This is a genomic window from bacterium (assembly GCA_019637795.1).
Lineage (GTDB): Bacteria > Desulfobacterota > Binatia > HRBIN30 > CADEER01 > JAHBUY01.
In genome coordinates, this window is sequence record JAHBUY010000007.1 from 1 (window position 1) to 115,343 (window position 115,343).

General features: G+C 71.8%; 104 protein-coding genes (1 of these 104 running past the window's edge). 77 read left to right on the forward strand and 27 right to left on the reverse strand.

Translation table 11 applies throughout. The annotated features are described in order from the left end of the window. Positions 1-25: 25 nt before the first annotated feature. From KF840_21640 to KF840_21655, 4 genes are all read right to left on the reverse strand, one after another. On the reverse strand, positions 26-568 hold the full coding sequence (locus tag KF840_21640; GenBank protein MBX3027508.1) for a hypothetical protein: 543 nt from the start codon (positions 566-568) through the stop codon (positions 26-28). A 319-nt stretch (positions 569-887) separates the two neighbouring features. Then, positions 888-1,280 carry a hypothetical protein gene (locus KF840_21645; GenBank protein MBX3027509.1) on the reverse strand — a complete coding sequence of 131 codons (393 nt, stop codon included), beginning with the start codon at positions 1,278-1,280 and terminating at the stop codon, positions 888-890. 699 nt (positions 1,281-1,979) lie between these two features. Next, a complete protein-coding gene (locus KF840_21650) occupies positions 1,980-2,225 on the reverse strand; it encodes a hypothetical protein (protein ID MBX3027510.1) in 246 nt (81 codons plus the stop codon). Between the two features lie 245 nt (positions 2,226-2,470). Beyond that, positions 2,471-3,190: a hypothetical protein gene (locus tag KF840_21655; protein ID MBX3027511.1), complete on the reverse strand. Its 720-nt coding sequence runs from the start codon at positions 3,188-3,190 to the stop codon at positions 2,471-2,473. A gap of 71 nt (positions 3,191-3,261) precedes the next feature. Here KF840_21655 and KF840_21660 point away from each other — a divergent pair, with 71 nt between their 5' ends. The 11 genes from KF840_21660 (at position 3,262) to KF840_21710 (ending at position 10,173) form a co-directional block, all read left to right on the forward strand. After that, positions 3,262-3,528 (forward strand): helix-turn-helix domain-containing protein, encoded by a 267-nt coding sequence (locus tag KF840_21660; protein MBX3027512.1) that lies wholly within the window; start codon positions 3,262-3,264, stop codon positions 3,526-3,528. After that, positions 3,525-3,860 (forward strand): DUF3820 family protein, encoded by a 336-nt coding sequence (locus KF840_21665; GenBank protein MBX3027513.1) that lies wholly within the window; start codon positions 3,525-3,527, stop codon positions 3,858-3,860. Before KF840_21660 ends, KF840_21665 begins: the two co-directional genes overlap by 4 nt. 38 nt (positions 3,861-3,898) lie before the next feature. Beyond that, positions 3,899-4,717 carry a hypothetical protein gene (locus tag KF840_21670; protein ID MBX3027514.1) on the forward strand — a complete coding sequence of 273 codons (819 nt, stop codon included), beginning with the start codon at positions 3,899-3,901 and terminating at the stop codon, positions 4,715-4,717. After that, a complete protein-coding gene (locus KF840_21675) occupies positions 4,605-6,149 on the forward strand; it encodes a hypothetical protein (protein ID MBX3027515.1) in 1,545 nt (514 codons plus the stop codon). The genes KF840_21670 and KF840_21675 overlap by 113 nt, the downstream gene beginning before the upstream one ends. 249 nt (positions 6,150-6,398) lie before the next feature. Continuing rightward, positions 6,399-6,977, forward strand: coding sequence for a hypothetical protein (locus KF840_21680; GenBank protein ID MBX3027516.1), 579 nt, complete (start codon positions 6,399-6,401; stop codon positions 6,975-6,977). Continuing rightward, positions 6,974-7,387, forward strand: coding sequence for a hypothetical protein (locus tag KF840_21685; GenBank protein MBX3027517.1), 414 nt, complete (start codon positions 6,974-6,976; stop codon positions 7,385-7,387). Before KF840_21680 ends, KF840_21685 begins: the two co-directional genes overlap by 4 nt. Next, positions 7,384-7,725, forward strand: a complete 342-nt coding sequence (locus tag KF840_21690; GenBank protein MBX3027518.1) for a hypothetical protein — start codon at positions 7,384-7,386, stop codon at positions 7,723-7,725. The genes KF840_21685 and KF840_21690 overlap by 4 nt, the downstream gene beginning before the upstream one ends. After that, entirely contained in the window at positions 7,722-7,916 is a 195-nt protein-coding gene (locus KF840_21695) for a hypothetical protein (protein MBX3027519.1), read from the forward strand. The genes KF840_21690 and KF840_21695 overlap by 4 nt, the downstream gene beginning before the upstream one ends. A gap of 104 nt (positions 7,917-8,020) precedes the next feature. Beyond that, a complete protein-coding gene (locus KF840_21700) occupies positions 8,021-8,470 on the forward strand; it encodes a hypothetical protein (GenBank protein ID MBX3027520.1) in 450 nt (149 codons plus the stop codon). Between the two features lie 15 nt (positions 8,471-8,485). After that, the gene (locus KF840_21705) at positions 8,486-9,886 is read left to right on the forward strand and encodes a hypothetical protein (GenBank protein MBX3027521.1); all 1,401 of its coding nucleotides are present in this window, start codon (positions 8,486-8,488) and stop codon (positions 9,884-9,886) included. After that, positions 9,886-10,173, forward strand: coding sequence for a hypothetical protein (locus KF840_21710; GenBank protein MBX3027522.1), 288 nt, complete (start codon positions 9,886-9,888; stop codon positions 10,171-10,173). The genes KF840_21705 and KF840_21710 overlap by 1 nt, the downstream gene beginning before the upstream one ends. Positions 10,174-10,498: 325 nt before the next feature. Here KF840_21710 and KF840_21715 read toward each other — a convergent pair whose 3' ends face one another. Further along, positions 10,499-10,675, reverse strand: coding sequence for a hypothetical protein (locus tag KF840_21715; GenBank protein ID MBX3027523.1), 177 nt, complete (start codon positions 10,673-10,675; stop codon positions 10,499-10,501). Between the two features lie 92 nt (positions 10,676-10,767). Between KF840_21715 and KF840_21720 the strand changes: the two genes are divergently transcribed. Then, positions 10,768-11,988: a site-specific integrase gene (locus KF840_21720; protein ID MBX3027524.1), complete on the forward strand. Its 1,221-nt coding sequence runs from the start codon at positions 10,768-10,770 to the stop codon at positions 11,986-11,988. Here KF840_21720 and KF840_21725 read toward each other — a convergent pair. Then, entirely contained in the window at positions 11,981-13,384 is a 1,404-nt protein-coding gene (locus tag KF840_21725; GenBank protein ID MBX3027525.1) for a sigma-54-dependent Fis family transcriptional regulator, read from the reverse strand. The two genes, KF840_21720 and KF840_21725, sit on opposite strands and share 8 nt — an antisense overlap. Next, positions 13,356-15,086: a sigma 54-interacting transcriptional regulator gene (locus tag KF840_21730; GenBank protein ID MBX3027526.1), complete on the reverse strand. Its 1,731-nt coding sequence runs from the start codon at positions 15,084-15,086 to the stop codon at positions 13,356-13,358. The genes KF840_21725 and KF840_21730 overlap by 29 nt, the downstream gene beginning before the upstream one ends. A gap of 369 nt (positions 15,087-15,455) precedes the next feature. On the opposite strand from KF840_21730, the gene KF840_21735 reads away from it, so the two are divergent. From KF840_21735 to rlmN, 36 genes are all read left to right on the forward strand, one after another. Continuing rightward, a complete protein-coding gene (locus KF840_21735) occupies positions 15,456-16,085 on the forward strand; it encodes a hypothetical protein (protein MBX3027527.1) in 630 nt (209 codons plus the stop codon). Next, positions 16,082-17,488 (forward strand): sigma-54-dependent Fis family transcriptional regulator, encoded by a 1,407-nt coding sequence (locus KF840_21740; protein ID MBX3027528.1) that lies wholly within the window; start codon positions 16,082-16,084, stop codon positions 17,486-17,488. Before KF840_21735 ends, KF840_21740 begins: the two co-directional genes overlap by 4 nt. Next, positions 17,488-19,419 (forward strand): AAA family ATPase, encoded by a 1,932-nt coding sequence (locus KF840_21745; protein ID MBX3027529.1) that lies wholly within the window; start codon positions 17,488-17,490, stop codon positions 19,417-19,419. Before KF840_21740 ends, KF840_21745 begins: the two co-directional genes overlap by 1 nt. Before the next feature lie 7 nt (positions 19,420-19,426). Next, positions 19,427-19,933, forward strand: a complete 507-nt coding sequence (locus KF840_21750) for a hypothetical protein (protein MBX3027530.1) — start codon at positions 19,427-19,429, stop codon at positions 19,931-19,933. Positions 19,934-20,217: 284 nt separating this feature from the next. Then, positions 20,218-22,044, forward strand: coding sequence for a sulfatase (locus tag KF840_21755; protein ID MBX3027531.1), 1,827 nt, complete (start codon positions 20,218-20,220; stop codon positions 22,042-22,044). Continuing rightward, positions 22,022-23,677 carry an alkaline phosphatase family protein gene (locus KF840_21760; protein MBX3027532.1) on the forward strand — a complete coding sequence of 552 codons (1,656 nt, stop codon included), beginning with the start codon at positions 22,022-22,024 and terminating at the stop codon, positions 23,675-23,677. Before KF840_21755 ends, KF840_21760 begins: the two co-directional genes overlap by 23 nt. After that, positions 23,674-25,650, forward strand: coding sequence for a glycosyltransferase (locus KF840_21765; protein MBX3027533.1), 1,977 nt, complete (start codon positions 23,674-23,676; stop codon positions 25,648-25,650). The genes KF840_21760 and KF840_21765 overlap by 4 nt, the downstream gene beginning before the upstream one ends. Before the next feature lie 42 nt (positions 25,651-25,692). Then, positions 25,693-27,384, forward strand: a complete 1,692-nt coding sequence (locus tag KF840_21770; protein ID MBX3027534.1) for a hypothetical protein — start codon at positions 25,693-25,695, stop codon at positions 27,382-27,384. A 106-nt stretch (positions 27,385-27,490) separates the two neighbouring features. After that, positions 27,491-29,371 carry a sulfatase gene (locus KF840_21775; protein ID MBX3027535.1) on the forward strand — a complete coding sequence of 627 codons (1,881 nt, stop codon included), beginning with the start codon at positions 27,491-27,493 and terminating at the stop codon, positions 29,369-29,371. Positions 29,372-29,396: 25 nt separating this feature from the next. Then, entirely contained in the window at positions 29,397-30,125 is a 729-nt protein-coding gene (locus KF840_21780) for a CpsD/CapB family tyrosine-protein kinase (protein MBX3027536.1), read from the forward strand. Between the two features lie 12 nt (positions 30,126-30,137). After that, positions 30,138-31,628 carry an O-antigen ligase family protein gene (locus KF840_21785; GenBank protein ID MBX3027537.1) on the forward strand — a complete coding sequence of 497 codons (1,491 nt, stop codon included), beginning with the start codon at positions 30,138-30,140 and terminating at the stop codon, positions 31,626-31,628. Next, positions 31,625-32,590 carry a hypothetical protein gene (locus KF840_21790; protein ID MBX3027538.1) on the forward strand — a complete coding sequence of 322 codons (966 nt, stop codon included), beginning with the start codon at positions 31,625-31,627 and terminating at the stop codon, positions 32,588-32,590. Before KF840_21785 ends, KF840_21790 begins: the two co-directional genes overlap by 4 nt. Before the next feature lie 11 nt (positions 32,591-32,601). Beyond that, positions 32,602-33,801 carry a DegT/DnrJ/EryC1/StrS aminotransferase family protein gene (locus KF840_21795; protein ID MBX3027539.1) on the forward strand — a complete coding sequence of 400 codons (1,200 nt, stop codon included), beginning with the start codon at positions 32,602-32,604 and terminating at the stop codon, positions 33,799-33,801. Between the two features lie 6 nt (positions 33,802-33,807). Continuing rightward, a complete protein-coding gene (locus tag KF840_21800; protein ID MBX3027540.1) occupies positions 33,808-35,214 on the forward strand; it encodes a sugar transferase in 1,407 nt (468 codons plus the stop codon). A gap of 44 nt (positions 35,215-35,258) precedes the next feature. Next, the gene (locus KF840_21805) at positions 35,259-36,254 is read left to right on the forward strand and encodes an NAD(P)-dependent oxidoreductase (protein MBX3027541.1); all 996 of its coding nucleotides are present in this window, start codon (positions 35,259-35,261) and stop codon (positions 36,252-36,254) included. A 1-nt stretch (position 36,255) separates the two neighbouring features. Then, complete coding sequence (locus KF840_21810; protein MBX3027542.1) at positions 36,256-37,320, forward strand: Gfo/Idh/MocA family oxidoreductase; 1,065 nt, start codon at positions 36,256-36,258, stop codon at positions 37,318-37,320. Between the two features lie 3 nt (positions 37,321-37,323). Then, the gene (locus KF840_21815; protein ID MBX3027543.1) at positions 37,324-38,295 is read left to right on the forward strand and encodes an NAD-dependent epimerase/dehydratase family protein; all 972 of its coding nucleotides are present in this window, start codon (positions 37,324-37,326) and stop codon (positions 38,293-38,295) included. Next, a complete protein-coding gene (locus KF840_21820; GenBank protein MBX3027544.1) occupies positions 38,292-39,593 on the forward strand; it encodes a glycosyltransferase family 4 protein in 1,302 nt (433 codons plus the stop codon). Before KF840_21815 ends, KF840_21820 begins: the two co-directional genes overlap by 4 nt. Continuing rightward, a complete protein-coding gene (locus KF840_21825) occupies positions 39,590-41,368 on the forward strand; it encodes a hypothetical protein (GenBank protein ID MBX3027545.1) in 1,779 nt (592 codons plus the stop codon). Before KF840_21820 ends, KF840_21825 begins: the two co-directional genes overlap by 4 nt. Positions 41,369-41,409: 41 nt before the next feature. After that, positions 41,410-42,582 carry an SGNH/GDSL hydrolase family protein gene (locus tag KF840_21830; protein MBX3027546.1) on the forward strand — a complete coding sequence of 391 codons (1,173 nt, stop codon included), beginning with the start codon at positions 41,410-41,412 and terminating at the stop codon, positions 42,580-42,582. Between the two features lie 11 nt (positions 42,583-42,593). After that, positions 42,594-42,773, forward strand: coding sequence for a hypothetical protein (locus tag KF840_21835; protein MBX3027547.1), 180 nt, complete (start codon positions 42,594-42,596; stop codon positions 42,771-42,773). A gap of 80 nt (positions 42,774-42,853) precedes the next feature. Then, complete coding sequence (locus KF840_21840; GenBank protein MBX3027548.1) at positions 42,854-45,541, forward strand: right-handed parallel beta-helix repeat-containing protein; 2,688 nt, start codon at positions 42,854-42,856, stop codon at positions 45,539-45,541. A gap of 4 nt (positions 45,542-45,545) precedes the next feature. Beyond that, positions 45,546-46,706: a glycosyltransferase gene (locus tag KF840_21845; protein ID MBX3027549.1), complete on the forward strand. Its 1,161-nt coding sequence runs from the start codon at positions 45,546-45,548 to the stop codon at positions 46,704-46,706. A gap of 91 nt (positions 46,707-46,797) precedes the next feature. Then, complete coding sequence (locus KF840_21850; GenBank protein MBX3027550.1) at positions 46,798-47,994, forward strand: MBL fold metallo-hydrolase; 1,197 nt, start codon at positions 46,798-46,800, stop codon at positions 47,992-47,994. A gap of 7 nt (positions 47,995-48,001) precedes the next feature. Continuing rightward, positions 48,002-49,246, forward strand: a complete 1,245-nt coding sequence (locus KF840_21855; protein MBX3027551.1) for a sulfatase — start codon at positions 48,002-48,004, stop codon at positions 49,244-49,246. 27 nt (positions 49,247-49,273) lie between these two features. Then, positions 49,274-50,950: a glycosyltransferase family 39 protein gene (locus KF840_21860; GenBank protein ID MBX3027552.1), complete on the forward strand. Its 1,677-nt coding sequence runs from the start codon at positions 49,274-49,276 to the stop codon at positions 50,948-50,950. Positions 50,951-50,954: 4 nt separating this feature from the next. Next, the gene (locus KF840_21865) at positions 50,955-51,854 is read left to right on the forward strand and encodes a class I SAM-dependent methyltransferase (protein MBX3027553.1); all 900 of its coding nucleotides are present in this window, start codon (positions 50,955-50,957) and stop codon (positions 51,852-51,854) included. Beyond that, the gene (locus KF840_21870) at positions 51,851-52,648 is read left to right on the forward strand and encodes a glycosyltransferase family 2 protein (protein MBX3027554.1); all 798 of its coding nucleotides are present in this window, start codon (positions 51,851-51,853) and stop codon (positions 52,646-52,648) included. Before KF840_21865 ends, KF840_21870 begins: the two co-directional genes overlap by 4 nt. After that, positions 52,645-54,204: a hypothetical protein gene (locus tag KF840_21875; GenBank protein ID MBX3027555.1), complete on the forward strand. Its 1,560-nt coding sequence runs from the start codon at positions 52,645-52,647 to the stop codon at positions 54,202-54,204. Before KF840_21870 ends, KF840_21875 begins: the two co-directional genes overlap by 4 nt. A 79-nt stretch (positions 54,205-54,283) precedes the next feature. Continuing rightward, positions 54,284-55,399, forward strand: a complete 1,116-nt coding sequence (locus tag KF840_21880; protein ID MBX3027556.1) for a glycosyltransferase — start codon at positions 54,284-54,286, stop codon at positions 55,397-55,399. Then, complete coding sequence (locus KF840_21885; GenBank protein ID MBX3027557.1) at positions 55,396-56,451, forward strand: glycosyltransferase family 2 protein; 1,056 nt, start codon at positions 55,396-55,398, stop codon at positions 56,449-56,451. The genes KF840_21880 and KF840_21885 overlap by 4 nt, the downstream gene beginning before the upstream one ends. Before the next feature lie 34 nt (positions 56,452-56,485). Continuing rightward, the gene (locus KF840_21890; protein MBX3027558.1) at positions 56,486-56,791 is read left to right on the forward strand and encodes a helix-turn-helix domain-containing protein; all 306 of its coding nucleotides are present in this window, start codon (positions 56,486-56,488) and stop codon (positions 56,789-56,791) included. Positions 56,792-56,796: 5 nt separating this feature from the next. Then, positions 56,797-57,759, forward strand: coding sequence for an SDR family oxidoreductase (locus KF840_21895; GenBank protein ID MBX3027559.1), 963 nt, complete (start codon positions 56,797-56,799; stop codon positions 57,757-57,759). Between the two features lie 74 nt (positions 57,760-57,833). Continuing rightward, positions 57,834-58,718 (forward strand): succinate--CoA ligase subunit alpha, encoded by an 885-nt coding sequence (gene sucD, locus KF840_21900; protein ID MBX3027560.1) that lies wholly within the window; start codon positions 57,834-57,836, stop codon positions 58,716-58,718. Continuing rightward, positions 58,712-59,137, forward strand: a complete 426-nt coding sequence (gene ndk / locus KF840_21905) for a nucleoside-diphosphate kinase (GenBank protein ID MBX3027561.1) — start codon at positions 58,712-58,714, stop codon at positions 59,135-59,137. The genes sucD and ndk overlap by 7 nt, the downstream gene beginning before the upstream one ends. Then, positions 59,061-60,176: a 23S rRNA (adenine(2503)-C(2))-methyltransferase RlmN gene (gene rlmN / locus KF840_21910; protein ID MBX3027562.1), complete on the forward strand. Its 1,116-nt coding sequence runs from the start codon at positions 59,061-59,063 to the stop codon at positions 60,174-60,176. Before ndk ends, rlmN begins: the two co-directional genes overlap by 77 nt. Before the next feature lie 73 nt (positions 60,177-60,249). On the opposite strand, the gene KF840_21915 is transcribed toward rlmN, so the two are convergent. Then, positions 60,250-60,945, reverse strand: a complete 696-nt coding sequence (locus KF840_21915; GenBank protein ID MBX3027563.1) for a VIT family protein — start codon at positions 60,943-60,945, stop codon at positions 60,250-60,252. Positions 60,946-61,034: 89 nt separating this feature from the next. Between KF840_21915 and KF840_21920 the strand changes: the two genes are divergently transcribed. From KF840_21920 to KF840_21975, 12 genes are all read left to right on the forward strand, one after another. After that, on the forward strand, positions 61,035-61,970 hold the full coding sequence (locus KF840_21920; protein ID MBX3027564.1) for a hypothetical protein: 936 nt from the start codon (positions 61,035-61,037) through the stop codon (positions 61,968-61,970). Between the two features lies 1 nt (position 61,971). After that, entirely contained in the window at positions 61,972-62,847 is an 876-nt protein-coding gene (mtnP, locus tag KF840_21925; GenBank protein MBX3027565.1) for an S-methyl-5'-thioadenosine phosphorylase, read from the forward strand. An 83-nt stretch (positions 62,848-62,930) separates the two neighbouring features. Beyond that, positions 62,931-63,839: a sugar kinase gene (locus KF840_21930; GenBank protein ID MBX3027566.1), complete on the forward strand. Its 909-nt coding sequence runs from the start codon at positions 62,931-62,933 to the stop codon at positions 63,837-63,839. A 3-nt stretch (positions 63,840-63,842) separates the two neighbouring features. After that, positions 63,843-64,844, forward strand: a complete 1,002-nt coding sequence (locus KF840_21935) for a glycosyltransferase family 2 protein (protein ID MBX3027567.1) — start codon at positions 63,843-63,845, stop codon at positions 64,842-64,844. A 121-nt stretch (positions 64,845-64,965) separates the two neighbouring features. Then, complete coding sequence (locus KF840_21940; protein ID MBX3027568.1) at positions 64,966-66,282, forward strand: UDP-glucose/GDP-mannose dehydrogenase family protein; 1,317 nt, start codon at positions 64,966-64,968, stop codon at positions 66,280-66,282. 2 nt (positions 66,283-66,284) lie between these two features. Next, complete coding sequence (locus KF840_21945; GenBank protein ID MBX3027569.1) at positions 66,285-67,244, forward strand: SDR family oxidoreductase; 960 nt, start codon at positions 66,285-66,287, stop codon at positions 67,242-67,244. Further along, positions 67,241-68,173, forward strand: a complete 933-nt coding sequence (locus tag KF840_21950; GenBank protein MBX3027570.1) for an NAD-dependent epimerase/dehydratase family protein — start codon at positions 67,241-67,243, stop codon at positions 68,171-68,173. The genes KF840_21945 and KF840_21950 overlap by 4 nt, the downstream gene beginning before the upstream one ends. Before the next feature lie 24 nt (positions 68,174-68,197). Next, positions 68,198-70,000 (forward strand): translation elongation factor 4, encoded by a 1,803-nt coding sequence (gene lepA / locus KF840_21955; GenBank protein MBX3027571.1) that lies wholly within the window; start codon positions 68,198-68,200, stop codon positions 69,998-70,000. After that, entirely contained in the window at positions 69,997-70,590 is a 594-nt protein-coding gene (gene lepB / locus KF840_21960) for a signal peptidase I (GenBank protein ID MBX3027572.1), read from the forward strand. Before lepA ends, lepB begins: the two co-directional genes overlap by 4 nt. Positions 70,591-70,638: 48 nt before the next feature. After that, positions 70,639-73,134: a VCBS repeat-containing protein gene (locus KF840_21965; protein ID MBX3027573.1), complete on the forward strand. Its 2,496-nt coding sequence runs from the start codon at positions 70,639-70,641 to the stop codon at positions 73,132-73,134. 5 nt (positions 73,135-73,139) lie between these two features. Beyond that, positions 73,140-73,577, forward strand: coding sequence for a GatB/YqeY domain-containing protein (locus KF840_21970; GenBank protein ID MBX3027574.1), 438 nt, complete (start codon positions 73,140-73,142; stop codon positions 73,575-73,577). Between the two features lie 11 nt (positions 73,578-73,588). Beyond that, positions 73,589-74,524 (forward strand): hypothetical protein, encoded by a 936-nt coding sequence (locus tag KF840_21975; protein ID MBX3027575.1) that lies wholly within the window; start codon positions 73,589-73,591, stop codon positions 74,522-74,524. Positions 74,525-74,560: 36 nt separating this feature from the next. Here KF840_21975 and KF840_21980 read toward each other — a convergent pair whose 3' ends face one another. Then, entirely contained in the window at positions 74,561-75,736 is a 1,176-nt protein-coding gene (locus KF840_21980; protein MBX3027576.1) for an alanine--glyoxylate aminotransferase family protein, read from the reverse strand. A gap of 103 nt (positions 75,737-75,839) precedes the next feature. On the opposite strand from KF840_21980, the gene KF840_21985 reads away from it, so the two are divergent. The 4 genes from KF840_21985 to KF840_22000 all read left to right on the forward strand — a co-directional run bounded on the left by KF840_21985 (position 75,840) and on the right by KF840_22000 (position 80,454). Beyond that, positions 75,840-77,267: an FAD-binding protein gene (locus KF840_21985; protein MBX3027577.1), complete on the forward strand. Its 1,428-nt coding sequence runs from the start codon at positions 75,840-75,842 to the stop codon at positions 77,265-77,267. Next, positions 77,264-78,583: an FAD-binding oxidoreductase gene (locus KF840_21990; GenBank protein ID MBX3027578.1), complete on the forward strand. Its 1,320-nt coding sequence runs from the start codon at positions 77,264-77,266 to the stop codon at positions 78,581-78,583. The genes KF840_21985 and KF840_21990 overlap by 4 nt, the downstream gene beginning before the upstream one ends. Before the next feature lie 6 nt (positions 78,584-78,589). Then, complete coding sequence (locus tag KF840_21995) at positions 78,590-79,834, forward strand: 4Fe-4S dicluster domain-containing protein (protein ID MBX3027579.1); 1,245 nt, start codon at positions 78,590-78,592, stop codon at positions 79,832-79,834. A gap of 65 nt (positions 79,835-79,899) precedes the next feature. After that, entirely contained in the window at positions 79,900-80,454 is a 555-nt protein-coding gene (locus KF840_22000; protein MBX3027580.1) for a lipocalin family protein, read from the forward strand. A gap of 84 nt (positions 80,455-80,538) precedes the next feature. Here KF840_22000 and KF840_22005 read toward each other — a convergent pair whose 3' ends face one another. The 6 genes from KF840_22005 to KF840_22030 form a co-directional block, all read right to left on the reverse strand. After that, complete coding sequence (locus KF840_22005; GenBank protein ID MBX3027581.1) at positions 80,539-80,916, reverse strand: hypothetical protein; 378 nt, start codon at positions 80,914-80,916, stop codon at positions 80,539-80,541. A 77-nt stretch (positions 80,917-80,993) separates the two neighbouring features. Then, positions 80,994-81,965 carry an alpha/beta fold hydrolase gene (locus tag KF840_22010; protein MBX3027582.1) on the reverse strand — a complete coding sequence of 324 codons (972 nt, stop codon included), beginning with the start codon at positions 81,963-81,965 and terminating at the stop codon, positions 80,994-80,996. Positions 81,966-82,016: 51 nt separating this feature from the next. After that, entirely contained in the window at positions 82,017-83,027 is a 1,011-nt protein-coding gene (locus tag KF840_22015; GenBank protein ID MBX3027583.1) for a sulfotransferase, read from the reverse strand. A 55-nt stretch (positions 83,028-83,082) separates the two neighbouring features. Beyond that, positions 83,083-84,570 (reverse strand): acyl-CoA synthetase, encoded by a 1,488-nt coding sequence (locus KF840_22020; GenBank protein ID MBX3027584.1) that lies wholly within the window; start codon positions 84,568-84,570, stop codon positions 83,083-83,085. Further along, complete coding sequence (locus KF840_22025) at positions 84,567-85,670, reverse strand: LLM class flavin-dependent oxidoreductase (protein ID MBX3027585.1); 1,104 nt, start codon at positions 85,668-85,670, stop codon at positions 84,567-84,569. Before KF840_22025 ends, KF840_22020 begins: the two co-directional genes overlap by 4 nt. A gap of 129 nt (positions 85,671-85,799) precedes the next feature. Further along, on the reverse strand, positions 85,800-86,804 hold the full coding sequence (locus tag KF840_22030) for an LLM class flavin-dependent oxidoreductase (GenBank protein MBX3027586.1): 1,005 nt from the start codon (positions 86,802-86,804) through the stop codon (positions 85,800-85,802). 181 nt (positions 86,805-86,985) lie between these two features. Here KF840_22030 and KF840_22035 point away from each other — a divergent pair, with 181 nt between their 5' ends. Together KF840_22035 and KF840_22040 are read left to right on the forward strand one after the other, a co-directional pair. Next, positions 86,986-87,942: a nitronate monooxygenase gene (locus KF840_22035; GenBank protein ID MBX3027587.1), complete on the forward strand. Its 957-nt coding sequence runs from the start codon at positions 86,986-86,988 to the stop codon at positions 87,940-87,942. After that, the gene (locus tag KF840_22040; GenBank protein MBX3027588.1) at positions 87,939-88,709 is read left to right on the forward strand and encodes a FadR family transcriptional regulator; all 771 of its coding nucleotides are present in this window, start codon (positions 87,939-87,941) and stop codon (positions 88,707-88,709) included. The genes KF840_22035 and KF840_22040 overlap by 4 nt, the downstream gene beginning before the upstream one ends. A gap of 70 nt (positions 88,710-88,779) precedes the next feature. Here the strand turns inward: KF840_22040 and KF840_22045 are convergent, their stop codons facing one another. From KF840_22045 to KF840_22070, 6 genes are all read right to left on the reverse strand, one after another. After that, entirely contained in the window at positions 88,780-89,184 is a 405-nt protein-coding gene (locus KF840_22045) for a hypothetical protein (GenBank protein ID MBX3027589.1), read from the reverse strand. A 266-nt stretch (positions 89,185-89,450) separates the two neighbouring features. Further along, positions 89,451-90,194: an SDR family oxidoreductase gene (locus tag KF840_22050; protein MBX3027590.1), complete on the reverse strand. Its 744-nt coding sequence runs from the start codon at positions 90,192-90,194 to the stop codon at positions 89,451-89,453. Next, positions 90,191-91,300 (reverse strand): ferritin-like domain-containing protein, encoded by a 1,110-nt coding sequence (locus KF840_22055; protein ID MBX3027591.1) that lies wholly within the window; start codon positions 91,298-91,300, stop codon positions 90,191-90,193. The genes KF840_22050 and KF840_22055 overlap by 4 nt, the downstream gene beginning before the upstream one ends. A gap of 2 nt (positions 91,301-91,302) precedes the next feature. Further along, positions 91,303-91,983, reverse strand: a complete 681-nt coding sequence (locus tag KF840_22060) for a TetR/AcrR family transcriptional regulator (protein ID MBX3027592.1) — start codon at positions 91,981-91,983, stop codon at positions 91,303-91,305. Positions 91,984-92,099: 116 nt separating this feature from the next. Then, positions 92,100-93,296, reverse strand: a complete 1,197-nt coding sequence (locus KF840_22065; GenBank protein ID MBX3027593.1) for an acyl-CoA dehydrogenase family protein — start codon at positions 93,294-93,296, stop codon at positions 92,100-92,102. Between the two features lie 339 nt (positions 93,297-93,635). Further along, positions 93,636-95,882, reverse strand: coding sequence for an arylsulfatase (locus KF840_22070; protein ID MBX3027594.1), 2,247 nt, complete (start codon positions 95,880-95,882; stop codon positions 93,636-93,638). A gap of 139 nt (positions 95,883-96,021) precedes the next feature. Here KF840_22070 and KF840_22075 point away from each other — a divergent pair, with 139 nt between their 5' ends. Next, complete coding sequence (locus tag KF840_22075; GenBank protein ID MBX3027595.1) at positions 96,022-96,732, forward strand: TetR/AcrR family transcriptional regulator; 711 nt, start codon at positions 96,022-96,024, stop codon at positions 96,730-96,732. Further along, positions 96,704-97,690, forward strand: coding sequence for a diiron oxygenase (locus KF840_22080; protein MBX3027596.1), 987 nt, complete (start codon positions 96,704-96,706; stop codon positions 97,688-97,690). The genes KF840_22075 and KF840_22080 overlap by 29 nt, the downstream gene beginning before the upstream one ends. Positions 97,691-97,771: 81 nt before the next feature. Here KF840_22080 and KF840_22085 read toward each other — a convergent pair whose 3' ends face one another. Next, positions 97,772-100,312: a DEAD/DEAH box helicase family protein gene (locus KF840_22085; GenBank protein ID MBX3027597.1), complete on the reverse strand. Its 2,541-nt coding sequence runs from the start codon at positions 100,310-100,312 to the stop codon at positions 97,772-97,774. An 80-nt stretch (positions 100,313-100,392) separates the two neighbouring features. On the opposite strand from KF840_22085, the gene KF840_22090 reads away from it, so the two are divergent. Together KF840_22090 and KF840_22095 are read left to right on the forward strand one after the other, a co-directional pair. Further along, positions 100,393-101,253, forward strand: coding sequence for a carbon-nitrogen hydrolase (locus KF840_22090; protein ID MBX3027598.1), 861 nt, complete (start codon positions 100,393-100,395; stop codon positions 101,251-101,253). A 44-nt stretch (positions 101,254-101,297) separates the two neighbouring features. Next, entirely contained in the window at positions 101,298-102,317 is a 1,020-nt protein-coding gene (locus KF840_22095) for an agmatine deiminase family protein (protein ID MBX3027599.1), read from the forward strand. Positions 102,318-102,333: 16 nt separating this feature from the next. Here the strand turns inward: KF840_22095 and KF840_22100 are convergent, their stop codons facing one another. Then, entirely contained in the window at positions 102,334-104,754 is a 2,421-nt protein-coding gene (locus tag KF840_22100; GenBank protein ID MBX3027600.1) for a membrane dipeptidase, read from the reverse strand. A 121-nt stretch (positions 104,755-104,875) separates the two neighbouring features. Here KF840_22100 and npdG point away from each other — a divergent pair, with 121 nt between their 5' ends. The 4 genes from npdG to KF840_22120 all read left to right on the forward strand — a co-directional run bounded on the left by npdG (position 104,876) and on the right by KF840_22120 (position 110,103). After that, positions 104,876-105,553, forward strand: coding sequence for an NADPH-dependent F420 reductase (gene npdG, locus KF840_22105; GenBank protein MBX3027601.1), 678 nt, complete (start codon positions 104,876-104,878; stop codon positions 105,551-105,553). Positions 105,554-105,563: 10 nt separating this feature from the next. Then, complete coding sequence (locus tag KF840_22110) at positions 105,564-107,582, forward strand: alpha-galactosidase (protein MBX3027602.1); 2,019 nt, start codon at positions 105,564-105,566, stop codon at positions 107,580-107,582. 12 nt (positions 107,583-107,594) lie between these two features. Beyond that, positions 107,595-108,602: a quinolinate synthase NadA gene (nadA, locus tag KF840_22115; protein ID MBX3027603.1), complete on the forward strand. Its 1,008-nt coding sequence runs from the start codon at positions 107,595-107,597 to the stop codon at positions 108,600-108,602. Positions 108,603-108,717: 115 nt separating this feature from the next. After that, entirely contained in the window at positions 108,718-110,103 is a 1,386-nt protein-coding gene (locus KF840_22120; protein ID MBX3027604.1) for an MATE family efflux transporter, read from the forward strand. A gap of 35 nt (positions 110,104-110,138) precedes the next feature. Here KF840_22120 and KF840_22125 read toward each other — a convergent pair whose 3' ends face one another. Then, positions 110,139-110,858 carry an outer membrane lipoprotein-sorting protein gene (locus KF840_22125; GenBank protein MBX3027605.1) on the reverse strand — a complete coding sequence of 240 codons (720 nt, stop codon included), beginning with the start codon at positions 110,856-110,858 and terminating at the stop codon, positions 110,139-110,141. A gap of 166 nt (positions 110,859-111,024) precedes the next feature. On the opposite strand from KF840_22125, the gene KF840_22130 reads away from it, so the two are divergent. Then, a complete protein-coding gene (locus KF840_22130; GenBank protein ID MBX3027606.1) occupies positions 111,025-111,477 on the forward strand; it encodes a c-type cytochrome in 453 nt (150 codons plus the stop codon). Positions 111,478-111,490: 13 nt separating this feature from the next. Further along, positions 111,491-112,186, forward strand: a complete 696-nt coding sequence (locus KF840_22135; protein ID MBX3027607.1) for an adenylate/guanylate cyclase domain-containing protein — start codon at positions 111,491-111,493, stop codon at positions 112,184-112,186. Here KF840_22135 and KF840_22140 read toward each other — a convergent pair. The 3 genes from KF840_22140 to KF840_22150 are packed head-to-tail and all read right to left on the reverse strand — an operon-like array spanning position 112,114 to position 114,415. Beyond that, positions 112,114-113,634, reverse strand: coding sequence for a leucyl aminopeptidase (locus KF840_22140; protein MBX3027608.1), 1,521 nt, complete (start codon positions 113,632-113,634; stop codon positions 112,114-112,116). The genes KF840_22135 and KF840_22140 overlap by 73 nt on opposite strands. After that, positions 113,631-113,921, reverse strand: a complete 291-nt coding sequence (locus tag KF840_22145; GenBank protein MBX3027609.1) for a hypothetical protein — start codon at positions 113,919-113,921, stop codon at positions 113,631-113,633. The genes KF840_22140 and KF840_22145 overlap by 4 nt, the downstream gene beginning before the upstream one ends. A gap of 2 nt (positions 113,922-113,923) precedes the next feature. After that, entirely contained in the window at positions 113,924-114,415 is a 492-nt protein-coding gene (locus KF840_22150; protein ID MBX3027610.1) for a 6-carboxytetrahydropterin synthase, read from the reverse strand. 88 nt (positions 114,416-114,503) lie between these two features. Between KF840_22150 and KF840_22155 the strand changes: the two genes are divergently transcribed. After that, positions 114,504-115,343, forward strand: partial view of an acyl-CoA dehydrogenase family protein gene (locus KF840_22155; GenBank protein MBX3027611.1) — the 5' portion only. The gene runs 333 nt beyond the window's last position; 840 of the gene's 1,173 nt are visible here — the first part of the coding sequence; the start codon lies at positions 114,504-114,506; its stop codon lies beyond the right edge, outside the window.

The following is a 115,343-nucleotide window of genomic DNA, read 5'->3' on the forward strand; positions in this document are numbered from 1 at the left end:
CTTGAACAGGACGGCTCGACGCGCCCTACAGACGCGGGTCGATCGCCTCGCTCTCAAGAGCCAGCACGCCGAAGACGCACTCGTGGACGCGGCGCAGCGGTTCGCGACGGACGAAACGGTCTAACGCCTCGATGCCGAGCGCGAACTCTTGCATCGCCAGGGTTCGCTTCGCCCGCAAACCCCTATCGCGGAGTCGATCGAGATGCTCGGGCAGGGTGTACTCGGGGCCGTAAATGAACCGCAGGTACTCGCGTCCGCGCACCTTGATCGCCGGTTGCCCGCGCCCGCGGCCGGGCGGGATGAAGTCGAGGGGCTTCACCACCATGCCTTCTCCACCCGCAAACGTGAGGCTTTCCCACCATGCCGTCGCCTGCTCGATGGATGCCGGGGTCGTGAGGTCGACAAACCGGTGGCGACTGGCGATGAGGATCTGCGACGCTGCCGAGGCGAGGGTGGCGGCGTGCTCCAAGTGCCAGCGGTGATCCTTATCGGCGTGCACCCGCTCCTCCGAGGCGAGCACATGGAAGATCGCGAGCTTCAAATCACCAACGCCGCGGACGGCCAGCAGTAGCGTCGGTAGGCATCGGCGTAGCGCGCGGTGAGCGCACTAACCGGTCGCGTGTGTCGCAGGCGGGACGCTGAGTACCTCCGCACAACATGGGCACGAGGCGCCGGCGTTGGGGGCGGTGACGGTGCCGGCGCCGGCGCGAACTACGGCTCCTGACGGTAGAACGCGTCGGAAGGGAACCAAGAGCGCTAAGCTGCGACGCGATTCAGCACGCAGGAGCGGCCCGGCACGCCGCTGGGGGGATGGCTCGATGGGGTGTGCGGGTTGTGCGAGGCTCCGCTCCGCAGCGTGTCCACGTACCCGGTCAAGTCGGTGGCGGTCACTGCCACTCGCCGCTCGGAAGGTCAGACCACTGGAGCATACCTGCGGGGAGCGCGTCCTTGAGTAGCTCCAGCAGTAGCCGCATGTCGGCAACGTCACTGTGCGGCGGCGGGTTCGTCGCACGCTCAAGGAAACGGCTCGCCCACAGGAGGGCCGAAGCGACCAGTACACGGTTTCCGTCATCGACGACCATACGATCACTCCCACCAGGGAATAACCTCTCCATGATCTCGTCATCGGACGGGACGGCGCCAACGTCGAAGGGCAGCTTTCCGTCTGCGGAGGCGAAAGTGATCTCCCGGAAGATGCCGATCGCGGTCACGACCACAAAGACGCCACGCGGGGAATCGAGCAGCGCTGTTGCTTCTGCGGATCTGTCCGTCGCCGCCATGCCTACTTGTACTCCGCCTGCGGTCACGGTCAACTCGCTGACGCCGGCCTGCCGCGGACAAGACCGCGCCTCGTGAGAAGGCGTCCACCGGGCGTGGCGTGATGGCGGCGAATGCCCTGGCGCACGATCTGGCCGACGCATTGATTCACGCGAAGCAGCACGACCGCGCCATCGCCATGGCACGCAACGCGCGTTGGTGCGGATGGACCTTCCGGTCGGGCGGCGCACGTTGGCACATGCATACGCGGAGAAGGCGCCAATGGGTCGCCCAGCCCAGACCAAGCGCTCCGGCGAGCGCAGTAGCGAACGGCGTCGACTTGTCGCCAGCCACGGGCGCAGCACTCGGCGACGTAGCCGGCCAGCAGCTGGTGGGCGACTGGCTCGCGCTGCGACGGCCGTACGTCGACAATCGCGGTGAGGTCGAATTTCCATTCCACACGCGCGAGCGTGTCACCTCGCCGGGTCCATCGTAATCGCCAGCGGGGTGCCCATTCCGTACGCGACCGCGACGTGTCCAGCCTCGTGGTACGCGCTGACAGCGTTGCCGGTCTGGCGCTGTTGGAGAGCCAAGAGCGGCGCTTGCCCGCTTTACGCCTCCCATCTGGAGTACTCCATCCCCTGGCCGGGCGGTGTTGCGGGTTCCGCAGATCAGCCGCTCAAACCGAAACGCGGAGAGGGCTTTCGGCAACTCGCAGAGACTCATACGCGCCGATCAGCTCGACCTTCTGCGACATGCTTGGTCACCGCGGCGATGTCGTGCTGCTGCAGGACGTGCATGTACCTCCGCACCGTCGGCGCGGCCAGGCCGGTAGCCGCCATGAGGTCGGGTGTCCGTGCAAGGCCACCGCTCGCCGGCATCATGCGCAGGATGCTGGTAACCATGTGCCCGCTCGACGAGGCGGCGATCGGCCGCAGGACATGGCTCGGCAGCCGGCCCTTTCGCATCCCAACCCGGCACCTTCGACCCGGCACCCCCCCTTTTGCAAAAACCCGTCGCGAGTTGATCGGCTGTCCCGGAAAACAAAAAGCCCTGGAGTTCCCAGGGCTTTTCGAGAGAGCGGGCGACCGGGGTCGAACCGGCGACCTTATGCTTGGCAAGTCGACCAAAAGACAGAAAAGCTAGATAGTTAGGAGACCGCCGGTGGTCAGAAATGGTCACCGGCGGTCGCAATCCGCAACCTATCCGCAACCTACTTTCGGCGCTGCCCGACCTGCACCTTGGCGCCGAGACGCTTCTTGATTGCGGCGTGACGGCGCTCCTTGCGCGCCGCCGCCGCCCCGGTTGGATGGTTCGCGATGTACTGCGCCATCGTCGAGCGATTCTGGCATGGCCGCGAGCAGTAGCGTTGCTGCGGGCGATGCGGTGCGTAGAGCCGCGGACAGCCATCGGCATCGCACTGCCGCAGCTCGCCTGGGATGCGAGCGAGCAACTCGGCCACCGCGGCGTAGAAGGGGCCGATGACGGACGCGTTGGAATCGGAGACGAGATAGCGCCCCCGGCCGTGCACGCGGAGGCCGAAGCGCATCGGCGCCTCCGGTAGCCACACCAGTCCGTCTCCACCGTCGCGGAGGCGGTCGAATAGTCGCCGCAACTCGCGCTGCACGGCGCGCACATCATCCGCGGTGGGCATGGTGGTGCCGCCGCCGGGATGATCGGCGAGCCGCAGTCCCGATCGGCTCCAGGCGAAGTGCAGCAAGCCGGTCTGCGCCCGGGCCAGCGCGTCGTCAGAATTGACGGGCGCCGTCGCGAAGTCCTGCAGCCACAACAGCTCATCCGTGGCGCGGCGCCCTGACACGGGCGCGGCGGATGGAAGACCGATCGGATGGCGGACTACCCAACGCGGAGATCGCTCGCTCATGTCGCTGTCCTCGGTAATGCCCTGACCCCCGCGTAGCACCTTGAAGCGCATTCGGTCAACTGAATGCGCTCCAGCGCCGTGAGAGCATTGATGGCGCGTACCGTAGCCGGTACATAGCGCGCATGACTACTCAGCAGCGCATCAGTCTGCAGCGCGTCGCCGACGAGACGGGGCTCAGCGTGTCGACGCTGCGGCGCGCCCTGCGCGACCCCGCCGACCCGCTGCCCTGTCTCCGCGTCGGCCTGGGCGATCCGCGTCACGCGCGCATCCTCATCGCCCGCACCGAGCTCGAGGCGTGGCTGCAGCGCCGCCACGCCGCGGCGACGGCGCCGGTGCGCGACATCGTCGCCGAGGTGGTGGAGCGCGTGACCGGCGGCGGTGCCGCATGACGATGCCCTGGGGCCGCTACCGCGGCCAGGACATCGCCGACGTGCCGCTGGGCTACCTCACATGGCTGCTCGACGAGGGCCGCGCCCTGCGCCCCGACCTCCGCCGCGCCGTCTGCGCCGAGGTAGCCGACCGGCTCGACCTCCGGCCGGAGCCGCCGGCACCACGGCGGCCGCTGCCGCCACCGGCGCTGGCGTCGGCGATCAGGGACATCATCGCCGCCGGCTACCGGGCCGTGGCACTCCGAGCGCATCCGGACCGCGGCGGCACGCATCAGGCGATGGTCGCGGCGACCGAGGCGCGCGACTGGCTGCGCGAGCAGGTGGCGCTGTGATCGCCACGGACTGTGATGTCATTGGGGTCCCGCAGGCGATGCGACGGCATCGCGCCTGGGTGCTGTGGCGGCCGGTGCTGCGCGACGCCAAGGTAACCAAGATCCCGATCGATGCACACACCGGCGACGCCGCGTCGAGCACCGACCCGCGCACATGGAGCACCTTCGCCGCCGCGATCGGCGCGCTGAGAGATGGCGTCGGGCTCGGCTTCGTGTTTGCCGACCTGCACGACCTGGGCGGCGCCGACCTCGACGACTGCCGCGACCCGGTGACCGGTGCCATCGCCCCGTGGGCACTGCAGCTCGCGCAACGGCTCGATAGCTACACCGAGGTGTCGCCGAGCGGCCGCGGCATCAAGTGCTTCTTCGCCGGCAAGCTCACCGGCAAGGGGCGCCGCCGCGGACACGTCGAGCTGTATTCACGCGGGCGCTTCTTCTGCGTGACGGGCCGCCGCGTGCCGGGCTTCCCGGCGGAGCCGCAGCCGCGGCAGGCCGAGCTCGAGGCAATCGTCGCGCAGCTCTTCCCGCCGCCGGCACCACGACCAGCCGGCGCGACCGCCGCGACCGTCATCGGCGATGATGCCGAGATCCTCGAGCGCGCCCGCCGCGCCCGCAACGGCGATCGCTTCGCGCGGCTGTGGTCCGGTGCCTGGCAGGCGGCCGGCTACGGCAGCCAGTCCGAGGCGGACTTGGCGTTGGCGTCGATGTTGTCGTTCTGGGCCGGCGGCGATCCGGCGCGCGTCGATGCGCTGTTCCGCCAGTCGGGACTGTGCCGGCCGAAGTGGCTCGAGCGCAGCGACTATCGCGACTGGACGCTCAGCAAGGCGACGCAAGGCGAGGTGTACCGCCATGCATGACGATGGCTGGTCCGACCTCGCCGAGGACATCGAGCAGCGCGAGCGGGACGCCATCCGCGACGACGGCGCCGCAACGCGAAAAGACTGCGTGCTCTTCGAGCATTGCACCGATCTGGGCAATGCCCGCCGCTTCGCCATGCAGCACGGCGACCGTCTCCGACACGTCGAGCAGCTCGGCGGCTGGTACGTGTACGACGGCCGGCGCTGGCAGCGCGACGAGACCGGCGAGGTGGTCCGCGCCTGCGAGCAGACGGTCCGCAGCATCTATCAGGAGGCCGCCATCGCCGGGGCGCAGAGCGACCGCGAGCGCCTGAGCAAGTGGGCACTGCGTAGCGAGGGACGCGCCCGCATCGACGCGGCGATCGCGCTGGCGCGCTACCAGCCGCCGATCGCTGCCCGGGCCGCGGACTTCGAGGCTGACGCGATGCTGTTCAACGTGCTGAACGGCACGATCGAGCTACGCACCGGCAAGCTGCATCCACATCGGCGCGATGACCTGATCACCAAGTTGGCGCCGGTGACCTACGATCCCGCCGCCACCGCGCCGCTGTGGCTCAGGACGTTGGCGCGCATCTTCGACGGCCGATCCGAGCTGATCACCTTCGTGCAGCGTTTCGTGGGCCACGCGCTGACCGGCCTGACCACGGAGCAGGTCCTGCTCCTCCTCCACGGCGCCGGCGCCAACGGCAAGAGCACGTTCGTGGAGGTGGTCAGGGCGCTGCTCGGCGACTACGCGCAGACCGCGGATTTCGGTACGTTCCTTGCTCGCGACGGCGCCGGCGTCCGCAATGACCTCGCCCGCCTGGTCGGCGCCCGCCTGGTCTCCGCCGTCGAGATGTCCCGCGGCGGCCGCCTCGACGAGGCCGTGATCAAGCAGGTGACCGGCGGCGACACCATCACGGCCCGCTTCCTCTTCAGAGAGCATTTCGAGTTTCGGCCGACTTTCAAACTGGTCCTCGTGGCGAATCACAAGCCGCGCATCCGCGGCACCGACTACGCCATCTGGCGCCGCGTCCGACTGGTGCCGTTCGACGTGATCATCCCCCAGGACGAGCGCGACCCGCTGCTCCAACAGAAGATCATCACGACCGAGTTGCCCGGCATCCTCAACTGGGCGCTCGAGGGCTGCCGCCTGTGGCAGGCCGACGGGCTCGGCGCACCCGATGCCGTGAGAGCGGCCACGGACGCCTACCGCGAGGAGCAGGACGTGCTGGGCCCGTTCCTCGACGAGTGCTGCGAGCGCGGCGAGCGCTTCTTCGCGTCGGCCAGCGCCATCTACGCCGCGTTCAAGCGTTGGGCGGAGACCACAGGCGAGCGACCCATCAGTCAGCGCACGCTTGGCGAGTGGCTCCGTGAGCGCGGATTTTACTCGAAACACACGAAGACAGGCGCAGTCTGGCACGGACTGCGGGTGACGGGTGACGCGAGATGACGCCATTTCGCCTAAGTCGTCTACGCGAGGGACTACGCTTAGAAAGTATGCGGAAACTAGTAGGTGATTCGTCACCCGTCATGCTGTGTTCCGCGCCGTGCGGATGGTCGTGCCCCCCGCGACCAGCTTCAATGGGCAACATTTCGGCCCCTGATCGAACCGCCGCAGCTCGGCTTGGGCGCCCCGAGATCGGACACACAGTCCGACGGTCACACCGCGGCAGCCCTTGTGCCACATGGAGTCTGAGCGATGACGTCTGACGTGGTTGCGGATGGGTCGCGGATCGGGCCGCCGAATCGCCCTGCCGGCAAACCCGGCCGATCCGGCCCGCCCGGCAACAGCAATGCCCGGATTCACGGCAGTTCTCGGGCCGCGGCCGACCTGAAGGAGCTGGTTCGCCGCTCCATGGACGGCCGGACGTCGGAGGCGCGGGAGGTGGCGGAGTGGTGCGCGGACTACGCCGGCGACCTGGGCGGGCTGGACGAGCTGACCACCGCCCAGCGCACACTGCTACAGCACGCCGGGCATACCGTGCTGCAGCTCCGGCGCGTCGACGCCTTCATCGCGTCGATGGAGACCATCGCCCATCGCAAGCGCCGGCAGCTCTACCCGATCATCGTGCAGCGGGCCGCGCTGGTGAACACATTGCGCGGGCTGCTCAGCGACCTGGGCCTCGAGCGGCGCGCGAAGCAGGTGCCGGACCTCGACGCCTACCTGCGCGACCGCGCCGCGACCGCTGCCGCGCCGGCCGAGGCTGCGCCGCCGGCCGAGGCGGCCGTGGTCGACGCCGAGGTGTCCGCCGACACCACAGGAGACGATCCCGCATGACCGACGACATCCTCGAGTGCCTGTGCCATGCCGGCCTACCGGCCCGTGCCTGCCATGCTCGCCCGCGCCTGCCGGTGCCCGTGGCGGTGACGTGCCGCGACTTCGCCCGCGCCGCCCGGCGCTACGGCTGGTCGCTCGATTTCCTGACGCGGCAGTTCCGCGGCCGGATCGACCAGCCCGGCGAGTTCTTCGCCCGCGTGCTCGATCGCCACGACCGCTTCGGCATCGTGGTGATCCCGTTCCGGTGCGTGCTCGACTGGTATGCCCGGGAGTTGGCGTACACGCGCACCCGGCGCCCGACGCGCCGCCGAAAAATGCCCGCCGTTGCTACGTCTTGTGCACAGATTTCGGCCGGGGTGGGGTCTACCCCTTGCCCGCCCGTTTTCGTGCATTCCGGGGCCGACAGATGAGCCACGAGCACCGCCGCTGGTCATCCGACGCCGATCGCCAGGCGGCGCAGGCGCTCGGCGCCGCCATCGCCGCACAGGTGCGCGCCCGGCGCGAGGCGGCGCAGCACGATCGCCAGCCCGTGGCGCCGCCGCGACCGCTGCGCGCCGACCCCGGCTACCATCCCGCGCCGCCGCCCTACGGCATCGCCCGCCCCGTGGCCGGCTGCTCGTGTGGCTGGGTCGGCGCCGGCCACACGCGCGAGGTGCTCGTCGGCGCCAGCACGCGCGACCTGATAGCGCGCATCGCCGCCTGGCGCTGCGCCTGCGGGCGCCGGTGCTGGGGCGAGGACCGCCGATGACCCACGCCGATCGCCTCGCCTGGCCGCTCTGGGACATCGATGCCGTCGCCGCCGAGCGGATGCACCTGCATCGCCGCCTCGCTGCCGTCCACGGCGCCTATACCATCCGTCCCGTGCCCGGGCTGCGCCGGCTGCGCGACTACCTGCTCGATCGCTTCCGCGAGCTCGACGCTCGGGAGGCGATGCACTGACCACGTCGCCCCCAGCAGGCCGGCCCGCCGGCGCGCGTCCGACTCCTCCCGGCGCACGTCGACGGTGCCCGGTTCCCACCGACAGGAGGAGCTGGAGATTCGCCATGTCCGACATCATCGCCACCTTGCGTGACCGGCACCGCCGCCTGATGGATGCGCTCGCCGCCGCCGATCCCGACCGGGCGCGGCAGCTCCGCGCGCAGGTGCACGCCGCGGCGCAGGACGCGGCCGCCGAGCCGCTGCGGCGCGTCACGGCACGCCGCGCCGCGCTCGAGGACCGCATCCGCGCCGCGACCGCCGCCGACGCCGGGGAGCTGACCCGCTGGCGCGCGGAGCACGCCGAGCTGGTGCGCGTCGAGCGCGCGGCCCGCCAGACGCTCGACGCCATTCGCACCGGCAGCGCCGACGACGGCGTGGCCGAGGACCGCTGCGCGGACGTCGCCCGCCGCGTTGCGGCCGGCGAGCTCGACAAGGACCAGGCGCGCGACATCCTCGCCGGGGCGCCCGCTACCGCCCGGCCGCGCCATGGGTTCGCGCCGGCGCGCGGCATGTGACGGGGCCGCGGCCGCGTGGACATCATCGACTTCCGCCACGATCCGCAGTTGCTCGGGCGCCTGCCGCACATGCGGCGCCCGGCGACGCAGCGCGCGTGGGATGCGTGGTTGCGGGCGCTCTATGGCCTGCCCCTCGACGACGACGGGCTGGCGCTCTTTCGCGCCTGCACGGGCCGGCAGTCGCCGCGGGCCGGCGGCTATCCGGCGGGTGCGGTCATCACCGGACGCCAGTCCGGCAAGACACAGACCGCCGGTGACGTGGTGATCTACACCGCCGCCACCGCGCCCGCTGACGGCAGCGCCGATGGCACGTATGCGGTGCTGGTCGCGCAGGACATGCGCGGCTCGATGCGCGCCGCCTTCCGGTACATCTGCCAGGCATTCGAGCGCGTGCCGATGCTGGCGCGCATGGTGACCGGGCGCACCGCGGACGCGCTGACGCTGGCCAACGGCGTGACGATCGGCGTCTATCCCTGCCGGCCGGCGGCGGTGCGCGGCATCCGGGCGTTAGTTGCCGTGGCCGATGAGCTGGCGTTCTACCGCGCCAGCGACGGCAACCCCGTGGATGTCGAGATGCTGCGGGCGCTGACGCCGGCGCTCGCGACCACCGGCGGGCGGCTGCTGGTGCTGTCGTCGCCCTATGGGCAGGCCGGCGCGCTGTGGGAGCTGCACCGCCGGCACTTCGGCCGCGAGGACTCGGCGACACTGGTCTGGCAGGCGTCGGCGACGACGATGCACGACGGCTTGCCGGCCGACTACCTCGCGCGGATGCGCGACGACGATCCCGACGCCTACCGCAGCGAGGTGTTGGGGGAGTTCCGGGCGGGGCTGGCGACGCTGCTCGACCCCGAGGCGCTCGACGGCTGCGTGGCCGACTGGCGGGAGCAGCCGCCGCGAGACGGCGTGACCTACGTCTGCGGCGCGGACGTGTCCGGCGGGCAGCGCGACGCGACCGCGGCGGCGGTGGCGTACCGTGACGGTGATCGGGTCGTGGTGGCGGCGGTGCGCGCCTGGCCCGCGCCGCACAATCCCGAGACGGTCATGGGCGAGTTGGTCGACTTCGCCCGCCGCTACGGGTGCCAGCGCATCACGGCCGACCGCTACGGCGCGCAGTTCCCGCAGCGCGCCGCGGAGCGGGCTGGCGCGTCGCTGATCCCGAGCGAGTTGGACCGCTCGGCGCTCTACGTGGAGCTTTTGCCGCGTGTGCTGAGCGGCACCGTGACGCTGCCGCACGACCCGGTGATGTTGCGCGAGCTGCGCGGCCTGGAGCGCAAACGCGGCTTCGGGGGCAAGGACCGTGTCGACCATCGGCCGGGCGCCCACGACGACCGCGCCAATGCAGTCGCGATGGCGACCTATCTGGCGGGCGGGCGCCGGGAGGGCTTCCGCGGCCTGGCCCGGCTGACGGGCTTCTGATGGCGCTCCGCAACGCGAAACGAAAAGGCACGCGCAACGAGCACCGCAGCCGCGTGCTGCTCGAGGCGGCGGGCTACGCAGTCACGCGGGCCGCGGGCTCGCTCGGCGCGTGGGACTTGATCGGCATCGGGTCGACCGACGTTGTGCTGGTGCAGGTCAAGACGCGCGACTGGCCGGGCTCCGTCGAGATGGAGACGCTGACCGGGTTCCGGGTGCCGGCCAACTGCCGGCGCCTGGTGCATCGCTGGCGCGATCGGCAGCGGGTGCCGGACGTGCGGGAGCTGTGATGGCGACGTCGCTACGGCGCCTCAGTGGCGTGGCAGTCCACGACCTCGCCGGATTGGCTGAGCGAGCAATGGTAGATTCGGCGCCCGAGGTTGAGGATCCCGTTGCGGGCTACGTAGAGCGTGCGGCCGTCGGGCGAGGTGGCAAGCCCACCGTAGGTGCAGCCGGCGGCGGTGGCGCAGAGCAGAGCGATACCCAGGCGTGCGAGTTGGCGCATCGTTCGTTCCCCCCTGCTGCTGCAGCTAGCGCAGCCGGTGGCAAGGCTGCAATCGGGAAATCCTCCTATGCTCAGCGAGGCGGCGCCAGGCGCCGGCTGATGCGAGGACCTCAACGCGGCTTGCGCGTCGGCTTAGCGCCCCGCGTCTGGCGCGGCTTGTTCCAGTACGGCGACTTACAGGTGAGGCTGGCGCAGACGCTGGGCAGGTGCTCCGGGTCCTTCGGCATCCATTCGTAGCCACACCGCTCGCAGCGGACGACGGTCACGCGCTTTGTGTAGACGGCCATGTCGCGCAGGTCCTACCACGGCGCTTGACGCGAGTCTACTCGGACAGTACAGTATGTACTGTGAAAGTACACTACGGACTGGAGGGGAGAGCATGGCAACCGTCGTGAAACGCCGCGGCAAGTGGTGCGTCGACTTCCGCGACCAGCATCGCCGCCGCCACTGCAAGTTCTTCGAGACGCGCAAAGAAGCGGACGCGCATCTGGCGGCCGTCATCGGCGAAGTGAAGCAGGGGCGGTTTCGTTCGCCGGAGGAGTTGCCGACGTTCGCCGAGGTGGCGGCGCGGTGGCTCGCCGAGCAGCACGACCGGGCACCGGGCACCGTCGAGAATTACCGCGGGCAGGTCGACAAGCATCTCGTGCCGGCGCTCGGCCCGTTGCGGATCGACCGTGTGACGCCGGCGGTGGTCGAGCAGCTCCGCAACGACAAGTGGCAGGCGGGCGCCGGACTGGAGCGGTCGACCGTCAATGCCCTGCTCCAGCGCCTCGCTGCGATTCTCGGCTATGCGCTGCGCCACGACCTCGTGTCGCGGAATGCGGCCGACAAGGCGCTCGTGCGTCGGGTGCGTCGGGAGCGCCGAGCGGGGCAGGCGGGCGCGGTTGCCGTCGACCCCAAGGAGGTGCTCACCGCCGAGCAGGCCGGGCGGCTCATCCATGCGGCGGCGCCGGGGCTGTACCGCACTTTCATCCAGACGGCGTTGCTCACCGGCTGCCGGTCGGGCGAGTTGCTCGGCCTGGTGTGGGATGACGTCGACCTGGAGGCGCGGCGGCTCCGCATCCAGCGCTCGCTGTCCTGGAAGGCCGGCGCAACGAAGGGCTACGGGAAGGCGGCGGCGCACTTCGGCCCGCCTAAGACGGACTCGAGCTATCGCACCCTCGACCTGGCGCCCGAGCTGGTGCGAGCGCTCCGCGCCTGGAAGCTACAGGCGCCGCCCAGCGCCGTGGTGATCGACGACAAGACGGGCACCGTGGCGGCGCTGGTGTTTCCGAACCTCACCGGGCGCCCGCTGCACCGCGCCCACCTGCACAAGGGGCTGCGGGCCGCGCTCGACGCCTGCCCTGGGCTGCCGCGGGTCGACCTGCACGGCCTGCGGCACACGTTCGCGTCGGTGGCCATCGGCCAACTGCGGTTGCCCCCCACGCAGGTCGCCAAGCTGCTTGGTCACCGCGACGCCGGCGTGACGCTCGAAGTCTACTCGCACTGGTTCGAGGGGCTCAGCTCCGAGGGGGCGATGGCGGACCTTGCCGGTGCCATCCTAACCCCCCGTGGTGACCAGATGGTGACTCCGGCGGTCGGCGACGGCGTAACTAGCTGACTTCGCTGGCGTCCCGGTCCAGAATTCCGAGCTTGTCCATCTTGTACTTGAGGATCCGCCGGGTCGTGCCGAGGATCTCGGCGGCGCGGGTCTGGTTGTGGTCGGCCTTCACCAGGGCGTCGGTGATGAGGTGGTGCTCGAGGCGGTCGACGGCGTCGGCGAGCGAGGCGCCGCCGTTGGTCGCGGCGGTGGCGGCGGCGCGGACCGGCTCGGGGGCGGCGGCGGATTCGGTGAGCTTTGGCGGCAGGTCCTCGAGGGTCAGCTCGTTGCCGATCGACAGGGCGAGGGCGCGCTCGACGACGTTCTCGAGCTCGCGGACGTTGCCCTGCCAGCGGTAGCGCAGCAGCGCATCGGTCGCCTCGCGGGAGAAGCGCTTCTCGGGCACGCCGAGCTCGCGGCTCTTGCGCTGCAGGAAGTGGCGGATGAGCAGGGGCAGATCCTCGCGGCGGTCGCGCAGCGGCGGCAGGTGGATGGCGACGACGTTGAGGCGGAAGTACAGGTCGGGGCGGAAGCTGCCGTCCTGCATGCTCTTGTCGAGGTCGCGGTTGGTGGCGGCGACGACCCGCACGTCGACCGTCACCGGCTGCGAGCCGCCGACCCGACTGAACGTCCCGGTTTCCAGGACGCGCAGCAACTTGGCCTGCGTCGCCGGGTTCATCTCGCCGATCTCGTCGAGAAAGATGGTGCCGCGGTGGGCGCTCTCGAAATGGCCGAGCTTGCGCGCGTGCGCGTCGGTGAAGGCGCCGCGCTCGTGGCCGAACAGCTCGCTCTCCAGCAGGTTCTCCGGGATGGCGGCGCAGTTGATCGCCACCAGCGGCCCGCCAGCGCGCGGGCTGTTGTAGTGCACCGCCTTGGCGATCACCTCCTTGCCGGTGCCGCTCTCGCCGGTGAGGAGGACGGTGGTGCGCAGCGGGGCGACGCGGGCGACGGTGTCGAGCACCGCCTGCATGCCCGCCGAGCGGCCGATGACGTTGTCGAAGCTGTAGCGCTGGCCCACCTCGCTGCGCAGCGCGTTCACCTCCTGCACCAGGGCCGAGGCCTGGACGGCGCGCTCGACGATGATCATCAGCTCGTCGACGTCGAAGGGCTTGGTGACATAGTCGAAGGCGCCGAGCCGCATGGCGCGCACCGCGGTCTTCACCGTCTTGGTCGCCGTCAGCATGATGACCTGCGGCCCGACGCTGCGGGCGCGCACCCGCTCGAGCACCTCGAGCCCGTCGAGCCCGGGCATCAGGATGTCGAGCAGCACGACGTCGAACGCGTGCTGATCGAGCGCCGCCATGGCGGCGTCGCCGGTGTCGGCCAGGGTCAGCGCGTAGCGATCCTTGAGGATCAGGCGCAGCGATTCGCGCACGCTGGGTTCGTCGTCAACGATGAGAACTCGAGGCTGATCCATGCATCGTACCCTTGGCCGGTGTGAGGGTTGGGGCCGCATCCGTTGCTTGCAAGCGGACGAGGACGGTGGCGGGGTCCTCGCTGGCAACGGCGAGTTGCGCGCCGTTGCGGTCGAGGACGGCGTTGGCGATGGCGACGCCGAGCGGCGGCGCCGCGGCGGTGTCGGCGGCGCGTCCGAGCAGGACCGCCAGGTGGCTGCCGAGCGGGTCCGCGCCTTCGGGCAGCCGCAGGGTGAGGGTCGCCGGCGGCGCGAAGCCGATGTGCAGGGCGCTGCCGCGGCCCAGATCGCGAGCCAGCGTCCGCACCAGATTGCCGAGCGCATAGCTGAGCTGCCGCGGGTCGACGCGCACGGCGGTGTTGGGCAGGGCGTCGTGCTCGATGTGCACGCCGCGCGGCGCCAGCGCGTGCCGGCATTCCTCGAGGATGGGGTCGAGGAGCTGCGCCAGCGGATGGATCTGCGGCGCCGGATCGGCGAGGCGGGTGAACTCGAGCAGGTTCTCCAGCGTCTGGTCGATCTGCTCCACGGCTTCGCCGGTCAGGCGGGCCGCCTGCGCGGCGTCCTCGCTGCCGGACGCGCCGCGGCGGAGCTGGTGGGCGAAGGTCTTCAGGGTCACCAGCGGATTTTTGAACTCGTGCGCCAGCTCATTGATGATCAGGTCGAGCTGCTCCGCCGCGAGGGCGCTCGCGCCCTCCGCCGCCGCCGGCGCGGCGGTGGGGCGGCCGCGTGGCAGGCGGGCGCCGTCGAACGAGAGATCGTCCGCGTCGATCACCGTCTGGCGGCCGAGTGCCAGCGTTCGCGCCAGCACCGCTTCCAGCTCCGAGATGTTGCCGAACCACAGGTAATTGGCGAGCCGCTCGCGGGCGCGCTCGGTGAGCACGGCCGGCGAGCGGCCGAGCAGCGGCGCCAGGTCGGCGATCAGGCGGGTGGCGAGGGCAGGGATGTCCGCGGCGCGCTGGCGCAGCGGGGGCAACTCGGCGCGCAGGAGGGTGAGGCGGTAATACAACGCCGGCGAGAAGGCGCCGGCGTCGAGCGCATCCCCGAGATCGCCGGTGGTCGCGGTGATCAGGCGCACCGCCGACCCGGCCGCGGCGCGCAGACCGCCGGTCGGGTCGAGGGCGGCGAGCAGCCGCTGCTGGCCGTCCGGCGCCAGCGTCTCGACGCGGGTGACGAACAGCGTGCTCGCGTCGTCCGGCAGGTCGGCGAGCAGCAGCGCCAGGTCGCTCGCGTCCGCCATCACCATCTGGCCGTGTCCCTGCGCCGCGTGGATGGCGCGGGCGATGGCGCGCTTGCCGACCCCGGGCTCGCCGGCCAGGTGCAGCGGCAGCGAGCTGCGCGCCGCCTCGGCCAGGATGCGGCCGGCCTCGAGAGGAACGAATGGCGGCTCGAGGCGGGTCGTCCGCGCCGCGACCGGCTCGACCGGCCGGGCCAACGCCGCCGCCACCTGCCGGCGCAACTCGCGTGGCGAGAACTGTCGCGTCAGGGCCGGCCCCTCGGGGAGCCGCCCCGAGCCGTCGTCGACCCACAACGGCGCCGCGCCCTCGGGCAGGGGGCGGCCGGCGATCGCCGGCGCCGCGATGACCAGCCGTGGCAGCGGTTCGATGACCCGGCGCGACAGGTACTGGTCCACCTCCATGGCCTGCACCTCGAATTCCCCCGCCAGGAGGATCCCGACCGTCTCGCGGACGGCCGGTGAATCGTGCACGACCAGAATGTGGTGAAGCGCCACTGACCCCTCCCAACCGCCACTCACCCCAGCCAGCCCCGGGCGCTGTGCTCAAAAATGCACATACCGGCCAGAGGCAGAAAAAGTCAATGGAATTTTGCCTTTGTGACAGCACCCGAGACGATTTCGGGGCGCGGACAATTTCCTTGAAAAAGTTTAGGAACGCATGGTACCTGGGTCAGAAGCCATTGCAGGACTGCGGCTGTGGGCAGACAGAATTGCGAGACTGTGACGGGGCGTTGACGGACGATTTCCGACGTGAATCGCTGTCCTCGAGGTCGGCATGCGGGACGCATACCGACGCACCGCGGGGGGACAGCGGTGAATCTACGACTGACGACACGCGACATGCGAGGGGGTGATGCCCAGGATTCGACCGGCTTGACGGCGCCGGAGGACGGCGCCGGCGAGCGACTGGTCGCGGTGCGCGAGGGCGTCCTCAACGACGTCGAGCACGCGGTGGGCAACCTGTTGCAGCGGATGCATCACGCGGTGCGATCATCGCGCGCCGAGATGGGGGCGCACGGGGAGCGGCTGGAGCTGGCGCTCGACGATCTCGAGCGGCTGCTCGACCTGCTGTTCGGCTACGTCTCGCCCGTGAGCGTCGACCTGCGGGCGACCGATGCCGGCCGGGTGGCGGAGAGCCTGGCGGCGCAACTGCGCGGCCAGGGCGTCGAGGTGGCGGTCGCCGCCGCGCCGGCGGTGCAGGTGCTGGCCGATCCGCGCGCCCTCGGGCGCAGCTTCCAGCTTCTCGCCGAGTCGCGGCACTGGGAGGGGGCATTCGCAATCGAGGTGCGCCACGACGCCGGCGCGGAGCGGGTCGAGTTCGCGGTGCGCGGCGCCGCCGACGCCGCGCCCCCGGTGGCGCAGCGGACCCTGGCGGCGGCGGTGGCGGGCCGCCTGATCGATCTGCAGGGCGGCGAGCTGTGCCCGGGCGAGCACGGCGGCTGCGCGGTCACCCTGCCGGAGGCGCGTTGACGGTCATGCAGGGCGCCGAGCCGAGACTTCTGGTGGTCGACGACGACCCGCTCATCCGCGAGGAGCTGGAATCGTTGTTCACGGCGCAGCCGTACGAGGTCGAGTGCGTGGCCAACGTCACCGACGCCATGCAGCGACTGGCGCAGCGCGAGTTCGCGCTGGCGCTGGTCGACGTCCGCATCGGCGGCGGCGACGGTATCGCCCTCACCAAGGACGTGCGCGAGCACTGGCCGGACGTCGACGTGATCATGATCACCGGCTACGGCAGCATCCGCAATGCCGTCGAGGCGATGCGCCAGGGCGCGGTCGACTACATCACCAAGCCGTTCCAGCCCGAGGAGCTGCTGCACGCGGTGCGCAAGGCGCTGGAACGGCGACGGCTGATCGACGAGATCGAGTACCTGCGCCAGCAGCTCTCCGATCGGTACGCGTTCGCCAACATGGTGAGCCGCAACCCGGCGATGCTGGAGATCTTCGCCACCCTGGAGATGCTGGCGCGCAACGACGTGACGGTGCTGATCACCGGCGAGTCGGGCACCGGCAAGGAGCTGGCGGCGCGCGCCATCCATTTCCAGGGCAAGCGCCGAGCCGCCCGCTTCGTCGCCATCAACTGCGCCGCGGTGCCCGAGGCGCTGATGGAGAGCGAGCTCTTCGGCTACGAGCGCGGCGCCTTCACCGGCGCCATGAGCGAACGCATCGGCAAGGTGGAGCTCGCCAACGGCGGCACGCTGTTCCTCGACGAGGTCGAGAGCATCCCGCTCCCGATGCAGGCCAAGCTGTTGCGCGTTCTCGAGGAGCGCGCCATCGAGCGCCTGGGCGGCAACCGCCGCGTCCAGGTCGACATGCGGGTGGTGGCGGCGACCAACGTCGACCTCGCCAAGCTGGTGCGCGAGGGGCGGGTGCGCGAGGACTTCTACTACCGCATCAACGTCGTGCCCATCGCCTTGCCGCCGCTGCGCGAGCGCCGCGAGGACATCCCGCTGCTCGTCGCCGAGTTCCTGCGCAGCAACGAGCTGGCGAAGGAGAAAGGCCTGAACCGCCTCACCGAGCGGGCGATCAACCAACTCCTCGGCTACGACTTCCCGGGCAACATCCGCGAGCTCTCGAACGTGATGGAGCGCGCGGTGCTGCGCGCCAAGGGCGACACCATCAAGGAGGTCGACGTGCCGAGCAGCGGCAAGAGCGACGGCCGGCGCGGCGCGGTCGGCCATTACCACCTGCCGCTCAAGGAGTTCCTCAGGGGCGCCGAGCGCGATTACCTGTCGCAGCTCCTGCACCAGTACCAGGGCGGGATCGCGCGCTGCGCCCGGCACGCGTCGGTCGACCAGGCGACGCTGCACCGCAAGATCAAGGCCCATGGCCTGCGTGCCGACGAATACCGCCAGAACGGGCGGATCCATTGATGTACTGCGATTTCTACCAGATGCAGGAGCGGCCCTTCAACGTCACGGCCGACCCCAAGTTCCTGTACCTGAACGCCCGCTATCGCGAGGCGCTGGCCTCGCTGCACTACGGCATCACCCAGCGCAAGGGCTTCGTGACCCTGATCGGCGAGGCCGGCACCGGCAAGACGACGCTGCTCAAGAAGCTGCTCGACGATCTCGACCAGACCACGCGCACGGTCTTCGTCTTCAACACCAACGTCACCTTCGACGAGATCCTCGAGTACATCTTCGGCGAGTTCGACCTGCCGGTGCACAACGGCAAGCGGCTCTACATGCTGCAGCGGTTGAACCAGTTCCTGCTCGAGGAGCTGGGCAAGGGGCGCAACGTCGCGCTGCTGATCGACGAGGCGCAGGACCTCGACTACTCCGTGCTCGAGGACCTGCGCCTGCTGTCGAACCTGGAGACGGCGAAGGAGAAGATCCTGCAGATCGTGCTCTCCGGGCAGCCCGAGCTGGGGCAGAAGCTGGGGAACCCCGGCCTGCGCCAGTTGCGGCAGCGCGTCGCGGTGAACTGCCGCCTGCTGCCGCTCAGCCGCGAGGAGCTGAGCGAGTACATCCAGGCGCGCCTCACCGCCGCCGGGGCCGCCGACACCAAGCTGTTCACGCGCGATGCCGAGGAGCGCATCTTCGAGATCTCCGCCGGCATCCCGCGCCTGGTCAACATCGTGTGCGACAACGCCCTGGTCATCGGCTACGCGCTCGGCAAGCGGCGCATCGGCGCCGACGTCGTCAACGAGGCGGCGGCCGACCTGCTGACCGTCGAGTCGCGCGGCCTCGCCGGCGACGTCGTCGAGGCACCGGCGCCGGTGGTCGTGGAGAGCGCGCCGCGCGGCCGGCGCGGCGTCTCGGCCGTGGGCATCGTCGCGGTCGTCGTCGTCGCGCTGGTGATCGGCCTGCTGTCGGTGGGGCGCAGCCTGCTGCGGCGCGACGCCGCCGGCGATCGCGCCGTCGCCGAGCGGCCGCCGCTGGAGGTCGTGCAGCCCGGATCGCGCTCCGATGCGCCGCCGGCCGGACGTCCGCCGGCCGACGCCGCGGGCGGGCAGGGCGCCGCCGCCGCGCCGGCCGCCGATCCGGCGGCCGCCGCTCCCGCCACCGACGGACCGGCGCACGCGCCGCCGATCGGCCCGGAAGCGGCGATCGCGGCGCGCGAGGCGCTGCAACAGGCGGAGCGCGAGAACGCCGAGGCCCACGCCGCGGCGCTCAAGGCGGCGCTCGCCGAGCCGATCACCGAGCTGCCGGCGGGGGCGCCGTTCGGCGGCCCCGCCGCCGCGGCACCGGCGCCCAGCGGCGAGGCGCCGTCAGCGGCAGCCGAGGCGCCACCTGCGGCGGCGCCGGCCGCGGCGCCGCCGCAGGTGGCGCTGGCGGCCGAGGCCGTCGTGCCGCCGGTGGCGGTGCCGACGCCGCAGCCGGGCATGCTCGAGACGGCCGACGATCTGCGCCTGGCGCTGCCGACCTATCAGCGGGTGATGGTGAAGCCGGGCGATTCGATCTCGCAGATCGCCAGCCAGACCTACGGCCAGGCGAGCCCGACGGTGCTCGATCTGATGAAGATGGCCAACCCGTCGATCCGCGACATCGACGTCATCTCGGTCGGCCAGGAGCTCAAGTTGCCACAGTTGCAGGGGTTGGCGATGCTACAGCAGCCGGACGGACGCTTCGCGCTGCTGCTGCTCTCGACGCCGGCCGAGGGGCGGGCGCGCGAGATCGGCAAGGCGCTGCGCAAGCATGGGTTCGACGCGCGCGTCGGCAAGGCCAACTTCGGCGGCGGGCGGCAGGTGTGGCGGGTGGTGATCTCCGATCTCGACAGTCGCGCGACGGCGCAGTCGGTGGGCGAGCAGTTGCAGCGTGTGGTGCGCGAGGACACGCGCATCGCGCAGATGGCGGAGTGAGCAGGCGATGAGCGAATCGCGTCAGTGGTACGTCGTGCGCAGCAAGCCGCGGCGGGAGGAGTACGCGCAGGACCAGTTGCTGCGCCGGGGCGTCGAGACCTTCCTGCCGCGCATTCTCGAGGCGGCCGGCCCGAAGCTGGAGCCGACGGTGGGACCCCTGTTCCCCGGCTACCTGTTCGCGTGTGTCGATCTGCTGAGCCAGTACAACAGCGTCATCTGGGCCCCCGGCGTGCGCCGCTTCGTCGCCTTCGGCGAGGTGCCGGCGGCGGTCGACCCGGCGGTGGTGGCCTTCCTGCGCGAGCGCTGCGGCGACGAAGGGGTGGTGCGCGTCGTGCGGACGTTCCAGGACGGCGACGTGGTGCGCATCGTCCGCGGACCGCTCGGCGGCCTGGTGGGCGTCGTGCAGGGCGAGGTCAGCGGCCAGGCGCGGGTGCGCATCCTGATGGAGTTGCTGCGCCGCCGCACGCAGGTCAGCGTGCCGGTGCAGATGGTGGAGCACGTGGCGCACGCCTGAGGGCGGCGCGAAGAAGAGACGGCACAACAACAGAGCGCGCGACGTCGACGGGCATGGTCGGCGCCGGCGCCAGGGCGGGCAGCGAACCGCCCGGACGCCCGTCCGGGTGGTGTGGTGGCACATCGGCTGCGGGGGGCCCGCGTTACACGGACGAATGAGTGGGATGAGCGGCTCGGGATCGAGAGGGCGGAGCCATGTGCGCCGCCCGGCGGGACACGCAACCATGACGCGGCGCCACCGGCGCCCAGAAAGGTAGCGCATACCAGCGCACGGCTATGCAGACATTGGGAAGACTGCTTCGCGGCCTGTTCGCCGGCCTGTTCGCCGGCGCCCTCGGAGGGGCGCTGGTCGGCATCGGCGAATCGGCCCTGGTGACCTTCACCTCCGCGGCCAGCGACGAGTACTGGCTGGTGCTCTTCGGCGTCGTCGCCTACGGCGCGATCGGCGCCGGGTGCGGCGCCGCGGCGGCGTTGGCGTGGCAACTGGTGCGGCGCGGCGCCGCCACGGACGTCGCGCTGGCGCGGGTCGGCGCCTTCGCCGGCATGCTGCCGCTCGCCTTCGCGGTGGCGCAGTACCAGATCAACCAGCGCGTCTTCGACGAGGGGCTGAGCTTCGCCTCCAGCACGGGGGCGATGGCGTACGGCGCGATCCTGGTGGTCGCGGTGCTGGTGTCCCTGGTGGCGGTGCTCTTCGCCGGAGCGGCGACGCGCGCCGCCGGCGTGCTCGGGCCGGCGCTCGCCGTCGGCGTGCTCGCCCTGGTCGGCTGGGGCATCGGCGCCGCCACCGATCATTCGGGGATGGCGGAGATCGCCCGCCACGCGAGCGGCGCCGCGGCCGGCAAGCCGAACGTCATCCTGGTCGTCGTCGACACGCTGCGCAGCGACGCGTCACGCACCGCCGCCGAGCAGCCGGGCGGCTTCGCGACCATCCACCGGGACGGCGTCGCCTTCGAGCGGGCCTACGCACAGGCCTCGTGGACGCGGCCGTCGATCGCCACCCTCCTGACCTCCGAGTATCCGTCGGTCCATCGCACCGAGCACAAGATGGACATCCTGCCCAACGACGCGACCACGCTCGCCGAGGTGCTGAAGGGGCAGGGGTACTGGACGGCGGCGTTCACCACCAACATCAACGTCGCCCCGATCTTCAACTTCCAGCAGGGCTTCGACGAGTTCCACTACCTGGAGCCGAGCTTCTACTTCGGCGCCTCCGACTCGGCGACCAAGCTCGCCGTCTACAAGGGGCTCCGCGCCGCCCGAGAGAAGATGTCGAACAAGATCTGGGTCGAGAACTTCTACCAGGACGCGCACGTCGTCGATCAGCACGTCGAAGCCTGGCTCGGCAGCAAACCGCCGGAGCCGTTCTTCCTCTTCGTGCACTACATGGACCCGCACGATCCCTACTTCGAGATTCCGTACGACGGCCGCGGCATCGCCCGCGTGTCGACCCCGAACCCGCCCGCCGGCGAGCGGGACGAGCTCCACGATCTCTACATGGAAAGCGTGCGGTATCACGACCACTACCTGGGCGAGCTGCTCGAACGGCTGAAGGCGCAGGGCCTGTACGACCGCAGCGTCGTCGCCGTCACCGCCGACCACGGCGAGGAGTTCCACGAGCACGGGGGCTGGTGGCACGGCACGACGCTGTACGAGGAGGCGCTGCACGTGCCGTTGATCATCAAGCGGCCCAACGAGCCCGAACCGGGCCACGTGCGCACCGACCTGGCCCGCCTGCTCGACGTCGCGCCGACGCTGGTGGCGGCGGCTGGGGCGCCGGCGCCGGCCAACTACCAGGGCATCGACCTCTTCACCGGCACGGTCACCGAGCCGCTGCTCGCCGAGGAGGACCTCGAGGGCAACAAGCTGACGTCCCTGCGCAGCGGCGACTGGAAGTTGATCACGGCCAATCCCGGCAATCCGCGCGGCCTGGCGCCGCACGAGCTCTACGACCTGGCCAGCGACCCGCGCGAGAAGACCAACGTCGCCGGCGACCAGAGCGGCAAGGTGGCGGACATGCTGGCGCAGCTCGATCAGATGAAGGCGCGCATCGTGCGCGGCCGCACCGCGGCCAGCGGCACGGCGAGGACGCATGCTGCTGATCCTGGGGCTTGACGGCGCCACGCTCGACCTCGTCGAGCCGTGGATCGCCGAGGGGCGGCTGCCGCACCTCGCCCGCCTGCAGCGCGAGGGCGCCTGGGGGCGGCTGGCGTCGACCGTGCCGGCGGCGACCTTCCCGAGCTGGACGACGTTCATGACCGGCGTCAATCCGGGGCGTCACGGCGTCTTCGACTTCACCCGCCGCGAGCGCGGCGAGTACCGCGTCCGCTTCGTCAACGCGACCTACCGCAAGGCGCCGACGATCTGGCGCCTGCTCAGCGACGCCGGCAAGCGGGTCAGCGTGCTGGGACTGCCGGGCACCTATCCGCCGGAGCCGATCAACGGCTATCTGGTGAGCGGCTTCGATACGCCCGTGACCATGCGGGCCGACGCCAGCTTCGCCTACCCGCCGGCGTTTGCCGACGAGGTCGCGGCGATGGGGGGATTTCCGTTCGCCGATTTCCAGGAGTTCCACATCGGGCCGGGCTGGCACGCCGAGGCCTGCCGGAGCCTGTGCGACGGCATCGCGCGCAAGACGGCGCTCGCCGCGCGACTGCTCGAGCGCGAGCGCTGGGACTGCCTGATGCTGCTGTTCGGCGAGTCCGACACCGCCGCGCACCACTTCTGGGCGCTGCACGACGTCCACTCGCCGCGCCACGACGCGGCGCAGGCGGCGACCCTCGGCGATCCGCTGCGCGCCGTGTACATGGCGCTCGATGCCGCGGTCGGCCGCCTGACGGCGATGGTCCCGGAGGCGACGGTGCTGGTGGTGTCCGACCACGGTTTCGGCGGCGCCGGCACGACCGGGGTGCGGATCAACCGCTGGCTGGCGCAGCAGGGCCTGCTGCGCTTCGCGCCGCGCGCCGCGACCGCGCGCGCGGCCGGCTGGCTGCGCGCCGCGGCGGTGCGGGCGATCCCCGAGGCGTGGCAGGCCCGCTGCTTCCGGCTCGCCGGCGGCGCGCTGGCCAGCCGGGTCGAGAGCGGCGTGCGCTTCGGCGGCATCGACTGGTCGGCGACGCGCGCCTTCTCCGAGGAGCTGAACTACTTCCCCTCGATCTGGCTCAACATCCAGGGCCGCGACCGCTGCGGCACCGTGCCGGTCGGCGAGTACGCGGCCGTCTGCGCCGCGCTGCGCGCGGCGCTGCTGGCGTGGCGCGACCCGCACACCGGCGAACCCGTCGTCGCCAAGGTCTGGCAGCGCGACGAGCTGTACGCCGGCCCGGCGGTGGCGGCGGCGCCCGACCTGGTGCTCGAGCTCGCGACCCCGGGCGGCTACTCGTACGTCGGCGTGCCGAGCTATGGCAGCGACGGTCCCGCGGTCGAGCCGCTCGAGCCGGCCGCGCTCGGCGGCAAGCTCGCCGGCATGAGCGGCAGCCATCGTCCCGACGGTCTCTTCATGCTGCGCGGCGCGCCGGTGCAGCCCGGCGAGGTGGACGGCGCCGGGATCGCCGACCTGGCGCCGACGATCATGGCGCTGTGCGGCGTGGCGCCGCCTTCCGACTGGGACGGCCACACGTTGGCGGCGCTGCGCGCCGCGCCGCTGGCGCCGGTCGCGCCCGCGGCGTGTGCGCCGGTCGAGCGCGATTACGACGCGGCGGCCGCGGCCGACCTGCAGCGCCGCCTCGAGCAGTTGGGGTACCTCGCATGACGGCGCTCGGTCGCTATCGCGTCGCGGTCGTCGCCGCCTGTCCGTTCCCCAGCCTGCGCGGCTCGCAGGTGCTGGTGCGCGAGCTGGCCGCCGGGCTGGCGCATGCCGGGCACGTGGTGCACGTGGTCACCTATCCGACGGCCCAGCACCTGGCGCCGGTGGAGCGCTTCGCCATCCACCGGGTGCGCAAGCTGCCGGGGCTGTGGACGTCGCATCCGTTCGGCTGGCAGAAGCTGGTGCTCGATCTGCTGCTCGCCTGGACGCTCCTCCGCGTCGTGCGCCAGCAGCGCATCGACATCATCCACGCGCACAACGTCGAGGCGCCGCTGGTCGCCTTCCTGGTGCGCTGGCTCACCGGCGTGCCGGTGGTCTACCACGCGCACAACGCGCTCGCCGACGAGCTGCCGTGCTACTTCCGGCGCCGCGCGGCGCGCCGCCTGGCGGGCGTGATGGGCGCCGCGCTCGATCGCGTCCTGGCCCGGCGGTCGGACGCGGTGATCGCGCTCTCCGACCGCCTCGGCGCCTATCTCGCGGTGCGCGGGGCCGCCGGCAAAGTCGCGGTAGTGCCGCCGGCGGCGCCGCGCCTGAGCGCGCCGCTCGAGCCGCGGCCGTCGCGCGGCGCGGCGCCCCTGGTGATGTATGGCGGCAACCTCGATCCCTACCAGGATCTCGGCTGCCTGCTGGAGGCCTTCCTGCGCCTGCGCGCCGCCGAGCCGCAGGCGCGGCTGGTGCTGGTCACCCACCGCGGCGTGCACCCGCGCACCGCGCGCCGTGCGGAGCGGCTGGCGAGACAGCCAGGCGTGGCGGTCGAGGAGATGCCGTCGTTCGCGGCCGGCGTCCGCCGGCTGGCGCAGGCCGACGTGCTGGTCTGCCCGCGCGGCTCGTGGTCGGGCTTCCCGATCAAGGTCCTCAACTACATGGCCCTCGGCCGCCCGATCGTGCATGCGCGCGCCAGCGCGCACGCCATCGAGGACGGCGTCACCGGGCTGGTGGTCGACGACGGCGATTCGGGCGCGCTGGCGCGGGCGATGTTGCGGGTGGTCCGCGATCCGGCGTTCGGGGCGCAACTCGGCCGCCAGGCGCGGCGCGCCTCGCGGGACCGCTTCGCGCTCACGAAGGTCTTGAATAATGTCGTGGAAGTGTACGAACAGGTAGTTCTGGGCGGCGGTGACGGACAGCGTCCGGCGCGCCCGGGGCGCCAGATGGAGTTGGGTATGAAAGAGCAGATGGAGCGCTCGACGGACGCCGCGCTGCGCCGGTCGGACGGATGGTCGCGGGGCGCGCGGACGCTGGTCGGCGCGCTGCTGGCGGTGAGCCTGCTGGCCGGCTGCACGGCGGCGCCGGTCGAGGCGCCGCTGCCGCCGGTGAGCGAGCCGCTGGCGCCGAGCCTGGTGGAGACCGGTCAGTATCGGCTGGAGCCCGGCGACGTGCTGCGCGTCAAGTTCATCTATCAGCCCGAGATGGACGTGAAGCTGGAGATCGACCCCGACGGCAACATCTCGATCCCCGGAGTCGGCGAGGTGCAGGCGCGCGGCAAGACGGCCCAGGAGCTGGCGACCGACATCGAGACGCTGTCGAGCACCAACCTGCGCGACCCGGAGGTCACGGTGATCGTCGCCCAGCTCGGACCGCGCAAGGTGTTCGTCACCGGCGAGGTGCGGCTGCCCGGGCCGGTGCTCTATCGCGTCGGCATGACGCCGATGCAGGCGATCATCGATCGCGGCGGTTTCACCGAGGTGGCGCGCATCGACAGCGTGTTGCATGTCTCCAGCAAAGGCAATAGCGTCGAGGCAACCCGGCTCGACTTCAGCAGCGAGATCAAAGAGGGCTCGCCCGAAATGCAGGCGCTGGCAGTGAACGATCAGATCGTGGTTCCCCGCACCTTCATCGGCGATGCGAACGCGTTCGTCCGCCTCTACATTCGCGGCCTGATGCCGACCATGCCGCGTCTCGGCGTCGGTCTGAACCCGTAGGACCGGGAGGACATCGCGATGGCGGGCTATCGAGCAGGCGCGATGCTGACCGGACGCGGATCCGGCGGCGGCAAGAGCGGCAACGGGAACGGCTACCAGACCACGGGCGCCGGCAACGGCTATCAGGCGACCGGCGCCGGCAACGGCTACAAGACCGGCCACGAGCAGGGGAACGGCAACGGGTATCAGTCCTCCGGCAACGGCTACGGCAATGGCAACGGCAACGGCTACGGCAACGGCAATGGCAACGGCAACGGCTCGCACGAGGCGCGCAGTGCCACCGCCAAGGAACAGCTCTTCGAGATCCTGCACGTCGTGTTCAAGCGCTGGCGGCTGATCGCTGGTCTGTTCGCCGTCGTCGCCCTGTCGGGCTTGCTGGCGGTGTTGTCGCGCGGCCCGCAGTTCGTCGCCCGCGGCACGGTGATGATCACCAGCGATCGCGCCGACGCGACGATCCAGCCGACGGAGGCCGACAGCCTGGCGCTGCTGAAGCTGAACGAGGCGTTCGTCAACTCGGAGGTGTACGTCATCCGCAGTCGCCAGTTGCTCGAGCAGGTGGTGCGCGGCCTGGCGCTGGCGCGCGCCGGCGGCAACGTGATGAACATCGCCAATGCCGCCGACAACAGCGAGCGGATCAGCGAGCGGGCGGTGCGCATCGCCAACCGCCTCAAGGTGACGCCGGTCCGCAACTCGAACGTCATCCAGATCCAGTTCCTCTCCGGCGACGCCTCGCAGGCGGCGCAGGTGGTCAACCGGATCATCGACGAGTATCTCGCCTACCATGCCATCGTGCACTCGCAGCAGGGCCTGACCGGCTTCTACGAGGAGCAGAGCGCCGTGCTGCTGCAGACCCTGCGGCGCGCCGAGGACAGTCTGAGCGAATTCTCGCTGCGCGAGGGCATCGTCTCGCCGGCCGAGGAGATCCGCGGCGCGCTGGCCGGGATCGGCGCGATGGAGACCGACCTCCGGGAGCGCACCTCGAGCATCGCCGGGCTGGAGGAGAAGCTGCGCGTCGTCCGTGAGCAGCTCGCCGGCCAGCCGGAGACGGTGAAGCGCATCCAGCAGATGGAAGTGAACCCGGTGGTGCGCCAGGTGCGCGAGCAGTTGGTCGATCGCGAGGTCGACCGCATCGCGCTGCTGCAGAAGTACACCGAGAACGATCGCCACGTTCGCGACAACCAGTCGGAGATCGAGGCCCTGGAGATGAAGCTCGATCACGCGACCGTGAACGAGCCGCTGACGATCAGCAGCGAGACCTACGCCGCCAATCCGGTGTACGAGGCGCGCCTCACCGAGCTCCTCGATCTCGAGGCGAAACTGCGCGAGAACCGGGCCCACAAGCTGGCGCTCGAGGAGGATCTCGACCGCACCCGTCGCCAGCTCGTGTCGCTCAAGCAGCGGGCGCTCGAGTTCGAGCGTCTCGACCAGGAGGTCCAACGCCAGCGCTCGGCGGTCGACCTCTACGTCAAGCGCGGCCAGGAGGCGCAGTTGGAGGACGCGATGGACCAGCACAAGCTGGTCAACGTCTCCGTCGTCGAGCGCCCGAACTGGCCGCTCGAGCGCACCGACGACCGCAAGGTGCCGCTCCTGCTGGCGATCCTCTCCGGCCTGGCGGTCAGTCTCGGCGGCGCCTTCGGCCTCGAGTACCTGAATCGGACGCTGCGCTTCGAACGCGACGTCGAGCGCTACCTCGGCCTGCCGGTGCTCGGCACCGTGGCCGACGCGAAGAAGTGACTCCGGCGCCCCCGGGACCGGTTCCCGGGGGCGACTCCTCCCGCAAACAGCGCGCGCCGCCCCGGCGCGCGCCCGTCTTCCCAAGGATCGGCTCGTGCAAGGATCTGTGTCTCCGGCCCGCGCCGATGCGTCCGCTGCCGGGCGCGTCGGCTGGGGAACCGTGCTCCTGTTCGCGATCGTCTTCGGCGGCGTCGCCGAAGCGTTCGAGTTGCTGCGCATCCACGTCGGTGGCGTCGCGCCCCTGGCCTGGCCGCTGCGCGGCGCGCTGTGGCTCGCCTACGGGGTGATCGGCGGCCTCGTCCTGGCGACGGCCCGTCTGCTGCTGCGCCGCGGCGCGCTGGCGGTGGCGGCGACCGTCGCGGCGGCGCTGGTGGTCGTGCCGTGGCTCAACTTCGCCTATCTGCCGCGGGCCGGCAGCGCCGCGTCGCTGCTCGGCAGCGCGGCGGCGCTCGTCGCGCTGGCGGTGCTGGTGCCGGTGTTCGTGCGGCGACCACGGCTGGCGCTGGCGGCGGCGCTGCTGTTCATCGCCATCGGCAACGCCCTCGGCCTCGGCCGCGGCAGCGGCGGCGGCGCGGTGCCGCTGGCGCAACGGCCGTTGCCCTTCAACGTCGTGGTGGTGCTGATCGACACCCTGCGCGCCGACCATCTCGGCGCCTACGGGTACGAGCGGCCGACGAGCCCGAGCTTCGACGCCCTGGCGCGCGAGGCGACGCTGTTCGACGGCGTCACGGCGCAGGCGCCGTGGACCAAGCCGTCGGTGGCCTCGCTGATGACCGGTCGCTTCGTCCACCACCACGGCGTCGTCTCCAGTCGCGATGCCCTGGCCGACGACGCCCACACCCTGGCCGAGGCGATGCGCGACCGCGGCTACCGCACCGCGGCGTTCTCCGGCAACCCATGGGTCACGCCCGAGTTCCGCTTCGACCAGGGCTTCGCGGAGTTCGAGAGCGGCCGCGCCATGGGACCGCAGCTCACCGTCCTCTACCGCACGCTGCGCCGGCTGGATCGCGTCACCCACCTCGATCTGGCGCGGCTCGCCTTCTGGGGCGCCAGCGCCAACCTGGACAATTCCGAGCGCGACCGGCAACTGACGGACAGCGCCGTGAAGTGGATCGGAGAGCAGACCGCCGACGCGCCGTTCTTTCTCTACGTGCACCTGATCGGGCCGCACGATCCGTACGATCCCCCCCTCGAGTACGTGCGCCGCTTTCGTGAGCCGGGCTGGGACGGTCGCAAGGGGCCGACCAAGCCGCCGACCCGGGTCCAGACCGACTTCGACACGGCGGCGCCGCTCGGCGATAGCGAGAAGGCGGCGCTGATCGCCCAGTACGACGGCGCCATCGCCTTCGCCGACGAGCAGCTCGGCCGCGTGGTCGAGGCCCTGCGCCGCTCCGGCCAACTCGACCGCACGCTGCTGGTCGTCACCGCCGACCACGGCGAGGAGTTCTACGAGCACCGCAACTGGCGGCACGGCAACCAGCTCTACGGCGAGGTCGTGCACGTGCCCTTGCTGTTTCGCTTCCCGAACGCCCCGCAGGCGGCGCGGCGGAACGATCTGGCGATGCTGGTGGACCTCTTCCCGACCCTCGTGGCGCTGGTCGACGGCGCCGCCGTCGAGGACAAGACGCTCGACGGGCGGCCGCTCTTCGCCGCCGACGCCGCCCAGGTGGCGGCGACCGCCTTCTCGGAGCACTGGTGGTTCGACGGCGGCACCTATTCCTCGCGCATGGTCCGACGCGGCGGCATGAAGCTTCTGGAGAGCCGCGACGAGACCCGCGGCCAGGAACGGACCGAGCTGTACGATTTGGCTACGGACGCTTCGGAACAGCGAAATCTACTGGAAAATCCCACGGCGGTGAGCGAGAACGGGCTGGGGGAGCTACAGGGACTGTTGGCTCGCTTCGGGGATAAGGTGTCGGTGGCGTCAGCGGTGAGGGTCGACGTGGAGCAGTCGACCAAGGAGCGGCTGCGTCAGTTGGGGTACTGAGCGAGAGCAGCCGAGGTTACGGACGGTGAGCAAGATCTACGACGCGCTGAAACGCGCCGAGCGCGAGCGGGAGATTTCCCGCGATCGCGGCAGCCGCGAGAACGGCCACTCGGTCGACGCGCGGGCGGCGCGCAACGGCGGCCAGGAAGAGGACGATTACAAGCGCTTGCGTGCCAGTCTGCTGTTCGCGCCGGCGTATTCGGACGTGCGCACCATCGCGGTCACGGCCACCCGCCATGGCGAAGGGGCGACCCGGGTCGCGGTCGGCCTGGCGCGGGCCCTGGCGGGCGAGGGCGAGACCCGCGTCCTCCTGGTCGAGGGCAACCTGCGGACGCCGTCCTTCGCGCAGCAGTTGCCGATCGGCAAGGGCCCGGGCCTGGCCGAATTCCTCGCCAACGAGGCGACCGCGCCGTCGCTGGTGACCCCGGTGCACGACTGGAACATCTCGGTGATGAGCGCCGGCGGGCGGCCGGCGGTGATCGACTGCGAAGCGATCGCCGGCGCGGTGGCGCAGGTCATGGAGCAGTTCGATTTCGTCATCATCGACCTGCCGCCGGTGAACCGCTATGCCGACGCCGCCATCCTGGCGCCGAAGGTGGACGGCGTGATCCTCGTCGTCGAGGCGGACCGCACGCCGGTGGTGGACGCCGAGAGCGCCAAGAAGAGCCTCGACCGCGTCGGCGCCCGCATCTTCGGCGTCGTCCTCAACCGCCGACGCTCCTACGTCCCGGCCACCCTGCAAGCCTTGCTCTGATCGGGTCTGCGCGTGCGCGAGTCCGCCTTCTCCTCCGCCCTCGAACGGCTGCCGCTGATGCCGGTGATCGCGTTGGGCGGCGCGGCGGTGATCGTCGCCCTGCTCGGGCCCGAGGCGCTGACGACGGCGCTGATCGCCGCCATCGGCATGACCGTGATCGCGTTCCGGCCGCAGTGGGGGGTCGCCGCGATCCTGACCATGTTGATGGTGCAGTACGGCTCGCGCCGCTACGAGCGCGGCGGCGCCGCCGGCCTCGCCAGCCTGATTCCGGTCGGCGAAGGCCTGGTGACCATGAACAACATCCTCGGTCTGTTCCTGGCCCTCCTCCTCGTCTACCACGTGTATCGCGACAACGACTGGTCGTTCCTGCGCAGCCGCCAACTGCGGCTCGTCGCCCTGATCACGCTGGCGCTCGCCTTCTCCGCCTTCGTCAGCGGCATCGACACCGCGGATGCGATCGACCTCGGGATCCGCGCCACCAGTGGCCAGGACCCGGTCCGCCTGCTGATCTCGCGCGGCCTGTTCCTGGTGCTGTTCATCTTCTTCCTGCGCGCGCCGCGCGATCTGCGGATGATCATCGGCGTCTTCGTGTTCCTCGCCGTCGCCACGGCGTGGAGCGGGTCGGCGGCGGCGATCACCGGCGGCGGCCGTCCCGAGGTCGCCGATTATCGCGCCGGCGGCGTCGAGGTGCTGATGGGCGGATCGCAGAATCCGAACCGCCTGGCGATGATCAGCACCCTGGCGTTGATCTTCATCTGGGAATACAGCCAGGCGCACTCACTGCGCCGCTGGGGCTGGGCGACCGGCGCGGCGGTGCTGCTGCTGGTGCTGACGGTGTTCCTCTCCGCGTCGCGCGGCGGCGTGCTGGGCCTCGGCTTCGCCGGCCTGCTGCTCTTCGTGCGCCGCAACACCGGCAGCAGTCGCATCGTGTACGGCCTCGCGGTCGCGGTGCTCGGGGTGACGCTGATCGGCCAGATCGTGCCGGAGCAGGCCCTCGAACGCCTCTCCAACATCCCGGGCATCACCAAGAACGCCTCGGAAGGCGAGGGCGGCGGCTCGATCGAGCGGCGCGGCTATACCTACGGCATCGGCCTGCAGATCTGGCGCCAGGCGCCGATCTTCGGGGTCGGACCTGGGAACTGGCCCTACGTGCGCTTCATCACCGATCCGCAGCGCTCGGCGGCGGCCCCGCACAACTCCGTGCTGCAGGCGCTCTGTGAGGGCGGTTTGGTGACGTTGCTGCTCTATCTCGGCCTCTTCTGGGTCACCGTGCGCGACCTCCTGCGCTGCGAGCGTTCGCCCGCGGTACTGGAGGCGGCGGCGCGCGAGGACCTGGGGTGGCTCCTGGCGGCGACGCGCATCGCCCTCGTCACCTTCCTGGTGTTCTCGCTCTTCGGCGACCTGTGGGACCTGATCTTCTCGTATCTCCTGATCGGCCTTTCGGCCGTTCTCATCCAGCGCTACCTGCCGCTGGCGACGATGCCGGCGGCGCGGCCCGCATGACACCGCCACTCCACAACGCCGACGGCGGCATCGCCGCACCGCCCACCAGGCTGGCGCCGGTCGAGCCCTTCGCCCATTTCCTCTCGGCGATCGGCCACCGGGTGCTGCGCGGCGCCGGCGCCTACTGGTACGACGCGAGCCGCGGCTTCTTCCTGGCCACGCCGTCGCACCGCCTGCTGCGTCCCGGTGAGGACGAGCTGACGTCGCTGTTCCGCCACCAGCCGTGCGCCGGGCTGCGCTTCGCCGCGCCGCTCGACGGTCCCGGCAAGCTCAGCTACCAGATCGTCTGCGACACCCGCGACTACGGCCTCGAGGGCCTGAGCGCCAACGTGCGGAGCAAGATCCGCCGCGGCCTGCGGCGCTGCGAGATCGCGCCGGTGTCGTGGGAGACGATCGCCGCCCAGGGCGTGCCCGCCGACCGCGAGACCCTGGCTCGCCAGCAGCGCGCGGTGCGGCTGGTCGGCCCCGCATGGGACGCCTACTGGGCGGCCGCCGCCGCGACGGCGACGATGGAAGGGTGGGGCGCCTTCGTCGGCGGCGAGCTGGCGGCGTTCCTGGTGACCGTGCAATTCGACGACAGCGTCGAGTTCCTGCTGGCGCGCTCGCGCAGCAACAGCCTGGAGGCGTATCCGAACAACGCCCTGGTGTTCGAGGTGGCGCGTCGCATGCTGGTCGAACGCGGCGTGCGCCAGATCACCTTCGGTCTCGAGTCGCTCGAGGACGTCGAGGCGCTCGATCAGTTCAAGTACGGCATGGGCTTCCGTCGCGCGCCGCTGCGCCAGCGCGTGGTGTTCCATCCCATGCTGCGCGGCATCCTGCGCGCCGCCAGCGCGCGCGCGGCGGTGCGCCGCTGGGCCGACGGTCGCGGCGGCCGCGGCGGGTTCTGGCACAAGGCGCTCGGCCTGCTCCGCTTCGCGGAGGAGGGCGGCGATCTGCGGGGGGCGAGTCGGTGGGCAGCGTGAAGGCGCAGGTGATGGAGCCACGGCGCGACGCGGTCGCCGCCGTGCCGGCGGGGCAGCCCTTCCTGCCGTTCCACAGGCCGAGCATCGGCGAGGCGGAGATCGCGGCCGTCGTCGACACCCTGCGCTCCGGGTGGCTGACGATGGGACCGAAGACGCGGGCGTTCGAGGAAGCGTTCGCGGCGCGCATCGGCGTGCCGAACGCCGTCGCCGTCGCCTCGGCCACCGCCGGCCTGCACCTCGGGCTCGACGCCCTCGGCGTCGGCCCCGGGGACGAGGTCCTGGTGCCGACCATGACCTTCGCCTCGGCGGCCGCCACGGTCATCCACACCGGCGCGCGGCCGATCCTGGTGGACTGCGAGCCCGACACGCTGAACATCAGCGTCGCCGACGCCCGCCGCAAGTGGACGCCGCAGGTGAAGGCGGTCGTCCCGGTGCACTTCGGCGGCCACCCCTGCGACATCGACGGGCTCCTCGCGCTCGCCGCCGAGCACGGCGCGGCGGTCATGGAGGACGCCGCGCACGCGCTGCCAGCGAGCTCGCGCGGGCGCGCCATCGGCACCATCGGCAGGCTGACGGTGTTCAGCTTCTACGCCACCAAGAACCTCGCCACCGGCGAGGGCGGCATGGTGGTCAGCCAGGATCTCGAGCTGCTCGACCGCATCCGCAGTCGCCGTCTGCACGGCATGACCCGCGACGCCTGGAAGCGCTACACGAAGGACGGTTCGTGGCGGTATGACGTCGCGTACCCTGGCTTCAAGTACAACATGACCGACATGAACGCCGCCCTCGGCCTGGTCCAACTGCAACGGCTCGACGCCATGCAGGCGCGGCGGGCGGCGATCGTGGCGCAGTACCAGGCGCGGCTCGCGGACGTGGCCGAGCTCGTCGAGCTGCCGACCGTGCGCGCCGACGTCGGGCACGCCTGGCACCTCTTCCCGGTGCGCGTCCATGCCGACCGGCTGCGCATCGGGCGCGACGAGGTCATCCAGGAGCTGACCGCCGCCGGCATTGGTACCAGCGTCCACTTCATCCCCCTGCACGAGCACAGCTACTACCGCGACGTGCTCGGCTGCCGCGCCAGCGACCTGCCGGTCGCCACCCGCGAGTGGCAGCGCATCGTCTCGCTCCCGCTCTATCCCGAGCTCACCGACGACGACGTCGACCGCGTCGCCGACAGCCTGCGCGACATTCTGCGCCGCCACCGCCGCTAGGGACCGATGCTCAAGCGCCTCATAGACTTTCTCATCGCCGCGGTGGGGCTGGTGGTCCTCTTGCCCTTCCTGCTGCTGGTCGCCGTGTTCATCAAGCTGGACAGCCCGGGACCGGTGTTCTTCCGCCAGGAGCGGGTCGGCCTGAAGGGGCGGACCTTCCGCATCTTCAAGTTCCGCAGCATGGTGAACGGCGCCTACAAGATGGGCTCGCGCCTCACCACCAAGCGCGACCCGCGCGTCACCCGCGTCGGCCAGATCCTGCGCTGGTTCAAGATCGACGAGTTGCCGCAGCTCATCAACGTGCTGGTCGGCGAGATGAGCCTGATCGGGCCGCGCCCCGAGGACCCGCACTTCGTCCGCCATTACACCAAGGCGCAGCGCGCCGTGCTGTCGGTGCGGCCGGGGATGGTGGGGCCGAGCCAGATCCTCGGGCGCGACGAGCTCGAGAGCTACCCCGAGGGCCTCAAGGACACCGAGGCGTACTACGTCGAGCACATCCTGCCGGAGAAGCTCGAGCGCGATCTCGACTACGTGCGGCGAGCCACCTTCTGGGGCGACATGGGCCTGCTGGCGCGCGGCATCTGGGCGACGGTCCGCGGCGCCGTGAAGACCAAGTTCCTCTGGCGCCGCCGCCACCGCGTCGCGCTCTTCGCGATCGATTGCGTGCTGGTCGGCGTCTCCTGCTTCGTCGCCTTCATGATTCGCAACGACTTCGAGTGGCCGCAGGACCCGCGCTTCCTGTTCCTGCCGATGTTGATCGTGCTGGTGGCGCGGGCCGCGACCCTCATGTACTTCGGCGCCTACCAGGGGGTGTTCGCCTATTTCGGCCTCTACGACCTCGCGGCGCTCTTCAAGGCCGTATCGCTCAGCGCGGTGATCGCCGGCGGGCTCACGTTCTTCGTCGGCCTGCAGTCGTTTCCGCGCTCGGTGTTCGTGATCGACTGGGCGATCGTGCTCTTCATGCTCAGCGGCGTGCGCTACGGTCTGCGCATCTGGGTGCGCCACGGCTGGCGGCAGCGCGGTCAGCGGCGGCAGAAGGCGCTGGTGGTCGGCGCCGGCGTCGGCGGCGAGTCGATCGCCCGCACCCTGCTCGAGGATCCGCTCTGCCCCTACCGGCCGGTGGGATTCATCGACGAGGTGCCGGAGCGCTGGGGCTCGCTGATCCACGGCGTGCGCGTGCTCGGCGGGGCCGCCGAGCTGCCGCTGGCGGTGTCGGCGAACCGCATCCAGGCGGTGTTCGTGTGCGTGTCGGACCTCAGCGACGACGCGGCGCGCGAAGTGGTCGACGTCTGCGAGCAGGCGGGCGTGGAATATCGGATCGTGCCGGCGTTGAGCGACCTGCTGAGCGCCGAGACATTTGGCAATGAACGCAACGGCCTGCCCTCGGGCAGCATGGCGGTCGTGCGGCATTGACGGGCAGGCAAGACACTTCAGGAGTCTCACAGGGGGACGCGACAATGGGGGATCTCGTTCTGGTCACCGGTGGAGCCGGGTACGTGGGCTCGCATCTGATTCGCAAGCTGCTGGCGCGTGGGCACCGCGTCCGCGTGCTCGACAACTTCATCTACGGCGGCCACGGGCTCGACGGGGTGACGGACCACCCGGACCTCGAGCTGCAGACCGGCGACATCTGCGACGACCGGGCGCTGGCGCGGGCGACCAAGGGCGTGCGCGCCGTGGTGGCCCTGGCGGCGATCGTCGGCGATGCGGCGTGCGATCTCGATCCGGCGCGCACGATGGCGATCAATTACGAGTCGACGCGCCAGATCCTCGAGGCCTGCAAGGCGGCGAAGGTCGAGCGCCTGGTGTTCGCCTCCTCCTGCAGCGTGTACGGCGCCAACGGCAACGACCTGATCCACGAGCGCTCGCAGCTCAACCCGGTGTCGCTGTATGCGCGGACGCGCATCATGTCCGAGGATCTGTTGTTGGCGCAGGACGACGTCGACGTCATCATCCTGCGCCTGGCGACGGTCTGCGGCGTGTCGGCGCGCATGCGCTTCGATCTGATGGTCAACACCATGACAGCCTGCGCCACGGCGCAGGGCGCCATCCGGGTGAGCGGCGCCAAGCAGTGGCGCCCCCACCTGCACGTGCAGGACGCCGCCGAGGCATTCCTCGCCGCCGTCGAGATCGGGCGGACGCGCGAGAAGACCTTCAACGTCGGCTCCGACCAGCAGAACTACACCGTCGGTGAGATCGCCGAGTTGGTCGCCAAGCAGTACCCGGGGACGCAGATCGAGTACGCGCCGAACGGTCACGACCTGCGCAGTTATCGCGTCGCCTTCGACCGCATCCGCGACGGGCTGGGCTTCCGCGCCACGCGCACGGTCGACGACGCGATCGCCGAGGTGGGCGGCCTGATGACCAGCGGCCGGATCCCGGACTTCCGGCACGATCAGTTCCACAACGCCAAGTGGCTGAGCGCCTCGGGGCGCCTCCAGGGAGCGGCGTGAGGTGGGAGCGCGGCTGCGCGTCGGCCTGATCGGTTGCGGGCGCATCGCCCGCGTGCACCGCGCCTACCTGCAGGGGTTGTCCTCGGTCGAGCTGATCGGGGTCCATGACGTCGACGCGGCGGCGCGCAGCGCGTTCGCCGCGGAGTGCGGCCTGCCGGCGCTCGGCTCGGTGGGCGAGCTCGTCGAGCGCGGGAGGCCGGACGTGGTGCACGTCCTGACCCCGCCGGCGACCCACGCGCCGCTGGCCCTCGAGCTGCTTAGAGCCGGGGTCAACGTGCTGGTCGAGAAGCCGATGGCGCTCAACACCGCCGAGGCCGACCAGGTGGTCGCGGCCGCGCGCAAGGCGGGGCGCTGGGTGAGCGTCGATCACAACCGCTGGTTCGATCCCGTCGTCCAGCAGGCGGCGGCGATCGTCGAGGGCGGGTGCATCGGCAGCGTGGTCGGCGTCGAGGTGTTCCAGGGCGCCGAGGCCGGCGAGGCCGACAAGCACGCCGACGCGATGGCCCACTGGAGCGCGCGACTGCCCGGCGGCCTGTTGAACAACCTGGCGTCGCATCCGCTCTACCTGGCGCGCCGCTTCGCCGGCCGCTTGCGCGATCTGCGCGTCATCGCCCAACGCGACGGCGGCCTGCTCGAGGAAGTGCGATTGATCGCCGAGGGCGACCGCGCCCTGGTCGGCGTCACCATGTCCCTGCGCGCGCAGCCGTTCATGAACCGGCTCACCGTGCTCGGCACGGCCGCGACCCTGGAAGTGAATCTCAACAACATGACCCTGATCGAACGTCGCCCGCGCCGCCTGCCGAAGCTGGTCGGCAAGGTGTGGCCGAACGTGCACGAAGCGGCGCAGTTGGTGACCGCGACGGCGCGCAACGCGGTCGCCTACGCGACCGGTCGGCAGCGCTTCTATCCCGGCATCGGTCTGCACCTCGCCGCGCTCTACGCCGCCGTCGGCAATGGCGAGGAACCGCCAGTGAGCGCCGCCGAAGGGCGCGACGTCGTCGCCTGGTACGACGAGATCCTGGCCCAGAGCGGCATCGCCGCCGCGCCCGCGGCACTGGCAGGCTGAGCGGTGAGCACGGTGCTGGTCACCGGTGCCGCCGGATTCCTCGGCGGCGCCATCGTTGCCCGTCTGCGCGCCGACGGGATGCGCGTGCGCGCCTTCGTCCGTCCGGGTCGGACGGTGGTGGCCGACGAGGTCGTCGAGGGCGATCTCCGCGATCGCGAGGCGCTCGCCCGCGCGGTTGCCGGCGTCGACGCCGTGGTCCATGCCGGCGCTCGGGTCGCGACCACCGGCGCGTGGGAGGAGTTCGAGGCGACCAACGTGTCGGCGACCCAGACGCTGATCGAGCTGGCGCGCGCCGCCGGCGTGCGCCGCATCGTGCACGTGAGCTCGCTGAGCGTCTACGCGGTGCCGAGCGACGGCGCGGTGGTGCGCGAGGACAGCGCCTACGACGACAGCGGCGGCGAGCGCGGCTTCTACGCCCGTTCCAAGCTGCTCGCCGACCAGGCGGCGATGGCGGCGATCGCCACCGGAGCGCCGGTCACCGTGATCCGGCCCGGCCTGCTGTACGGCCCGGGACAGCGGCCGCCGCTGGCGCGACGCTCCATCGGTCTCGGACCGCTGCGCCTGCTGCTGGCGCGCCGCGGCTATCTGCTGCCGCTGGCGTACGTCGAGAACGTCGCCGACGCGATCGTCCTCGCGGTGAGCAGCGCGGCGGCGGCCGGCCGCGCCTATACGATCGTCGATTTCCACGCCCCGCAGGCCGACTACGCGCGTCTCTATCGCCAGGTGCAGGGCGCGAACTGGTTCCCGATCTATCTGCCACTCGGGCTGGTGCGGGCGGGGGTCAGCGGCGTCGAGACCCTGGCGCGCCTGGCCGGGCGGCGGGCTCCGATCAGCCGCCACCAGGTCGACCGCACGCTGCGCAGCGCCACGTTCACCACCCGCCGGGCACGCGAGGAATTGGGATGGCAGCCGCGCGTCGCGCTCGACGAAGCGCTGCGCCGCAGCTTCGCGGCCCCGGCGGTGCCGGCGACATGAGGGGGGGCACCGCGCGGCCCGCCGAGCTCGCCGCCGGGGAGTCGGCGGGCCCCCGCGACACGGCGGCGCCGGCCGATCCGATCTCGGTGCTGTTCGTCGAGGCATCGAGCGGCGGCGTCCTCGGCGGCTCGCTCACCGGTCTGTACCACCTGATGCGCGGCATGGACCGGCGTCGCTTCCGCATCGGCATGGTGCTCTACGAACCGAAGCCGATCGAAGCCGACCTGGCGCGCCTCGACGTGCCGGTCCATCACCTCGCGCGCCGCCGCCTGCCGAAGCAGCACGGGTTGCTCGAGCTCGAGAGCTATCAGCGGGCGAAACGGCTCGGCGTGATCCGCCAGTTGCTGCGCGGTGGCCGGCAGACGGCCCGCCTGTTCGCCGAGGAGCTGCCGGCCGCGCTGGCGTTGGCGCGCCTCATCCGCCGCGAACGCGCCGACGTGATCCACCTCGGCAACGGCGTGCGCGCCAACTTCGACGGCATCCTCGCCGGCATCCTCACCGGCGTGCCGGTGCTCTGCCACGTCAAGGGGTTCGAGAAGTACGGCGGGCGCGAGCGCTGGGCGGCGCGCCACACCATCCTGGTCTGCATGACCCAGGCGGTGCTCGACGCCTGCCACGCCCACGGGGTGCGGTCGCCGATCGAGCGCATCGTCTACGACGCCGTGGACGAGACCTGGCTGCGGCCGCAACGCGATCCCGCCGATCTGCGGCGCGAGCTCGGCATCCCGGCCGACGCGCCCTGCGTCGGCATCGCCGGCAACATCCAGGAGTGGAAAGGGCAACGGGTGCTGGTGGATGCGCTCGGCCTGCTCGGCGACCGCCACGACGCGCACTGCGTGATCGCCGGCGGCGTCCACCGCGCCGGCGAGGCCTACGCCGCGGCGCTGCGGGCGCGCATCGACGAGCTCGGCCTGGGCGGCCGCGTGCACCTGACCGGGTTCCGCGCCGACATCCCCGAGGTGATGAACGCCTGGGACATCGTCGTCCACGCCTCGGTGCGGCCGGAGCCCTTCGGCCGTGTCATCCTCGAGGGCATGCTCCTGGGCAAGCCGGTGATCGCCACCGCGGCGGGCGGTGTGCCGGAGCTGATCACCCACGAGGAGACCGGCTATCTCGTCCCCCCCGGCGACGCCGCGGCCCTGGCGGCGCAGCTCGGCGCATTGCTCGCCGATCCCGAGACCGCCCGCGCCACCGGCGCCCGCTCGCGGGACTGGGCGCGCGCGCGCTTCGCCCTCGACCGCCACGTGGCCGAGATGTGCCAGATCTACACCGACGCAGCGAGGACCCGCCACGCATGAACATACTCGGAATTTCCTGCTTCTATCACGACGCCGCCGCCGCGCTCCTGGTCGACGGCCAGTTGGTCGCCGCGTCGGAGGAGGAGCGTTTCTCGCGCAAGAAGCACGACGCCGACTTCCCGACGCTGGCGATCCAGTTCTGCCTGGCGCAGGCGGGCATCGGCATCCAGGACGTCGACTACGTCGTCTTCTACGAGAAGCCGTTCGTGAAGTTCGAACGCATCCTCACCACGGCGCTGCAGGCCGTGCCGCGGTCGTGGAAGGTGTTCGGGGACGCCATGACCACCTGGCTCCTGGACAAGCTGTGGGTGAAGAACTTCATTCGCCAGGAGCTCGGCATCCCGACCGACAAGATCCTGTTCTCCGAGCATCACCTGTCGCACGCGTCGAGCGCGTTCCTGTGCTCGCCGTTCGACGAGGCGGCGATCCTCACCGTCGACGGCGTCGGCGAGTGGGCCTGCGCGACCTTCGGCCGCGGCCGCGGCAACGAGGTCTCGCTGCTGCGCGAGATCCGCTTTCCGCACTCGGTCGGCCTGCTGTACAGCGCCTTCACCGCCTTCCTCGGCTTCGAGGTGAACGAGGGCGAGTACAAGGTGATGGGCATGGCGCCGTATGGCGAGCCGCGGTACGTCGACAAGGTCGAGAAGCTCTACAAGGTCGAGCGCGACGGCAGCCTGTGGCTGGACATGAGCTACTTCTGCTTCCACCACTCGACGACCCGCACCTACAACCAGAAGTTCGTCGACCTGTTCGGCGAGCCGCGCGATCCGGAGTGGCTGTTCTTCACCGAGGCGTCCGGGTTCCCGCCGTACTTCGGCGAGCGGCCGGACGACTTCGCGCGCATCGCCGAGCGCAACCAGTACTACGCCGACGTCGCCGCCAGCATCCAGCACTGCACCGAAGAGATCGTGCTGGCGATGGCGCGGGCGCTGCACGACGAGACCGGCCTCACCAAGCTCTGCCTGGCCGGCGGCGTGGCGCTCAACTCGGTGGCCAACGGCCGCATCCAGCGCGAGACGCCGTTCAGCGAGCTGTTCGTGCAGCCGGCCGCCGGCGACGGCGGCGGCGCGCTCGGCGCCGCGCTCTTCGCCCACCACGCCGTGCTCGGCCAGCCGCGCCGCTTCCGCATGGAGCACGCCTACTGGGGGAAGTCGTACGGCGATGGCGAGATCGGCGACTATCTGCGCGGCGCCGGGATCGCCCACCACCGCGCCAGCCACGAGGACGAGCTGCTCGATCGGGTCGTCGACCACCTGCGCAAGGGGCACGTCATCGGCTGGTTCCAGAACCGCTTCGAATGGGGGCCGCGGGCGCTCGGGGCGCGCAGCATCATCGCCGACCCCAGCCGCCCCGACATGAAGGACATCGTCAACACGAAGATCAAGTTCCGCGAGCCCTTCCGGCCGTTCGCGCCGTCGGTGCTGGTCGACGCGGCGTCGCGCTACTTCGAGCTCGACGATCCGGCGAAGCACTATCCGGCGCGCTTCATGCTGTACGTCGTCGACGTCAAGCCGGGGCAGGGCGACAAGCTGCCGGCGATCACCCACGTCGACAACACGGCGCGCCTGCAGACGGTCCACAAGGAGCAGAGCCCGCTCTACTACGGGCTGATCGACCGCTTCGGCCAGGCGAGCGGCATCCCGGTGATCCTCAATACGTCGTTCAACCTGAAGGGCGAGCCGATCGTCACCACGCCGGCGCAGGCGCACAGCACGTTCGCGCGCAGCGGCATGGACGCGCTGGTGCTGGGCAACAGCATCGTCACCAAGGGCTGACGGTCGACCTCGCGCACCGCGCTCGCTCCCCGGGAGATCGGATGGCATCCGCGCGCGGCCGCCGGCTGCTCGGCGGACTCGTCCTCGCCGGCTTCGGCGCCGTCATGGCGCTGCTGGCGGTCGAGGCCGGCGTCCGCATCCTGCATCTCGTGCCCGACCGCTTCTGGAAGGCGGATCCGCTGCTCGGCACCGCCCTGATCCCCGGCGCGAGCGGCTGGTGGACGCAGGAGGAGCACGAGTTCGTCGTGCCGATCCGGATCAACGACGCGGGCCGCCGCGACCTCGATCGGAGCCTCGAGAAACCGGCCGGGGCGCTGCGCATCCTGCTGCTCGGCGACTCCTTCGTCGAAGCGCTGCAGGTGCCGATCGAGCAGACCTTCGCGCGCGGCCTGGAACAACGGCTCGGCGCGGCGCTGGGGCGGCCGGTCGAGGTGGTGAGCATGGGGGTGAGCGGCTACGGCACGGCCAGCGAATACCTCTGGTACCGCGAGGTCGGCCGCCGCTTCCATCCGGACATCGTGCTGCTGTCGTTCTACCCGGGCAACGACGTGCGCAACAACAGTCCGACCCTGGAGCCGACCCTGCGGCCGGTCTACGGCGCCGACGGCGCGATCGACCACGTCGTCGGCGGCAAGGGCGACGCGGGCGGTGGCCGCCGCGGCCTGCTGAACCGCTCCGCGGCGTATCAGTACGTTCGCAAGCTCGTCCTCACCCGGCAGCCGGCGCTGGCGGCCCGCCTGGTCGACTGGGGCCTGCTGAAAGCGGAGGCGGTGCGGCCGGTGCCGATGGAACACGGCATTCCGGTCGACTACTGGGTGTTCGCGAGCCAGCCGCCGGCGGCCTGGCAGGAGGCGTGGGCGCACACCGAGTCGCTGTTGTCGGCGTTCAAGGACGCCGTGACCGCCGACGGCGCGACCTTCGCGATCATGGTCGTCACCGCGCGCGAGCAGATCTACCCCGACGACTGGGCGCAGGTGCAGGCCGCCTATCCGGCGATGCGCGAAGTCAATTGGGACCTCGACGGACCGGAACGCCGGGTTCTGAGCTGGTGCGCGCTCAACGACGTGCGCTGTGTGGCGCTGTCGCCGGCGTTCCTCGCCGCGCGCGACAATGGCCCGCGGCTGCACTGGCACTTCGATGGACACTGGACGCCCGCCGGCCACGCGCTGGCGGCAGAAACCATGGCTGAGGCCCTGCGGCCATCGCGGCCGTGAAGGGAGGACACATGAAGGTCGGCGAAGGGATGAAGAACCGCCTCGGCATCGCCGGGGAGCTCCTGTCGTTTCTGTGGCAACAAAAGATGTGGTGGCTCATACCTATGGTGATCGTGCTGCTCGCCTTCGGCGGACTCCTGGTCACCGCGCAGAGCTCGGCCCTGGGGCCGTTCATCTACACGCTGTTCTAGGTGCCGGGGGGCATCGGGGGACGACGACGACACAACCACGGGGGGGTCGAGAATGCCGGATGGGTGAGACCCGACATCTGATGCGTCCCGCGCCGTTGGCGCTGCTGGCCGTGCTGCTGGCGGCCGGCAGCGCGGCGGCGGCTCCGTGCACCTACTTCGTCCGCGCCGGCTTCGCGCCGTCGGGTATCCCCGACGGACGCACGCCAGCCACCGCCTTCGGGCGGATCGCCGACGGCATGCAGGCCATCGGCAACCCGGGCGACGTCGTGTGCGTCGGGCCGGGTACCTACGTGGAGGGCGACCTGGGTCCGGCGGCCAACATCGACGGCTTCCCGGGATTTCCGATCGAGATCCGGGGCGATGCCACCGGGGCCACCACCGGCGATCCCCCGGGGCCGGTACGCATCATCCCACCGAGCGGCCTGCCGGCGGAACAGACGCCGGGCGCCGCCTTCCGCATCCTCGGCCACACGGACCTCACCATCGAGGGATTCGAGATCAGCGGCTTCCGCGACGCGGGCATTCAGGCGCGTTCGGCAACCGTCGGCGGCGCCAACAGCGGCCGCATCACCATTCGCAACAACGACGTGCAGGGCTGCCGGACCGGCATCGACGTCTACGGCGAGGACATGATCGTCATCGAGAACAACCGCACCGTCGCCAATACGTCGTCGGGGATCTCGCTGCAGAGTTGTCAGCAGGCGAACACCTTCGGCACCTGCCGCGGCGTGGCCAGCGGCCCGATCGTGCCGATCGTCTCCAACAACCGCAGCGGCGGCAACGGCGCGCACGGACTGTTCCTGCGCGGCGGCGAGAATGCCATCGTTCAGAACAACGTCCTGTTCAGCAATGCCTTCACCGGCATCACCGTACGCGGCGTCTCGGACGCGATGGTCGCCAACAATCTCGTGTACCGCAACGGGCAGGAAGGGCTCGCGGTCGGCAGCGGCTTCAGCGGATCGGGCGATGCCGGCGATGCGGCGATGCTGGCCTCGCCGAACGCGATCATCATGAACAACACCTTCTTCAACAACGGGCAGTGGGGGGTGGAGATCGGCAATCTCTTCGCGGCGTCGCCGGGGGCGGCGGTGGTCCACAACATCGTCTGGCGCAATGGCTCCGGGCGACTGGGCATCGGCGTGCTCAACGAACGCAGCCAGGCGGGGATCCGCGAGCGATCCGTCTGCAACTACGTCGCCGGATACAATGACGTCCTGGACGACTACGGGCCGGATACGCCGCGCAACGTGTTCGACCTCCGGGTCGACCCGCTCTTCGTCGATCCGGCCGGGGCCGATGGTGTCATCGGCGGCGAAGTCGTGGATGGGCAGTTCGTCGATCGCTCGGACGACGACGACTTCCACCTGCGCCAGGAGGGCGGCGTCATCAGCCCGCTGGTGGACGCCGGATCGACGACCGCGGCGGCGACGGGCCTGACCGGGTCGACCGCCAGAAGCGGCGCGGCCGACGGCGGCCGCGTCGACCTCGGCTTCCACTATGGGGCGAGCACGGACCAGGTCCTGAGCTACGAGCCGCCCTACATGCCGCTCTTCGTCCGCAACGGCGGCCGGGATACCTATGACGGCCGCATCCCGACCAAGCCATTCGCCACCATCACCACGGCGGCGCGGCGCGCGCGCGCCGGCGTCACCGTCGTCGTCGGACCGGGCATCTACCGGGAGTGCGACATCAGCGCCCCGCCGGACAGCGGCCGCGCTTCCTTCGTGGCCGACCCGGCCGGCGATCTGACCGGGGGAACGCCGCGCGTCACGCTCGTCGATCCCGGCCGCTGCTACTACGATCCGACCACGGACCGCTATTCGCCCGGGCAGACCGGTTTCAACATGGCGAGCGTCTGCGGGGTGGTCATCGACGGCTTTCACATCACCGGCGCCAGCGACGACGGCATCCAGCTCCAGAACGAGTCCGACGGCGCGATCCTCCGCAACAACGTGCTCTTCGGCAACGCCAAGCGCGCCATCAACGTCAACAACAGCGACGACGTGCGGATCGTCAACAACCTCGCCTTCGGCAACAAGGGCGGCATCCAGATCGGCAGCGGGTCGCGCAGCGCGGCGCAGTGCGACCGGAGTGGCGCCCGACGAGCGGTGATCGAGTTCAACACCCTCTACAAGAACGACTTCGACGGCGTGCTGATCGGCGCGGGAACCTGTCCGTCGACCGACGCCGCGGTGCGCTACAACGTCACCGGCGAGAACGGCTACGGCATCGAGGTGGGGAGCAACACGACGCGCACCCAGAATCTGGTGGGCTATAAGACGGGATACAACCTCGTCGCCGATCGCTACGCCGCCGGCGTGCCGCGCGGCCCCGGCGACCTGCTGATCAGCCTGCAGAGCGAGCCGCTCTACCTCGACCCGACGGCGGTGGTGGTCGGCTCCGATTGGCGTCGCGACCGGCACTTTCGCCTGGCGCAGCTCGCCGCCGGGCAGAGCCGGCAGAGTCGCGCCGTCGACTTCAGCGACGTCACGGCGGAGAAGGCCGGCATGGCGCACCTCAGCACCCGTTCCGACGGCCAGCCGGACACGGGCCTGGTCGATCGCGGCTACCACTATCCCATGGGCGAGGGCGTGCTGCCCGGCGACTGCAACGGCGACGGCGTGGTGACGGTGAACGAGATCGTCCTGGCCGTGAACATCGCGCTCGGCAACCTGCCGCTCTCGCAGTGTCCGATGGCGAGCAGCGACGGGCAGCAGGTGAGCATCGCCGACCTGATCCAGGTGGTGAGCTCGGGGCTGCAGGAGTAGGGCGATGGTTCCCCGGCGCGTGCTGTACACCATCAACCGCATGGAGGTGGGCGGCAGCCAGACGCACCTCCTGCAGGTGCTGCGGCTGATCGATCGCGAGCGCTTCGAGCCGCTGCTCTGTTGTCTCACCGGCAAGGGGTCGCTGCTCGATGCCGCGCGCGCCACCGGCGCGACGGTGATCGACGGCGGGGTGCACCGGCTCCGCGCCCCCAGCACCCTGGCCGCGATCGCGCGGCTGCAGCGCTTCATGCGGCGCGAGCGCATCGACGTGGTCCACAACTACCTGCTGCGCGCCAACGTCGTCGGCACGCTGGCGGCCCGCGCCGCGCGCGTGCCGGTGGTGCTGACCAGCAAGCGCGGGTGCCACGAGCGCCATGGCTACGAGATGGCCGGCGCGCGACTCTCGAACCGGCTCGCCGACTGCGTCACCGCCAACGCCGACGCGGTGCGCGATTTCGTGCACGGGCACGAGGGCTGCCCGCGCGAGAAGATGGTGGTCATCCCGAGTGGCATCGACACCGAACGGTTCACCCCGCTGCCACCGGGCGACTACAAGACCCGGCTCGGCGTGCCGGCCGAGGCGGTGGTGGTGGGGAGCCTGACGCGCATGCGGGTGCGCAAGGGGGTCGAGGAGTTCCTGCGGGCGATGGCGGCGATCTGCGCCGAGCGGCCGGCGGTGCACGTCGTGATCGCCGGCGACGTCACGCTCGACGCCGAGTTGCAGGCACTGGTCGACGCCACGGGCCTGGGCGACCGTCTGCACCTGCTGGGACGGCGCAGCGACGTGCCGGAAGTGCTCTCCGCCTTCGATCTCTTCGTCCTCTCGTCGCACGACGAGGGGATGTCGAACGCCATCCTCGAGGCGATGGCGATGGAGCGGCCGGTGGTCGCGACCGCGGTCGGCGGGACGGTCGAGGTGGTGGGCGAGGGGACGACGGGTCATCTGGTGCCGGCGCGGGACGCCGACGCCCTGGCGCGGGGGATCCGCCGGGTGCTCGACGACCGCGAGCGGGGGCGCGCGATGGGGGCGCGCGGGCGCCAGGTGGTCGTCGATCGCTTCTCGGCGCAGGCCATGGTGCGGCAGATGGAAGCGCTGTACAGCCGACTGCTGGCGGCGCGCGCCGCGGGGCAGCCGGCGACGGCGGCCCTGTCAGCGGCGACGTAGCGGCGCGGCGCGCGCCGCGGGGGGCGTCATGTTGGTCACGTATCTGGGGCACGCAGCGGTCATGCTGGAGGCGGGTGGAACCCGGATCCTGATGGATCCGTGGCTGGTCGACCCGTCGTACGACGGCACCTGGTGGCACTTTCCGCCGCTGGCGCTCGGCGCGCGCGATCTGCCGCGCCTGGACTACCTCTACGTCTCGCACGAGCACCCGGACCACTTCGATCCCGCGACCCTGCAGCAGCTCGACAAGAGCGTGCACGTCCTCATCGCCGATTTCCGCAAGAAGCGATTGCGCGACCAGTTCGCGGCGATGGGATTCCGCACCATCACCGAGCTGCCGTTCGACCGCGAGTTTGCCTGCGGCAGCGGCGGCCTGACGGTGCGTCTGATCGCGCCGGATCGGCCGTGGGACGACAGCGCCATCCTGCTCCGCCAGGGCGGGACGACGGTGCTGAACGTCAACGACTGCCATCTCGACGAGGCGACGCTCGGGCGCCTCGGCGCGTCGCACGACATCGACCTCGCCTTCCTCACGTTCACCGGCGCGAGCCAGTACCCGGGGTGCTTCGACTTCCCGCTCGGCAGCAAGATCGAGCGGGCGCGCTGCTCGAAGGAATCGCACCTCGAGGAGTTCGTGCACTGGGCCCGCCTGCTGCGCACCAAGCGCGCGGTGCCGGCGGCGGGCAATCACGCGCTGCTCGCCGAGGACCAGCTCTTCCTCAACACTCCAACGTACGCCAACACGCCCGCCGAGGCGATCGAAGCGCTGCGCGCCGGCGCGCCGGAGATCGAGGGCCTGCAGATGAACCCGGGCGACACCTGGACGCCGGAACGCGGGCACGTGCGCCTCAAGCCGGCGCCGGACTGGTCGCGGCGGATGGAGCTGATCGAGGAGCTGAGCCGCGAGACGCGGGCCCGCGGCGCCGAGTACTTCGCCAGCGAGGCGCCGGCGCCAGCCGATCTCTGGCAGCGTTTCCACGCCTACTTCACCGAGCAACTGACCCGCGCCCCCGAGGCGGCGCCGTCCATCCGCCTCTGCGTCTGGTGGACGGTGACGGGCGAGCACGGCGGCGAATGGTTCATCGACTTCCGCCGCGACGCCGATTGGGTGCAGCAGGGCGTTCCCGACGACTGGAACCTGCACATCACCATCCCCGACAAGCTGGTGTATCGCGGCGTCGCCGGCCTCAGCGTCTGGGATCACATCATCCTCTCCTTCCGCGTCCGCCTGGCCCGGCGGCCGGACCGCTACATGAAGGAATTCTGGACCTGGTTCTGCAAGTTGTGAGTCGGCGATGAGCGACGAGGTGATGAACGTCCTGCTGGTCGCGCTCGAGGGCGCACGCGCCGACCACCTGGGCTGTTACGGCTACGGCCGGGACACGACCCCGTTTCTCGACACGGTCGCTCGCCAGGGGGTGCGCTGCAGCGCCGCGTTCACGACGGCGCCGGCCGTCCTGCCGGCGGCGGCGTCGCTGTTGACCGGGCTCTTTGCCCACGCCCATGGCGCCACCGAGGAGAGCGGCGCGCTGCCGCCCGGCGTGCCGCTGCTGCCGGAGCTGCTGCGCGGCGCCGGCTACCGCACCGCCGCCTTCTCTCCGACGCCAGCGGTGAGCCCGCAGACGGGCCTCGGGCGCGGCTTCGAACGCTTCTATACCGGGCGCGGGCAGGGCCGCCTCGCCGGCACCGCCGCCGACTACGCGCGCCGCGCCAGTGATCGCGTGCTCGGCCGGCGCGACACCGGCGCGCGCCGGACCACGCAGGCGCTGCTCGCCTGGCTCGCCGACGTCGAGGAGCCGTTCGCCGCCTTCGTGCTCTATCGCGAAGCGGCGAGCCCGCTGCCGCCGCCGGCGCCCTACGATCGGATGTTCGGCGACGGCGACGCGACGCCGCGCGCCGCCTGGCACGACGGGGCGCTGCGCTACCTCGATCTGCGGCTGCGCGAGGTCGCCGATGCGCTCGCGGCGGCCGGGCGCTGGGATCGGACCCTGGTGGTCGTCACGGCGACGCACGGGCGGGCGCTCGCGGAGTCGGCGGGGGAGCCGAGCTTCTCGCCGGCGGGCCTCCACGTGCCGCTGCTGCTGCGCGCGCCCGGGCGGGTGCCGCGCGGCTTCGTGGTCGAGGAGACGGCGCAGTTGACCGATGTCGCGCCGACCGTGCTGTCGCTCGCCAACGTCGCGGCGCCCGACGCGCCGATGCAGGGACGCGCGCTGCTGCGCGACGGTGCCGCGACCCCGGGACCGAGCTTCGCCTTTGCCGAGGCGTTCCGGCGCGATCCCGCCGATCTGCGGCGCAAGGCGATTCGCGGTGGCAAGGCGCAGTTCGTCTGGCGGTCGGACGAGGCGAACGCGTTCTACGACGTCGGCCGCGACGGCGAAGGCGGACCGGATCGGCTGGCCGCCGAGGTGACGCGCGCCGACCGCCTGCGGCGGGCGCTGTTCGACTGGCTGGCCTCCTCGGAGCGCTGGAGTCGCGAGCACGGGCTGGGCGGCGCCCGCGGCGCGGCCCCCGATGGAGCGCGCGACGCGTCCGCCGAGTAGGTGGCGTGGCGGGACGGCGGGGGGCGCATGGAAGGCGCTGCCGGGGGGGCGGCGGACGCCGCGACGCGACGATGGGATCCGTGCCTGCTCGGCATCCTGGCGCTCGCCGCGGCGCTCGACATCTGGCACCTGCAGTGGGGTCTGCCGAACGGCGACCACTCGTGGGCGGCGGATGCCATCGGTCCGATCACCGCCCTCGGGGTGGCGCGACGGACGTTCGCCTCGTGGAACTCGGGCTGGTTCTACTTCAAGTATCCGCCCGGGTGGCCGTTCATCCTGGTCGCCGCCTCGCTGCCGTACCTCGGCGTCCTCTACGCGACCGGCGGCTGGCGCCATCCGACGGCCGAGTATCCGTACGGGTTCGCCGATCCCGAGCACGCCTTGTTCGTGCTGTCGATGATCGGGCGGCTGGTCGCGGTCGCCTGCGGCGTCGGCATCACGGCGCTGGCGTACGGCATCGCGGCGCGGCTGTTCGACCGCTCGACGGCGCGCTGGAGCGCGTTCCTCACCGCCACCTCGTATCCGCTCGTCTTCTACGCCCACACCACCAACCTGGACATCTCGTACTGCTTCTGGCTGGTGCTGGCGCTCTACGCCGCGATCCGCGCCGCGGCGAGCGACGGCTGGCGGGCGGCGGCGCTGCTCGGGATCGCGGCGGCGATGGCCCTCTCCACCAAGGAGCAGGGCTTCGCCTGGCTGCTGCCGCTGCCGGTGCTGGTCTGGACCCTGCGCGTCCGCGCCGCCGGCTGGCGGGCGCTGGGCGGGTCGGCCACCTGGGCGATGCTCGGCGCCGGCGCGGCGACCCTGCTCGTCGCCAACAACGCGATCGTCAATCCGATGGGGTTCGTCGGGCGGATCGCCTACCTGCTCGGGCACCCGATCGGCGCCACGCAGGCCCGCCTGGCGCCGGTGGAGTTCGCGCTCTGGAAGGGCGCCAAGGAGTGGGTGTACCTCGACCATCTGCGCCTCGGCATGGACTGCTCGCTCGGCATGCCGCTGCTGCTGCTGGCGGGGTGCGGGATGCTGCTGCTGTGGCGACACCGGCTGGCGGCGGCGTGGCTGCTGCTGCCGGTCGTGCTGCAGTACTACCTGTCGCTGCGCGGCCTCGAGCTGATCACCGTCCGCTACCTGCTGCCGATCACCGTGGTCGCCGGCATCCTGGCGGCGGTCACCCTGGCGCGCCTGCAGGCGCTGGCGCGCGCCAGGTGGGAGCGGGTGGCGGCGACCGTGGTGGCGAGCGCGTTCGCGCTGCTCAGCCTGGCGCGCGCGGTCGAGCTCGATCTGCTGCTGCGCAACGACGCGCGCTACGCGGCGGAGGCGTGGATGGCGTCGCACCTCCCGACCGGCGCGACCGCCGAGGTGTACCAGAAGCCCGCCTTCGTGCCGCGCTTCCGCCACGGGCTGCACGGTCGCTTCGTGCCGATGGACGAGCGCACGATCGCCGGCCTGGCGGCGCGCAACCCGGATGCGATCGTGACCAGCTCCGCCTCGCACAAGAGCATCGACCACGTCTGGACCGCGGACTGGCGCGAGACCCGCAGCCTCCTGGCGCCGCATCCCGCCGCCTCCGAGCTCCTCGCCGCGCTGGAGCAGGAGCGGTTGCCGTATCGCCTCGCCGCGGTCTTCAACCAGCAGCCGCGCCTCGTCCACAATCGCATCACCAGCATCGCGCCGGAGATCCGCATCTATGTCCGCCGGGAATAGCCCGATGACCGCGCCGGCGCCGCCGCCGCCCCTCGTCTGCATCCTGTGCGGCGGCACGCGCACGACGCCGCAGTTCCCCGGCGCCGCGGTCCGGCCGGCGGCGCCGGTCACCGAACGCTATCGCATCACCCACAGCGAGCGGCAGCGGGTGGCGGGGATCGTCCGCTGTCTCGATTGCGGCCTGGTCACGCTGCCGCTCTCCTACGCGCCGGCGACCTCGTACGAGGAGGCGGCCGACCCGTACTACATCGAGCAGGCGCCGCAGCGCATCGCCAATGCGCACCGGCTGTTGTCGCTGCTGCCGGACGGCGGTCGGCTGCTCGAGATCGGCTGCGCCTGCGGCTTCCTCCTGGTGGCGGCGCGCGAGCGCGGCTTCCAGGTGCGCGGCGTCGAGATGTCGGCGTGGGCGTCGCAGCACGCGCGCGCGACCTACGGGCTGGACGTCCACACGGGGACGCTCGAGTCGGCGGCGCTGCCCGCCGGGAGCGTCGACGTGGTGGTGATGGCCGACGTCATCGAGCACCTCTTCGATCCGCCGGCGACCCTGCGCGAGATCCACCGCATCCTCGTCCCCGGCGGCCGGCTGCTGCTCCTGACGCCGGACGTCGGTAGCCTCGTCGCCCGCCTCGCGGGGGCGCGCTGGTGGGGCCTCCTCGACGATCACTACGTGTATTTTTCCCGCCAGACCCTGCGCCGAATGCTGGAGCAGGAAGGGTTCGCGGTCGAGCGCTTCCGCGCCTTCGGCCGCGCGTTCCCGCTGGCGCATTGGGCGTTCAAGCTCGCCCCATACAGCCGAGCCCTGGAGCGGACGGTGTCGCGCGCGTTGCGCGCGCTCGGCGCCGATCGCTTGCAGGTCTCGATCAACCTCGGAGACCAGATGGCATGCGTGGCCCAGAAGAGATGAACGGGACCGTCGTGGAGACGCCGGGAACCGCCCCACGGCCGAAAGTCGTCGTCGTCATGCCCGCGTACAACGCCGGGCGGACGCTGCGCATGACCTACATGGAGCTGCCGCACGAGACCGTGGACATGGTGATCCTGGTCGACGACGGCAGCACCGACGACACCGTCGCCGTCGCGCGCGAGCTCAACCTCAAGCTCTTCCTGCACGACCGCAACTACGGCTACGGCGCCAACCAGAAGACCTGCTACACCGAGGCGCTCAAGGCCGGCGCGGACATCGTGGTGATGGTGCACCCGGACTATCAGTACGATCCGCGCCTCGTGCCGGAGGTCATCCGGCCGATCCAGGATGGCGAGGCGGACGTCGTCCTCGGCTCGCGCCTGAAGAGCGGCTCGGCGCTGTCGGGCGGCATGCCGTGGTGGAAGTACGTCTCCAACCGCTTCCTCACCTGGGTGGAGAACACCGCCTTCGACCTGCACCTCTCGGAGTACCACACCGGCTATCGCGCCTACCGCCGCGAGGTGCTGGAGACGGTGAACTTCCAGCTCAATGCCGACAAGTTCATCTTCGACCAGGAGATCATGGCGCAGATCGTCGAGGCCGGCTTTCGCATTGCCGAGGTGCCGGTGCCGACCCGCTACTTCGCCGAGGCGTCCTCGGCGAGCTTCCTGGCCAGCAGCCGCTACGGCCTCGGCATCCTGTGGCTGGTGATGCGCTACGAGGCGCACCGCCGCGGGTGGATGCGGCAGCGCCAATTCGCCAGCCTGCGCCATCGCTACCGCGAGCTGTCGTGAAGGGACGCGCGTCCGCTGGCGCCTCCGAGGTCGGCCGCGGCGTCGCGGCCATGCCGAAGGGGGACGCGACGCCGCGCGCCGCGGGGCGCGCGGCGCGGGTGACGATGCGGTGGGCGTGGGCCGCGGCGGTCGTGGTCCTGGTCCTGCTCGACGTCACCTTCGATCGCTGGTTCTGGCGCATCCCCAAGTTGACGCCCGCGTCGACCGACCGCGGCTACCAGTTTCTCGTCGATGCCCGGGCGCTGGCGAACACGCCGAAGACGCCGGGCGTTCCGCGCGTCCTGGCGGTGGGCAGCGCCACCGCCGGCGCCTTCGATCCCGCCCAGGTGCGGACGCTGCTCGAGGCCGGCGGCACGCCGGCCGACGTGCACCGCCTGGTCCTGCCCGGCAGCACGCCGTCGGAGCTCCGGCGCTACTTCGCGGCCGACGGCGCGGCGCTCGACCTCGACGTGGTGGTCGTGCTGCTCACCCCACTCGATTTCCGCCAGCCGCGCATCGAGTACGATCGGAAACCACAGGTGCCGGGGGTGTTGCCGCCGGCGGACACGTGGCGCGAGCGCCGGCCGTATGCCGCGACCGCGATGGGCACGCTCGATCGGGCGCTGGCGGCGACCAGCAACCTCTACCGCCATCGCGCCGCGCTGCGCGCCTGCATCGAGGATCACCTGCGCTGGGCCCGGCGCTGGCTCGCCAGCGGTCGGACGGCCGGAGGGTTCGGCTGGTACCCGGACGGCTACGCGCAGCAGCGCTTCGCCGTTCCGCTTCCGGCGGCGGCCGACGGCTTCGCCTACTACATCGATCCGGCATGGGTCGCGCAGCGCGGCCGCGTCACGCTCACCTTCGCCGCCGGCGAGGGGCCGGCGTTGCAGCGGACCGAGAGCGCCGCGGGGTGGTACCGCGTCGCCCTGCCGGCGGGGGGCGGGACGGGCGATCTGCTCTCCGTCAGCGCCGACAGCGCCTGGAGCCCGCGCGCCGCCGGGTACGGCGACGACACGCGGCTGCTGGGCGTTCGTCTGAGCGACGTGCCGGCCGCCGCACCCGCGCGCGACGGATTCCCCGTCCACTATCCGCCGCTGGAGCGTGACGCGCCGGACATGCTGCTGCGCATGGGCGGCGCGAGTGGCGACGAGCTCGAACGGCGCTGGCAGGCGCTGCTCGAGGCCGATACGGAGCTCGGGCGGCGGCTGCGCGCCGACCGCGATGGCGCGATCGCCACGCGGGGCACGGCGGTGCGTGAGGACGGCGAGTACGCCGCGCTCGACGGGCTGCTGGGCGATCTCACGACCCGCGGCGCGCGCGTGGTGCTGATCAACAACCCGGAGAGCGAGCTCCTGCGCGCCCAGTATGCCGACAGTTCCTACTACCGCGGCTACCTCGAATTCCTCTCCCGCCTCGCCGCCCGCACGCCGGGCACGGAGCTGCACGATCTCGGACCGGCGCTGCCGGCGGACGATTTCAACGACTGGCGCCAGGTGACCTACATCGGCGCCATGAAGCTCGGCGCGACCTACGCCGACCTGGTGCGGGACGCCCTGGCGGCCCCGACCTGTCGCTGATGATGCGCCGCTGGAATTCGCCCGCCGCCGAGCCTCGACCGCGTCGCCGGGTGCCGGGCCGCGACGGCGAGCGCTGAGCGTGCGGTCCGCTGTCTCCAGCCCGGCGGCGGCGTCGGGCGCCCCCCTGCGGGTCGGCATGGTCATCGGCCAGCTCTCGACCGGCGGCGCCGAAGGACAACTGCTGGCGCTCTGCGCCGCGCTCGATCCCGCCGTCGCGACCCCGATCGTGTACTGTCTCAGCGCCAGCACCGAGCCCTACGGACCGCTGCTCGAACGCGCCGGCGTCCCGGTGCGCGTCCTCACCGGCCATCCGCTGCGGCGGGCGCGGGCGCTGCGCGCGGCGCTCGCTGCCGATCGCATCGACGTCGTCCACGCCTGGCTGTTCATCGCCGACGCCTACGCCTGGGCGGCGACGCGGTGCGGCGGCCCGCGCCTGGTGACGACGGCGCGCAACTGCAAACGCTCCGGGGGGCTGCTCGATCGCCTCACCCGGCGCGCCTTCGCCGCCAGCGACGCCATCATCGTCAACTCGCGCCAGGTCGGCGACTACATCGCCTCCGTGTACGGCGCGCCGACCGATCGCCTCACCGTGGTCTACAACGCCATCGATCTCGACCGCTTCCAGCCGCCGCCCGCGCCGCGTCCGCGGCAGCCGCCGCGCATCGTGATGGTGGGCCGCCTGGTGCAGCAGAAGAACCCGCGCCTGTTCGTCGCCGCCGCCGCCGCGCTGCGCGCCCGGCGGCCGGACGTGCGCTTCCGCCTGGTGGGCGACGGGCCGCTGCGCGGCGAGGTCGAGGCGGCGGCGCGCGCCGCCGGGCTGGCGGAGGCGCTCGAGATGACCGGCGAGCGGCGCGACGTGCCGGCGCTTCTCCAGGACGCCGACCTCTTCTGGCTGACCTCGGATTGGGAAGGGTTGCCGAACGCGGTGCTGGAGGCGATGGCCTGCGGGCTGCCCGTGGTCGCCACCGATGTCGGCGGCACGTCCGAGCTGGTGGACGCCGGCGTCGAGGGCTACGTGATCGACGCCGGCGACCGCGACGCGCTGGTCGCGCGTTCGCTGGAGATCCTCGCCGACCCGGTTCGCCACGGCCACATGCGGCAGGCGGCGCGCGCCCGGGCGATCCAGTTCAGCCGTGCCGCGATGGCGCGGACGACGCAGGCGGTGTACGCGCGCGCCGTCGGGGGGCGGGCGTGAGCGAGTGGCCCGTGGTGTCGGTGGTGATCCCGATGCGCAACGAAGCGGCGGGCATCGGGACGCTGCTCGACGGCGTGCTGGCGCAGGACTATCCCGCCGATCGCCTCGAGGTCCTGGTGGTCGACGGGGCCTCGACGGACGACTCGGCGGCGGTGGTGCGGGGCTACGCGGCGCGCGATCCGCGCGTGCGCCTGCTGTCCAACCCGCGGCGCATCGTGCCCACCGCGCTCAACATCGCCATCCGCGCCGCGCGCGGCGACATCATCTGCCGCATCGACGGCCACACCCGGGTCGCCCCCGACTACGTGCGGATCGGCGTCGAGACCCTGCGCCGCACCGGCGCCGACAACGTCGGCGGCCGCATGGACGCGGTGGGGGGCGGCTGGTTCGGCGACGCCGTGGCCGACGCCACCGGGTCGCGCTTCGGGGTCGGCGCCTACTTCCACTTCGGCACCAGCGAGCGCGAGGTCGACACCGTCTACCTGGGGATGTGGCCGCGGGCCGTCTTCGAACGGATCGGGCTGTTCGACGAGGAGCTGGTGCGCAATCAGGACGACGAGCTGAACTACCGCCTGCGCAAGGCCGGCGGCCGCATCATCCTCAACCCGGCGATGCGCTCCTGGTACCAGAACCGCCAGGACGTCGCCCACCTGGTGAGCCAGTACTACCAGTACGGGCAGTGGAAGGTGCGGGTGCTGCAGAAGCACCCGAAACAGATGAGTTGGCGGCACTTCGTGCCGCCGGGGTTCGTCGCCGGCATGGCGGCGCTGGCGCTGGCGACGCCGTGGCTGCCGACCGCGGCGCTGCTCGCTCGCCTCGGGGCCGGCGTCTACCTGGCGGTGGTGCTGGTCGCGGCGGCGCAGGCGTCGTGGCGGCGCGGACCGCTGGCGGTGCCGGCCACCGCGCTGGCGTTGATCTGTCTCCACCTGTCCTGGGGCACCGGCTTTCTGCACGGGCTGATTCTGTTTGCCGATCGGTGGCGCCGACCCGAAGCGGGGCCGCCGCGGCTGGAAGATCGCGGCGGCGACGCCGCGCTGTCGACGGCGGAGTAGGGGAACCCGCCGCGGCGTTCGTACGGAGGGAGCAATGAGACTGCGAGAGAAGCTGACGGTCGAGGAGAAGGTCGCGATCGCGCTCGAGCTCATCAAGCGCGAGCGCTCGCTCGACGAGATCCGCGAGCACTACCGGGTCAGCCACACCACGGCGTACAAGCTGCGCAACCAGTTTCTGGAGGGCGGGCGACGGGCGCTCAGCCGTGGCGAGCACGACGGGCGCGATCTCGAAGCGCGGGTGCGCGCGCTCGAGGAGCGCGTCGCCCGCGCCGACGGCGACGCGGCGGGGGACGGGCGCGAGCGCGCGCGGCAACGGGTCACGACGGCATCGGAGATGTGAGGATCATGGCGGATCTGTATCTGATCACGGGCGGCGCCGGTTTCATCGGCTCCAATCTGGCGGACGCGCTGGTGCGCGACGGCGAGCGCGTTCGCATTTTCGACGACTTCTCCAGCGGGCGCATCGAGAACCTGCTGGCGGTGCGCGAGCGCATCGAGATCGTGGAGGGCGACCTGCGCGACTTCGACGCCGTGCGCCGCGCCATGCGCGGCGTCAACTACGTCTCGCACCAGGGGGCGCTGCGCTCGGTGGAGCGCTCGGTCGACGACCCGATGAGCAGCAACGCGGTGAACGTGCAGGGCACGCTCAACGTCCTGCAGGCGGCGCGCGAAGCGGGAGTGACGCGGGTGGCGTACGCGTCCTCGTCGTCCGCCTACGGCGACACCGAGGTGCTGCCGAAGACCGAGGACCTGGCGCCGGCGCCGATCTCGCCCTACGCCGTCTCGAAGCTCGCGGCCGAGCACTACTGCCGCGTCTACAGCCGCCTCTACGGGCTGGAGACGGTGAGCCTGCGCTACTTCAACGTCTTCGGGCCCAAGCAGAGCCCGGAGTCGAAGTACGCGGCGGTGGTGCCGCTGTTCCTGCGCGCCGCCTTCCAGGGCGAGCCGCTCGAGATCCACGGCGACGGGCTGCAGTCGCGCGACTTCACCTACATCGACAACGTCGTGCTGGCGAACCGCCTGGCGATGGCCACGCCGGGCGTCGGTGGGTCGGTGTTCAACGTCGCCTGCGGCTCGCGCCACTCGCTGCTCGACATCGCCGCGATCATCGGTCGCTTCCTCGGCCGCGAGCTGCCGCGCAACCACGTCGCGCCGCGGCGCGGCGACGTTCGCCACACCCAGGCCAGCATCGAGCGCATCACGGCCGCCCTCGGCTTCCAGCCGACCGTCGGCTTCGAGGAGGGCATGCGGCGGACGTTCGAGTGGTTCAAGGGGCAGTGGAAAGGGTCCCCGTCAGCCGAGCGCTGACGACGGCGGCCGCCTGAATTGACTCCCGCCATGGGTGCCGTTAGGGTCGCCGCTTCACCAGCGGCGAGGATCCCGTGAGCGTACTGGTCAACAAGCACACCCGCGTCCTGACGCAGGGCATCACCGGCGCGACCGGCCAGTTCCACACCAAGGCGTGCAAGGAGTACGGCACGCAGATGGTGGCCGGCGTGACCCCCGGCAAGGGCGGCACCGCGTTCGAGGGCATCCCGATCTTCGACACGGTGGCGCAGGCGGTGTCCGCGACCGGCGCCAACGCGTCGGTGATCTACGTCCCGCCGCCGTTCGCCGCCGACGCCATCATGGAAGCGGCCGACGCCGGCATTCCGCTCGTCATCTGCATCACCGAGGGCATCCCGGTGCTCGACATGATGCGGGTGAAGCGCTTCCTCGAGGGCCGGCCGACGCGGTTGATCGGGCCCAACTGCCCCGGCATCATCACCCCCGGCGAGTGCAAGATCGGCATCATGCCGGGGTACATCCACACCCCCGGACGGGTCGGCGTCGTGTCGCGCAGCGGCACCCTGACCTACGAGGCGGTGCACCAGTTGACCCAGGCCGGGCATGGCCAGTCGACGTGCATCGGCATCGGCGGCGACCCGATCAACGGCACCAATTTCGTCGACGCGTTGCGCCTGTTCCAGGACGATCCGGACACCGACGCGGTCATCGTCATCGGCGAGATCGGCGGCGCCGCCGAGGAGTCGGCGGCCGAGTTCATCCGCGACCACATGGACAAACCGGTGGTCGCGTTCGTCGCCGGCCAGACGGCGCCGCCGGGGCGTCGCATGGGCCACGCCGGCGCCATCATCGCCGGCGGCCGCGGCACCGCCGCCGACAAGATCGCCAGCTTCGAGGCCGCCGGCGTGCGCGTGGCGCGCAACCCGGCGGAGATGGGCGCGACGATGGTCGCGCTGCTCGCGGAACGGAAGGGATCATGAAGGAACGCACCCTCGCCATCGTCAAGCCCGACGCCGTCGCCAAGCACTGCATCGGCGCCATCCTGTCCCGCGCCGAGGGCGCCGGGCTGCGCATCGTCGCCGGCAAGCTGATCCGCCTGAGCCGGGAGGACGCCGGCCGCTTCTACATCGTCCACCGGGAGCGCCCCTTCTACGGCGACCTCTGCGAGTTCATGTCGTCGGGGTCGGTGTTCGTCGCCGCGCTCGAGGGCGAGGGCGCGATCGCCAAGTGGCGCGAGCTGATGGGCGCCACCGATCCCGCCAAGGCGGCGGCCGGGACGGTGCGCAAGGACTTCGGCACCAACGTGGAGCGCAACGCCTCGCATGGCTCGGACGGCCCCGACACCGCGCGCTGGGAGATCGGCTTCTTCTTCGGCGAGCTCGAGCTGCGCGCCGACTGAGTCGACCGGGCTCGCGCCGCTGACCCCGGCGGCGCTGCGCGCCTGGCTGCGCTCGGCGCGCCAGCCCGCCTATCGCGCCGAGCAGATCCTGCGCTGGGCCTACCAGCGCGGCGTCGAGTCGTTCGACGCCATGACCGACCTCGCGGCGCCCCTGCGCGCCGCCCTGGCGGAGGCGTTCGCGCTGCCGGCGTTGATGCCGGTGGAGGTGGCGCGCGCCGCCGATCACACCCGCAAGCTGCTCTTCGCGCTGGAGGCGGGGCGCGCCGTCGAGTCGGTGATCATTCCCGACCCGCCGCGCCTCACCGCCTGCATCTCGTCGCAGGCCGGCTGCGCCATGGGGTGCGCCTTCTGCGCCACCGCCCGGCTCGGCCTGCAGCGCCACCTGACGGCGGCCGAGATCGCCGGCCAACTGGTCGCCGTGCGCGCCGCCCTCGATCCCGGCGAGCGGCTGTCGAACGTCGTCTTCATGGGCATGGGCGAGCCGCTGGCGAACTACGACAACGTGGTCGCCGCGATCGAGATCCTCACCGCGCCATGGGGCTTCGGGCTGTCCGGGCGCCGCATCACGGTGTCCACGGTCGGACTGCTGCCGCAACTGCAACAGGTGGTGCGCGAGACGCCGGTGAGCATCGCGGTGTCGCTCACCGCCACCACCGACGCGCTGCGCGACCAGCTCATGCCGGTCAACCGGCGCTACCCGCTGCGCCAGCTCTTCGACACCTGCCGCGCGCTGCCGATCGCGCAGCGCCGTCGCATCACCTTCGAGTACGTGATGCTCGCCGGCGTCAACGACGCGCTCGCCGACGCCGCCCGCCTGGTCGGCTTGCTGCACGGCATCCGCTCGAAGGTGAATCTCATCCCCTTCAATCCCTTCCCCGGCGCGCCCTACGCGCCCCCGCCCGCCGCGGTCGTCGACCGCTTCAAGCACCGCCTCCTCGCGTCCAACATCCCCGCCTCCGTCCGCGCCACGCGCGGCCGCGACATCCAGGCCGCCTGCGGCCAGCTCGCCGCGACCCGGCAGGGGTTGCTCGCCGGCTGACGCCGCCCGCGCGCCCCCGGGGCTCGCCGGGGTCCGATCGCATCCCGGGCGCGATGCCGCGGCGCCTGGCGCCTCAGACCGCGGCGCCGAACAGCCGCCCGACGCCGGCCGTCAGGGCCATCGCCAGCGCGCCCCAGAAGGTGACGCGCAGCGTGCCGCGCCAGACCGAGGCGCCGCCAGCGTAGGCAGCGGTGGCGCCGAGGATGGCGAGCGTCACCAGGGTGCTGGCGACGATCAGCGGCGAGAGCAGAGCGGCCGGCGCCACCAGCGCCGCCGCGATCGGCACCGCGGCGCCGGCGGCGAAGGCGGCGGCCGATGCCGTGGCCGCCTGCAGCGAGCGGGCCCGCAGGGTCTCGGTGATGCCGAGCTCGTCGCGCGAGTGGGCGGCGAGGGCGTCGTGCGCCATGAGCGCGCGCGCCACCTGTCGCGCCAGCGGTTCGTCGAGGCCGCGCTGGGCGTAGATGCCGGTCAGCTCCGCCAGCTCGCGTTCCGGCTCCTCGGCGAGCTCGCGGCGCTCGCGGGCGAGGTCGGCGCTCTCGGTGTCGGCCTGGGATTGCACCGAGACGTACTCGCCGGCCGCCATCGACATCGCCCCGGCGACCAGCCCGGCGACGCCGGCCAGCAGCACGGCGCCCTGCGTCGCGCCGCCGGCCGCGACGCCGACCACCAGGCTGGCGACCGAGACGACGCCGTCGTTGGCGCCCAGCACCGCCGCCCGCAGCCAGCCGATGCGATGGGCGCGATGGGCTTCGACGTGGTGGGCGCGCATGGCGGAGTGTGTAGCGGTCCGGACACCGCGGCGCGATAGGGCGGACGGAGATCCTGCCTCCCGGGGGCCGACCTGCTATACCGGCCCGGATGTCGTCGATCGGCGTGGTGCTGAATCCGCAGGCGGGGCGGAACCGTCAGCGGCGCAACCGCGCCGCCCACCTCGGGCGCGTCCTGGGACCGCGCGGTTGGGTGCGGGAGACCGGCTCGCTGGAGGCGCTGGCCGACGCCGCCGCCGAGTGCCGCGAGCGCGAGGTCGCGCTGATCGGGGTCTGCGGCGGCGACGGCACGCTGGCGCGCACCATCACCGCGCTGGTGCGCGAGTACGGACCGACGGCGCTGCCGCCGATCCTGCCGCTGCGCGCCGGGACGATGAACACCGTCGCCCGCGCCATGGGCTGCTCGGCCTGGCAGCCGGAGCGCATGCTGGCGGAGGTCGTCGACGAGCAGCGCCGCGGGGCGCGCCTGCCGCTCACCGAGCACCAGCTCGTGTGCATCAACGGCCGCCACTACGGCTTCATGATCGGCGCCGGCGTGCCGGTCGAGTTCCTGCGCGCCTACTACGACCAGCCGCGGCGCGGCGCCCTCGGCGCCGTGCGCACGCTGCTCCAGTTCAGCGGCTCGGCGCTGGTCGGCGGCCGCACCATCCGGCGCGTCTTCCGGCCGCTGCCGGCGGCGCTGCTGGTCGACGGCCGTCGCGGCCCCTTCGACGCCTACACCGTGATCTACGCCAGCACCATCGAGGACATCGGCCTCGGCTTCCGCCCCACCTATCGGGCGCGCGAGCAGGCCGGCCGCTTCCACGTCTTCGCGGCCGCGATCGAGGCGCTCCCCTTCATCGCCGCGCTGCCCGCCATCCGCCTCGCCCGGCCGACCCGCTCCCCTGCCGTGCACGACGTGCTCGCCGCCCATCTGCGCGTTGAGTTCCGCGACCCGACCTTCTACATGATCGACGGCGACATCATGGAGCCGACGACGCGACTGGACGTGCGCCTGGGCCCGGTGGTGCGCGTCATCCGGAGGTAGGGTGGGGGAGCGCAGACTCGGCATCATCGGCGGCAGCGGCCTGTACGCGCTGCCCGGCATCCGCGACGTGCAGCCGGTGCACGTCGACACCCCGTTCGGCGCGCCGTCGGACGCGCTGATGCGCGGCCGTCTCGGCGACGTCGAGGTCGTGTTCCTGCCCCGCCACGGCGTCGGCCACCGCCTGCTGCCGAGCGAGGTGCCGTTTCGCGCCAACGTCTTCGCGCTCAAGCAGCTCGGGGTCGAGCGCCTGCTCAGCATCGGCGCCGTCGGCTCGCTGCGCGAGCACCTGTCGCCGGGGCACGTGGTGCTCCCGGACCAGTTCATCGACCGCACGGTGGCGCGCCCGAGCACGTTCTTCGGCGACGGCATCGTCGTCCACGTCAGCCTCGCCGATCCGGTGTGCCGCGTCTTCGCCGACGCGGTCGAGGCGTCGACCCGCGCCGCCGGCGGCACCGTGCACCGCGGCGGCACCTACCTGTGCATGGAGGGGCCGCAGTTCTCGACCCGCGCCGAGTCGCACCTCTACCGGCAGTGGGGCGCCGACGTCATCGGCATGACCAACTGGCAGGAGGCGAAGCTGGCGCGCGAGGCCGAGCTCTGCTTCGCCAGCCTGGCGCTGGTGACCGACTACGATTGCTGGAAGTCGGACGCCGAGCACGTGGTGATCGAGGAGGTGCTGCGCATCCTCGCCGCCAACGCGGCGCTGGCGCAACGCGCCGTCGCCGGCGTCGCCGAGCGGCTGCCGGCGCGCACCTGCGCCTGCGGCTCGGCGCTGCGGAACGCGATCATCACCGATCGGGCGAGGATCCCGGCGGCGACGCGGGAGCGGCTGGCGCCGTTGATCGGGAAGTATCTGGAACACGAAGAACACCAATGACCACGACGAACACAAAGGCCGCGGGAATTGCTTTGTGTGCTTCGTGGCCGTTTGTGTTCTTCGTGTTTCCGGGGGAGTGAGTCATGAGTCTCGTAGTCGTCGGATCGGTCGCGCTCGACACCGTCGAAACGCCGAAGGGCAGGGCGGAGGACGTGTTGGGGGGCGCGGCGCTCTATTTTTCGCTCGCCGCCAGCTTCTTCACGCCGGTGCGGATGGTCGGGGTGGTCGGCGCCGACTTTCCCCGCGGCACCCTGGACGAGCTGCGGCGGCGGGACATCGACCTGGCGGGCGTCGCGGAGGCGGCGGGGCCGACCTTCCGCTGGAGCGGCCGCTACCACGAGGACGTGAACGTCCGCGACACGCTGCACCTCGATCTCGGCGTGTTCGCCGACTTCCGCCCGACGCTGCCGGAGGCGTACCGCGACTCGCAGTACGTCTTCCTCGCCAACATCGACCCGCTGCTGCAGGCGTCGGTGCTCGACCAACTGCACGCCCCGGGGGTGGTCGGCTGCGACACCATGAATCACTGGATCGTCGAATCGCGGCCGGCGCTCACCGCGCTGCTCGGGCGGGTCGGCATCCTGGTGATCAACGACGAGGAGGCGCGGCTGCTGTCGGGCGAGCGCAACGTCGTCCGCGCCGCCGCCAAGATCCTGGAGATGGGGCCGCGCGCGGTGCTCATCAAGCGCGGCGAGTACGGGGTCATCCAATTCGCCGGCGGCTCGGTGTTCGCGGTGCCGGCGTTCCCGCTCGAGGAGGTGACCGATCCGACCGGCGCCGGCGACTGCTTCGCGGGCGGTTTCATGGGCGAGCTGGCGCGCTGCGGCGACCACTCGCCGGCGGCGCTGCGCCGCGCCATCGTCTACGGCAGCGTGATGGGCTCGTTCGTGGTCGAGGACTTCGGTCCGCGCCGCCTGCTGCAGCTCACGCCCGAGGACGTCGAGCGCCGCTACCGCCAGTTCGTCAGCCTCACCGACATCGGCGGCGGCTGAGCGATGGATCTGTCGCTCGTCGTGCCGGTGTACAACGAGGTCGAGAACGTCGAGGCCCTGCACCGCGAGATCGACGCGGCCCTGGCGCCGAGCGGCCTCGACTACGAGGTGCTCTTCGTCGACGACGGCAGCAGCGACGGAACGTTCGAACGCCTGGCGGCGATCCAGCGGCGCGACCCGCACGTCGCCGTCATCAGCCTGAGCCGCAACTTCGGCCAGACGGCGGCGATGATGGCCGGGCTGGAGCGGACGCGCGGCGACGACGTCGTCTTCATGGACGGCGACCGCCAGAACGACCCCGCCGACATCCCGCGCCTGCGCGCCAAACGCGCCGAGGGCTACGACATGGTCGCCGGCTGGCGCATCGACCGCCAGGACGCCTGGCTCAGCCGCCGGCTGCCGTCGCGGATCGCCAACTGGCTGATCGGCGTCATCACCGGCGTCCGCCTGCACGACTACGGGTGCTCGCTCAAGGTGCTGCGCGGCGACCTGGCGCGCAGCCTGCGCCTGTACGGCGAGATGCACCGCTTCATCCCGGCGCTCATCGACGACCTCGGCGGACGCGTGGTCGAGTTGCCGGTGAACCACCGGCCGCGCGTCGCCGGGCGCTCCAAGTACGGCCTCTCGCGCACCGTCCGCGTCATCCTCGACCTGGTGACGGTGAAGTTCCTGTCGCTGTACGCGACGCGGCCGATCCACGTCTTCGGCGTCGCCGGCCTGCTGTCCACCGTCGCCGGCCTGCTGATCACCGGCTGGCTCGGCTTCGAGCGCCTGATCCTGGGGGTGCCGATCGGCGGCCGGCCGATCGTCCTGCTCGGCATCCTGCTCACCGTGATGGGGCTGCAGTTCGTGACCATGGGCCTGCTCGCCGAGCTGCTGGTGCGCACGTATCACGAGTCGCAGAACAAGCCGGTGTATCGCATCGCGCGGGTCCTGCCGCCCGAATCCGACGAGGGCTACGGCGCCGACCGCGTCGACGCCCCGCCATTCCGCCGTGCGCCCTGATGTGCCAGGCGTGAATTGACAACCCGATAGGGCGCCGATAGGCCAGCGGCGGCAAGAAAGATGCGCGGCGGCGCATCTGACGCGGCGTGGCCGTGCGGGCGGTTCGAGTGGAGGGACGCAAGTGAAACTGTGCGTGGTCGGAACCGGCTACGTGGGACTGGTGGCCGGAACCTGTTTCGCGGAGAGCGGCAACGACGTCATCTGCGTGGACGTGGACGCGGCGAAGATCGCGGCGCTCCAGCGTGGCGAGGTGCCGATCTACGAGCCCGGGCTGGAAGAGCTGATCAAGCGCAACGTCGCCCAGCAGCGGCTCACCTTCCAGACCGACCTCGCCGACGCGGTGCGCCGCTCGCTGATCTGCTTCATCGCCGTCGGCACGCCGGAGGGCGCCAACGGCGAGGCCGATCTCTCGGCGGTGTGGAAGGTCGCCGAGCAGATCGGCGACGCGATGAACGACTACAAGGTCGTGGTCGACAAGAGCACGGTGCCGGTCGGCACCGCGGCCCGCGTCGGCGAGATCATCCGCCGCCGCACCAGCCATCCGGTCGACGTCGTCTCGAACCCCGAGTTCCTCAAGGAGGGGGCGGCGATCGAGGACTTCCAGAAGCCGGATCGGGTGGTCATCGGGCACCACAGCGAGCGCGCCCGGGCGATCATGGAGGAGCTGTACAAGCCGCTCGTGCGCACCGGGAATCCGATCCTCTTCATGACCCCGGAGAGCGCCGAGATGACCAAGTACGCCGCCAACGCGATGCTGGCGGCGCGGATCTCGCTGATCAACGAGATCGCCAATCTCTGCGACGCCATGGGCAGCGACGTCGAGGACGTGCGCCGCGGCGTCGGCCTCGATCGCCGCATCGGCCCCGCCTTCCTCTTCCCCGGCGTCGGCTACGGCGGCTCGTGCTTCCCCAAGGACGTGAAGGCGCTGATCACCATGGCCGAGTCGAACGGCCTCGAGCCGCGCCTGCTGCGCGCCGTCGACCACGTCAACGCGGCGCAGAAGACGCTGCTCTTCCGCAAGCTCGCCCAGCACTTCGACGGCCAGCTCGGCGGCCGGCGCTTCGCCGTCTGGGGCCTGTCCTTCAAGCCGCGCACCGACGACATGCGGGAGGCGCCGGCGGTGACGCTGATCGAGGCGCTGCTCGAGGCCGGCGCCGCCGTGCAGGCGCACGACCCGGTGGCGCGGCGGGTCGCCGAACGGCTCTTCGGCGATCGCATCGCGTACTGCGAGGCGCCCTACGAGGCCCTGCGCGATGCCGACGCGCTGCTCATCGTCACCGAGTGGGGCGAGTTCAAGCAGCCCGACTTCGCCCGCATGCGCTCGCTGCTGCGCCAGCCGGTGATCTTCGACGGGCGCAACTTGTACGAGCTGAGCACCATGCGCCAGCTCGGGTTCACGTACTACGCCGTCGGCCGGCCGGCGGTCAGGGCGGAGTGAGCATGGGCCGGATCGTCGTCACCGGCGGCGCGGGCTTCATCGGCTCGCATCTCGCCGATCGTCTGGTGGGCGAGGGCCACGAGGTCATCGCGCTCGACAATCTGTCGACCGGTCACGGCCGCAACATCGCCCACCTGCTCGGCAACCCGCGCTTCCGGTTCATCCATCTGGACGTGACCGAGTACATCTACGTCGACGGCCCGGTCGACGTGATCTTCCATCTCGCCTCGCTCCCCAGCCCGGTCGACTACCTGAAGAAGCCGATCCCGACCCTCAAGGTCGGCGCCCTGGGGACGCACAAGACGCTCGGCCTGGCGCGCGCCAAGAACGCGCTGTTCCTCCTCGCCTCGACCTCGGAGGTGTACGGGGACCCGCAGGTCCACCCGCAGCCGGAGAGCTACTGGGGCAACGTCAACCCGGTCGGCCCGCGCGGCGTGTACGACGAATCGAAGCGCTTCGCCGAGGCGATGACGATGGCCTACCATCGCTACCACGGCGTGCCGACGCGCATCTTCCGCATCTTCAACACCTACGGCCCGCGCATGCGACCGGACGACGGCCGGGTGGTGACCAACTTCATCGCCCAGGCCCTGCGCGGCCAGCCGCTCACGGTCTACGACGACGGCGCGCGGACGCGCTCGTTCTGCTACGTCAGCGACCTGGTCGAGGGCATGATGCGGCTCTGGCAGCGCGGCGACAGCGATCCGGTCAACCTCGGCAACCCGCGCGAGATGACGATCCTCGAGTTCGCCAAGGTGATTCGGGAGCTGAGCGGCTCGGCGTCGCCGATCGAGTTCCTGGTGCCGACCGACGAGCGGACCAAGGACGACCCCAACACCCGCCGGCCGGACATCGCGCGCGCCCGCGCGCTGCTCGGCTGGGAGCCGCAGGTGGCGCTCGAGGACGGGCTGCGGGCGACCATCGCCTACTTCCGCGAGCGGCTGCGCGAGGACGGGGCGTGAGGATCGCGGTCAGCGGCGGCGCCGGGTTCATCGGCAGCCACGTCGTCGACGCCTACGTGGCCGCCGGCCACGAGGTGGCGGTGCTCGACGATCTCTCGACCGGCCGCGCCGAGAACCTGAACCCGCAGGCGCGCTTCCACCAGGTGGACCTGCGCGATCGTGATGCCGTGGCGCGCGTCATCGCGCGCGAGCGGCCGGAGATCGTCAACCATCACGCGGCGCAGCTCGACGTGCGCCGCTCGGTCGCCGATCCCGCTTTCGACGCGTCGGTGAACCTGGTCGGCTTTCTCAACCTGCTGGAGGCGGCGCGCCAGCACGGCCTGCGGCGGGTGATCCTCGCCTCGTCGGGCGGCGTCGTGTACGGCGAGAGCGCCCGGCTGCCGACCCGCGAGGAGGATCCGACCGAGCCGATCAGTCCCTACGGGGTCGCCAAGCTGGCCAGCGAGCGCTACCTGCACGTGTACGCGCACGTCTACGGCCTGCCGTCGCTGTGGTTGCGCTACGCCAACGTCTACGGGCCGCGCCAGAACCCGCACGGCGAGGCCGGCGTGATCGCCATCTTCAGCACCCTGCTGCTGGAGGGGAAGACGCCGGTGATCAACGGCAGCGGCACCCAGACGCGCGATTACGTGTTCGTCGGCGACGTCGTGCGCGCCAATCTGCTGGCGCTGGAGAGCGACTACGCCGGCCCGCTCAACATCGGGACCGGGATCGAGACCGATGTGAACCGCCTGTATGCGCTGCTCTGCGACGCCGCGGGCCACCACGCCGGCGAGCAGCACGGGCCCGCCAAGCCGGGGGAGCAGATGCGCAGCGTCCTCGATCCGCGGCGCGCCGGCGAGGTCCTCGGCTGGCGCGCCGAGACGCCGCTGGCGGAAGGCCTGCGCCGCACGGTAGCCTGGTTCCGGGAGCACCGCGCCGCCGCCTGATCCCAGGCGCGGCGAGAGCCGCCGATGACCGACCTCAGCCATATCCGCAATTTCTCGATCATCGCCCACATCGATCATGGCAAGTCGACGCTTGCCGACCGGTTGATGGAGGCGACCAAGACGATCACCGACCGCGAGCGCCAGGCGCAATTGCTGGACAGCATGGACCTCGAGCGCGAGCGCGGCATCACCATCAAAGCCAGCGCCGTCCGCATGCGCTACACGGCGCGCGACGGCCAGCCGTACCTGCTGAACCTGATCGACACCCCCGGCCACGTCGACTTCGGCTACGAGGTGTCGCGCAGCCTGTCCGCGTGCGAGGGCGCCGTCCTGGTCGTCGACGCGGCGCAGGGCGTCGAGGCGCAGACCCTGGCCAACGTCTACCAGGCGCTCGACAACAACCTCGAGATCGTGCCGGTGATCAACAAGATCGACCTGCCGAGCGCCGAGCCCGAACGGGTGAAGCACGAGATCGAGGAGACCATCGGCCTCGACGCCAGCGAGGCGGTGCTGGCCAGCGCCAAGCAGAACCTCGGCATCGACGAGGTGCTGGAAGCGGTGGTGCGCATCGTGCCGCCGCCGAAGGGCGATGCCGCCGCGCCGCTCAAGGCGCTCATCTTCGACTCCTGGTTCGATCCCTATCACGGCGTCGTCGCCGTGGTCCGCGTCTTCGACGGCGGCATCGCGGCCGGCGACCGCGTGCTGCTGATGTCGAACGGCGCCAAGTTCCAGGTGACCCAGGTCGGCGTCTTCGCCCCCCGCCCCGCCAAGGCGGATCGGCTCGGCCCCGGCGAGGTCGGCTTCTTCATGGCGGCGATCAAGGACATCCACGACGCCAAGATCGGCGACACCGTCACCAGCGCCGACCGGCCGACGGCCGCGCCGCTGCCCGGCTTCAAGGCGGTGAAGCCGATGGTGTTCTCGGGCCTCTATCCGACCGAATCGACGCAGTACGAGCCGCTGCGCGACGCCATGGAGAAGCTGCGCCTGAACGACTCGGCCTTCAGCTACGAGCCAGAGAACTCGATGGCGCTCGGCTTCGGATTCCGCTGCGGCTTCCTCGGCCTCCTGCACATGGACATCGTGCGCGAGCGCCTGGAGCGCGAGTTCGGCCTGTCGCTGATCGCCACGGCGCCGACCGTCGCCTATCGGGTGACCACCACCCGCGGCGAGACCCTGATGGTCGACAGCCCCGCCAAGCTGCCCGAGGAGGGGCGGATCGAAATGATCGAGGAGCCGTACATCCTCGGCTCGATCCACGTCCCCGAGACCTACCTCGGCGGCGTCCTCAAGCTCTGCGAGGAGAAGCGCGGCCGGCAGAAGGGCCTGCGCTACCTCGGCCCGACGCGGGTGGTGGTCGAGTACGAGCTGCCGCTCAACGAGGTGGTGCTCGACTTCCACGACCGCCTGAAGTCGGTGAGCAAGGGCTACGCCTCGCTCGACTACGAATTCATCGACATGCGGCCCGGCGATCTGGTGAAGCTCGACGTGCGGGTGAACGGCGAGCCGGTGGACGCCATGTCGCTCATCGTCCACCGCGACCGCGCCTACCAGCGCGGCCGCGAGGTCATCGAGACGATGAAGGAGATGATCCCGCGCCAGATGTTCGAGGTCGTGCTGCAGGCCGCCATCGGCGCCAAGATCATCGCCCGCGAGACGGTGCGGGCGCTGCGCAAGAACGTCACCGCCAAGTGCTACGGCGGCGACATCTCGCGCAAGCGCAAGCTCCTCGAGAAGCAGAAGGAAGGCAAGAAGCGGATGAAGCAGGTGGGCAGCGTCGAGATTCCGCAGGAGGCCTTCCTGGCGGTCCTCAAGGTGCCGGCCTGAGCGCGCGCGCCTACCTGTCGACCCTGGGCCTGGCGCTGGCCGCGGCCCTGCTGCTGCGCGGCCTCGTGCTCACCGGGGTGAAAGTCCCCTCCGGCTCGATGCTGCCGACCCTGCAGGTCGGCGACTACCTCCTCGTCAGCCCGCTGCCCTACGGCGTGCGCGTGCCGGGGCTGGGCTGGGTGGTGCGCTGGCGCGAGCCAAAGGTCGGGGACGTGGTGGTCTTCGCCGGCCCGCGCGGCGACAACCAGGACTACGTGAAGCGCGTCGCCGCCGTCGGCGGCGAGCTGGTCGAGGTGCGCGACGGCCAATTGCTGGTCGACGGCGCGCCGCGAATATTTCCCGGAACCGTGACATCCCACCCAGCACCGGGTTCGCAATTACCGGTGCGGACCGATAATTTTGGCCCCGTTCCGGTACCAGTGGGGAAGCTCTTCATGCTAGGAGACAGCCGCGACCGCAGCATCGACAGCCGTGTCTGGGGCTTCGTCGATGCCAACGACGTGCGCGGCAAGGCCGGCGCGATCTACTGGTCGATGGACGGCGACGATGGGTGGGTGCGGTGGGAACGGTTGGGCAGCGAGGTGCGCTGATCGTCCCGTCACCCGCCTGACAGAAATGCTGTAAAATTGGAGGTTCTGATGCGCATGCGTTTGGTGGTGGTTGGGTTGGCACTGGCGGCGATCGCGCCCGGGGCGGCGCAGGCGGCGAGCGGCATCTTCCGCTCGGCGTTCACCGAGATCACCTCGTCGAACGCGACGGGCATCGTCAGCGGCGACTTCGACAACGACGGTACGGTGGACATCGCCACCAGCAACGCCGGCACCGGCGGCAACGAGGTCGACATCCTGATCGGGTTCAGCGACGGCACGCTGACCAACGTCGGCAGGATCAGCATCAACAGCTTCCCATCCGGCCTGCTGCTGGCCGACTTCGACGGCGACCAGGTGGACGACCTGGTGGTCGCGCTCGCCAACGACAATGCCGTCACCTTCCTCAAGGGCCGCGGCGATCAGGACTTCTTCGACCCGCCGGCCGGCAGGACGCAGGTCGGCCTCAGCCCGGTCGCCATGGCCAGCGCCGATCTCGACGGCGACGGCAACCGCGATCTGGTGGTGGTCAACGAGGGCGGCGACAGCGCCCCCGGATCGGTGTCGATCCTGCACGGCAATGGCGACGGCACCTTCACCGTGATCCTGCAGAACGACCCCGCCCACCCGGGGGAGATGATCCCCGATCTGCCGGCGGAGCTCGGCACCCGCGCCGTGGCGCTCGGCAACATCGACGGCGGCCCGGCGCTCGACATCATCGCCCTGAACGCGCGCAGCAACACCCTGTCGCTCTACAGCGGCCAGGGCGGCGGATCCTTCGCGCCGGCCGGGACGCTCGCCACCGGGGCCAGCCCGCAGGATCTCGCGCTGGTCGACTTCGACGGCGACGGCACGCTCGATCTGGCGATCGCCGAGGCCAACGAGGATGCGGTCGCGGTGCGCCGCGGCAACGGCGACCGCACCTTCGGGCCCGCCACCGAGTACGCCGTCGGCACCTCACCCTCGCGCCTGGCGATCGGCGACCTGGACGACAACGGCACGCTCGACATCGTCGCCAGCAATCGCCGCAGCGGCGACGTCACCCTGCTGCGCGGCGACGGCATGGGCGGCTTCGGCGGCGCCCGCAGCTACGTCGCCGACGCGGAGCCGCAGGCGCTGACGCTCGCCGACCTCGACGACGACGGCCAGCTCGAGCCGGTGGTCGCTACCCAGGGCGGCGACGGCGGCGCGACGGTCGCGGTGCTGCGCAATCGCGGGGAGGGCGTGCTGCAGGCGGTCGAGGACGTGCCGGTCGGCAACGGCCCGGCGGCGGTGGCCGCCGCCGACGTCACCGACGACGGCCTGCCGGACCTCCTGGTGACCGGCGATCAGGGCAACGTCGTCATTCTGCCGGCGCTGCCGCTCGGCGGCTTCGGCGCCCCGATCAGCGTCAACGTCGGCGGCCGCGGCCTCGGCATCCTGGCGATCGATCTCAACGGCGACGCTCGTCCCGACATCGCCGTCGTCGACAACCAGAACAACCGCGTCGCCGTCGCCCTGGCCACCGGCCCCGGCACGTTCGCCGCCACCCAACTCTACCCGGTCGCGCAGGCGCCCGGCGGCATCGCCAGCGGCGATTTCAACGGCGACGGCCGGCCCGATCTCGCGGTGACCGCCATCGGCCCGCCGGCGCGCGTCTCGGCGCTGCTGCAGAACCCGAACGGCACCTTCGCCGCCGCTCGCAGCACCCAGTTGACCAACGAGGAGACGCCGATCGGCATCGCCGCCGTGGACGTCAACTGCGACGGCCGCAACGATCTGGTGGTCGCCAACCAGGCGACGAACACGGTCTCGGTGCTGCGCAGCAACGGCGACGGCACCTTCGCGATCGCCCAGACGCTGCCCTCCGGACAGGTCGGACAGGGCCCGATCGGCATCGTCGCCGCCGATTTCGATCGCGACGGCGTCACCGACTTCGCGGTCAGCAACTCGGTGGTACCGCTCAACAACCCGAGCGTGCGCACCTTCAAGGCCGACTGCGGCAGCGGCACCTTCGCCCAGCTCGGCACGGCGCGCGCCGGCGATCTGGTGAGCGCCATCGTGGCGCGCGATTTCACCGGCGACGGCATCGTCGACATCGGCCTGGTCAACCAGACCTCGAACGCGGTGCGGGTGCTCACCGGGGTCGGCGACGGCAGCTTCCGGGTCAACCAGGCGGACTCGGTCAGTCGCATGCCGGTCGCCATCGCCGCCGCCGACTTCGACGGCGACGGGCGCTACGACGCGGCGAGCGCCAACAGCGATCCGAGCGCCCGCAACGTCTCGGTGCTCTCCAACTGCGCCCGCGACGCGGGCTGCGATCCCTTCCGTCCCGGTCCTCCGGGCAGCGCGGCGCGACGCGGCGACGCCAATGACGACGGCATCCGCTCGGCGGCGGACTTCGTCGCCGTGGCGGCCGAGGTGATGGACGGCGACGGCCAGCAGGTCGAGGCCATCGGCCTGGGGACCTTCACCGGCGCCGGGCCGGGCGCCGACGCCAACGGCGACGGCCTGGTCACCGCCCAGGACCGACGCGCCGTGGCGCGCCGCATCTTCGGCGGAGCCTGAGGCCAGTGGCCGACGAGGCTCGCCTGCAACGCGACCTGCAGGACGCGATGCGCGCCCGCGACCGGCTGCGCATCGACGTCCTGCGGGGCGTCATCGCCGCGGTGAAGAACGCCAAGGTGGACAAGCAGGTGCCGGAGCTGCCGGAGGCGGAGATCGTCGCCGTCCTCCGCAAGGAGCTGAACAAGCGCAGCGAGATCGCCGAATTCGCGCGCCAGGCCGGGCGCGACGAGACGGTCGCCCAGGCGGAGGCGGAACGGGCCATCCTCGACGCCTATCTGCCGGCGCAGATGGACGCCGCGGCGCTGGAGGCCGCGATCCGCGCCATCGCCGGCGAGCTCGGCGGCGTCCAGATCGGCCCGATCATGGCCGAGCTGCGCAAGCGACACGCCGGCCAGTTCGACGGCAAGCTGGCCAGCGAGCTGGTCAAGAAGCTGGCGTCGTAGCGAGCTCCGCGATGGCCGCCGCGAACCGATCGACTGGCGCCGACTGGCCCGAGCTGTCGTATGCGGCGGGGCGGGAGACCTGGTCGACCCTGCATCTCTGGTCGCAGGTGGTCGGCAAGGTGCGGCTGGTGCGGACGCCGTGGACCAACCATTCCTGGCACGTGCCGCTCTACGTCACGGTGCGCGGCCTCACCACCTCACCGATCCCGTACGGCGGCCGGGCGCTGGAGATCGACTTCGATTTCCTCGAGCACCGGCTGACCCTGCGCACCGACGACGGCGGCGAGCGGACGGTGCCGCTCATCGCCCAACCGGTGGCGCGCTTCTACGCCGCCGTGATGCGCTGCCTGGACGAGCTGGCGATGCCGGTGCGCATCCACACGATGCCGAGCGAGATCGCCGACGCCGTGCCCTTCGAACGCGACACCGCGCCGCGCCGCTACGACCCGGAGCAGGCGACGCGGCTCTGGCGCGCCCTGCTGCAGGTGGATCGGGTGCTCAAGGAGTTCCGCGCCCGCTTCATCGGCAAGTGCAGCCCGGTGCACGTCTTCTGGGGCAGCTTCGACATCGCGGTGACGCGCTTCTCCGGCCGCGAAGCCCCGCCGCACCCGGGCGGCGTGCCCAACTTCCCCGACTGGGTGGCGCGCGAGGCCTACTCGCACGAGGTCAGCAGCGCCGGCTTCTGGCCGGGCGGCGGCGCGGTCGACTACCCGGCCTTCTACTCGTACGCCTATCCGGCGCCGGCCGGTTTCGCGCAGGCGACGGTCGCGCCGGCGGCCGCGTCCTACTCGACGGCGCTGGGCGAGTTCCTCCTGCCGTATGACGCCGTGCGGGCGGCGTCGTCTCCGGACGAGGCGCTGCTCGAGTTCCTGCAGAGCACCTACGAGGCGGCGGCGAACCTGGCCGACTGGCCGCGCGCCGCCCTCGAGCGCCGTTTCGATCGGTGAGGCGAGGGGCGCCGCCGCGCCTCCCTCAAGTCCCTCTCACGACGCGGCGCCCTCCAGACGCGCCGCCGCGGCGGACACGCCGGCGCCGGCGGAGAGCGCGTGGCCGCAGCGCGGTAGCACCCGTTCCAGCGCGTGCAACACCAGGAGCACGTTGGCCGCCGTGCTCGATTCGCCCATCAGGCCGATCCGCCACACTTTCCCCTTCAGCGGACCCAACCCGCCGCCGATCTCGAGCTGGAATTCCTCCAGCAATCCCCTGCGCACCGCCAGATCGTCCACCCCGTCCGGAATCGTCACGCTGTTGAGCATCCACAGCCGACGCCCCGCCTGCGCCGCGAGCTCGAGGCCGAGCGCCGCGAGGCCCGCCTGCAACGCCTCGTGGTGACGTTGATGCCGACGCCACCGCGCCTCCAGCCCCTCCTCGTGCACCAGCCGTAACGCTTCCAGCAGCGCGTAGTTCATGGTGATCGGCGCGGTGTGGTGATACACGCGCTCGTCGCCCCAGTATTTCTCGATCATCGTCAGGTCGAGGTACCAGCTCTGCACCGGCGTGCGCCGGGCGCGCAGGACCTCGAGGGCGCGCGGCCCGAAGGTGAGCGGTGCCAGGGCGGGCGGACAGCTCAGGCATTTCTGCGTGCCGCTGTAGGCGGCGTCGACCTGCCACTCGTCGATGCGCACCGGGCAGCCGCCGAGCGAGGTGACGGTGTCGAGCACCAGGAGCGCGCCGGCGGCGCGGACCAGCGGCGCGATCTCCTCGACCGGCTGCCAGGCGCCGGTCGAGGTCTCGGCGTGCACCAGCGCCACCAGCTTGGCGCCGGGATGGTTGCGCAGCGCGGCGGCGATGTCCTCGGCCTCGATCACCCGACCCCACGGCGCCTCGACCGCGACCGGCCGGGCGCCGCAGCGACGGACGATGTCCACCATGCGGGTGCCGAAGACGCCGTTGACGCCGACGATGGCGACGTCGTCGGGCTCCAGGAGATTGACCAGGCACGCCTCCATGCCCGCCGAGCCGGTGGCCGAGATCGGCAGGGTCAGCGCGTTCTCGGTGCGGAACGTCGCCCGCAGGAGCCGCTTGGTCTCCTCCATGAGCGCGATGAAGGCCGGATCGAGATGCCCGATCAGCGGCGTGGCCATGGCGTTCAGCACGCGCGGGTGGACGTTGCTCGGTCCCGGACCGAGGAGGATGCGAGGCGGGACGGTGATCGGCATCGGCCAGGCAAAACACAGATGCGCGCGGATGACCACCGGTGAGCGCGGCCGGGCCGGTGTCCATCTGTGGCCATCGGCGTCCATCTGTGTTTTCCAGGGGGCGATGCTGGCGCCGCGGATCGTGGACGGATTGATCGAGCTGGTCGGCGGCGACGGCGTGATCGCGCGCGGGTCGGCGGCGCGGGTCTACGAATGCGACGGCTGGACGCTGGAGCGGCGGGTCCCCGAGGTGGTGGTGCTGCCGCGCACGCCGGAGGAGGTGGCGGCGGTGGTGCGGCTGCTGCACCGGCACGGCGTCGCCTTCGTGCCGCGCGGCGCCGGCACCGGGCTCTCCGGCGGCTGCCTGCCGGTCGCGGCGCCGGTGATGATCTGCACCAGCCGCCTGCGGCAGATCGTGTCCATCGACCTCGCCAACCGGCGCGCCGTCGTCGAGGCGGGGGTGGTGAACCTCGCCGTGTCGCGCGCCGTCGCGCGCCACGGCCTCTTCTACGCCCCCGATCCGTCGAGCCAGTCGGCCTGCACCATCGGCGGCAACGTCGCCGAGAACTCCGGCGGTCCGCACACGCTGAAATACGGGGTCACCACCAACCACGTGCTCGGGCTGGAGCTGGTGCTGCCCGACGGCGAGGTGGTGACGCTCGGCGGCGCGGTGGAGGACGTGCCCGGCTACGACCTGCGCGGCCTGGTGATCGGCGCCGAGGGCACCATGGGACTGGTGACGCGCGCCACCCTGCGCCTCACCCGGACGCCGGAGGGCGTGCGCACACTGCTCGGCGTGTTCGCGACCGTCGACGCGGCGTGCCAGGCGGTCTCCGGGATCATCGCCGCCGGCATCGTCCCGGCGGCGCTGGAGATGATGGACCAGCTCATGATCGCCGCCGTCGAGGCGGCGTTCCAGGTCGGGCTGCCGACCGACGCCGGCGCGGTGCTGCTCATCGAGCTCGACGGCGCGGGCGCCGAGCTCGACCAGCAGGCGCGCGCGGCGTCCGACGTCTGCCACGCCCAGGGCGCGCGCGAGGTGCGGGTGGCGCGCGACGAGGCCGAGCGGGCGGCGCTGTGGAAGTGCCGCAAGCGCGCCTTCGGCGCGGTCGGCCGCCTGGCGCCGAACTACTGCACCCAGGACGGCGTCGTGCCGCGCACCAAGGTGCCCGACATCCTGCGCGCCATCGCCGGCGTCGCGGCGCGCCATCGCCTGCGCATCGCCAACGTGTTCCACGCCGGCGACGGCAACATCCATCCCATCCTGCTCTACGACGAGCGCGACGCCGACGAGGTGCGGCGGGTGATCGCCGCCGGGCACGAGATCCTGCGCGCCTGCGTCGATCTCGGCGGCAGCATCACCGGCGAGCACGGCATCGGCGTCGAGAAGATCAACGAGCTGCCGCTGCTCTTCGCGCCCCAGGATCTGCGCGCCATGCAGGCGCTGCGCGCCGCTTTCGACCCCGAGCAGCGCTGCAATCCGGGCAAGATCTTTCCCACCCCCGGCGCCTGCGTCGAGGTGACGCGGCCGCGCCGCCAGGTGCCGGCATGAACGGCGATCGCCCGGGCGGCGACGCGACGGCGGCGCTGCGCGAGGCGCTGGGCGACGCGGTGCGGCCGGACTTCGACGCCAAGTTCCGCTTCGCCGCCGCCGGCGGCGCGCCGGAGTGCGTCGTCGAGCCGGCGGACATCCCCGGCGTCGTGGCGGCGATCGACGCCGCCCGCCGCGCCGGGCTGGCGGTGGTGCCGGCCGGCAACGGAACCCACCTGCGGATCGGCTGGCGGTCGCGGGCGCCGCACCTGGCGCTGAGCACGCGGCAGATGGGGCGCGTCCTCGCCCACGACGCCGGCGACATGACGGTGCGCGTCGAGTGCGGCGCCACCGTCGCGGCGCTCGACGCCGCGCTCGCCGCGGCCGGTCAGTGGCTGCCGCTCGACCCGCCGCGCGCCGAGGCGATGACGGTGGGCGGCCTGATCGCCGCCGATCGCAACGGGCCGCTGCGCCTGGGCTACGGCGGCGTGCGCGACTGGCTGATCGGCGTCCGCGCCGTCATGGCGGACGGCGCCGTGGTGCGCGGCGGCGGCCAGGTGGTGAAGAACGTCGCCGGCTACGATCTGCCGCGGCTGTTCGCCGGCTCCTTCGGCACCCTCGGGGTGCTCGTCGAGGCGACCTTCAAGGTGCGGCCGCGGGCGGCGGCGTTGGCGCTCGGCGAGTGGACCGCGCCGACCCTGGCGGCGGCGCTGGCGCGCGCCCAGGCGGTGATGGCGAGCGACGTGCAACCGGTCCTGCTGGAAGCGGTGAACGAATCGGCGGCGGAGGCCCTCGGCCTCGACAGCGGCGCCTCGGTGCTGATCGGCGTCGCCGGCTCGCCACCGCACCTGGACGAGCAGGAGCGGCGCCTGGCGGCGCTGTCCGGCGGCGCCGCCGTCCGCCACGCGCCGGAACGGGGCGACGCGCTGCTGCGCGCGCTGCGCGAGTTCTCGCAGCCGGCGGACGACGATGCGCTGGTGATCCGGGTCGGCGTCCTGCCGACGGCGCTGCCGCCGGTGCTGGCCGAGATCGAGACGGCGGCGCGGCGGGCCGGCGTCGTGGCGGAGATCGCCGCGCATGCCGGCAACGGGGTCGCCTGGTGCCAGTTGCTCGGCGCGCCCGACGAGGCGGCGTTGCAGGGAGTCGCCGCGGCGGCGCGCGCCGCGGCGCTGCGCGGCGGCGGCTGGGCGGTGTACGAGGCGATTCCCGGCGAGCTCGGCGAGCGCCTCGACCCGTGGGGATTCGACGCGCCGGCGCTTGCCGTCATGCGGCGGGTGAAAGCGGCGCTCGACCCCGACGGCCTCTTCAGCCCGGGGCGCTTCGTCGGCGGCATCTGAGGCGGGATGGAAGCGAGCGAGACGATCGGCGGCGCGGGGCGGGTGGCGGATCCGGCGCTGCTCGGCGCCTGCGTGCACTGCGGTCTCTGCCTCGACGCCTGCCCGACGTATCTCGAGCTGGGCAGCGAAGCCGACTCGCCGCGCGGCCGCATCCATCTCATCCGCGCCCTCGAGGACGGCACCCTGGGGATCGACGCCGAGGTGGTGCGCCACCTCGATCTCTGCCTCGGCTGCCGCGCCTGCGAGAGCGCCTGTCCATCGGGCGTCCGCTACGGCCGGATCATCGAGGACGCGCGCGTCCACCTGAACCGACAGGCGACCCGCCCGTGGGGCGCGCGCCTGCGGCACCGGCTGGTCCTGGCGACCTTCCCCTACCGGCGGCGGGTGCGCGCGCTGCTGGCCCTCGCTGCTCTGGCGCGGCGGCTCCGCCTCTGGCCGCTGATCGCGCGGCGGATCGACGGCGCGGAGCTGCTGCCGGCCGCTGCCGGGGCGATGCCCGACGGGTCGTTCTTCCCGGCGCGCGGGCACGAGCGGCTGCGGGTCGGGTTGGTGACCGGCTGCGTCGCCGGCGAGCTGTTCGCACACGTCAACGCCGCCGCGGTGCGGCTGCTGACCGCCAACGGCGCGGCGGTCGTCGTGCCGCCGGCGCAGGGCTGCTGCGGCGCGCTGCACCTGCACGGCGGCGAGCGCGCGGCGGCGCGCGCCCTGGCGCGGCGGTTGGTGGACGCCTTTCCCGGGTCGCTCGACGCGGTGGTGGTGACCGCGGCGGGGTGCGGTTCGTCGTTGAAGGAGTACGGCGCGCTGCTCGCCGACGATGCCCGCTACCGCGAGCGCGCGGAGCGCTTCGCCGAGCGGGTGCGCGACGTCACCGAGGTGCTCGACGCGATCGGCGCCGCGGCATCGGCATCGGCGATGGCGCGCCGCGTCACCTATCACGACGCCTGTCACCTGGCGCACGCCCAGGGCGTGCGCCAGGCGCCGCGCCGCCTGCTGGCGCGGGTGCCGAACCTGGAGCTCGTCGAGCTGGCCGAATCGGAGGTCTGCTGCGGCAGCGCCGGCAGCTACAATCTCACCGAGCCGGCGATGGCGCGCCGCCTGCGCGAACGCAAGATCGACCACATCCTCGCCAGCGGGGCCGAGGTCGTGGCGGTCGCGAACCCCGGCTGCGCGCTGCAGATCGCCGCCGGCCTGAAGGCCCGCGGCTCGACGGTGCGCGTCGTCCACCCGGTCGAGCTGCTGGACGACGCCTGATCGCGCCGCGCCCCATGGACGAGCTGGCCGCCGCTGGTATCGTCCTCGGAAGCGAGGTGGAACGGATGGCATGGTGTGCGACGCGGCGCGCCGGGCGAGGGGCGCTGGCGGCCCTGGCGGCGCTGCTCGGCGGCTGCAGCGTGTCGGCGCGGGACGTGACGGTGCCGATGGCGCCGGAGGTGGACCTGCCGCGCTTCATGGGCGACTGGTACGTGATCGGCGTCATTCCCACCTGGTTCGAACAGGGAGCCTGCAACGCGGTGGAGTCCTACGCGCTCGACGACGACGGCACGATCCAGACGACGTTCACGTTCAACGCGGGGGCTTTGGACGGTCCCGAGAAGCGCATGCGGCCGCGCGGCTTCGTCGTCCCCGGCACGAACAATGCGGTCTGGGGCATGCAGTTCGTCTGGCCGATCGAGGCGGAATTCGTCATCGCGCACGTCGATCCGGCGTACACCGAGACGATCATCGCCCGCAGCGCCCGCGACTACGTCTGGATCATGGCGCGCACCCCGACGATCGGCGAGGACCGCTATGCGGCGCTGGTCAGCCGGGTGGGCGCCATGGGCTACGACGTCGACCGGATCCAGCGCGTGCCCCAGCGCGCCGGACCGTGAGACGGGGCCAGGGCGTGGCCGCCCGCCGGCCTCCACGGCCAGCCGGTGGACGCCCGCGACCGGCTGAGCGCGCCTCCGAGGCGCTCAGAGCAGCGACCGGCAGACGCGCGCGAAGGCGTTGATGCCGCGGGTGTAGGGGAGCACGCGGCGCACCGGGCCGCGGAAGCGGATCTTGAAGCGCAGCACGCCCATTCCGTAGCCGAAGCGGCCGGCGAAGAAGTCGATCCAGTCCTGCCGCGTCGCCGAGAAATCGGGATCGTCCCTCCGGCCGCCGGGGCGGCGTTCGACCCGGCCGTGGCTGTCCCAGTGCATCCAGATGCCCGGCGCCGGCGCATCGCTGAGACGGAACACCGCGGTTCCGAAGCGCGCCAGGTGCGCCGTGTGACCGCTCGCATTCCACGCCTCCACCGCCGCGTCCCACCACGCCGGCGACAGGAGATCCGGCCCCTCGTTCGCATCCATCGGCGCAACTTGGCACGCGGCGCGGGCGAAAACGACACCGGCGCCGCGCGCATGCGCGGCCGCGTCGCGGGCGGCGGTCACGGGTGACTGGGCGCGGCGCTCAGCCGGGCGTGGTCGGGTTGTGGTGTCGGGGCGTGCAGGGTGTCCAGGATCTGCAGCGCCTGGCTGATGCGGTCCTTGTGAACGAAGGGAGCGTGCAGGAACAGGTCGACGGTGGCGTTGAAGAGCGCCGGATTGTCCATCGGCACGCTGTGGGTCGCGTCCGGGAAGATGGCGAGCTGGCTGTTGGGCAGGTGGCGATGGATCGCGACGGTGTGCTCGCCGACGATGACGTCGTGGTCGCTGGCCAACACCAGGGTGGGGGCGCGGATGGCCTCGAGGGCGGTCAGGTCGATGTGCGGCTCGTCGAGCATCAGCCGCGTCAGCGTCAGCGCCCGGCGGCCGGCGGCGGTCTGGCGCTCGGCGTCGGAGATGGAATCGACCATTTCGCGCAGGGTGGCGATGGCGTCGGGGTCGATGGCGTCAGGGGTCAGATTGGCCGACACGGCGACGATCTTCCGCACCCGCTTTGGATGCCGGATGGCGAGCAGCAGCGCTTCGATGCCGCCGTCGCTCCAGCCGATGACGTTGGCCTTGCGGATCCGCAGCCGGTCGAGCAGCGCCGCGAGATCATCCGTCATGTCCTCGTACGTGAGGGGGTCCGGCCCATCGTCGGAGAGGCCGTGATCGCGGCTGTCCATGGCGATCACCCGGTAATGGCGGCGGAAGTAGTCGATCTGGGCGCCGAGGTCGGCGATGCTGCCGCCGTTGCCGTGCAGCAGGAGCAGTGGCTCTCCGGTGCCGTAGGTCTCGTAGTAGAGCTTCACGCCGTCGTGGGTGAAGGTGCCGCCGGCGGCGGGGTTGGCGCCGTACCGGGCGGTGGGCGTGTTCGGCCGCGCGGTCCCGGTCGGGTTGGCGGCGCGAGCCGGCAGCGGCACGAAGAAGAGCAGCGGAACGAGGAGGCGCCCCAGCCAGTGCGACGCTCTCGCCTGGTCGGTGGGTCTGTCCATCTGGCTCACTCGTACCCCCGGACGGGTGGGGATTGCCAGATGCCCGTGCGTCTATTCGCGCAGTAGGACGTCCGCCCCGAGGCGGACCGTTCCCAGGCAGCGCCGCAGCAGCGACGAGCGCCGCACCAGGGCGCGGCCGCGGACGATGAGCATGCGCTCGAGGCGGTAGCGGTCGAAGGTCTTCCGCCGCGGCGCGGCGGCCGCGCCGGCGACGGCGGCGAGGGGCGCCCACAGGTCGTCGAGCGGATGCTGCCAGGTCGCGAGGTCGGCGGGATCGAGGCGCGCGATCATCTCCTGGCAGAGGCGGAGGCGGTCGGGGGACGAGGCGATCTCGAGCGCCCACTTGTCGATCGACTCGGTGCTCGGACGGCTGTGCTTCTTGACGCCGATCGGATCGCCGAGGCCCTGTGCGGCGGGCTCCTGCTTGCCGTACTCCACCGCCTGCGGCTCGTTGGGCACGCCCAGGAAGGCGAAGATCTCGGCCATCGTCGCTTCCGGATCGGCGACCAGGCGCTCGTACACGACGTGGTAGAGCGGCACCGGCCGGGCGCGCAGGAAGCTGGCGATCGCCGGTACGTAGCGCTCGAGCAGCGGGTTGTAGGCGTGGGCGGCCGCGTAGTCGCCGTTGAAGAAGGACTCCGCGTAGGAGCTGAATACCGCCAGCGGATGGCGGGTGAGGACGACGTAGCGCGCGCGCGGATAGATCCTGGCGAGGAAGTCGAGGATCAGGCCGTAGGCCGGCGTCTTGTCGAGAAAGCGTTGCTTCTCGGGCCGGGTCGCGAGCATCCGCAGGTAGAGCGTGTCGCAGTAGGCGCGGCAGGCGTCGATGTAGTCCTGCTCGCCGCCCGGCAGGGCGGCGACGAACTCGCGCTGCGCCTCGGCGGCGAGGACGGCGTCGTAGGGCGCCTTGTCGACCCTGGCGTAGTACCCGAGATGGGCGAGCGGCGTCAGCAGATGCGGCTCCGGCCGCCCCATGATCAGCGAATGGGCGCCGATCATGCGCGCCAGCAGGGTGGACCCCGAACGCGGCGGGCCGATGACGAAGATGACCTTGTCTTCCACGATCGGCGACCCTACCAGCGACGGAGATGGCCGCCAAGAACGCCAGGGGCGACTGTCAGTCGAAGAGCCGCGCGACCTGCGGCTTGACCACCTTGCCCATCGGATTGCGCGGGAGGTCGTCGGCGAGGCGCAGCAGCGTCGGGACCTTGTACGGCGCAAGGCGCTCCTTGGCCCAGGCGCGCAGGGGCTCCAGCGTCAGGGTCTCCCCGGGGCGGAGGATCACGGCGGCGGCGACGCGCTGGCCCCACTCGTCGTCGGCGACGCCGACCACCGCGCACTCGGCGATCGCGGGGTGGGCGCGCAGCACCTCCTCGATCTCCAGCGCCGAGACCTTGAAGCCGCCGGTCTTGATGATGTCGATCGAGTCGCGGCCGAGGATGCGGTAGCTGCCGCGCTCGCGCACGGCGATGTCGCCCGTCCTGAACCAGCCGTCGGCGGTGAAGGCGGCGCGGGTCTCGTCCGGGCGCTGCCAGTACTCGTGGAAGACGCCGGGGCCGCGCACTTGGATCTGGCCCGGGGTGTCGTCGCCGACGACGGCGCCGGCGTCGTCGACCAGCCGCACCTCGATGCCGGGGAACGGCGCGCCGACATGGCCGGGCCGGCGCTCGCCGTGCAGCGGATTGCCGAGGCCCATGCCGATCTCCGTCATGCCGTAGCGCTCGAGCAGCGTGTGGCCGCTGATCCGGCGCCAGGCGTCGAGCAGGGCGACGGGCAGGGCCGCCGAGCCGGAGACCATGAGGCGCAGGCGGCGGCAGCCGGCGCTCATCGCCGCGCGCTGCGCCGGCGGGGCGCTGTCCCAGGCGCCGCGCAGGCGGGCGTAGATGGTGGGCACCGCCATGAACAGGGTGAGGCCGTCGGCGGCGGCGATGCGCTGCCACACCGCGGCGGCGTCGAAGCCGTTCTGCAGCTCGCAGGTGGCGCCGGACCACAGCGCCGCGCAGAGCAGGTTGAGGATGCCGTGCAGGTGGTGCAGCGGCAGCACGTGCAGGATGTGGTCGTCGGCCGACCACTCCCAGGCGCCGACCACCGATGCGATCTGCGCCGCCAGGCCGGCGTGGGTGGTGACCACGCCCTTCGGCTTGCTGGTGGTGCCGGAGGTGAAGAGGATCAGCGCCCGGCGCGCCTCGGCGACGTCGGGCAGGGCGCCGGCGGGCGCTGCCAGCAGGGCGTCGGTGCGCAACAGGCGCAGGCCGCGCTCGGCGGCGAGCGGCGCCAGGCGCGGATGGTGGACGTCGTCGGCGACGAGGATGGTCGCCTGCGCCTCGTCGACCGCATAGGCCAGCTCCGGCGCCGGATGACTCGTGCACAGCGGCACGGCGATGCCGCCGGCGCGCCAGATGCCCCACTGGACGGCGACGTGGGCGCAGGTGGGGGCGACGAGGTAGGCGACGCGCGCCTCGGCGAGGTCGCCGCGGCCGTCGAGCAGTCCCCCGGCGACGCGCGCCGAGGCGGCGAGCAGATGCTCGTAGCGCCAGGTGCCGTCGGCGGCGATCAGCGCGCGGCGGCCGGCATGCGCGGCGGCGCGGGCGACGAGCGGGATCACGCCGCGTTGGGGCGCGGCACGCCGAGCGGCACGTCGTCGAGCGCCTGCAGGCGCGGCAGCACGGTGCGGGCGAACAGGCGCATCGACCGCTCCGCGTCCTCGTAGGGCATGCCGGCGTAGCTGAACACGCCGTTGTACGCGGCGGCGCCGGTGAGATTGCGGATCTCGAGGATCTTCTCGTAGCACTGCTCGGGCGTGCCCCAGACCTGCAGGTTGAGGAAGAACTCGGTCATGGCGTCGACGCCGCCCGGCGCGCCGACGATCTCCTGCATGCGGCCGTAGCCCTCGTAGCCCTTGGTCTGCTGCAGGTGGGTGTCGAGGAACTCGTAGTGCTCGACGACGCTCTTCCAGTAGCCGCCGATGTAGCGCTCGGCCATGGCGCGGGCCCGCGCCGGATCCTCGTCGCAGAACGTCCAGCCGGCGACGATCGGCGCCGGCGCGGGGATGCCGGTCACCTCGGCGTGGACGCGGCGATAGGTGGCGAGCTCGTCGGCGACGAGGTCCCACGGCTTCTGGGGAATGATCAGCAGGCCGAGGCCGAGGCGGGCGACGATGGGGAACGACTCGGTGGACACGGCGGCGGCGTAGCTGCGGCCGCGGAAGGTGGTGTGCGGGCGCGGCCGGATGTCGCGCCGCGGCTGCTTCACGTAGGTGCCGTCGTATTCGCACCAGCCGCGCTCGAGGCCGGTGAGGATCATCTCCGCCGCCTCGGTGAAGCGCTCGCGGCTGCTGTTCATGTCGACCCCGAGGCCCTCGAACTCGATCCGCCCCAGGCCGCGGCCGACGCCGAGAATGACGCGGCCGTTCGACATCGCGTCCAGCATCGCCACTTCCTCGGCGACCCGCATCGGATTGTGCCACGGCAGCACGACCACCATGGTGCCGAGCAGCAGCGTCTCGCTGCGCGCCGCGAAGTAGGCCAGCATCTGCAGCACGTCGGGGCACATCGTGTAGTCGGTGAAGTGGTGCTCGACGCCCCAGATCGACTGGAACCCGAGCGCTTCGGCCATGCCGCCGAGCCGCAGCTCCTGCTGGTACACTTCGAGGTCGCTGCGGCCGTGGTCGGTGCCCTGGAAGATGATCGCGAGTCCGACGTCCATGGGGGCCTCCTCTAGCAGAAAATCCGTGCGCCGTGATCAGGAACCGGTGGCCGGTCGGCGATGCGACGACGCGCGTCGCTGGACGGGCAGCGATCGGTTGCGGTGACCGGGCGCCGATCGCCTGCCGGGCTAGTGGCCGAACACCTCGAGGATGCGCTGGTTGTTCTCCCGCAGCCGCTCGGGGGGAACGCCGATCGACGGGGCGTAGAAGAGGACCTCGTCGCAGAGGCCGGTCCACTGCGCCAGGCGGTCGCGCGCCTCGTCGGGCGGGCCGGCGATGGCGATCTCGTCGACCAGGCTGTCGGGGATGGCGGCGGCCATGGCGGCGACGTCGAAGCCGGCGAGGGCGGCGCGGCAGGCGGCGGCGACCTCGGGCAGGCCGTGGAACTGCAGGATCGTGTGGTAGACCTTGACCGTGTAGTAGAAGCCGATCTGCTGCTTGGCGTCCTGCACGGCGACGGCGCGGTCGGGATGGAGCGAGGTCATCACGTAGGGCACCAGGCGGCAACTGCCGCTGGCGCGGCCGGCGGCGGCCTCGGCGCGGCGCAGGGTGGGCAGCGTGACCTCGCGGTGCCAGCGGCGCGTGGCGATCGGATGGCCGACCAGGCCGTCGGCGGCGGCGCCGGCGCTGCGGATCATCGGCGGGTTCACCGCCGCGGTCCAGATCGGCAGATCGGGGCGGGCCCCCGGGCGCATGAAGACGGGAATCCTGAGATCCCAGAAGCGCCCCGTGAAGCGGAAGCCGAAGCCGTTGGCGGCGGCGAAGGCGGCGCGCAGCAGCTCGATCAGCTCCTTCATCCGCGCCGCCGGCTTCTCGAACGGCATGCCCCACCAGTCGGTGTTCATGCGCGCGGTGCCGCTGCCGAGGCCCAGCACCATGCGGCCGCCCGAGAGCTCGTCGAGGTCCATGGCGGCGGTCGCGTGCACCATCGGCGAGCGGGTGAAGGCGTTGGCGATGCCGGTGCCGAGCGTGATGCGGGAGGTGGTGGCGGCGATCGCGCCCAGCACCGCGAAGGCGTGCTGGTTGAAGAACTCGACCGAGAACACCGCGTCGAAACCGGCGCGCTCCGCCGCCTGCGCCAGCGCGAGATTGCCGCGCGTCGAGCCGGCGGTGAGGATCAGTCCGCGTCGCATGTCTCGTCTCCCGTCCCCCGTCTTCTCTGCTCGTCGGCGCTCGCGCGCCTCGCCCGCGCCTGGCGCACCCGAGGGCCGGGACGAGGCCGCGCGTCGACGAGATTGAATCTCTGATCAGGGATTCGTAGTCTCCTAGCCAACCCCGCCCGCCGGCGGCAAGCGAAAAGCGAGGAGCCCGCGCATGCGATTCCACACCCCGATCTGCGATCTGTTCGGCATTCGCCACCCGATCTTCCTCGCCGGCATGGGGCAGGTGGCCTACGCCGAGGTCTGCGCCGCGGTGTCGGAAGCGGGGGGCTTCGGCACGCTCGGCATGGTCGGTGCGGCGCCGGAGGGCATCCGCGACGAGATGCGCCGGGTGAAGGCGCTGACCGACAAGCCCTTCGGAGTCGACCTGCTGCAGGCGCTCCCCGATCAGGTGGAGGCGGCGATCGACGTCATCATCGAGGAGGGGGCGACGGCGTTCATCGCCGGGCTGGGCATTCCCGGCCCGGTGATCGGCCGCTGTCACGCCGGCGGCGTCAAGGTGGTGTCGATGTGCGGCACGGTCGAGCACGCGCGCAAGGCCGAGCAGGCGGGCTGCGACGTAGTGGTGGCGCAGGGCACCGAGGCGGGCGGGCACACCGGCCGCGTCGCCGCCATGGCGCTGATCCCGCAGACGGTCGACGCGGTGCGCATTCCGGTCCTCGGCGCCGGCTCGATCGTCGACGGCCGGGGCTTCGTCGCGGCGCTGGCGCTCGGCGCCCAGGGGGTGTGGATGGGGACGCGGTTCATCGCCACCACCGAGGCGCGGGCGGCGCGCCAGTTCAAGGAGCGGATCGTCGCCGCGCGCGGCAGCGAGACGGTGGTGACGCGCTGCTACTCGGGCAAGCCGATGCGGGTCATCACCAACCCCTACGTCGAGGAGCAGGAGCGGCACCCGGAGAACATCCGCCGCTTCCCCGAGCAGATGCTGCACAGCGCCGTGACCGGGGTGATCAACTACGTCGACGACGACGCCACCGACCCGCAGCGGACCTGCATGCCGGCGGGGCAGGGGATTGGCGGCATCGCCGACGTCGTCCCGGCCGGCGACGTCGTGCGCCGCGTCCTGCGTCAGGCGGCGGAGACGGTCGGCGCGCTCGGGCACCTGCCGTGAGCGCCACGCCGGCCCGACGGCGGCCGCCGCCGCGGCGCGGCAAGGCGCGCCGCGGCAAGGCGGCGGTCGTCCTCGCCCAGGAGATCGCGCGCGAGATCCACCGCCGCGGCCTCGGCGCCGGCGACAAGCTGCTGGGCGAGCAGAAGATGGTCGAGCGCTACGGCGTCGCCCGCGGCTCGCTGCGCGAAGCGCTGCGGTACCTCGAGCTGCAGGGGGTGCTGCGCATCAAGTCCGGGCCTGGCGGCGGGCCGGTGATCCAGGTGCCCGACGGACGCCACTTCGCCAGCACGCTGGCGCTGATGCTGCAGTTCGTCGGCGCGCGCTTCCGCGCCATCGTCGAGACCCGCTGGGTGGTGGAGCCCGGGATCGCCGCGCTGGCGGCCGAGCGGGCGAGCGCCGCCGACATTACCGCGCTGCGCGACTGCCTGGCGGCGATGCGCGAGGCGCTCGCCGACCCGCGGCGCTTCGCCGAGGAGAATCGCCGCTTCCACGATCTCCTCGCCTACGCCAGCGGCAACCCGCTGTTCCGCTTCCTCGTCCCGGCACTGCACTGGATCTCCGACGGCGCCGGCGGGGACTACCGCCCCGACGAGCGCCGCCGCATCCTGCGCGGCATGGCCGACATCCTCGCCGCCGTCGAGGCGCGGGCGCCGGCGATCGCCTACGATCTCACCCGCGCCTTCTTCGGGGCGTCGCTGGCGTACCTCGACCGCGCGCACGGCGAGCTGATGGCGCGCCCGCTGCGCTGGTCGGACTACCGCGACTGAGCGCGGCGCGCTCGCGCCGTCGTCCGTGCCACGAGGCGGAGGCAGGCGGGGCGGCGGCGCCCCGCGGGATTCACGCCTTCAGGGCGTGCTGGAAGCGCCGGGCGACCGCCACCGCCGTGCGCCGGGCATCCCCGAGGATGGAGTCGGCCGACTGCTTGATGTCCTTCCACGACTCGCCGGCGGCGCGGCCGAGGCGGTCGAGGCTGCGCGCCGCCTCGCGCTGGCGCGCCTGCAGCGCCTTCATCTGCGCCCGCGCGTCGGCGCGCAGGGCGGCGATGCGGCGCCGGGCATCGGCTTCGATCTTGGTCTCGGCGCGCCGCAGCCCTTTGCGCAGGTCGGCGATCGAGCGATCGAGATGCTGCACGCCCTGGCGGATCTCGCCGTACGCGGCGCGGACCTCGCGCGGCATCGCCGGGCGCGCGCGCTTCGCCGTCGCGCGCCCGCGGACCGTCCTCTTCGCTGCCTTGGTCGCCATCGCTGGCCTCCTCTCGCTGGGGTGGACAGCGACAGGCTAACAGTCCCGGCGCCGCTCGCCAGTGGCGCGGGGTCAGCCTTGATGCGACGAAAACATTTCACCACGGAGGCACGGAGACACGGAGTAACCTGGACAAGAGAGGGTTCGCGGGCGAGATCCCCAACGCCATCAGCAATGGCCATAGGGATCGCGCCCACCCGCCATTCCCAGGCTGCACCCTCTGTGTCTCCGTGCCTCCGTGGTGCAGGTGTCTTGTCGTATCGAGGTTAGCTGACGAGGCCGAGGCCGCCGTCGAGGACGACGACCTCGCCGGTCATGTAGCGGGAGATCACCACCCCGTAGATGGTGTCGGCGACGTCCTCGGCGGTCGCCGAGCGCGCGAGCGGCGCGCTGTGCTGCACGGCGGCATGGATCGGTGCCCAGTCCTTGGTCCAGGGCGTCGCCACCAGACCGGGGGCGACGGCGTTGACGCGCACCGGGCCGACGACGCGGGCGAGCAGGCGGGTGAGGTGGTTGATCGCCGCCTTCGACACCGCGTACGGGATCGAGCTGCCGGTCGGGCGGACGCCGGCCAGCGAGGTGACGTTGACGATCACGCCGCGGTCGCTCTGGCGCAGCGCCGGCAGCGCGGCGCGGCTCAGGTACCAGGTGCCGAGCAGGTTGACGTCCAGGATGCGGCGGAAGACCTCGTCGGTGACCGCATCGAGGTCGGCGTGCGGGATGAGCGCCGTGGTGCCGGCGTTGTTGACCAGGATGTCGAGGCGGCCGAGGCGGCGCACCGTCTCCGCCACCAGGCGCTGGCAGGTCGCCTCCTCGGCGACGCTGCCCTGCAGGTAGATGGCGTTCGGCAGCGACGCCGCGACCCGCTCGCCGGCCTCGACCGAGGTCGAGGAGTTGACCACCACCGCCGCGCCGGCGGCGGCGAGGCGGCGCGCGGTCGCCTCGCCGATGCCGCTCGACGAGCCGGTGACCAGGGCGACCTGGCCGGCGAGCGTGCCCGAATCGCTCATTGCGCGGCCGCCGGCTGTCCCTGCGGGGCGTTGGCCATGAACTGGGCCAGCAACTGCACCAGCTCCTGCGGCGGGGTCATCTCCGGGTCCTCGACCGAGTCCTTCAGATGCTCGAACTGCAGCAGGTCGAGCTTCTCGTAGGCGGCGCGGACCCGCGGCGTCAACAGGCCGAGGCGCTTCAGGTTGGGGACGATCTTCTGGAACATCATCTGGCGGAAGCCGCGCATGAAGGGCGTCTGCTGCGACCAGTCGTTCCACACCTTGGTGTCCCAGCCGAGGCGTTCGAAGACGGGCGTGATCAACAGGCGCTCGCGCAGCAGGTGGGTCGCCTCGATGACGAACTCCTCGCGCTCGCGCAGCTCCGCCGCGCTCATCTCCTTGCTGTACAGGTCGGCCAGCGACAGCACGCCGAAGGCGACGTGGCGCGATTCGTCCTGCATGACCCGCCCGATCAGGTCCTGGATCAACGGCTCGTCCATCATCTGCATGCGGGTGACCCCGAACGCCGCCAGCGCCAGGCCTTCGACCATGATCTGCATGCCGAGGAAGGTGATGTCCCAGCGGCTGTCGGTGATGATGTCGTCGAGCAGACGGTTGAGGCTCGGCACGCACTCGTAGGAGAGGCCGAGCTTCTCGGTCAGGTAGCGGTGGTACACCTCGACGTGCCGCGCCTCGTCGGCGACCTGGTTGGCGGCGTAGAATTTCGCCTCCTCCCAGGGCACGCCCTGCACGATCTTGGCGGTCGCCAGCAGCGCCCCCTGCTCGCCGTGCAGGAACTGCGACAGCATGAACGCGTTGATGTTGAGCTGGAAGGTGACGACCTCCTCGTCGTTCAGCGCCCTGGGCGGCGCCAGCAGCGTGTTCATCAGCGCCGGCATGCCGTTGGCGACCCGCTCCTTGACCATGCGCTCCAGGTTCACGTCGATCGACCAGTCGAGGTCGTTGGCGTTCCAGGCCAGCGTCTTGCCCTTCTCGTACAGGGTCAGCAGGTTCCGCTTCTCGAGCGCGTAGCGCCAGTCGAAGACGGTCTCCATCGTCGATTTCACGGACTCGAACACCGGGCCCTGCTTCGGGAGCGGCAACGGATTGTGCTGGGTGTACTGCATGCTTACCTCCGGCGATGGCGCGCCGCGGGGTGGCGGCGCGGCTCGATGCCCACGTAACGGAGCACCAGGGTGGTCAGCTCGCGGCGCAGCTCGGCGTCGCTGAGCGGACGCCCCTGGGCGCGCGTCTCCTCGATCAGGACGTGCTGCTGCATGATGGCGAAGGCGGTCTGGATCGCGAGCTCGATGGCGAGCCCGGGATCGGGGTGCGACATCTCGTCGCGGCGGGTGAGGAAGAGGGCGCTCAACCGCTCCTCGACAGTGCGTCGGAAGCGCAGGCCGCCCTCGAGCAGGACGGGATCCTGCAGCGCGTTGACCAGGAAGGCGGCGATGATCGGCCGCCGCTCGCGGGTGATCGACACCAGCTCGGCGACCGCCGCCTCGACGATGGTGGCGGTCGCGGCGTCGGCCCAGCGCGACGCGTCGGCGAGGCGCTCGACCCGCTGCATCAGCTCGAGGAAGTGGCGTTCCTCGAGGGCGCGCAGCAGCTCGTTCTTGTCGCGAAAGCGGGCATAGAAGCCACCCACCGAGGAGCCGGCGCGGCGCGCGATCTCGGGGATCGAGACGGCGTGGTGGCCCTTCTCGATGATCAGCTCCTCGGCCGCGTTGAGCAGCCGGCGCAGCGTCTCCTCGCTGCGCGCCTGCTTCGGCTCGCTGACCGTGCGGAGCTGTGCGACGTTCGCCATCCCGAATCAGAATCCGATTCGGATTCGTATATGAGAGGAAATGGCTTGTCGAGTGATTTCTGGCAGGTGCCACGGCCGTGGGGCGCCGCCTCCGCGATGCCCCACGGCCGTCGCCATCAATGCTCGCGCAGCTCGAGCCTGCCGATCTGATTCCGGTGCACCTCGTCCGGGCCGTCGGCGAGGCGGAGGGTGCGGGTGTTGGCGTAGGCGCGGGCGAGGAAGAAGTCGTCGGAGACGCCGGCCGCGCCGTGCGCCTGGATGGCCCAGTCGACGACCTTCTGCGCCATGTTGGGGGCGGCGACCTTGATCATCGCGATCTCCTTGCGCGCCACCTTGTTGCCGACGGTGTCCATCATGTACGCGGCCTTGAGGGTCAGCAGGCGCGCCTGCTCGATGGCGATGCGCGATTCGGCGATGCGCTCCAGGGTGACGGTCTGCTCGGCGATCGGCTTGCCGAAGGCGACGCGCGACGTGACCCGTTTGCACAACGCGTCGAGGGCGCGCTCGGCGACGCCGATGACCCGCATGCAGTGGTGGATGCGGCCGGGGCCGAGGCGGCCCTGGGCGATCTCGAAGCCGCGCCCCTCGCCGAGCAGGATGTTGGCGGCCGGCACCCGCACGTCCTCGAACAGCACCTCGCCGTGGCCGTGCGGCAGGTCGTCGTAGCCGAACACCGGCAGGTGGCGGAGCACGGTGACGCCGGGGGTGTCGCGGGGCACCAGGATCTGCGACTGCTGCTGATGCGGCGGCGCGTCGGGGTTGGTCTGGCCCATGACGATCAGGATCTTGCAGTGCGGGTGCATGACGCCCGACGTCCACCACTTGCGGCCGTTGATCACGTAGTGGTCGCCGTCGCGGCGGATCTGGCAGCGGATGTTGGTGGCGTCGGAGGAGGCGACGTCCGGCTCGGTCATCGCGAACGCCGAGCGGATGGTGCCGTCGAGCAGCGGCTCGAGCCACTGCCGCTGGTGTTCGGCCGTGCCGTAGCGCTCGAGCACCTCCATGTTGCCGGTGTCCGGCGCGGCGCAGTTGAAGACCTCGGGCGCCATGCCGGAACGGCCCATGATCTCGCACAGCGGCGCGTACTCGAGATTGGTGAGCCCGGCGCCGCGCTGGCTTTCGGGCAGGAACAGGTTCCACAGCCCAGCCGACTTCGCCTTCTTCTTCAGCTCCTCGATGATTGGCGGCTGCGCCAGGCGGTTGGCCTCGATCTGCCGCTTTTCCAACTCCTCGTTCGGGTAGATGTGCTCGTCCATGAACGCCTGCAGCTTCTTCTGCAGCTCGACGACCTTGGGCGAATAGGCGAAGTCCACGCGCGTCCTCCTTCGTTCGGGCGCTGTCTCTAACAGAGGGACACCACGGATGACACGGATGTCACGGATGCTCCCGGATCGGATCGGTGCGGAGCCGTCTCATCCGTGTTCGATGTTCTGGGCGCTCACGGCGCCGGTCGCGGATCCACCAGCCAGGTCGGCAGCAGCTCCGACACCGTCGGATGGATCGACATCGCCCAGCGCGGGGTCTGCCATGGCCGGTCGGCGCGCAACATGGCGAGAACGCCGTGGATCGCCGCGTCGGAGCCGCGGGACGGTCATCGCTGGGTCGCGCCCGTCGACGGCTCGCGTATCACCCGCCCGCGATGGTGGCGCTGCTCACTCGCGATGCAGCGCCGCCGCGGTGAGCTGGGCGGCGTCGGGGGGCGCGAGCGCCGGCACCTCGATGACGACGCGGTGGATGGTGCCGGCGAACGGGAAGGGAGGCTGGTAGTCGTCGCATACCGGAAAGCCGCGGTCGCGGCCGATCAGCAGGCCGGCGCCGCCGATCTGCCAGCGCATCGGCAGGCGGCGCGGCAGCGGGCCCTCGGCGACCGCGGTGCCGTCGACGAACAGGTGCAGCGTGCGGCCGGTGCGCGCCCACTGGTACTCGGCGACCAGCGCGTGCCGGCCGGGGGCCAGCGCCGCTGGCGCGGTGAAGCGGAAGAGCTCGCCGAGGATGTTGAAGGCGACGACCGGCCGTCCGGCGACGAGGTAGAACGCCCAGCCGTTGCTCCAGTCGCCGAGGGCGCAGATGACGCCGCCGCTCCCGGCGGCGACCTCGACGTCGGCGAGCAGCCGGAAGCCGCCCCCCAGGGGCGGCAACGCGTCCTCCGACACCGGCCCGCCGCCCGGCAGCAGCACCGCCTGCCAGCGCGGTCCCCACGGCGCCGGTTCGAGCGCGCTGGCGCGACCGAGGAACGAATCGAGCAGCGGCAGGACGTTGTTGCGCCCCGCCTCCACCCACCACAGCTCCTGCAGGGCGCGCAGCCGATCGGGGTGCTGCGCGCCGATGTCGTGGGCCTCGGCGAAGTCGGTGCCGAGGTCGAACAGCGCCCAGTGGTCCTGGTCGAAGTCGCTGCTGCCCGACACCTGCTCGCGCTCGACGGTGAGCTGCGGGCCGACGTGGTCGGTCGTCGCCTTCCAGCCGTCGTGGTAGATGGCGCGGCTGCCGAGCATCTCGAAGTACTGGGTGCGGCGCGGCGCCGGCGCGCCCGGCGACTCGAGGACCGGCAGCAGCGAGGCGCCGTCGATCGGCTGCTGGGCGACGCCGTCGACGACCTCGGGCGCGGCGATGCCGGCGGCCTCGAGCACCGTCGGCATGACGTCCACGGCGTGACAGAACTGCGGCCGGATGGCGCCGCGGTCGGCGATGCGCCGCGGCCAGCGGGCGATCAGCGGCGTGCGCACGCCGCCCAGCCAGGCATAGCGCTTCCACAGGCGGAGCGGGGTGTTGCCGGCCCAGGCCCAGCCCCAGGCGTAGTGGTTGTAGGCGCGGAAGCCGCCGAGATCGTCGATGCGGCGCAGCGTGTCGTCGAGCTCGTCGACGCGATCGTGGATGAAACGGTGCTCGTTGAAGGAGCCGATCGGCCCGCCCTCGGCGCTGGCGCCGTTGTCGGAGAGCAGCAGGACCAGGGTGTCGTCGAGCGCGTCGACGCGCTCCAGGAAGGCGAGCAGGCGGCCGATCTGCGCGTCGGTGTGGGCGAGGAAACCGGCGAAGGCTTCCATCATGCGGGCGTAGAGGCGCCGCTGATCGGCGGGCAGCGCGGTCCATTCGGGGATCCACGCCGGCCGCTCGCTCAGCGTCGTGCCGGCGGGGACGACGCCCGTGGCGAGCTGACGGGCGAAGGTGTCGGCGCGGAAGGCCTCCCAGCCGGCGTCGAAGCGGCCGGCGAAGCGGTCGATCCACTGCCGCGGCGCCTGGTGCGGCGCGTGCATCGCGCCGGGCGCGAAGTAGCAGAAGAACGGCTTGGCCGGCGTCGCCTGGCGCTGGTCGTGGATGAGGCGGATGGCCTGATCGGCGAGGTCCTCGGTGAGGTGATAGCCCTCCTCGGGACGGCGCGGCGGCTCGAGGAAGCCGTTGTCGCGCACCAGCTCGGGCGTCCACTGGTTGGTGTCGCCATTGAGGAAGCCGTAGTAGCGCTCGAAGCCGAGGCCGAGCGGCCAGTGATCGAACGGGCCCGAGGCCGACTGCTCCCAGCGCGGCGCGAGGTGCCACTTGCCGACCGCGAAGGTGCTGTAGCCGGCGTCGCGCAGCAGGCGGGGCAGGGCGGCGGCGCTGCGCGGGATGCGCGCGTTGTAGCCGGGAAGCCCGATGGGAATGTCGGTGAGGAAGCCCATGCCGACGGCGTGGTGGTTGCGGCCGGTGAGCACGCAGGCGCGGGTCGGCGAGCAGAGGGCGGTGACGTGGAAGTGGTTGAAGCGCAGGCCGTCCGCCGCCAGGGCGTCGATGGCCGGGGTCTCGACGCCGCCGCCGAAGCAGCCGAGCTGGGCGAAGCCGAGGTCGTCGAGGACGATGAGGAGCACGTTCGGCGCGCCGGCCGGCGGTCGCCGCGGCGGTGGAAAGGAAACGGCGGAGTCCGCCATGGTGCGGCCGAGGGTCTGGCGTGTTGGCATGCGCCCTCATAGGACTTCGCGCTCGGATGACTCAACCGCGCCGGGCGCGAGATTTTTTTCGCCACCGTCTGGACAGAACCGGTCGGGAATTGTACGGACCAGTACGTACATGAAGCGCGGGCGCTACCAGAAGAGCGACATCAGCCGTGAGCGGATCCTCGAAGCCGCCAGCGCGGTGTTCGCGACCCGCGGCTACGCGGGCGCCGGTGTGGATCGGCTGGCGGAGCGCTCGGGAATCGCCAAGACCGCCATCTACTACCATTTCGGCAACAAGGAGGGGCTGCTGGCGGCGGTCCTGGAACGGGCGGCGACGCAGTGGATCGACGCCATCCAGTCGGCCGCCAGCGAGGGCGGCGATCCGCTGCAGCGCCTGGACCGCGCCCTCGCCGGCATGCGCGCCATGCTCGAGGAGCGGCCGTGGATCTACAAGCTGTTCCAGATCCTGGCGCTCGAGGTGGCGGACGAGAAGCCGGAGATCCGCGCCACCCTGCGCGCCATCCTCGACAAGGCGCGCACCGCGATCGTCGACGGCATGCGCGAGGCGCTCGGCACCTCGGTGCCCGGCGGCGAGCTGATCGCCAGCACCATGTTGGCGATGCTCGACGGCATCTCGCTCGGCATGCAGATCGACGACACGCTGTCCCTCGACGAGAGCTTCAGCGAGCTGCGGCGCCTCGTCGCCTTCATGGTGACGACCAGGCTGAATCCGGAGCTGGCGCGGCTGTTCGAGCAGCCGCTCGAGTCGCTGCGCTCGGCGGCGCCGCCGAGCCCGCAGCAGGGAGACACGAACGATGAGCGCAGTGGCCAGTCTGAGCGGTGAGCTGCCGCAGGAGGAACGGGCGCGCGTCGATGCCGAGGAGGCGTACCGGCGGCTGCTCGCCCGCCTCTCGCACCAGTCGGTGGTGAAGCACTACGACGCCTACGCCGACGTGCCCTGGGACGATCCCGCCTTCGCCATCGATGCGGAGGATCCGCGCTGGGAGCTGAGCGAGCGGGATCCGCTCGGCGCCACCGCCTGGTACCGGGCGCAGCCGGCGCCGATCCGCGCCCGCATCGGCCTGCACATGATCGCCACCTTCGCCCGCATCGGCTGGCAGTTCGAGAGCGTCCTGAAGCGCGGCCTGCTGGAATTCGCCCTCCGCCTGCCGGAGAACGCGCCGGAGTTCCGCTACTGCTACCACGAGGTGATCGAGGAGGCGCAGCACTCGCTGATCTTCCACGAGTTCGTGCAGCGCACCGGCCTGGCGACCCGCCCGCCGCGCATCCTCGGCGTCGGCGACCGCCTGGTGGTCGGCTTCGCGCGCCGCTTTCCGGAGCTGTTCTTCTTCTTCGTCCTCGCCGGCGAGGATCCGATCGACTACACGCAGCGCGAGATGCTGCAGGGCGAGCGCGCGCTGCACCCGCTGCTCGAGCGCATCAGCCGCATCCACGTCACCGAGGAGGCGCGCCACATCGCCTTCGCGCGCCACTACCTGCGCCGCAACGTGCCGAAGCTGCGCGGGCCGAAGCTGTTCATCCTGCGCCTGCGCACGGCGATCGTGATGACCATCGCCTCGCGCATGATGAGCCGGCCATCGCGGCACGTGGTGCGCACCTACGGCATTCCAGCGGAGGTGCTGCGCGAGGCCTACGGTCCGGGTTCGAAGGGCGCCGACTACATCAAGCGCGCCCTCTTCAAGCCGCGCGAGCTGTGCTGGGAGCTGGGGGTGCTGAACGAGCGCTGGGCCGGGCTCTGGAAGCGGCTCGGCATCTACGCCCCCGCGGGCTCTCCCGTCTGAGATCACACGGCGGCCGCCGACTTGCCCGCGACGGCCGCCGCCCGAACCGCCCGCGGCGTACCCCCTTGCGCCGCGGGCGGGTCAAAAGACCGGTGGCGGCGGCGCGCCGCGGGCGAAGAACGCCTCGACCTCGGCCAGCACCTGACGGGTGGGGCCGATCACCCGGCGCGCCGGCGGCAGCGAGGCGAGGAACACCTGGCCGTAGGCCTTGCTGGCGATGCGGCTGTCGAGGATCACGACGCAGCCGCGATCGCTGCGGCTGCGGATGAGGCGGCCGAAGCCCTGTTGCAGCTTGATCGCCGCCTGCGGCACGGTGTGCTCGGCGAACGGATCGCCGCCGCGCTCGGCGATCGCCTCGACCCGCGCTTCCTCCAGCGGTTCGCTGGGGACGCGAAAGGGCAGGCGGGCGATGACGACGCAGCGCAGCGCGTCGCCGCGCACGTCGACGCCCTCCCAGAAGCTGTCGGTCGCGAACAGCACCGCCCGCGGATCGGCGGCGAAGCGGCGGAGCAGCATCTGGCGGCTGAGCTCGCCCTGGCGCAGCGGCAGATAGCCGCCGGCGCGCAGCCCGTTGGCGAGCTCGAACCAGGCGCGGTTGAGCGCCGCATACGAGGTGAAGAGCAGGAAGGTGCCGCCGCGGGTGGCGGCCAGGACGTGGCGCATGGCGTCGTGGCTGGCGGCGTCGTGGCCGGCGGCGTTCGGCTCCGGCAGGTCGGCGGGGACGACGAGCAGCGCCTGGCGCGCGAAGGCGAACGGCGAAGCGACCCGCAGGGTGTCGACGCGCTCCGGCAGGCGCACCCGGTCGATGCCGACGCGCTGGTGCAGGAAGTCGAAGCGCCCGTTCACGGTCAGCGTCGCCGAGGTGAGCACCGCGGTCGCGAAGGGGTCGAAGAGCGCCGCCGCGAGCTGGGCGCCGACGGCGATCGGCGCCCGGTGCAGCGACAGGCTGACGGCGCCGTTGGCGCGCTGGCGGCGCTCGATCCAGGCGCAGTGGCCGCGGGCGTCCTCGGTGAAGTCGACCAGCGCCTCGGCGAGGGCGCGCAGCCGGTTGCCGACGGCGGCGAGCTCGGTGGCGAGATAGCGGATCTGCGGCGCGACGTGCTCGGAGAGCCGGTCGATGCGCTCGAGGACGCCCGCGAAGTCGCCCGCGAAGGCGTCGAGGGCGCGCGCGAGGCGGCCGGTGCGCTCCACCAGCTCGCGCCAGAAGGCGGTGTCGCGCACCGCCTCGGTGATCCGCAGCTTGGCGGCGCGCTCGTCGCCGCGGCGCAGGGGCAGGGCGTCGAAGGCGGCGCAGAGCGCGTCGAAGCAGTCGGTCGCCTCGGCGACGACGCTCGGACAGGCGGCGGCGAGGCGGCCGTCGATCCAGTGCGCGGCGCCGGTGGCGATCGGCTCGTCGGCGGCATCGTCGACGGCATCGAGCGCCAGCGCCAGCGCCGGCAGGATGCCCTTGCCGGTCTGCCGCCGGCTCTGCAGGCGGCCGCAGGCGCGCTCGATCATCGCCAGGCTGGCCTGGGCGCCGAAGTAACTGGTGGCGACGTCCTCCAGGTGGTGCGCTTCGTCGATGATCACCCGGCCGCTGGGCGGCAGGACGCCGCTCTGGGTGTAATCGCCGACCTCGGCCCGCAGCGCCAGATCGGCCATCAGCAGGTGGTGGTTGGCGACCAGGATGTCGGCCGCCGCCGCGGCGCGGCGGGCGCTGTAGAAGAAGCAGCTCGAGTAGTAGGGACAGCGGGCGCGCAGGCAGTTGTCGTTCTCCGACACCACCTGCTCCCACACCTCCGGCCGCGGCCGCACCGCCAGATCGGCGAGGCTGCCGTCCGCGGTCTGCGTCGCCCACGCGAGCACCTGCCGCAGCTCGCCCAGCAGCTCGTCCTCGACCAGCAGCGTCGGCTGCGCTTCGGCCTGCGCCGCCTTGCGCTTGCAGAGGTAGTTGCCGCGGCCCTTGACCAGGGCGACGCGGGCCTCGAGCCCGGCGCGCTGGGTGAGCAGCGGCAGGTCCTTGTGCACGAGCTGCTCCTGCAGGTTGATGGTGTGGGTCGAGATCACCACCCGCTGCTGGTTGGCGCGGCTCCAGAGGATCGCCGGCACGAGGTAGGCGAGCGACTTGCCGGTGCCGGTGCCGGCCTCGACGCTGAGGATGCCGTCGTCGTTGAACGCCGTGGCCACGGCGCGCAGCATCGCCAACTGTTGCGGCCGCTCCTCGAAGCCGTCCAGCGCGGCGCCGACGGCGCCGTCGGCCGACAACAGCGCGGCGGCGGCGGCGGCGTCGACCGCGGCGGGCGTGGCCGGGCGGTGCGGTTCGACGACGACGTAGACCCGGGCGACGGCATTGTCGACGAGGTAGGCGCCGACACCGCCGTTGCCGAGCGCGGAGGCGATCGAGAGGTCGGCATCCGACGGCCGCAGCACGCCGCTCGGGTGGTTGTGGATCACCACCTCGCCGGGGCGCGGCACCTGCAGGATCGCCGGCGCGGCGTGGCGGTTGCCGCGCGCCAGGATGCGGACGTCGCTGACCAGACCGTCGTCGCCGACGCTGCCGAGCGCGAACACCTCGTTGCCGCCGGCGTCCTCGATCGCGGCCCGCAGCGCCGCCGCCGCCGCATCGGTGAACCGCTCCGGCATCGCGGCACTAAACCACAGACGCCGGGAAGGACACAGAGGCCTCGCTGCCCTCGCCGATCCGCTGTGGTACAGAGCGACCCATGATCACGACCGTGGGCCTGGTGCAGATGCGCTGCGGAGGCGACGTGCGGGCGAACCTCGATCGCGCCATCGCCGGCATCGAGGAGGCGGCGGGCAGGGGAGCGCAGCTCGTCTGCCTGCAGGAGCTCTTCCGTTCGCAGTACTTCTGCCAGTCCGAGGACACCGCGACCTTCGAGCTCGCCGAGCCGATTCCCGGCCCGAGCAGCGAGGCGATCGGCCGGGTGGCGAAGGCGCGCGGCGTCACCGTGGTGGCGTCGCTGTTCGAGAAGCGCGCCGAGGGCGTGTTCCACAATACCGCGGTGCTGGTCGGCGCCGATGGCGCCATCGCCGGCATGTACCGCAAGATGCACATCCCGGACGATCCGCTCTACTACGAGAAGTACTACTTCACGCCCGGCGACGTCGGGTTCCGCAGCTTCGACACCGGGCACGGCCGGGTCGGCGCCCTGGTGTGCTGGGACCAGTGGTTCCCCGAGGCGGCCCGCCTCACCGCGCTGCGCGGCGCCGAGCTGCTCGTCTACCCGACGGCGATCGGCTGGCACCCGCGCGAGAAGGACGAGCACGGGGCGGCGCAGTACGACGCCTGGCAGACCATCCAGCGCAGCCACGCCATCGCCAACGGCGTCTTCGTCGTCGCCGTCAACCGCGTCGGCCTCGAGGGCAACCTGGAGTTCTGGGGCGGCTCCTTCGTCGCCGATCCGTTCGGCCGCGTCCTGGCGCGCGCCAGCCACGATCGCGAGGAGGTGCTGGTGGTGGCGTGCGATCGCAGACTGATCGCCGAGACGCGGCGCAACTGGCCGTTTCTCCGCGATCGTCGGATCGACGCCTACGACGGGCTGCTGAAGCGCTACCTCGACTGATGCTGACGCCGACCCCCGGCAGTCCGGCGGCGCTCGGATTCCGCATGCCGGCGGAATGGGAGCCGCACGCCGCCACCTGGCTGTCGTGGCCGCACAAGGCCGCGTCGTGGCCCGGCAAGCTGGAGCGCATCCCGCCGCTCTGGGTCGAAATGGTGCGCCACCTGGTGGTCGGCGAGCTGGTCCACCTGCTGGTGAACGACGCCGCGCCGGCGGCGACGGTGCGGGGCATGCTCGAGCGCGCCGGCGTGGGGCTGGAGCGCGTGCGCCTGCACGAGGTGCCGACCGACGATGCCTGGATGCGCGACCACGGGCCGACCTTCATCACCCGCGGCAGCGAGCTGGCGCTGGTCGACTGGCGCTACAACGCCTGGGGCGGCAAGTACCCGCCGTGGGAGAACGACGACCGCGTGCCGCGGGCGGTCGCCGAGCTGCTCGACGCGCCGCGCTTCGAGCCCGACCTCGTGCTGGAGGGCGGCTCGATCGACGTCGACGGCGCCGGTACCCTGCTGACCACCGAGCAGTGCCTGCTGAACCCGAACCGCAACCCCGGGCGCTCGCGGGCCGAGATCGAACAGGCGCTCTGCGACTACCTCGGGGCGCGGCGCGTGCTGTGGCTCGGCGACGGCATCCTCGGCGACGACACCGACGGCCACGTCGACGACCTCACCCGCTTCGTCGCGCCGGCGACGGTGGTCACCGCGGTCGAGGAGGATCCGGCGGATCCGAACCACGCCCCGCTGCAGGAGAACCTGCGGCGCCTGCGCGCCATGCGCGACGCCGGCGACCGGCCGCTGCGGCTGATCACCCTGCCGATGCCGGCGCCGGTGGAATACGAGGGCCAACGCCTGCCGGCGTCGTACGCGAACTTCTACATCGGCAACGCCGTCGTGCTGGTGCCGGTGTTCGACTGCGCCAACGATGCCCGCGCCCTGGCGACGCTGCGCGAGGTGTTCCCCACCCGGCGAGTGGTCGGCATCGCCGCCACCGACATGGTGTGGGGCCTCGGCGCCTGCCACTGCGTGACCCAGCAGCAGCCGGCAGCGCCCGCGGCCGTCGGCGCGTGAACGCGGTACGCCGGGGCTACGGCGCCAGCTCGCGGGCGCGGCGCTCCGCCTTCTCCCACATGCGCAGATAGGCCTCGGCGGAGCGGAAGAGCGGCTCGAGCTCGGCGTCGCTGACGCCGTCGCGGCGCACGTCCTCGATCAGGTCGGGCAGCAGGCCGATCTCCGCCAGGCCCTCGGTGTTGAAGTCGAGGGTGCGGTGGCCGACCTTGGGCTGCTGGAAGATGACGTCACCGGCGTACGAGGTGAACGGGTAGGTGAGCGGATCGCTCTGCGGCGTCGAGCCGCAGACGCTCTTCGGCCCGAAGCGCGGTCCGGGGGCGCCGGCGAAGCCGTTGAGGTCGAGGCCGAAGCCGAGCCCCGGGTAGCCGCCGTTGTCGCGGATGCGCTGCAGCCGCGCCTGGTAGCCGTCATCGACGGTGGCGCGTTCGCTGGCCGAGCGGCAGCGCCCGAAGCCCGAGGTCGAAATGCCGCCGAGCGCGTAGAGGCGGCCGAAGTTGTCGAGCCCGTGCGTGCCGGCGGCCGGATAGTCGTGCGCCTCGAGGATCTCGAAGGCGCGGCGGTAGGCCTGGCGCGGCAGGTGGTCGAGCTCGACGATCATGCCCTTGGCGATCATGCGCTCGATCAGCAGCTCGCCGAGGGGCGTCAGGCCGGCGTTCTGGCAGTGGGTGCTCTCCCCCGGGATCGGCGGCGCCAGCAGGCGTGCGAGGAACGGCGCGAAGGTGGCGATGGGGTCGAGGAAGAACTGGCTGAAGTCGTTCGGCGGCGGCGCGAAGTAGTCCTCGCGCGGCTCGTTCATGCCGGGGAAGGTCATCGGACCGCGGTCGAACACGGTGGGGACGCTGTCGTCGCAGGCGGTGGTGAAGTTGGAGAAGTGGCCGGTCTGGATGATGTTGCCGAGCTCGATGAAGCCCTTGTTGCCGTCGCCGGCGGAGAAGGCGTTGTCGTACTTGTGCACCGGGAACAGGACCCGCACCCCGAGGTCGTAGTAGTGGTCGAGGCGCTCCTGGACGTCGGCCTCGCTGCAGGCCGGGAACTCCTCGCTCGGGGTCAGGAAGCAGTTGAAGAGGTTGGAGGTCTCGATGCCGAGCACGACGGCCATCTTGCCGGCGCGGATCACCTCCCGGGCCTCGGCCGGCGAGGTCACGATGCGGAACCAGCCGGCGCCGGGGCCGCCGGACTGGGCGTCGATGTAGTCCTGCATGTGGCGGACCTCGACGAGCTGCCGGTCGACCGCGACCATGTCGTTGCACGAGTAGCGGATCGGCTGGATGCCGCCGCGGCCGAGGAGGTCGCAGATGATCTGGTTGTTCACCGCGTGCTGGACGACGAGCCGCAGGCCGCCGAGGTACGCGCGTTCGAGCCACTTGTAGTACTGCACCTGGTGCGTCGAGCTGTCGAAGGCGCTCGGCCAGGTGGTGAAGTCCGGGTAGCCGGCGGTGAAGTGGTTGAAGTCCGGCAGGCGCCCGGTGAGCAGCGCGCCGATGAAGTCCTCGAGCTTGACGTTCGAGCCGGCATCGTAGCCGGCGCCGAACAGGTCGGCGCGCCCTTCGGGGCCGTGGAATCGCTCGCAACTGCCGAGCGCGTGCTCGACGCCGAGCGGGTGGAAGGGGGCGCCGTGGAAGATGCCGCCGCCGCCGAAGCCGAAGTTGGCGAGGATGTGGGAGTGGGCGTCGCTGAAGCCATAGACCGCCCCGTCCGCGAACTCGGTGCGCGTAACCGCGCCGGTGGTGAAGGTGTCCTCCTCGGGGAACGGCGCGCAGCCGTGCGCCGGGTCGAGGGTTACCGGCGTCGCCGCCGCGCCGACGCCGCCGGCCGAGAGGTAGGCGCCGCTCTTGCGATGGCGGAGGAGGAGCTCGTCCGGCTCCGCGCCCGGCAGCAGATCCCACTCCGCCTCGGACTGGAAGTCGTCGTCGACGGTGGTGATGTCCGACTCCAGCGTCGTCTCGCGCCCCAGGCCGGCGCCGTCGGAGACGAGGTAGCCGGCGGCGTCGTCGTACAGCAGATAGCTGCCGAGGCGCGACGCCTTGAAGAAGAACGGCGTGGCGCCGGCGTCGGCGCTGAGGGCGAAGCCGTCGCCGTCGCGGACCAGGGCGCCGGCGGCGGTGGCGACGGTGTAGCAGCCGTTGGCAAAGCTGTAGATGCTGGCTGCGACGCGGGTCGGGGTCGGCGTGACCGTGAGGGTGGCGGTCTCCGGCGCGGTGGGCGAGGCGGGCGGCGTCGCCGTCGCGGTCGGCGGGTTCGTCGCCGCGGTCGTCGCGGTCGCGGTCGCGGTGGCGGTGGCGGTGGCCGCGGCGTGCGCCGTGACGGTGGCGGTCGCCGAGGCCGTCGGTGGCGACGTGGGCGTGGCCGGGCGTGCGTCGGTGTCGTCGCCGCAGGCGGCGAGGAGGAGCAGCGAAAGCGCCAGGCGCAGGGGAAGCGAATGCGGATGAGGAACCATATCCGTGACCCTGTATCGACTGCGTCGCAGTCAGGCAAAGGCATTCGCGGCCGCCGGGGCGGCCGCTGGTGCCGGCGCCTCCGCCCCGCTAAGAGCACCATCGACTGAGGGAGGCACGGCGATGGGACGGATGGCGATTCTCGGCGGGACGGGACCGGAGGGCATCGGCCTCGGCCTGCGCTTCGCGATGGCGGGCGAGGAGGTCGTCATTGGCTCGCGGCAGGCGCAGCGGGCCGAGGATGCGGCCCGCGACATGCGCGCCAAGCTCGACGGCATCGGCTGCCGGACGCCGGTGCGCGGCGCCGACAACGCCGCCGCGATCGACGGCGCGGACATCGTCGTCGTCTCCTTCCCGTACGCCGGCGTCGGCGACCTGCTGCCCGGCATGGCGCCGCGGCTCGAGGGCAGGCTGGTGCTCGACGTCATCAATCCGCTCGAGCGGGTGAACAAGGTCTTCGTCTCCGCCCAGGTGCCGGAAGGCTCGGCGGCGGAGCGCATCCAGGCGCTGCTGCCGGGGAGCTTCGTCGTCGCCGGATTCAAGAACGAGAGCGCGGAGGAGCTGGTCGAGGTGCACCACCCGGTGGAGGGCGACATCGTCGTCTGCAGCGACCACGCGGAGGCGAAGCGGACGATCATCGACCTGGTGAAGCGGATCCCCAACTATCGCCCGGTGGATGCCGGCGCGCTGGTGAACGCCCGCGTCACCGAGGGCATCACGGCGATGCTGCTCAACATCAACCGCCGCTACAAGGCGGTGACCTCGATCCGCATCCTCGGCCTCGACGGTCCGGCGCACTGAGCGCCCCGCCATGGTCGGCGCGGCGCCGCTGACGCTCGGACTGGCGGACGGGCGCTTGCAGATCGTCGCCGGCGGCGGCTGCGCGGTCGAGATCGCCGGCGCCGTGCCGGAGCTGACGGTCGACCGCGCCGGCGAGCGCCAACGCTGGCGCGCGGACTCGCTGGTGGCGTTCGAGGGCGGCTGGTCGGCGCTGTGGGCGGAGACGGGCCTGCGCGTGGAGCTGCGCGTCGAGGCGGCCGGCGACGCGGTGGTGCTGCGGACGACCCTCGAGCACGCCGGCGAGGCGCCGCTGCGCCTGGTGGCGATGGCGCCGCTGGCCGTGACGCCGCCGGGCGCCGTGCGCGTCGGCGACGACGTCGGGCGCTGGTCGGTGTACCGCAACGGCTACCAGTCGTGGAGCGGCACCCGCGCCTACGGGGTCGAGGAGGCCGACGCCGATCCGTGGTTCGGCTTCCTGCGCGACTCGCAGACCGACGTCGCGCACCGCGCCAGCGGCCGCCGCGGCGTCTTTCGCTCCGATCTCGTCAGCGCCATCGTCGAGCGCGGCGGCGGGCAGGCCCTGGCGCTCGGTTTCCTCGACGCGGCGGCGTTCCTCAGCGCCGTCGAAGTGGAGGCGCCGGGCGGCCGCTTCCGTCGCCTGGCGGCGGTGGTCGACGGCGACGAACGGCCGCTGCGTCCCGGCGAGCGCCTGGCGCTGCCGCCGCTGTGGCTCGCCGCCGGCGCCGACGGCTGGGCGCTGCTCGAGCAGTGGGCGGTCGCCTGCGGCGCCGCCATGCAGGCGCGCGTCCCCGAGCGCACGCCGCTCGGCTGGTGCTCCTGGTACTACTACTTCACGCGCGTGCGCGAGGCCGACATTCTCGACAACCTCGAATCGCTGCGCCGCCTGCGCGACCGGGTGCGCTGCGACTACGTCCAGGTCGACGACGGGTACCAGCGGGCGATCGGCGACTGGCTGGAGCCGAACGGCAAATTCCCGCACGGCATGCGGTGGCTGGCGCGGCGCATCCGCGACGCCGGCTTCGACGCCGGCATCTGGCTGGCGCCCTTCCTCGTCCGGCCGGAATCGCAGTTGATGCGCGCCCGCCCGGACTGGCTGGTGCGCACGCCGCGCGGCCGCCTGCGCTGGGGCTGCTGGAACCCGATGTGGAGCCTCGGCCGGCCGGCGTACGTGCTCGATACGACGCGCGACGACGTGCTCGACTGGCTGCGCGAGGTGGCGCGCACGATCGTCCACCAGTGGGGCTACCGGCTGCTCAAGCTCGACTTCCTCTACGCCGCGGCGCTGCCCGGGGTGCGCGCCGACCGCGACGCGACCCGCGCCGAGGCGCTGCGGCGCGGCCTGCAGGCGATCCGCGAGGGCGCCGGGCCCGACGCCTTCCTGCTCGGCTGCGGCTGTCCGCTCGGGCCGGCGATCGGCGTCGTCGACGGCATGCGCATCGGCGCCGACGTGGCGCCGTACTGGAGCAACTGGATCAGCCGCGTCCTCAACCGCGGCCGCCACGGGGTCGCCACCGAGCACGCGCTGCGCAACATCCTCACCCGCGCCTTCATGCACCGCCGGCTGTGGCTGAACGATCCCGACTGCCTGATGGTGCGGGCGCGCGAGACCCGCCTGACGCCGGCCGAGGTGCAGACCCTGGCGACGGCGATCGCCCTCACCGACGGCATGTTCGTGCTCAGCGACCGCCTCGACGGGTTGCCGCCGGAGCGCCTGGAGTGGATCGAACGGGTGCTGCCGCTGCTCGGCGGCGAGGCGCGGGTCGACGATCTCTTCGAACGCGATCTGCCCGAGCGCCTGCGCGCCGGGTATCCGGGGGCGGAAGCGGTGGGCCTGTTCAATTTCTCGCGCCGCGCCGCCGAGCGACGACTGGTCGTGGCGCCCGGCACCGCGGTGCGCGACGTCTGGGGGGCATCGCCGCTGGCGGTCGTGGACGATGCGCTGACGCTGTCGCAGGTGCCGCCGCACGGCTGTCGGCTGCTGTGGCTGGAGGAGCCGACTCCCATTGAAGGCGACACCGCCGGCGATTAGGGTCGAGTCGACATGGATGCCCCGGTCGAGAAGAGCGGCGCCGAGCTGGCCGACGAGCTCGCCCGCTTGCAGCAGCCGAACCTGTACTCCCCCGCCGCCTGCGACGCGATGGCGCGCACCATCGCCCGCATCCACGCGCTCAAGCGCGAACGCAACGCGGTGATCCTGGCGCACAACTACCAGCGGCCGGAGATCTTCGAGGTCGCGGACGTCGTCGGCGACTCGCTCGAGCTGGCGCGCCAGGGGCAGGCGATGGACGCCGAGGTCATCGTCCTCTGCGGCGTCCACTTCATGGCCGAGTCGGCGAAGATCCTCTCGCCCGAGAAGACGGTGCTGATCCCCGACCTGCGCGCCGGCTGCTCGCTGGCCGACAGCGTCGACCCCGACGCCCTGGTGGCGCGCCGGGACGAGCTGCGCGCGCTCTATCCCGACCTGCAGGTGGTCGCCTACGTGAACACCAGCGCCGCCGTGAAGGCGGTGGTCGACGTCTGCGTCACCTCCGCCAACGCGGTGAAGATCGTGCAGCGGCTGCCGACCGAGCACATCCTGTTCGTGCCCGACGAACACCTGGCCAGCTACGTCCAGCGGGAGACGGCGAAGACGGTGATCAGTTGGGACGGCAACTGCTACGTCCACCACCAGATCACGCCCGAGAACATCCTGGCGGTGAAGCGGACGCTGCCGGACGTGAAGGTGCTGGTGCACCCGGAGTGCCGCAGCGACGTGATCGCGCTCGCCGACGCGGTGCTCTCGACCAGCGGCATGGTGCGCTACGCCAAGGAGAGCGCCGCCCGCGAGTTCCTGATCGTCACCGAGTGCGGGCTGTCGGACAAGCTGCTGCTCGAGGTGCCGGAGAAGACCTTCTACAAGGCCTGCAAGCTCTGCCAGTTCATGAAGATGATCACCCTCGAGTCGACGCAGCGGGCGCTCGAGCGGATGCAGCACCGGATCGAGCTGAGCGACAGCGTGCGCCAGGGCGCCGAGCGCAGCCTGCGGCGGATGCTCGAGCTGAGCGCGTAGGCGGACGATCCGGCCGGTGGCGGCTGCCGCTCCGGCGGCGCCCGCGCAGCTCCAAGGACGTGCAAACCGCCTGAGTTGACTCCGCCGCCCGTTTCCTCTGGGTTGCGGAGGATCGATGGCCACCACGACGCGCTCGCCGCAGATGGCGCTTGCCGGCATCTCGGCGTCGACCTCGCGCGTCGACCTGATGCGCATCATCTGGACGCTCTCGTGGCCGGCGATCATGACCTTCGGCCTCGAGTCGCTGGTCGGTCTGATCGATGCGCTGATGGTCGGCCGGCTCGGCGCCCACGCCGTGGCGGGGGTCGGCGTCGGGACGCAGATCCTCAACGCGGTGAGCGTCATGAACATGGCCCTGGCCACCGGCACCGTGGCGATCGTCGCCCGCCACATCGGCGCCCAGCAGCGGGCGCACGCCGAGGCGGCGCTGGTGCAGTCGATCTACCTGGCGCTGCTGATGGGCGTCGCCATCGCCGTGCCGGTCATCGCGTGGGCGCCGCGCATGGTCGGCGTCTTCGCCGACGATCCGGAGGTCCTGGCGGCCGGCACCGCCTTCGTCCGCACCATCATGCTCGGCGTGCCGGCGATGGCGGTGTTCGCGGTGATCGCCGCCGGCCTGCGCGGCGCCGGCGACATGCGCACGCCGTTGCTCATCGGCGCCCTGCTGAACCTGCTCAACGTGAGCGTCGCCTACACGCTGATCTTCGGCCGCTTCGGCTTCCCGGTCCTCGGCGTGCGCGGCGCCGCGGCGGCCAGCGCCATCGCCTTCTGGGTCGGCGCCCTGCTCGGCCTGGCGGCGTTGCTCCGCCGGCGCGGGGCGCTGACGCTGCGCCGCGGCGAGCTGGCGCCGCATCCGCAGATGGCGCGGCGCGTCCTCGCCGTCGGCAGCCCGACCGCCATCGAGCAGTTGCTGATGCAGATCGGCTTCCTGCTCTATCTCGGCATCGCCGCCCGCTACGGCACCGCGGCGGTGGCGGCGTACTTCATCGGGGTCCGCATCCTGGCGCTGTCCTTCCTCCCCGGCTTCGGCTTCAGCGCCGCCGCCAGCACCATCGTCGGCCAGCAGCTCGGCGGCGGCCAGCCCGAGAATGCCGCGCGCAGCGGCTGGGAGGCGAATCGGCTGGCCGTGGCGCTGATGTCGATCGCCGGCCTCGTCATCTTCCTCTTCGCGCGCCCGATCGCCGGGCTGTTCATCGACGACGCCGAGGTGATCGCGGACGCCGTCAGCTTCATCCAGATCCTCGCCCTGGCGCAGCCGCTGATGGCGGCGGATTCGGCGCTCGGCGGGGCGCTGCGCGGCGCCGGCGACACGCGCTTCCCGCTGCTCACGGTCGTGGTCGGGTTCTACGTGGCGCGACTGGGCTGCGCCTGGGCGGCGGCCCATCTGTTCGGTCTGAGCCTGGCCTGGGTTTGGGCGGCCCTGCTCGGCGACTACCTGCTGCGCGCCGTGCTCAAGGGCTGGCGCTTCCGCTCCGGCGTCTGGAAGCGGGCCCGCGTCTGAGGACGCGATCGCGCGCCGAGCCGGCGGCGCGATCGTCAGGGCAGCAGGGGTGGGGCCGTGGCGAAGGTCTTGGGGTCGAAGCGCGCCGGCGGCGCCTCGGTCGTGCGCCACTGGAGCGTCAGGGTGCTGGTCACCTGCATCGGGAAGTTCTCGATCGCGATCTCGGTCGGCAGCCAGCGGCCGGCGATCTGCTGGTGGCCGCGCTCGCGGCGCATGCGCAGCAGGTGGCTCAGGGTATCCTTGTAGCTCATCACCTTCACCGGCACCTGCTTCTCGCGGTCGAAGGTGACGACCACCAGGGTGTACTGCGAGTCGCGCGGGTCGAGTTGGACGGTGGTCTCAGCGGGGCTGCGGTCGACGATCGTCGGCGAGCCGTAGCGCGCGGCATCGAAGGGCTGCAGGTCCTCGCGCGAGAACTCGCTGCCGGCGAGCGCCGCGTCCTTGGCAAATGCCACGGCGGACGCGCCGGCCTTCGGCGAGAGCCACGCGGCGCCGTTCGCCAGCAGCAGCGCCCGGGTGCCGGGTGGCTGGACCTCGAAGTACAGATCGCCGCTCGGTTGCTGCAGGACGGCGACGCGGGCCTGCGTCGTGCCGTCGGGCGAGACGCTGGTCAGCGTGCCGTCGCCGCGCACGGCCGCGGTGGGGCGCGTCCCGGCGGTGGCGCCGGCGAGCAGGGTGGCGAGGTCCTCGCCGCGCGCCGGCGACGCGGCGACGGTGAGGAGGCAAACAGCGACGACACACGACGGACGCGACATGGCGGCACCTCGCGAAGGCAGACACGGTCGACTTCCGGTGCTATCCGCTTTCCCGTGGCATCGGAAGAGCGCGCCGGCGGATTGACAGCGATTCCCGGCCGCGAGTATTGCAGGCAGTCGAGCGTCGGAGGTTGCGCCGACAGAACTGCCAGGGGGGGAGGGTGCCATGCGTAGCTGGAGCGGAGTGCTGGTACACGTGACGATGGCGGCGGTGGTGGTGGGCACGGCAGCGGCGCGGGCAGCAGACGAGGACCCCGCCCTCGCCCAGGGACGCGCCCTGTACGGCGAGTACTGCGCCTCGTGCCACGGCGCCGACGGCAAAGGGGCGGACACGGCGAAGAGCAAGGGATCGGATCTCACCCAGATCGCCAAGAAGAACGGCGGCAAGTTCCCCTTCTACGACGTCATGCTGCAGATCAGCGGCCGCAAGCCCACGGGGCAGGAGCAGGACACCTCGCTGCCGGGCAGCGTCACCTCGCCGCACGGCGACGGCAAGATGCCGTCGTGGGGCCAGATCTTCGCCCGGCAGGAAGGCGTGACGGCGCTCGACCTGCAGTTGCAGACCACCGGCAAGATCATGCTGATCACCGAATACCTGCAGTCGATCCAACAGCGGTAGGAGCGGCGCGGCGATGGGTGAGCGCAAGACCGCCGGCCGCCGGCCGGTCGCCGCGACGCCGCGGCGTCAGGGAGCGACGCGGCTGCGCGCCTGCGTGGTGATCGCCAGCCTGCGCGGCTTCGATCAGTTGAGCGCCCATCTCGATCCGCAGCGCGTCGTGGCGCTGTTGCAGGAGTTCGTCGGGGCGATGGCCGACGTCGCCGTCGCGCACCGCGCGGCGATCGACGCCGTGCGCGGCGACGGCGTGCTCCTTCTCTACGGCGTGCCGGCGCCGCGGCGCGACGATCCGGTGCGCGCGGTGCGCGCCGCCGCCGCCCTGCAGCGTGCGGCGTTGGCGTTGCGCAACCGCTGGCTGTCGGCGGGCGAGAGCCGCGCCGCGGCCCTCGGCCTGGCGGTCGGCGTCGCTGCCGGCGAGGTGCTGGTGGTCGACCTGCGCGCCGGCGGCGGGCGCGACGACACCCTGGTCGGCGAGCCGGTGCGGCGCGCCGAGCGGCTGTGCGCCCTGGCGCGCGACGGCGAGACGCTGGTCGACGAGGCGACGTACGCCAGCGCCGGCGCCCGGCTCGACGGCGAGCTGACGTTCACGCCGCGCCCCCTGGCGACGCGCGGCCGCGAGCCGCGCAGCGCCTATCGCGCTCAGGCGCGGCGGGCCGGCCTGCTGATCGTGCCGCGGCGCGCCGCCGCCACCGCGGCGCCGCTCGCCGGGTGAGCGGCGAAGCGCGCCAGCCAGCGCAGCATCGTCCGCACGCCGTAGCCGCTGGCCCCCTTGGGGTGGCAGGCGAAGCCGTCCGACATCACGGTGCTCGAGAAGTCGACGTGGGCCCACGGCAGGCCGGCGACGAACTCGCGCAGGAAGAGCGCGGCGACGATGCTGCCCGAGTGGCCCTCGCCGACGTTCTTGATGTCGGCGACCCGGCTGTCGATGTCGCGCCGGTACTCCTCGATCAGCGGCAGCTCCCAGAGCATCTCGTTGGCGTCGGCGGCGGCGGCGATGAGCTCGCCGATCAGCCGCCGATCGGTGCCGAGCACCGCCGCGCAGCGCGGTCCGAGGGCGGTGCGGACCACCGCGGTGAGGGTGGCGAAGTCGATGATGCAGTCCGGCCGCTGGCGGGCGGCGTAGGCGAGCGCGTCGGCGAGCACCAGGCGCCCCTCGGCGTCGGTGTTGAGGACCTCGATCGTCGTGCCGTCGCAGGCGCGCAGCACGTCGCCCGGCCGCATGGCGCTGCCGCTCGGCATGTTCTCGGCGCAGGCGATGAAGCCGCGCACCTCGACCGGCAGGCGGAGGGCCGGTAGCGCCGACATGACGCCGAGCACGACGGCGGCGCCGGCCATGTCGCGCTTCTGCGCCTGCATGGCGTCCGCCGTCTTCAGCGACAGGCCGCCGCTGTCGAAGGTGATGCCCTTGCCGACCAGGGCGACGCGCCGGCGCGGGCGCGGCGGCCGGTAGGTGATCTCGACGAAGCACGGCGGCTGGGCGCTGCCCATGCCGACGCCGAGGATCGCGCCCATGCGCAGGCGGGCCAGGGCGCGCCGGTCGTGGACGCGCACCCGCAGCCCGCCGCGCGCCAGGGCGCGCGCCGTGCGCGCCAGGTCCATCGGCGCCAGGTCCTGGGCCGGCGTGTTGGCGAGGTCGCGGGTCAGCGCCGTGGCCGCCGCGGCGACGGCGCCGAGGCGCAGGGCGTCGCGGCGCGGCGCGTCGACGCGGTCGACGGCGACGGTCACCGCCAGCGGCTCCTCGGCGGCCGGCCGCGAGCGGTAGCGGGCGAAGCGATAGCGGGCGAGCGGGATGCCCTCGGCGAGGGCGCGCAGCGCCTCGGCATCGGCGCCGCCGGCGGCGACGGCGACGCGGCGCGCGTGCAGACGGGCCGCGTGGCGGACCACGGCGTCGGCGATCTCGTACCAGATCGGCGGCGCCGCCGCGGCGCCGGCGCCGAGCAGCAGCACGAGCGGCGCTTTCGCCGCCACGCCGTGCGCCCAGCACTCCTGGCCGCGGCCGCCGGTGAACTGGCGGCGACGGCCCTCGGCGAGGAGGACCGCGCGCAGCGGCGCCGGCAGGCGGCGCAGCGTCGGGTCCTCGGCGGGGGGGGCGGTGACCGGGATGACGAGCAGGTCGGTGGCGATGTCGGTGGCGGCGGTGTGGCTGAGCACGAGTGTCATGGTTGGTCCCGTCCGGTGCTGTGTTGCGTGAGATAGGCGAGGAGCGCGCGTTGCTCGTCGCGGCTGAGGGGCGGCACGCCGCGGCGCGCGAGCTCGCCCTGCATGCGCTGCACGGTGACGTCCCACATCGCGGCGGTCAGGCTGCCCGGCGCGTAGATGCGGTGGCAGCCGCCGCAGCGGTCGGCGTAGAGACGGGCCCCGGGCGAATCGGGATCGGGCAGACGGGCGTCGCAGCCGGCGGCGAGGAGGGCGAGCGCGCCCACGGCGAGGAGCCCGCGGCGGCGCACGCTCAGCCCTCGCGCCGGTAGATGGCGCGCTGGCCGAAGCTCTCCTCGACCGACACCTCGACGGCGTCGAGCGGGCCCACCCCCTCGGCGTCGAGCTCGCGCCGCAGCTCGCCGGCGAGATACTGGGCGAGCTCCTCGACCGAGGTGTGGACGATGGGCAACAGCAGGACGTCGCCGCGGGGAAACCGGAACTCGTCCTGTTCGTAGCGCACGTGCACGGTGGTGGCGTCGGCGCGGATCGCGAGGCAGTCGCTGCGCTCGGGGATCAGCAGCCGTTCGTCCAGCCGCTCGCAGAGGCGGCGCGCGATCCGCTTCACGACGCCGAAGTCGACCACGTAGCCCTGCGGCCCGAGCTGACCGTCGAGGGCGATCGCGACGCGGTAGTTGTGGCCGTGCAGCCGCTCGCGAAAGCCGGGATAGGCGATGAAGTGCGCCGCCGAGAACTTGAGATAGTCCTTGGTGACGTGAACGCGGAACGACTCGGCGGCGGCCATGGGATCAGCGTTTGCCTGTAGCACGCGTCCGGGGAGGGGTCGATTCGGTCGCTTGCGCGACCCCGGAAAACGGGCGAGAAGCTCGGCCATGCGCTACGACTTCACGCCGGAGCAACTCGCCTGGCGGGACGAGATCCGGGCCTTCATCCGCGCCCACATCACCCCGGCGCTGCTCGACGAGCAGCGCGAGGCGGGCAACGAGGGCAAGGGGCCGCTGGCGCAGGAGTTCATCGTCAAACTGCGCGACAAGGGCTACTGGGGCATCGCCTGGCCGCCGGAGTACGGCGGCCTCGGGCGCTCGGCCATCGACCAGTGGATCTTCGTCGACGAGCTGGAGGGGGCCGGGGCGCCGATGCTGCCGCTGACCGTCACCTCGGTGGCGCCGACGATCATGCGCATCGGCAGCGAGGCGCAGAAGAAGGCGTGGCTGCCGCGCATCGTCGCCGCCGAGGTCGACTTCGCCGTCGCCTATTCGGAGTCGGAGGCCGGCACCGACATGGCGGCGCTGCGCACGCGCGCCGTCCTGGACGGCGACGAGTGGGTGATCAACGGCCAGAAGATGTGGAACACCATGGCGCACATGGCGACCCACAACTGGGTGGCGCTGCGCACCGAGCCCGACGCGCCGAAGCACAAGGGCATCTCGATGATGATCGTGCCGATGGACGCCCCGGGCGTCTCGGTGCAGCCGATCTACGTCTGGCCCGGGCTGCGCACCAACGCGCTCTTCCTCGACAACGTGCGCGTGCCGCGCGACTACCTGATCGGCGAGCGCGGCATGGGCTTCTACTACGCGGCGATGGCGCTCAACTTCGAGCGCCTGTCGATCGGCTCGGTGGCGATGGTGCGGCGCTATTTCCGCGAGCTGGTGGCGCTGGTGCGCGAGCTGGAGATCGACGGCCAGCCGCTGCGCGCGCAGCCCTGGGTG

Coding starts and splice junctions, on each gene's coding strand:
- KF840_21645 (MBX3027509.1), bottom strand. CDS start 1,280: ATGGCGGCGACGGACAGATCCGCAGAAGCAACAGCGCTGCTCGATTCC.
- KF840_21650 (MBX3027510.1), bottom strand. CDS start 2,225: ATGCGAAAGGGCCGGCTGCCGAGCCATGTCCTGCGGCCGATCGCCGCC.
- KF840_21655 (MBX3027511.1), bottom strand. CDS start 3,190: ATGCGCTTCAAGGTGCTACGCGGGGGTCAGGGCATTACCGAGGACAGC.
- KF840_21660 (MBX3027512.1), top strand. CDS start 3,262: ATGACTACTCAGCAGCGCATCAGTCTGCAGCGCGTCGCCGACGAGACG.
- KF840_21665 (MBX3027513.1), top strand. CDS start 3,525: ATGACGATGCCCTGGGGCCGCTACCGCGGCCAGGACATCGCCGACGTG.
- KF840_21670 (MBX3027514.1), top strand. CDS start 3,899: ATGCGACGGCATCGCGCCTGGGTGCTGTGGCGGCCGGTGCTGCGCGAC.
- KF840_21675 (MBX3027515.1), top strand. CDS start 4,605: ATGCGCTGTTCCGCCAGTCGGGACTGTGCCGGCCGAAGTGGCTCGAGC.
- KF840_21680 (MBX3027516.1), top strand. CDS start 6,399: ATGACGTCTGACGTGGTTGCGGATGGGTCGCGGATCGGGCCGCCGAAT.
- KF840_21685 (MBX3027517.1), top strand. CDS start 6,974: ATGACCGACGACATCCTCGAGTGCCTGTGCCATGCCGGCCTACCGGCC.
- KF840_21690 (MBX3027518.1), top strand. CDS start 7,384: ATGAGCCACGAGCACCGCCGCTGGTCATCCGACGCCGATCGCCAGGCG.
- KF840_21695 (MBX3027519.1), top strand. CDS start 7,722: ATGACCCACGCCGATCGCCTCGCCTGGCCGCTCTGGGACATCGATGCC.
- KF840_21700 (MBX3027520.1), top strand. CDS start 8,021: ATGTCCGACATCATCGCCACCTTGCGTGACCGGCACCGCCGCCTGATG.
- KF840_21710 (MBX3027522.1), top strand. CDS start 9,886: ATGGCGCTCCGCAACGCGAAACGAAAAGGCACGCGCAACGAGCACCGC.
- KF840_21715 (MBX3027523.1), bottom strand. CDS start 10,675: ATGGCCGTCTACACAAAGCGCGTGACCGTCGTCCGCTGCGAGCGGTGT.
- KF840_21720 (MBX3027524.1), top strand. CDS start 10,768: ATGGCAACCGTCGTGAAACGCCGCGGCAAGTGGTGCGTCGACTTCCGC.
- KF840_21725 (MBX3027525.1), bottom strand. CDS start 13,384: ATGGATCAGCCTCGAGTTCTCATCGTTGACGACGAACCCAGCGTGCGC.
- KF840_21735 (MBX3027527.1), top strand. CDS start 15,456: ATGCGAGGGGGTGATGCCCAGGATTCGACCGGCTTGACGGCGCCGGAG.
- KF840_21745 (MBX3027529.1), top strand. CDS start 17,488: ATGTACTGCGATTTCTACCAGATGCAGGAGCGGCCCTTCAACGTCACG.
- KF840_21750 (MBX3027530.1), top strand. CDS start 19,427: ATGAGCGAATCGCGTCAGTGGTACGTCGTGCGCAGCAAGCCGCGGCGG.
- KF840_21760 (MBX3027532.1), top strand. CDS start 22,022: ATGCTGCTGATCCTGGGGCTTGACGGCGCCACGCTCGACCTCGTCGAG.
- KF840_21765 (MBX3027533.1), top strand. CDS start 23,674: ATGACGGCGCTCGGTCGCTATCGCGTCGCGGTCGTCGCCGCCTGTCCG.
- KF840_21770 (MBX3027534.1), top strand. CDS start 25,693: ATGCTGACCGGACGCGGATCCGGCGGCGGCAAGAGCGGCAACGGGAAC.
- KF840_21790 (MBX3027538.1), top strand. CDS start 31,625: ATGACACCGCCACTCCACAACGCCGACGGCGGCATCGCCGCACCGCCC.
- KF840_21795 (MBX3027539.1), top strand. CDS start 32,602: ATGGAGCCACGGCGCGACGCGGTCGCCGCCGTGCCGGCGGGGCAGCCC.
- KF840_21800 (MBX3027540.1), top strand. CDS start 33,808: ATGCTCAAGCGCCTCATAGACTTTCTCATCGCCGCGGTGGGGCTGGTG.
- KF840_21805 (MBX3027541.1), top strand. CDS start 35,259: ATGGGGGATCTCGTTCTGGTCACCGGTGGAGCCGGGTACGTGGGCTCG.
- KF840_21820 (MBX3027544.1), top strand. CDS start 38,292: ATGAGGGGGGGCACCGCGCGGCCCGCCGAGCTCGCCGCCGGGGAGTCG.
- KF840_21825 (MBX3027545.1), top strand. CDS start 39,590: ATGAACATACTCGGAATTTCCTGCTTCTATCACGACGCCGCCGCCGCG.
- KF840_21830 (MBX3027546.1), top strand. CDS start 41,410: ATGGCATCCGCGCGCGGCCGCCGGCTGCTCGGCGGACTCGTCCTCGCC.
- KF840_21835 (MBX3027547.1), top strand. CDS start 42,594: ATGAAGGTCGGCGAAGGGATGAAGAACCGCCTCGGCATCGCCGGGGAG.
- KF840_21840 (MBX3027548.1), top strand. CDS start 42,854: ATGCGTCCCGCGCCGTTGGCGCTGCTGGCCGTGCTGCTGGCGGCCGGC.
- KF840_21845 (MBX3027549.1), top strand. CDS start 45,546: ATGGTTCCCCGGCGCGTGCTGTACACCATCAACCGCATGGAGGTGGGC.
- KF840_21850 (MBX3027550.1), top strand. CDS start 46,798: ATGGATCCGTGGCTGGTCGACCCGTCGTACGACGGCACCTGGTGGCAC.
- KF840_21855 (MBX3027551.1), top strand. CDS start 48,002: ATGAGCGACGAGGTGATGAACGTCCTGCTGGTCGCGCTCGAGGGCGCA.
- KF840_21860 (MBX3027552.1), top strand. CDS start 49,274: ATGGAAGGCGCTGCCGGGGGGGCGGCGGACGCCGCGACGCGACGATGG.
- KF840_21865 (MBX3027553.1), top strand. CDS start 50,955: ATGACCGCGCCGGCGCCGCCGCCGCCCCTCGTCTGCATCCTGTGCGGC.
- KF840_21870 (MBX3027554.1), top strand. CDS start 51,851: ATGAACGGGACCGTCGTGGAGACGCCGGGAACCGCCCCACGGCCGAAA.
- KF840_21890 (MBX3027558.1), top strand. CDS start 56,486: ATGAGACTGCGAGAGAAGCTGACGGTCGAGGAGAAGGTCGCGATCGCG.
- KF840_21895 (MBX3027559.1), top strand. CDS start 56,797: ATGGCGGATCTGTATCTGATCACGGGCGGCGCCGGTTTCATCGGCTCC.
- rlmN (MBX3027562.1), top strand. CDS start 59,061: ATGGCTCGGACGGCCCCGACACCGCGCGCTGGGAGATCGGCTTCTTCT.
- KF840_21915 (MBX3027563.1), bottom strand. CDS start 60,945: ATGCGCGCCCACCACGTCGAAGCCCATCGCGCCCATCGCATCGGCTGG.
- KF840_21920 (MBX3027564.1), top strand. CDS start 61,035: ATGTCGTCGATCGGCGTGGTGCTGAATCCGCAGGCGGGGCGGAACCGT.
- KF840_21930 (MBX3027566.1), top strand. CDS start 62,931: ATGAGTCTCGTAGTCGTCGGATCGGTCGCGCTCGACACCGTCGAAACG.
- KF840_21935 (MBX3027567.1), top strand. CDS start 63,843: ATGGATCTGTCGCTCGTCGTGCCGGTGTACAACGAGGTCGAGAACGTC.
- KF840_21945 (MBX3027569.1), top strand. CDS start 66,285: ATGGGCCGGATCGTCGTCACCGGCGGCGCGGGCTTCATCGGCTCGCAT.
- lepA (MBX3027571.1), top strand. CDS start 68,198: ATGACCGACCTCAGCCATATCCGCAATTTCTCGATCATCGCCCACATC.
- KF840_21965 (MBX3027573.1), top strand. CDS start 70,639: ATGCGCATGCGTTTGGTGGTGGTTGGGTTGGCACTGGCGGCGATCGCG.
- KF840_21975 (MBX3027575.1), top strand. CDS start 73,589: ATGGCCGCCGCGAACCGATCGACTGGCGCCGACTGGCCCGAGCTGTCG.
- KF840_21980 (MBX3027576.1), bottom strand. CDS start 75,736: ATGCCGATCACCGTCCCGCCTCGCATCCTCCTCGGTCCGGGACCGAGC.
- KF840_21985 (MBX3027577.1), top strand. CDS start 75,840: ATGCTGGCGCCGCGGATCGTGGACGGATTGATCGAGCTGGTCGGCGGC.
- KF840_21990 (MBX3027578.1), top strand. CDS start 77,264: ATGAACGGCGATCGCCCGGGCGGCGACGCGACGGCGGCGCTGCGCGAG.
- KF840_21995 (MBX3027579.1), top strand. CDS start 78,590: ATGGAAGCGAGCGAGACGATCGGCGGCGCGGGGCGGGTGGCGGATCCG.
- KF840_22000 (MBX3027580.1), top strand. CDS start 79,900: ATGGCATGGTGTGCGACGCGGCGCGCCGGGCGAGGGGCGCTGGCGGCC.
- KF840_22005 (MBX3027581.1), bottom strand. CDS start 80,916: ATGGATGCGAACGAGGGGCCGGATCTCCTGTCGCCGGCGTGGTGGGAC.
- KF840_22010 (MBX3027582.1), bottom strand. CDS start 81,965: ATGGACAGACCCACCGACCAGGCGAGAGCGTCGCACTGGCTGGGGCGC.
- KF840_22025 (MBX3027585.1), bottom strand. CDS start 85,670: ATGGACGTCGGACTCGCGATCATCTTCCAGGGCACCGACCACGGCCGC.
- KF840_22030 (MBX3027586.1), bottom strand. CDS start 86,804: ATGCGACGCGGACTGATCCTCACCGCCGGCTCGACGCGCGGCAATCTC.
- KF840_22035 (MBX3027587.1), top strand. CDS start 86,986: ATGCGATTCCACACCCCGATCTGCGATCTGTTCGGCATTCGCCACCCG.
- KF840_22045 (MBX3027589.1), bottom strand. CDS start 89,184: ATGGCGACCAAGGCAGCGAAGAGGACGGTCCGCGGGCGCGCGACGGCG.
- KF840_22050 (MBX3027590.1), bottom strand. CDS start 90,194: ATGAGCGATTCGGGCACGCTCGCCGGCCAGGTCGCCCTGGTCACCGGC.
- KF840_22055 (MBX3027591.1), bottom strand. CDS start 91,300: ATGCAGTACACCCAGCACAATCCGTTGCCGCTCCCGAAGCAGGGCCCG.
- KF840_22060 (MBX3027592.1), bottom strand. CDS start 91,983: ATGGCGAACGTCGCACAGCTCCGCACGGTCAGCGAGCCGAAGCAGGCG.
- KF840_22070 (MBX3027594.1), bottom strand. CDS start 95,882: ATGGCGGACTCCGCCGTTTCCTTTCCACCGCCGCGGCGACCGCCGGCC.
- KF840_22075 (MBX3027595.1), top strand. CDS start 96,022: ATGAAGCGCGGGCGCTACCAGAAGAGCGACATCAGCCGTGAGCGGATC.
- KF840_22080 (MBX3027596.1), top strand. CDS start 96,704: ATGAGCGCAGTGGCCAGTCTGAGCGGTGAGCTGCCGCAGGAGGAACGG.
- KF840_22085 (MBX3027597.1), bottom strand. CDS start 100,312: ATGCCGGAGCGGTTCACCGATGCGGCGGCGGCGGCGCTGCGGGCCGCG.
- KF840_22090 (MBX3027598.1), top strand. CDS start 100,393: ATGATCACGACCGTGGGCCTGGTGCAGATGCGCTGCGGAGGCGACGTG.
- KF840_22095 (MBX3027599.1), top strand. CDS start 101,298: ATGCCGGCGGAATGGGAGCCGCACGCCGCCACCTGGCTGTCGTGGCCG.
- KF840_22100 (MBX3027600.1), bottom strand. CDS start 104,754: ATGGTTCCTCATCCGCATTCGCTTCCCCTGCGCCTGGCGCTTTCGCTG.
- npdG (MBX3027601.1), top strand. CDS start 104,876: ATGGGACGGATGGCGATTCTCGGCGGGACGGGACCGGAGGGCATCGGC.
- KF840_22110 (MBX3027602.1), top strand. CDS start 105,564: ATGGTCGGCGCGGCGCCGCTGACGCTCGGACTGGCGGACGGGCGCTTG.
- nadA (MBX3027603.1), top strand. CDS start 107,595: ATGGATGCCCCGGTCGAGAAGAGCGGCGCCGAGCTGGCCGACGAGCTC.
- KF840_22120 (MBX3027604.1), top strand. CDS start 108,718: ATGGCCACCACGACGCGCTCGCCGCAGATGGCGCTTGCCGGCATCTCG.
- KF840_22125 (MBX3027605.1), bottom strand. CDS start 110,858: ATGTCGCGTCCGTCGTGTGTCGTCGCTGTTTGCCTCCTCACCGTCGCC.
- KF840_22130 (MBX3027606.1), top strand. CDS start 111,025: ATGCGTAGCTGGAGCGGAGTGCTGGTACACGTGACGATGGCGGCGGTG.
- KF840_22135 (MBX3027607.1), top strand. CDS start 111,491: ATGGGTGAGCGCAAGACCGCCGGCCGCCGGCCGGTCGCCGCGACGCCG.
- KF840_22140 (MBX3027608.1), bottom strand. CDS start 113,634: ATGACACTCGTGCTCAGCCACACCGCCGCCACCGACATCGCCACCGAC.
- KF840_22150 (MBX3027610.1), bottom strand. CDS start 114,415: ATGGCCGCCGCCGAGTCGTTCCGCGTTCACGTCACCAAGGACTATCTC.